The 114,163-nt window shown below is 71.4% G+C and carries 95 protein-coding genes (1 of these 95 cut by a window edge); 48 read left to right on the top strand and 47 right to left on the bottom strand.

What is annotated here, in order from left to right; translation table 11 throughout:
- The first annotated feature begins 210 nt into the window (after positions 1-210).
- The 4 genes from GTY96_RS32685 (at position 211) to GTY96_RS32700 (ending at position 8,966) form a co-directional block, all read left to right on the top strand.
- The gene (locus GTY96_RS32685; RefSeq protein WP_161666751.1) at positions 211-4,122 is read left to right on the top strand and encodes a DEAD/DEAH box helicase; all 3,912 of its coding nucleotides are present in this window, start codon (positions 211-213) and stop codon (positions 4,120-4,122) included.
- Between the two features lie 111 nt (positions 4,123-4,233).
- Positions 4,234-5,634 (top strand): M16 family metallopeptidase, encoded by a 1,401-nt coding sequence (locus GTY96_RS32690; RefSeq protein ID WP_143908090.1) that lies wholly within the window; start codon positions 4,234-4,236, stop codon positions 5,632-5,634.
- A gap of 38 nt (positions 5,635-5,672) precedes the next feature.
- On the top strand, positions 5,673-7,175 hold the full coding sequence (locus GTY96_RS32695; RefSeq protein WP_161666801.1) for a M16 family metallopeptidase: 1,503 nt from the start codon (positions 5,673-5,675) through the stop codon (positions 7,173-7,175).
- A 156-nt stretch (positions 7,176-7,331) separates the two neighbouring features.
- The gene (locus tag GTY96_RS32700; RefSeq protein WP_161666752.1) at positions 7,332-8,966 is read left to right on the top strand and encodes a fibronectin type III domain-containing protein; all 1,635 of its coding nucleotides are present in this window, start codon (positions 7,332-7,334) and stop codon (positions 8,964-8,966) included.
- Between the two features lie 20 nt (positions 8,967-8,986).
- Here the strand turns inward: GTY96_RS32700 and GTY96_RS32705 are convergent, their stop codons facing one another.
- The gene (locus GTY96_RS32705) at positions 8,987-10,198 is read right to left on the bottom strand and encodes a DUF1615 domain-containing protein (RefSeq protein ID WP_143908094.1); all 1,212 of its coding nucleotides are present in this window, start codon (positions 10,196-10,198) and stop codon (positions 8,987-8,989) included.
- 240 nt (positions 10,199-10,438) lie between these two features.
- Between GTY96_RS32705 and GTY96_RS32710 the strand changes: the two genes are divergently transcribed.
- Complete coding sequence (locus GTY96_RS32710; protein WP_161666753.1) at positions 10,439-12,655, top strand: M4 family metallopeptidase; 2,217 nt, start codon at positions 10,439-10,441, stop codon at positions 12,653-12,655.
- A gap of 121 nt (positions 12,656-12,776) precedes the next feature.
- Here GTY96_RS32710 and GTY96_RS32715 read toward each other — a convergent pair whose 3' ends face one another.
- From GTY96_RS32715 to GTY96_RS32725, 3 genes are all read right to left on the bottom strand, one after another.
- A complete protein-coding gene (locus GTY96_RS32715) occupies positions 12,777-13,535 on the bottom strand; it encodes a PepSY domain-containing protein (RefSeq protein WP_235686038.1) in 759 nt (252 codons plus the stop codon).
- 104 nt (positions 13,536-13,639) lie between these two features.
- A complete protein-coding gene (locus GTY96_RS32720) occupies positions 13,640-14,449 on the bottom strand; it encodes a hypothetical protein (protein ID WP_143908098.1) in 810 nt (269 codons plus the stop codon).
- A gap of 44 nt (positions 14,450-14,493) precedes the next feature.
- Entirely contained in the window at positions 14,494-16,305 is a 1,812-nt protein-coding gene (locus GTY96_RS32725; protein WP_161666754.1) for an acyl-CoA dehydrogenase, read from the bottom strand.
- 410 nt (positions 16,306-16,715) lie between these two features.
- On the opposite strand from GTY96_RS32725, the gene GTY96_RS32730 reads away from it, so the two are divergent.
- The gene (locus tag GTY96_RS32730; protein WP_143908101.1) at positions 16,716-16,919 is read left to right on the top strand and encodes a hypothetical protein; all 204 of its coding nucleotides are present in this window, start codon (positions 16,716-16,718) and stop codon (positions 16,917-16,919) included.
- 44 nt (positions 16,920-16,963) lie between these two features.
- A complete protein-coding gene (locus GTY96_RS32735) occupies positions 16,964-17,719 on the top strand; it encodes a hypothetical protein (protein ID WP_328701087.1) in 756 nt (251 codons plus the stop codon).
- Between the two features lie 532 nt (positions 17,720-18,251).
- On the opposite strand, the gene GTY96_RS32740 is transcribed toward GTY96_RS32735, so the two are convergent.
- Positions 18,252-19,043, bottom strand: coding sequence for an FRG domain-containing protein (locus GTY96_RS32740; protein WP_143908105.1), 792 nt, complete (start codon positions 19,041-19,043; stop codon positions 18,252-18,254).
- 179 nt (positions 19,044-19,222) lie between these two features.
- Entirely contained in the window at positions 19,223-19,459 is a 237-nt protein-coding gene (locus GTY96_RS32745; protein WP_143908107.1) for a hypothetical protein, read from the bottom strand.
- A 276-nt stretch (positions 19,460-19,735) separates the two neighbouring features.
- On the opposite strand from GTY96_RS32745, the gene traC reads away from it, so the two are divergent.
- Complete coding sequence (gene traC, locus GTY96_RS32750) at positions 19,736-21,550, top strand: outer membrane exchange accessory lipoprotein TraC (RefSeq protein WP_143908109.1); 1,815 nt, start codon at positions 19,736-19,738, stop codon at positions 21,548-21,550.
- 269 nt (positions 21,551-21,819) lie between these two features.
- Here traC and GTY96_RS32755 read toward each other — a convergent pair whose 3' ends face one another.
- A complete protein-coding gene (locus tag GTY96_RS32755) occupies positions 21,820-23,073 on the bottom strand; it encodes an MDR family MFS transporter (protein WP_143908111.1) in 1,254 nt (417 codons plus the stop codon).
- Positions 23,074-23,295: 222 nt separating this feature from the next.
- On the opposite strand from GTY96_RS32755, the gene GTY96_RS32760 reads away from it, so the two are divergent.
- Complete coding sequence (locus GTY96_RS32760; protein ID WP_161666755.1) at positions 23,296-24,201, top strand: AEC family transporter; 906 nt, start codon at positions 23,296-23,298, stop codon at positions 24,199-24,201.
- 85 nt (positions 24,202-24,286) lie between these two features.
- Here the strand turns inward: GTY96_RS32760 and GTY96_RS32765 are convergent, their stop codons facing one another.
- On the bottom strand, positions 24,287-24,496 hold the full coding sequence (locus GTY96_RS32765; protein ID WP_143908115.1) for a hypothetical protein: 210 nt from the start codon (positions 24,494-24,496) through the stop codon (positions 24,287-24,289).
- 249 nt (positions 24,497-24,745) lie between these two features.
- On the opposite strand from GTY96_RS32765, the gene GTY96_RS32770 reads away from it, so the two are divergent.
- On the top strand, positions 24,746-24,988 hold the full coding sequence (locus tag GTY96_RS32770; protein WP_143908117.1) for a hypothetical protein: 243 nt from the start codon (positions 24,746-24,748) through the stop codon (positions 24,986-24,988).
- A complete protein-coding gene (locus tag GTY96_RS32775; protein WP_143908120.1) occupies positions 24,981-25,262 on the top strand; it encodes a hypothetical protein in 282 nt (93 codons plus the stop codon). The genes GTY96_RS32770 and GTY96_RS32775 overlap by 8 nt, the downstream gene beginning before the upstream one ends.
- Positions 25,263-25,311: 49 nt before the next feature.
- Here the strand turns inward: GTY96_RS32775 and GTY96_RS32780 are convergent, their stop codons facing one another.
- Positions 25,312-26,499, bottom strand: coding sequence for a hypothetical protein (locus tag GTY96_RS32780; RefSeq protein ID WP_143908122.1), 1,188 nt, complete (start codon positions 26,497-26,499; stop codon positions 25,312-25,314).
- Between the two features lie 106 nt (positions 26,500-26,605).
- On the opposite strand from GTY96_RS32780, the gene GTY96_RS32785 reads away from it, so the two are divergent.
- The 4 genes from GTY96_RS32785 to GTY96_RS32800 all read left to right on the top strand — a co-directional run bounded on the left by GTY96_RS32785 (position 26,606) and on the right by GTY96_RS32800 (position 35,788).
- Complete coding sequence (locus tag GTY96_RS32785; protein WP_161666756.1) at positions 26,606-29,713, top strand: MG2 domain-containing protein; 3,108 nt, start codon at positions 26,606-26,608, stop codon at positions 29,711-29,713.
- Entirely contained in the window at positions 29,710-32,079 is a 2,370-nt protein-coding gene (locus GTY96_RS32790; RefSeq protein WP_143908126.1) for an alpha-2-macroglobulin family protein, read from the top strand. The genes GTY96_RS32785 and GTY96_RS32790 overlap by 4 nt, the downstream gene beginning before the upstream one ends.
- Before the next feature lie 211 nt (positions 32,080-32,290).
- Positions 32,291-33,331, top strand: coding sequence for a trypsin-like peptidase domain-containing protein (locus GTY96_RS32795; protein ID WP_143908128.1), 1,041 nt, complete (start codon positions 32,291-32,293; stop codon positions 33,329-33,331).
- Between the two features lie 144 nt (positions 33,332-33,475).
- Positions 33,476-35,788 (top strand): hypothetical protein, encoded by a 2,313-nt coding sequence (locus GTY96_RS32800; protein ID WP_161666757.1) that lies wholly within the window; start codon positions 33,476-33,478, stop codon positions 35,786-35,788.
- Positions 35,789-35,796: 8 nt separating this feature from the next.
- Here the strand turns inward: GTY96_RS32800 and GTY96_RS32805 are convergent, their stop codons facing one another.
- The 3 genes from GTY96_RS32805 to GTY96_RS32815 are packed head-to-tail and all read right to left on the bottom strand — an operon-like array spanning position 35,797 to position 38,176.
- Complete coding sequence (locus GTY96_RS32805) at positions 35,797-36,606, bottom strand: SDR family oxidoreductase (protein ID WP_143908131.1); 810 nt, start codon at positions 36,604-36,606, stop codon at positions 35,797-35,799.
- A 20-nt stretch (positions 36,607-36,626) separates the two neighbouring features.
- Positions 36,627-37,415 carry a ZIP family metal transporter gene (locus GTY96_RS32810; protein WP_161666758.1) on the bottom strand — a complete coding sequence of 263 codons (789 nt, stop codon included), beginning with the start codon at positions 37,413-37,415 and terminating at the stop codon, positions 36,627-36,629.
- The gene (locus GTY96_RS32815) at positions 37,397-38,176 is read right to left on the bottom strand and encodes an alpha/beta fold hydrolase (RefSeq protein WP_143908135.1); all 780 of its coding nucleotides are present in this window, start codon (positions 38,174-38,176) and stop codon (positions 37,397-37,399) included. Before GTY96_RS32815 ends, GTY96_RS32810 begins: the two co-directional genes overlap by 19 nt.
- Positions 38,177-38,264: 88 nt before the next feature.
- Between GTY96_RS32815 and GTY96_RS32820 the strand changes: the two genes are divergently transcribed.
- The 8 genes from GTY96_RS32820 (at position 38,265) to hxsC (ending at position 46,055) form a co-directional block, all read left to right on the top strand.
- On the top strand, positions 38,265-38,792 hold the full coding sequence (locus tag GTY96_RS32820; RefSeq protein WP_161666759.1) for a nuclear transport factor 2 family protein: 528 nt from the start codon (positions 38,265-38,267) through the stop codon (positions 38,790-38,792).
- 16 nt (positions 38,793-38,808) lie between these two features.
- Positions 38,809-40,950, top strand: a complete 2,142-nt coding sequence (locus tag GTY96_RS32825) for a hypothetical protein (protein WP_143908139.1) — start codon at positions 38,809-38,811, stop codon at positions 40,948-40,950.
- Between the two features lie 129 nt (positions 40,951-41,079).
- Positions 41,080-41,502 (top strand): hypothetical protein, encoded by a 423-nt coding sequence (locus tag GTY96_RS32830; RefSeq protein ID WP_161666760.1) that lies wholly within the window; start codon positions 41,080-41,082, stop codon positions 41,500-41,502.
- A 279-nt stretch (positions 41,503-41,781) separates the two neighbouring features.
- Positions 41,782-42,489, top strand: coding sequence for a hypothetical protein (locus GTY96_RS32835; protein ID WP_235686046.1), 708 nt, complete (start codon positions 41,782-41,784; stop codon positions 42,487-42,489).
- Positions 42,486-43,097 (top strand): hypothetical protein, encoded by a 612-nt coding sequence (locus tag GTY96_RS37350; protein WP_201756635.1) that lies wholly within the window; start codon positions 42,486-42,488, stop codon positions 43,095-43,097. The genes GTY96_RS32835 and GTY96_RS37350 overlap by 4 nt, the downstream gene beginning before the upstream one ends.
- A complete protein-coding gene (gene hxsD / locus GTY96_RS32845) occupies positions 43,087-43,437 on the top strand; it encodes a His-Xaa-Ser system protein HxsD (protein ID WP_235686039.1) in 351 nt (116 codons plus the stop codon). The genes GTY96_RS37350 and hxsD overlap by 11 nt, the downstream gene beginning before the upstream one ends.
- A 14-nt stretch (positions 43,438-43,451) precedes the next feature.
- Positions 43,452-44,894 carry a His-Xaa-Ser system radical SAM maturase HxsB gene (gene hxsB / locus GTY96_RS32850; protein ID WP_161666763.1) on the top strand — a complete coding sequence of 481 codons (1,443 nt, stop codon included), beginning with the start codon at positions 43,452-43,454 and terminating at the stop codon, positions 44,892-44,894.
- 3 nt (positions 44,895-44,897) lie between these two features.
- Entirely contained in the window at positions 44,898-46,055 is a 1,158-nt protein-coding gene (gene hxsC, locus GTY96_RS32855) for a His-Xaa-Ser system radical SAM maturase HxsC (RefSeq protein WP_161666764.1), read from the top strand.
- Positions 46,056-46,213: 158 nt separating this feature from the next.
- Here hxsC and GTY96_RS32860 read toward each other — a convergent pair whose 3' ends face one another.
- Positions 46,214-47,317 carry a PE-PPE domain-containing protein gene (locus tag GTY96_RS32860; RefSeq protein WP_143908143.1) on the bottom strand — a complete coding sequence of 368 codons (1,104 nt, stop codon included), beginning with the start codon at positions 47,315-47,317 and terminating at the stop codon, positions 46,214-46,216.
- 75 nt (positions 47,318-47,392) lie between these two features.
- Entirely contained in the window at positions 47,393-49,075 is a 1,683-nt protein-coding gene (locus GTY96_RS32865; RefSeq protein WP_161666765.1) for an amidase, read from the bottom strand.
- A gap of 290 nt (positions 49,076-49,365) precedes the next feature.
- Between GTY96_RS32865 and GTY96_RS32870 the strand changes: the two genes are divergently transcribed.
- The 4 genes from GTY96_RS32870 to GTY96_RS32885 all read left to right on the top strand — a co-directional run bounded on the left by GTY96_RS32870 (position 49,366) and on the right by GTY96_RS32885 (position 54,259).
- The gene (locus GTY96_RS32870) at positions 49,366-50,541 is read left to right on the top strand and encodes a BMP family lipoprotein (RefSeq protein ID WP_161666766.1); all 1,176 of its coding nucleotides are present in this window, start codon (positions 49,366-49,368) and stop codon (positions 50,539-50,541) included.
- 111 nt (positions 50,542-50,652) lie between these two features.
- Positions 50,653-51,138 carry a VOC family protein gene (locus tag GTY96_RS32875; protein ID WP_161666767.1) on the top strand — a complete coding sequence of 162 codons (486 nt, stop codon included), beginning with the start codon at positions 50,653-50,655 and terminating at the stop codon, positions 51,136-51,138.
- A gap of 179 nt (positions 51,139-51,317) precedes the next feature.
- Positions 51,318-51,608: a UBP-type zinc finger domain-containing protein gene (locus GTY96_RS32880; RefSeq protein WP_143908151.1), complete on the top strand. Its 291-nt coding sequence runs from the start codon at positions 51,318-51,320 to the stop codon at positions 51,606-51,608.
- A 110-nt stretch (positions 51,609-51,718) separates the two neighbouring features.
- A complete protein-coding gene (locus GTY96_RS32885; protein WP_161666768.1) occupies positions 51,719-54,259 on the top strand; it encodes a hypothetical protein in 2,541 nt (846 codons plus the stop codon).
- A 30-nt stretch (positions 54,260-54,289) separates the two neighbouring features.
- Here GTY96_RS32885 and GTY96_RS32890 read toward each other — a convergent pair whose 3' ends face one another.
- Together GTY96_RS32890 and GTY96_RS32895 are read right to left on the bottom strand one after the other, a co-directional pair.
- Positions 54,290-55,054 (bottom strand): glucose 1-dehydrogenase, encoded by a 765-nt coding sequence (locus GTY96_RS32890; protein WP_143908156.1) that lies wholly within the window; start codon positions 55,052-55,054, stop codon positions 54,290-54,292.
- A gap of 33 nt (positions 55,055-55,087) precedes the next feature.
- Positions 55,088-56,074 carry a zinc-dependent alcohol dehydrogenase family protein gene (locus GTY96_RS32895; protein ID WP_143908158.1) on the bottom strand — a complete coding sequence of 329 codons (987 nt, stop codon included), beginning with the start codon at positions 56,072-56,074 and terminating at the stop codon, positions 55,088-55,090.
- Positions 56,075-56,356: 282 nt separating this feature from the next.
- Here GTY96_RS32895 and GTY96_RS32900 point away from each other — a divergent pair, with 282 nt between their 5' ends.
- The gene (locus tag GTY96_RS32900) at positions 56,357-57,433 is read left to right on the top strand and encodes a lysylphosphatidylglycerol synthase domain-containing protein (RefSeq protein ID WP_328701088.1); all 1,077 of its coding nucleotides are present in this window, start codon (positions 56,357-56,359) and stop codon (positions 57,431-57,433) included.
- A gap of 21 nt (positions 57,434-57,454) precedes the next feature.
- Here the strand turns inward: GTY96_RS32900 and GTY96_RS32905 are convergent, their stop codons facing one another.
- Both GTY96_RS32905 and GTY96_RS32910 read right to left on the bottom strand, forming a co-directional pair.
- A complete protein-coding gene (locus GTY96_RS32905; RefSeq protein ID WP_161666769.1) occupies positions 57,455-59,638 on the bottom strand; it encodes a molybdopterin oxidoreductase family protein in 2,184 nt (727 codons plus the stop codon).
- 125 nt (positions 59,639-59,763) lie between these two features.
- The gene (locus tag GTY96_RS32910) at positions 59,764-60,582 is read right to left on the bottom strand and encodes a hypothetical protein (RefSeq protein WP_161666770.1); all 819 of its coding nucleotides are present in this window, start codon (positions 60,580-60,582) and stop codon (positions 59,764-59,766) included.
- Positions 60,583-60,981: 399 nt separating this feature from the next.
- On the opposite strand from GTY96_RS32910, the gene GTY96_RS32915 reads away from it, so the two are divergent.
- Complete coding sequence (locus GTY96_RS32915) at positions 60,982-61,962, top strand: hypothetical protein (protein WP_161666771.1); 981 nt, start codon at positions 60,982-60,984, stop codon at positions 61,960-61,962.
- Here GTY96_RS32915 and GTY96_RS32920 read toward each other — a convergent pair.
- Complete coding sequence (locus GTY96_RS32920; protein WP_161666772.1) at positions 61,959-62,336, bottom strand: hypothetical protein; 378 nt, start codon at positions 62,334-62,336, stop codon at positions 61,959-61,961. The two genes, GTY96_RS32915 and GTY96_RS32920, sit on opposite strands and share 4 nt — an antisense overlap.
- A gap of 267 nt (positions 62,337-62,603) precedes the next feature.
- Here GTY96_RS32920 and GTY96_RS32925 point away from each other — a divergent pair, with 267 nt between their 5' ends.
- From GTY96_RS32925 to GTY96_RS32940, 4 genes are all read left to right on the top strand, one after another.
- On the top strand, positions 62,604-63,155 hold the full coding sequence (locus tag GTY96_RS32925) for a chalcone isomerase family protein (protein WP_161666773.1): 552 nt from the start codon (positions 62,604-62,606) through the stop codon (positions 63,153-63,155).
- A 152-nt stretch (positions 63,156-63,307) separates the two neighbouring features.
- Positions 63,308-64,120: an OmpA/MotB family protein gene (locus GTY96_RS32930; RefSeq protein ID WP_161666774.1), complete on the top strand. Its 813-nt coding sequence runs from the start codon at positions 63,308-63,310 to the stop codon at positions 64,118-64,120.
- A gap of 30 nt (positions 64,121-64,150) precedes the next feature.
- On the top strand, positions 64,151-66,769 hold the full coding sequence (locus GTY96_RS32935) for a TonB-dependent receptor domain-containing protein (RefSeq protein ID WP_161666775.1): 2,619 nt from the start codon (positions 64,151-64,153) through the stop codon (positions 66,767-66,769).
- 5 nt (positions 66,770-66,774) lie between these two features.
- Positions 66,775-67,668: a hypothetical protein gene (locus tag GTY96_RS32940; protein ID WP_143908176.1), complete on the top strand. Its 894-nt coding sequence runs from the start codon at positions 66,775-66,777 to the stop codon at positions 67,666-67,668.
- Positions 67,669-67,728: 60 nt separating this feature from the next.
- On the opposite strand, the gene GTY96_RS32945 is transcribed toward GTY96_RS32940, so the two are convergent.
- On the bottom strand, positions 67,729-68,985 hold the full coding sequence (locus GTY96_RS32945) for an Hsp70 family protein (RefSeq protein ID WP_143908178.1): 1,257 nt from the start codon (positions 68,983-68,985) through the stop codon (positions 67,729-67,731).
- Between the two features lie 159 nt (positions 68,986-69,144).
- On the opposite strand from GTY96_RS32945, the gene GTY96_RS32950 reads away from it, so the two are divergent.
- Positions 69,145-69,690, top strand: a complete 546-nt coding sequence (locus tag GTY96_RS32950; protein ID WP_235686040.1) for a hypothetical protein — start codon at positions 69,145-69,147, stop codon at positions 69,688-69,690.
- A gap of 85 nt (positions 69,691-69,775) precedes the next feature.
- Here the strand turns inward: GTY96_RS32950 and GTY96_RS32955 are convergent, their stop codons facing one another.
- The 10 genes from GTY96_RS32955 to GTY96_RS33000 all read right to left on the bottom strand — a co-directional run bounded on the left by GTY96_RS32955 (position 69,776) and on the right by GTY96_RS33000 (position 79,313).
- Positions 69,776-70,663, bottom strand: a complete 888-nt coding sequence (locus tag GTY96_RS32955) for an RNA polymerase factor sigma-32 (protein WP_143908183.1) — start codon at positions 70,661-70,663, stop codon at positions 69,776-69,778.
- Between the two features lie 340 nt (positions 70,664-71,003).
- Complete coding sequence (locus GTY96_RS32960) at positions 71,004-71,894, bottom strand: CHAD domain-containing protein (protein WP_143908185.1); 891 nt, start codon at positions 71,892-71,894, stop codon at positions 71,004-71,006.
- A 6-nt stretch (positions 71,895-71,900) separates the two neighbouring features.
- Positions 71,901-72,440, bottom strand: a complete 540-nt coding sequence (locus GTY96_RS32965; protein ID WP_143908187.1) for an inorganic diphosphatase — start codon at positions 72,438-72,440, stop codon at positions 71,901-71,903.
- A 104-nt stretch (positions 72,441-72,544) separates the two neighbouring features.
- A complete protein-coding gene (locus GTY96_RS32970) occupies positions 72,545-73,498 on the bottom strand; it encodes a hypothetical protein (RefSeq protein ID WP_143908189.1) in 954 nt (317 codons plus the stop codon).
- Between the two features lie 64 nt (positions 73,499-73,562).
- Positions 73,563-74,063 (bottom strand): hypothetical protein, encoded by a 501-nt coding sequence (locus GTY96_RS32975; RefSeq protein ID WP_235686041.1) that lies wholly within the window; start codon positions 74,061-74,063, stop codon positions 73,563-73,565.
- Between the two features lie 92 nt (positions 74,064-74,155).
- A complete protein-coding gene (locus GTY96_RS32980) occupies positions 74,156-75,622 on the bottom strand; it encodes a protein adenylyltransferase SelO (RefSeq protein ID WP_161666777.1) in 1,467 nt (488 codons plus the stop codon).
- 17 nt (positions 75,623-75,639) lie between these two features.
- A complete protein-coding gene (locus tag GTY96_RS32985) occupies positions 75,640-76,257 on the bottom strand; it encodes a glutathione S-transferase N-terminal domain-containing protein (protein WP_143908194.1) in 618 nt (205 codons plus the stop codon).
- Positions 76,254-77,129: an SDR family oxidoreductase gene (locus GTY96_RS32990; RefSeq protein WP_201756630.1), complete on the bottom strand. Its 876-nt coding sequence runs from the start codon at positions 77,127-77,129 to the stop codon at positions 76,254-76,256. Before GTY96_RS32990 ends, GTY96_RS32985 begins: the two co-directional genes overlap by 4 nt.
- A 94-nt stretch (positions 77,130-77,223) precedes the next feature.
- The gene (dps, locus tag GTY96_RS32995; protein ID WP_143908196.1) at positions 77,224-77,781 is read right to left on the bottom strand and encodes a DNA starvation/stationary phase protection protein Dps; all 558 of its coding nucleotides are present in this window, start codon (positions 77,779-77,781) and stop codon (positions 77,224-77,226) included.
- 161 nt (positions 77,782-77,942) lie between these two features.
- Positions 77,943-79,313, bottom strand: coding sequence for a flavin monoamine oxidase family protein (locus tag GTY96_RS33000; protein WP_161666778.1), 1,371 nt, complete (start codon positions 79,311-79,313; stop codon positions 77,943-77,945).
- Between the two features lie 79 nt (positions 79,314-79,392).
- On the opposite strand from GTY96_RS33000, the gene GTY96_RS33005 reads away from it, so the two are divergent.
- Complete coding sequence (locus GTY96_RS33005) at positions 79,393-79,884, top strand: DUF4442 domain-containing protein (RefSeq protein WP_143908201.1); 492 nt, start codon at positions 79,393-79,395, stop codon at positions 79,882-79,884.
- Here the strand turns inward: GTY96_RS33005 and GTY96_RS33010 are convergent, their stop codons facing one another.
- Complete coding sequence (locus GTY96_RS33010; RefSeq protein WP_143908203.1) at positions 79,885-81,027, bottom strand: esterase/lipase family protein; 1,143 nt, start codon at positions 81,025-81,027, stop codon at positions 79,885-79,887.
- A 129-nt stretch (positions 81,028-81,156) separates the two neighbouring features.
- On the opposite strand from GTY96_RS33010, the gene GTY96_RS33015 reads away from it, so the two are divergent.
- On the top strand, positions 81,157-83,235 hold the full coding sequence (locus GTY96_RS33015) for a S46 family peptidase (protein WP_143908205.1): 2,079 nt from the start codon (positions 81,157-81,159) through the stop codon (positions 83,233-83,235).
- Here GTY96_RS33015 and GTY96_RS33020 read toward each other — a convergent pair.
- The 3 genes from GTY96_RS33020 to GTY96_RS33030 are packed head-to-tail and all read right to left on the bottom strand — an operon-like array spanning position 83,166 to position 85,716.
- On the bottom strand, positions 83,166-84,059 hold the full coding sequence (locus tag GTY96_RS33020) for a hypothetical protein (RefSeq protein ID WP_161666779.1): 894 nt from the start codon (positions 84,057-84,059) through the stop codon (positions 83,166-83,168). The two genes, GTY96_RS33015 and GTY96_RS33020, sit on opposite strands and share 70 nt — an antisense overlap.
- Positions 84,056-84,898 carry a hypothetical protein gene (locus GTY96_RS33025; protein ID WP_161666780.1) on the bottom strand — a complete coding sequence of 281 codons (843 nt, stop codon included), beginning with the start codon at positions 84,896-84,898 and terminating at the stop codon, positions 84,056-84,058. Before GTY96_RS33025 ends, GTY96_RS33020 begins: the two co-directional genes overlap by 4 nt.
- Positions 84,895-85,716 (bottom strand): hypothetical protein, encoded by an 822-nt coding sequence (locus GTY96_RS33030; RefSeq protein ID WP_161666781.1) that lies wholly within the window; start codon positions 85,714-85,716, stop codon positions 84,895-84,897. The genes GTY96_RS33025 and GTY96_RS33030 overlap by 4 nt, the downstream gene beginning before the upstream one ends.
- Positions 85,717-86,051: 335 nt before the next feature.
- Here GTY96_RS33030 and GTY96_RS33035 point away from each other — a divergent pair, with 335 nt between their 5' ends.
- Entirely contained in the window at positions 86,052-86,663 is a 612-nt protein-coding gene (locus GTY96_RS33035) for an adenylate/guanylate cyclase domain-containing protein (protein ID WP_143908210.1), read from the top strand.
- 38 nt (positions 86,664-86,701) lie between these two features.
- Complete coding sequence (locus GTY96_RS33040; RefSeq protein ID WP_161666782.1) at positions 86,702-87,352, top strand: glutathione S-transferase family protein; 651 nt, start codon at positions 86,702-86,704, stop codon at positions 87,350-87,352.
- Between the two features lie 4 nt (positions 87,353-87,356).
- On the opposite strand, the gene GTY96_RS33045 is transcribed toward GTY96_RS33040, so the two are convergent.
- From GTY96_RS33045 to GTY96_RS33055, 3 genes are all read right to left on the bottom strand, one after another.
- Positions 87,357-87,965 carry an HAD family hydrolase gene (locus GTY96_RS33045; protein ID WP_143908214.1) on the bottom strand — a complete coding sequence of 203 codons (609 nt, stop codon included), beginning with the start codon at positions 87,963-87,965 and terminating at the stop codon, positions 87,357-87,359.
- Between the two features lie 13 nt (positions 87,966-87,978).
- Positions 87,979-89,871, bottom strand: coding sequence for a methyl-accepting chemotaxis protein (locus tag GTY96_RS33050; protein ID WP_143908216.1), 1,893 nt, complete (start codon positions 89,869-89,871; stop codon positions 87,979-87,981).
- Positions 89,872-89,944: 73 nt separating this feature from the next.
- Positions 89,945-90,382 carry a host attachment protein gene (locus GTY96_RS33055; RefSeq protein WP_143908218.1) on the bottom strand — a complete coding sequence of 146 codons (438 nt, stop codon included), beginning with the start codon at positions 90,380-90,382 and terminating at the stop codon, positions 89,945-89,947.
- Positions 90,383-90,785: 403 nt separating this feature from the next.
- On the opposite strand from GTY96_RS33055, the gene GTY96_RS33060 reads away from it, so the two are divergent.
- Positions 90,786-92,342 (top strand): serine/threonine-protein kinase, encoded by a 1,557-nt coding sequence (locus GTY96_RS33060; RefSeq protein ID WP_143908220.1) that lies wholly within the window; start codon positions 90,786-90,788, stop codon positions 92,340-92,342.
- A gap of 133 nt (positions 92,343-92,475) precedes the next feature.
- Here the strand turns inward: GTY96_RS33060 and GTY96_RS33065 are convergent, their stop codons facing one another.
- The 3 genes from GTY96_RS33065 to GTY96_RS33075 all read right to left on the bottom strand — a co-directional run bounded on the left by GTY96_RS33065 (position 92,476) and on the right by GTY96_RS33075 (position 95,634).
- Positions 92,476-93,012: an FHA domain-containing protein gene (locus tag GTY96_RS33065; protein WP_161666783.1), complete on the bottom strand. Its 537-nt coding sequence runs from the start codon at positions 93,010-93,012 to the stop codon at positions 92,476-92,478.
- A gap of 88 nt (positions 93,013-93,100) precedes the next feature.
- Positions 93,101-93,955, bottom strand: coding sequence for an ATP-grasp domain-containing protein (locus tag GTY96_RS33070; protein WP_161666784.1), 855 nt, complete (start codon positions 93,953-93,955; stop codon positions 93,101-93,103).
- Between the two features lie 74 nt (positions 93,956-94,029).
- Positions 94,030-95,634 (bottom strand): serine/threonine-protein kinase, encoded by a 1,605-nt coding sequence (locus GTY96_RS33075; RefSeq protein ID WP_161666785.1) that lies wholly within the window; start codon positions 95,632-95,634, stop codon positions 94,030-94,032.
- A gap of 239 nt (positions 95,635-95,873) precedes the next feature.
- Here GTY96_RS33075 and GTY96_RS33080 point away from each other — a divergent pair, with 239 nt between their 5' ends.
- Complete coding sequence (locus GTY96_RS33080; protein WP_161666786.1) at positions 95,874-100,505, top strand: thrombospondin type 3 repeat-containing protein; 4,632 nt, start codon at positions 95,874-95,876, stop codon at positions 100,503-100,505.
- A 130-nt stretch (positions 100,506-100,635) separates the two neighbouring features.
- Here GTY96_RS33080 and GTY96_RS33085 read toward each other — a convergent pair whose 3' ends face one another.
- From GTY96_RS33085 to GTY96_RS38445, 3 genes are all read right to left on the bottom strand, one after another.
- The gene (locus tag GTY96_RS33085) at positions 100,636-101,280 is read right to left on the bottom strand and encodes a TetR/AcrR family transcriptional regulator (protein WP_143908230.1); all 645 of its coding nucleotides are present in this window, start codon (positions 101,278-101,280) and stop codon (positions 100,636-100,638) included.
- 19 nt (positions 101,281-101,299) lie between these two features.
- Complete coding sequence (locus tag GTY96_RS33090; RefSeq protein WP_143908232.1) at positions 101,300-102,541, bottom strand: metallophosphoesterase; 1,242 nt, start codon at positions 102,539-102,541, stop codon at positions 101,300-101,302.
- A 90-nt stretch (positions 102,542-102,631) separates the two neighbouring features.
- Entirely contained in the window at positions 102,632-102,760 is a 129-nt protein-coding gene (locus GTY96_RS38445; RefSeq protein ID WP_268903992.1) for a hypothetical protein, read from the bottom strand.
- Between the two features lie 188 nt (positions 102,761-102,948).
- Between GTY96_RS38445 and GTY96_RS33095 the strand changes: the two genes are divergently transcribed.
- On the top strand, positions 102,949-103,404 hold the full coding sequence (locus tag GTY96_RS33095; RefSeq protein ID WP_161666787.1) for a hypothetical protein: 456 nt from the start codon (positions 102,949-102,951) through the stop codon (positions 103,402-103,404).
- Positions 103,401-103,775 (top strand): DUSAM domain-containing protein, encoded by a 375-nt coding sequence (locus GTY96_RS33100; protein WP_161666788.1) that lies wholly within the window; start codon positions 103,401-103,403, stop codon positions 103,773-103,775. The genes GTY96_RS33095 and GTY96_RS33100 overlap by 4 nt, the downstream gene beginning before the upstream one ends.
- Before the next feature lie 86 nt (positions 103,776-103,861).
- Here GTY96_RS33100 and GTY96_RS33105 read toward each other — a convergent pair whose 3' ends face one another.
- The 4 genes from GTY96_RS33105 to GTY96_RS33120 form a co-directional block, all read right to left on the bottom strand.
- Complete coding sequence (locus GTY96_RS33105; protein WP_186002163.1) at positions 103,862-104,464, bottom strand: hypothetical protein; 603 nt, start codon at positions 104,462-104,464, stop codon at positions 103,862-103,864.
- Positions 104,465-104,721: 257 nt separating this feature from the next.
- On the bottom strand, positions 104,722-105,774 hold the full coding sequence (locus GTY96_RS33110) for an alpha/beta hydrolase-fold protein (RefSeq protein ID WP_161666789.1): 1,053 nt from the start codon (positions 105,772-105,774) through the stop codon (positions 104,722-104,724).
- Between the two features lie 97 nt (positions 105,775-105,871).
- The gene (locus tag GTY96_RS33115; RefSeq protein ID WP_143908238.1) at positions 105,872-106,789 is read right to left on the bottom strand and encodes a TIGR01777 family oxidoreductase; all 918 of its coding nucleotides are present in this window, start codon (positions 106,787-106,789) and stop codon (positions 105,872-105,874) included.
- Positions 106,786-107,355, bottom strand: a complete 570-nt coding sequence (locus GTY96_RS33120; RefSeq protein ID WP_255442926.1) for a peroxiredoxin family protein — start codon at positions 107,353-107,355, stop codon at positions 106,786-106,788. The genes GTY96_RS33115 and GTY96_RS33120 overlap by 4 nt, the downstream gene beginning before the upstream one ends.
- Positions 107,356-107,481: 126 nt before the next feature.
- Between GTY96_RS33120 and GTY96_RS33125 the strand changes: the two genes are divergently transcribed.
- The 6 genes in view from GTY96_RS33125 to GTY96_RS33150 are tightly spaced (at most 10 nt apart) and all read left to right on the top strand, a layout consistent with a single transcriptional unit that may run on beyond the window.
- The gene (locus GTY96_RS33125) at positions 107,482-108,570 is read left to right on the top strand and encodes a polyprenyl synthetase family protein (protein WP_143908242.1); all 1,089 of its coding nucleotides are present in this window, start codon (positions 107,482-107,484) and stop codon (positions 108,568-108,570) included.
- A gap of 10 nt (positions 108,571-108,580) precedes the next feature.
- A complete protein-coding gene (locus GTY96_RS33130) occupies positions 108,581-110,125 on the top strand; it encodes a phytoene desaturase family protein (RefSeq protein WP_161666790.1) in 1,545 nt (514 codons plus the stop codon).
- Positions 110,122-111,156, top strand: a complete 1,035-nt coding sequence (locus tag GTY96_RS33135; protein WP_143908246.1) for a phytoene/squalene synthase family protein — start codon at positions 110,122-110,124, stop codon at positions 111,154-111,156. Before GTY96_RS33130 ends, GTY96_RS33135 begins: the two co-directional genes overlap by 4 nt.
- Positions 111,153-112,610, top strand: a complete 1,458-nt coding sequence (locus GTY96_RS33140; protein WP_161666791.1) for a phytoene desaturase family protein — start codon at positions 111,153-111,155, stop codon at positions 112,608-112,610. The genes GTY96_RS33135 and GTY96_RS33140 overlap by 4 nt, the downstream gene beginning before the upstream one ends.
- Positions 112,607-113,575 carry a carotenoid 1,2-hydratase gene (locus GTY96_RS33145; RefSeq protein ID WP_235686042.1) on the top strand — a complete coding sequence of 323 codons (969 nt, stop codon included), beginning with the start codon at positions 112,607-112,609 and terminating at the stop codon, positions 113,573-113,575. The genes GTY96_RS33140 and GTY96_RS33145 overlap by 4 nt, the downstream gene beginning before the upstream one ends.
- Positions 113,572-114,163 carry the 5' portion of a glycosyltransferase gene (locus GTY96_RS33150; protein WP_161666792.1) on the top strand. 527 nt of this gene lie beyond the right edge of the window, so the window shows 592 of its 1,119 coding nt (coding positions 1-592); its start codon is at positions 113,572-113,574; its stop codon lies beyond the right edge, outside the window. The genes GTY96_RS33145 and GTY96_RS33150 overlap by 4 nt, the downstream gene beginning before the upstream one ends.

Consider the following 114,163-nt stretch of genomic DNA (forward strand, 5'->3'; position numbering starts at 1 on the left):
TCAACTACCTGGCCCTGGTGCAGGTGGCGCTCATCTTCTCCTACCTGCGCCACCTGCATCCATCAGACACGGCCTAGCGCCGTCAGCAGGATGGCCACGGAGGGGGGCACGCCGGGTCCCTCCGTGCCCTCGCGAGCGTGCGGGCGGTGGCGGGGCGGCCTGGACGCAACGCTCGTTGGAAGACCACCTGATGGGTAGTCTCCAGAGTTCATGCGTCCTCGCTCCCCACTTCACCCAAGGCTGACGCTGGCGGCGCTCCGGGACCTCGCGGGCGAGCCCTTGTTCGACCGGGCCCAGGCGTGGCTCTCGCAGGATGCGGTGAAACTGCAGCCGCCCTCGGAGGATGCCATCCGGGGCACCGTGTCCGAAGGACGCCGGCGCTCCTTCGACGCGGGCATCCGCGTGGATCCCGATTCCGATGGGTTGCTGCTGGACTGTGGATGCGAAGCGTACTGGGACGAAGGCGTCTGCGCGCATTCGGTCGCGGTCGGGCTCGCATGGCTCCAGTCCGTTGCCCCACAACTTCAGGGCCAGCCGTCACACGCCTCCTCGCGAATGGCGGATGTCCGCGTACGGCCCTCCACGCCGGAAGCCCTTCACGACTGGCTCGTGGAGCACCACGTGGGCCGCGCGAGGAGCGTGCCCGTGGCAGTGCTCGGGCCCCTGTTACCTGACTTCCTCTCGCGCCATCGACTCCACGCCCTGCGCAAGGCCACGGTGGTGGACGCGCTGGAGGGCGGCTCGAAGCTGCGGAGCCTGAAGGTCTCCGAAAAGGAGGCCCTCGCGGAAGCGGCATGGCGGTGGGTGCGCGACGAGGCGGGGCGGGTCTCACGGGGGCTGGCGCTCGAAGCCGCCGCGAAGCCCCTGTCCCCACCCACGGATGCACGCCTCGCCCCCGTGCAGGCGGCGCTCCTGCGCCTGCGCGCGCGCCTCCGGACCCAAGCCCTGCCCCGGCTGCTGGCACCTGCCCCTGTCGCCACCTTGGGGGAAAGCCCCTTGCGGCTTTTCGCGCGGGAGCCGGAGCTCGCGGCGTGGAGCCCTTCTTCTCGTCAGGGGGACCCTTCAGAGGAGCGGGGGCAGGTGGTGCTCGACCCTCGCGCCCTGCTGGAGGGGCGGGCCTGCCTGGCCTGTCCATGCTCGCCCAAGGCCCACGAGGCTTCCTGTGTCCACGCCCTGAGCGCCGTGGACTCGGTGCTGGAGTTGCTGGTGTCACTCCGGCAGACCCCACGCGCCACGAAGCTGTCGGAGTTGCTCTTCGAAGCACCGGGCCGCGAGTTGCTGACGTCGCTGGAGACGTCCCTCCAGGGGCGCGCGCTTCGCGAGGCCGCTGGCACGGAGGACTTCGTCACTTTCAGGCTGGAGCCAGGACCTCCGCGTGGCTGGCGGCTCCAGGCCTACCTGCACCTGCCCGCGAAGAAGGGCGGGTGGACTCCAGGTCGCGCCGTCACCTGGTACGACCGTGACAAGGCGCTCCGGGCCCTCCAGGGATTGGACGAGCGGCAGGCTTTCTCCCTCATCGAGGCGGAGGGCATGGTGGGGCAGGGCTCTCTGCACTTCGGGAGCGATGCCGAGGGGACGAGCGCGTCCTATGCCCTGCTCCTCCAGGCCCTGCGCACGCTCTCCCGAAGCTCCAGCCTTCGTCTCTCCAGCGTCCCGGACGTGCCCGCGCGGGTGCGGGAGTCGCCCCTGGGCTTCGCGCTGGAGCCGGACGGACAGGCCCTGCGCCTGCGGCCGGCGGTGGATGGACGCCCCGTGGCCGCGGAAGACCTGACACCGCCGCCCGCGGGCCCTCGGGCCTCCCAACCCTGGCTGCTCGTGGAGCCCGGTGTTCCCAGCGTCACCCTGGTGTCCGTTCCTCCGGACGCCGTCTCACTGCTCAAGTCGCTGAAGCTCCACGGCACCTACGTGGCCGCTTCCCAGCGCGACGCGCTGCTGGGACACCTCTCCGCGCTGGAGGCGGCCTTCCCGGTAGCGCTGCCACCGGCCCTGGAGGCCCGCCCCGTGGAGGCCTGGCCGGGCCTGCTGGTGCGCCTGCGCGAGGTGGGGGACGCGTCCCTGGAAGGTTCGCTGCTCGTGAGGCCGCTGCCGGAGGCCGGTCCACAGCCCGTGGGCGAGGGGGCCCCCGTGGTGCGTGGCCTGCGAGGCCGGGAGCGGGTCATGGTCCGACGGGACCTGGACGCCGAGCGCGCCCGGGCGGACGCGCTCCTCGAGCGTCTGTCATTGCCTCCAGGGGCCTACCGCTTCACTCGCGACACCGCGGAGGCCGCGCTCCCGCTGCTGGAGGCGCTGGAGCCGCTCGCGGGACCCGAGCTGCGCGTGGAGTGGGCGGAGCAGGCGTGGACGGTGACGCGCCCGGAGACCGCGAACCTCCGGGTCCAGGTGCGGCGGGAGCGCGACTGGTTCGGCGCCAGGGGCGGCGTGGAGCTGGATGGAGCCCGCGTGGGGCTGGCGCTCCTGCTGGACGCCGTGCGCCGCCGCCAGCGCTACATCCCGCTGGGAAAGGGACGCTGGATGCGCCTCACGGAGGCGCTGCGCGAGCAACTGACGCCGCTCGCGGACATGGCGCATGCCGGGCGGCAGGGGCTGGAGGTGAGCGCCGCGGCGGCGCCCGTCCTGGACACGCTCGAGAAGGCCGGCGTGCGCGTCCACGCGCCTCCGGATTGGCGCGGGCTGGCGCGGCGCATCCACGAAGCCCACGCGCGCACGGTGCGCGCGCCCCGGAGCCTGAAGGCGGAGCTGCGCGACTACCAGCGCGAGGGCTTCGTGTGGCTCGCCCGGCTGGCCTCATGGGGCGCGGGCGCGTGCCTGGCGGACGACATGGGGCTGGGCAAGACGCTCCAGGCGCTGGCCCTGCTGCTGGCCCGCGCGGCGGACGGGCCCGCCCTGGTGGTGGCGCCTACGTCCCTGCGCGGCAACTGGGCCCGCGAGGCCGCGCGCTTCGCCCCGTCGCTGCGCGTGCACATCTGGCAGGACGCGGACCGGGGCGCCCTGCCATCCCTGCTGGGCCCTCGGGACGTGTTGATCATCAGCTACGGATTGCTGGTCAGGGACGTCCGCAAGCTGGCCTCCGTGACCTTCGCCACGCTGGTGGTGGACGAGGCTCAGGCGGTGAAGAACCCGGACACCGCCCGGGCTCGCGCGCTGCGCACCGTGAAGAGCGACGCCCGCGTGGCCCTGACCGGTACGCCGGTGGAGAACCGCCTGTCGGAGCTGTGGAGCCTCTACGACCTGCTCTTCCCGGGACTGCTGGGCGGGCGTGAGTCCTTCCACGCGCGGTTCGCCGTTCCCATCGAGCGCGACCGGGACCCGGAGGCCCGCGCGTCCCTGGCTCGGCTGGTGCGCCCCTTCCTCCTGCGCCGCACCAAGGCCCAGGTGGCGCGCGAGCTGCCCCCGCGCATGGAGACGGTGGTGCCCGTCACCCTGTCCGACGCCGAGCGGCGCTTGTACGACGACGTCCGGCTGGCGGCGCTGGCGCGGCTGGACAGGGGGACGCCGGACAAGAATCCGCGCTTCGAACTGCTGGCGGCGCTCGCACGGCTCCGGCTGGCCGCATGCCATCCCCGGCTGGTGGATCCAGACACGGGCCTCTCCTCCTCCAAGCTGGAGCGCGTGCTGGAGCGGGTGGTCGAACTGTTGGCGGAGGGCGGCCGCGCGCTCGTCTTCAGCCAGTTCGTGCGCCACCTGGGGCTGGTGCGCGAGGCGCTGGAGTCCCGGGGCATCGCGTTCCAGTACCTGGATGGACAGACGCCCGCCGTGGAGCGGCAGGCCCGCGTGGAGGCCTTCCAGCGAGGGGAGGGCGCGCTCTTCCTCATCTCACTCAAGGCGGGTGGCACCGGCCTCAACCTCACCGCCGCGGACCACGTGCTGCACCTGGACCCGTGGTGGAACCCCGCCGTGGAGGACCAGGCCTCCGACCGCGCCCACCGCATCGGGCAGACGCGCCCCGTCACCGTTTCGCGTTTCGTCGCGGAGGGCACCATCGAGGAGGCCATCCTCGCCCTCCACGCGGAGAAGCGGGACCTGGCCGACAGCCTGCTGTCGGAGGCGGATGGCGCCGCCGCGCTGTCGCCCGAACAGTTGTTGGGGTTGCTGCGCTTCGGGGACGGGACCCACGGGCCTTGAGGCGACCCGCGCCTGACGCTCCCCGGAGAGGACACCCGCGCGGCGTTTCTGGAATAGGGTGCGCTCCCGCCCGTTCCCGGGCGCCGCTTGGGTCTCTCTCCAGGAGCGAGGATGTTCCGTCCGCCGTTGTCGTGGTTCGCCTGCGTGGCCCTGCTGGGTGCGTCCCAGTCATGGGCCCAGGCCCCCCAGCCGTCCCCGGAGGCCGCGGCCTCCACCCCCGTCGCGAAGCTGGGCGCCAGCATCCAGGCCCGCACGCTGAAGAACGGGCTCACCGTCGTCGTCTGGCCGGACCACGACATCCCCAACGTGGCCCTGGCCAACTGGTTCCGCGTGGGCAGCCGCAACGAGCGGCCCGGCATCACCGGCCTGTCCCACTTCTTCGAACACATGATGTTCAACGGCGCGAAGAAGTACGGCCCCGGTGAGTTCGACCGCGTGATGGAGGCCCACGGCGGCGCCAACAACGCCTTCACCTCCGAGGACGTCACCGTCTACCTGGACTGGTTCCCCGCCTCCGCGCTGCCCCTCATCCTGGACCTGGAGCAGGACCGGCTCCAGTCGCTCGCGTTCGACCCCAAGGTCATCGAGTCCGAGCGCGGCGTCGTCTACTCCGAGCGCCGCTCCTCCGTGGACAATGACAACACCGGCGCGCTGATGGAGCAGGTGCAGGCCACCGCCTTCGTCGCGCACCCGTACCAGATTCCCGTCATCGGCTGGCCGTCCGACATCGAGTCCTGGCGCATGGAGGACCTCCAGCGCTACTTCAAGACCTACTACGCGCCCAACAACGCCACGCTGGTCATCGCCGGAGACGTGGAGCCCGCCCGCCTCTTCGAGCAGGTGGAGGCCACGCTGGGCACCATCCCCGCCCAGCCCCCGCCGGAGCCCGTGCGCACGAAGGAGCCCGAACAGCAGGGCGAGCGGCGCGTCATCGTGAAGAAGCTGGCCCAGTCCCCGCTGCTCCAGGTCGTCTACCACGGCCTGTCCGGCAATGATCCGGACGCGGAGGCGCTGGAGCTCCTCGGCCTCATCCTCACCCAGGGAGACTCGTCCCGCCTGCACCGCAAGCTGGTGGACGAGGCGCGCGTGGCCATCCGCGTCCGGAGCAGCACCTCCGGCGGCTTCGATCCGTCGCTCGCGTGGTTCCTGGTGGACCTGCCGCCCGGCGGCGACCTGGCGAAGACCGAAGCGCTGCTCACCGCGGAGCTGGCCCGCGTGGCGAAAGAGGGCGTCACCGACGCGGAGCTGCGCAAGGCGCGCAACGTCGCCCTGGCCGCCTTCTGGCGCAAGCTGGAGACGAACGACGGCCGCGCCCGCGAGCTGGGCAGCGCCGCCACCTTCCGAGGGGACTGGAAGGCGCTGCTCGACGCGCCCTCGCGCTACGAGAAGGTCACGCTCGAAGGCGTGCACAAGCTGGCCGCCCGCATCTTCAACTCCGACCACCGCACGGTGGGCTGGCTCGTCCCCACCACCGCCTCCTCCACGCCGGCCTCCAAGGAGGGCTCGCGATGAGCGCCTTCTTCCGCCTCCGCTCCCAAGGACTCCACGCGATGCGCGCGCCCACCCGTCTTCGCACCGCGCTCGCCGCGCTGCTGCTCGCCTCCGGCTGCGCGTCCACCCGGTCATCCGCGCCCGCCGAGCCCCCCGCGCCCGCCGCCTCCATCCCCGCGGCTCCAGCTCCGGCCCCCGCCGAGGCCCCTTCCCCGACGAAGGGCGTGACGCTGCCCGAGACGACCACCGTCACGCTGAAGAACGGGGCGCGGCTGCTGCTCGTGGAGAAGCACGACCTGCCGCTCGTGGCCTTCTCCGCGTGGCTCCGCGGAGGTTCGAGCACCGACCCCGCCGGCAAGGAGGGCCTGGCCGCGCTCACCGCCCAGCTGCTCCAGAAGGGCGCGGGCTCCCGCAACGCCCAGCAGTTCGCCGAGGCCGTGGACGGCGTGGGCGGCGAGCTGGAGATCGTGCCGAACCGCGAGGCGCTGCTCCTCAACGGCAGCTTCCTGGCTCGCGACTCCGCGCTGATGGTGGAGCTGCTGTCGGACCTGCTCATGCGTCCGCGCTTCGACGCGCAGGAGCTGGAGAAGGCCCGCGCGCTGCGCGTGTCGGAGATCGCCACCGCCAAGGATGGCGACCCGCGCATGCTCATCGGCGTGTACTTCAACGCCTTCCACTTCCCCGCGCACCCCTACGGCCGGCCGCCGCTGGGCAGTGAAGCGTCGCTGCCCACCATCGGCCGGAGCGACGTGCTCGGGTGGGCGAAGGCGAACCTGGGCGCGGACCGGCTCATCCTCTCCGTGGTGGGTGACTTCGACGCGAAGGCGCTCGGCGCGAAGCTGGAGGCCGCCCTGGGAGGCTGGGCTCCCGCGGGCCAGCCGCTCTCCGCCGTGCCCGCCACCGCGCCCACGAAGGGCCGGCGCGTGCTGCTGGTGGACAAGCCCGACGCCACCCAGACCTACTTCGCCATCGGCAACACCGGCATCCGCCGCACCGACCCGGACCGCGTCGTGGCGGAGCTGTCCAACACCGTGCTGGGGGGGCGCTTCACCTCGCTGCTCAACACCGAGCTGCGCGTGAAGACCGGCCTCACCTACGGCGCCCGCTCCAGCCTGGCCCCCGGCCTCCAGGCGGGCCCGGTCACCCTCACGTCCTATACCCAGACGGCCACCACGGGCCGCGCCATCGACCTGGCGCTGGAGGTGCTCGCGCGCTACCGCCAGGACGGCGTGGATGACGCCATGCTCACCTCCGCCCAGGCCTACGTGCAGGGACAGTTTCCCCCCACGCTGGAGACGGGCGAGCAGCTGGCCATGAAGCTGTCGGAGCTGGCCTTCTACGGCCTGGACGCGCAGGACGTGAACGGCTTCGCGAGCGCCGTGGCCGCCACCACCCGCGACAGCGTCCGCGCCGTGAACCAGCGCGTCCTGCCCGCCAACGAGGACCTGACCCTCGTCCTCCTGGGCAAGGCGGACGCCCTGCGCGACGTGGCCCGTAAGTACGGCCCCGTCACGGAGATGAGAATCTCCGACAAGCAATTCGCGCCGCCGCCCGCCCGGTGAAGCCAGACGGAGGTAGGCATAGCGATTGAAACCCGCCTACATAGACTTCACAGTGAAGTCTATATAGACATGAATTGACCCCCTTCGAGTATAGAAGGGGTGTCAGGTCGGGGCCGGGACCGGACAGTCATTCAGTGTTTGTCCTCTGGGCCCATCATGTCCATGCATCGTTTGTCGTTGTTGCTCGTCCCCGCCTGCGCGGCCTGGTTGGGCTGCGGGGAAGCAGCGCCCTCCTCCGAAGAGAGGAGTCCCCCGGGGCTGCCGGTGCTGACGCCGCGGGAGGGGACCGCGGTCATCTCCCAGGACGACGTCCTGCCCGGCTGTGGTGAACCCGACGCGGGCACTGGTGCGGGGGACGCGGGCACGCCCGACACCTCCGTGCTGGTGACGGCTGACAGCCGCTACCACTCCAGCGCTGGGGTGACGGTGGTCCCGGAGAGCCTGGCTGGCCGCGACCTGGAGATCCTCATCCCCCACGGCATCGACTTCGACCGGCGCACGGGTACTCCGGTGGCAGGGGGCATGCGCTTCGACAACGTGCCGGACGGCGAGTACTTCCTGCGCGCGAACCGGCTCTACTTCCTGACGCGCGCGCGCCACTTCGACCTGGGGCTGAACCGCATCGGCCGTCCGGACGCCGTCTACACGTCCATCATGGAGTCGACCGCGTCCCTGTCCTTCACCCACCTGGAGCCCTGGCAGGACTGGACGTCCACCTACGACCCGGGCAGCTCGCTCCAGGCCACCAGCGCGGACGTGGACCTGTACGCGCCGCTCTCCCCCAATGAGTACCCGACGGCCGGGGCCACGACGCTCGAGGATCCGGTGGCCTGGGTCTACAGCGGCTCCGGCCGCGGGCTGCCCGCGCTGGATGCCACGAAGGGCGACCGCCTCTACGTGAACCAGCTCAATTCGGTGGGGGCCGGCACCCTCCCGAGCGGCGGGCCCCTGGTCTACTCCACCGTGGTGAGCAGCCTGCACCCGCCGGCCTTCTCCTTCACGCCGGACGGCACCACGTCCCTGCCGTTGTCGGGCGCCTTGCAGCCCGTCGCGCAGCAGCCGTTCTCCATGGAGTGGCGCCTGTCGGAGTTCACCCGCTGGCGCACGGACGCGAACCCCACCGGGACGCTCAGCACGCCTTCGCTGTCGCTGTCGCCCGCGCCGTTCGGCTACCAGGACGGCTGGGTGGGCTACCAAGGCGAGCTGCTCACCCTGACGCTGCCGCGCGGTGAGGACGGCGTCATCGCGCGCCGGCTCGCCTACGGCAATCCCTATCCCTCCAGTTCGGGCGTGGTGGGCACGGTCGGCTATTCGTTCCGCTCCGCGACGCCGGTCGTCGTGGGGACCCGGAACCACTACCCCAGCGGCGGCATCTACGTCATCGACCGGTTGGACCACCTCATCGCGGGTCCCCTCCAACCGTCCATCTCGCCGCCCCGCGAGCTGCGCATCGACGGGGTGGATGCCTACGCGTCGCGCGTGGTGGGCACCACGCAGCCGGTGTTCAGCTGGCGGCCTCCGGTCCAGGGGACGCCCAAGGCCTACGTCCTGTCCGTCATCCAGTTGGTCGGCACCTTCGACGCGAACCCGACGCTGCGCTTCTACGTGCCTGGGGACAGGACGCAGGTCCGGCTGCCGCCCAACCTGCTGCTGCCGGGCACCGTCTACTACGCGCGGGTGACGGCGGATGGCTCTCCGAACTACGAGCCCTGGCGGGCCCCGTACATCACCGCGGAGCTGCTGCCCAACGTCAGCGCGGACACGTACAGCGCTGCCTTCACCACGCCGTAGTCCCGGCGGGAGCCCGCCCGCTACCGCGCGCCCTGGCGGTGGCGGGCGAGGCACTGCTGATAGCGCGCGTCCACCGACTTCGCGAACCACGCGGTGGTGCGCTCGCCGCTCAGCTTCACGCTCTTGAGCAGCACCTGCGGGAGCTGGGCGTAGGCGGGCGCCTCGCCCGTCTGCTTCGCGTACGCGCGCTTCACCGCGAGGTACGTGTCGGTCTTCTCGAAGTCCGCCGTCTTCTCCTGCTCCACGTCCCGGCGCACCCGCCGCTCGCTCAGGTCCGGCGCGTAGCGCTGGCGGAAGAGCAGCAGCGCCTTGAGGCTTTGACTGTCCTCGCTTCGTGGCTGCCCATTCCTGTCATACAGTTGCAAGTCCCCATCCGTCGCGAGGGTGACCCCGGTGAGCTGGCTGACCTGGGCTTGCAGGGCGGCGTTGCGCGAGCTGTAGACACCGCCGTTGTAGTCCGCGAACCGGTAGAGCGGTTCGTCGTACGCGGCCTCGAAGCCCAGCAGCCGTGACGTGCCGTACCGGACGCCTCCCGCGCGCGTGTAGAGCGACTCGCGCACCTGCACCGGGTCCGCGTCCGGGCCCGCCTTCTCTTGCGCGTACCGCACGCTGACCTGCATGGAGCCGGCGGTGGTGACGGGGTTCTGTCCCGCGAACGACGATGGACCGAACAGGGAGCTGGCCAGGTCCGCGGCCGCGTACGCCGCAGGGTACTCCTCCTCATAGTACGCCAGCATGTCCCGGAAGAGCCGGTCCAGGTCCCGCTCGGTGCGCAGCGCGTCCAGCCGCGCCCCGAAGGTGCGCTTCGCTCCCTTCGCCTTCGACGACAGCACCTCGTCCAGCAGCCGCCGCCCCAAGGGGCCCAACCGTCCCGCCGTCCCGTCCAGCTTCTGACGCACCAGCTTCGCGAGCCCCGGCACCGCCGGGTCCGCCTGGAAGCCCGACTCCTGTTCGATGATGGCCAGCACCTGACACACCACGGGCCCGGACGCCGGAATCGCCTCCGCGTCCAGCGCCGCCAGCACGTCGCGTGCCCAGCCCTCGCGCTCCGCGCCCTTCACCTTCGGGGGCAGCAGCCGCGCCACCTGCGCCACCGTCAACGTGGGCGGCGCCGGCACCTCCGCCACCGCCACCGGCGCCCGCGACGCACAGGCCGTGACAGCCAGCAACAGCCCCAGGCACCACATCCTCCGGTGGCCGACGTTTCGCCTCAGGTCAGCCTGCGGGTGCATGCGGCGCTCCATCCGGTGAAAACATTTTTTTGAGACATCCCGCGCCCACTCCCGTTTCCTCCGCAGGCACCTGAATAAGCCGAATTGTTGATAATTTCGCCTAGCGAGAATTCCATGGCAGGCGAGCTTGTTCAGGGGGATTGTACAAAGCTGCAAAACGTACTTTCCCCAAAAAGTAGTTGCCCTGATGAATTCAAGTGTGTCACGTATCACCCGTTGTTTCTTGATGGAGGTATCGCGTTGGCTCATCGACTGTTGAAGACGATTGGCGCGGCATGGCTCGGCGTGGCTCTTTCGGCGTGCGGTACGCAGGGGTCCACGGGAGACGAGACGCAGGCGCCTGAGCAGGAGAAGTCGGGCGAGGACATCCAGAGCACGTTGAACGCGCTCGGCGGTGCCCAGGTGTTGGGTGTGCACGCGGACGGCATCCCCGACAGCATCCGTGGCGAGCTGGGCCGGATGGATCTGAAGGTCAACACGCTGGCTGGCGGGCGGAATGCGCTCGCGGGCGTGGCGCCGGCCTTCCGCCTGAACGCGGAGGACATGGTGCTGCGCAAGGCGCACACCGACGAGCAGGGCAACCAGCACCTGCGCTTCACGCAGACGAAGAACGGCCTGCAGGTGATTGGCGGCGAGCTGGTCGTGCACGTGCGGCCGGACGGCACGGTGTTCCGGGCCAACGGCTCCGCGCGCGACGGCCTGACCGTCTCCGCGCTGCCGCGCATCGCGGCCCAGTCCGCGCAGGCGGCGGCGGTGGGCGCGACGGTGGGCACGGGCCTGGGGGCCGAGGGCGCGCCCCGGCTGGTGTACGTGCGCACCGAGGACGGCGCGCTGCGTCTGGCGTACGAGGTGACGGTCACGGGTGAGAGCAACCTGATGCCGGTGCGTGACCTCGTGTACGTGAGCGCGGTGGACGGCTCCATCGTGCTGCGCGCTCCGCAGATCCACTCCGCGCTCAACCGCAAGCTCTACAGCGCGAACAACGGCACCAGCACGCCGGGCACGCTCAAGCGCAGCGAGGGCCAGGCGGCCATCGGTGACTCGCATGTCGACATGAACTACGACATGCTGGGCTACACCTACAACTGCTACAAGACGCTCTTCAACCGCGACTCGCTCAACAACGCGGGCCAGACGCTCATCAGCACGGTTCACTACAGCAAGAACTACGTGAACGCCTACTGGGACGGCACCCAGATGGTGTACGGCGACGGCGACGGCGTGAACTCCATCGAGCTGGGCAAGGACGCGGACGTCACCGTCCACGAGCTGACCCACGCGGTGACGGAGAACGAGTCCAACCTGACGTACTCCGGCCAGTCCGGCGGCCTCAACGAGGCGATGTCCGACACGTTCGGCGCCATCTGCGAGAGCTGGTCCAAGGACTGGAGCATCGCCGCGGACGTCTGGATGGTGGGCGAGGACGTCTGGACGCCGAACATCCCGAACGACGCCCTGCGCTACATGGATGACCCGGCGAAGGACGGCGTGTCGCTGGACTGGGCGCCGAACTACAACGGCCAGGACGTGCACTACACCTCCGGCATCCCGAACCTGGCGTTCGCGCTGCTCTCCAAGGGTGGCAAGCACCCGCGCGGCCGCTCCACCATCGAGGTGCCGGCCATCGGCGTCGAGAAGGCCGGCCGCATCTGGTACAAGGCCAACACCGACCTCTACACGGCGAGCACGACGTACGTGCAGGCCAAGGCCTGGACCATCCAGGCGGCGGCGGACCTGGGCTACGACCAGGCCACGCAGGACGCGGTGAAGGCGGCGTGGGAAGCGGTGGGCGTGGGCGTGACGGTTCCGCCCCCGACCTCCATCCCGCTGACCAACGGCACGGCGGTGACGGGCCTGAGCGACAGCGCGGGCAACAAGAAGTACTACTCGCTGGCCGTTCCCGCGGGCGCCACGGCGCTGACGTTCACCATCTCCGGTGGCACGGGTGACGCCGACCTGTACGTGCGCTTCGGCGCCGCGCCGGACGCGTCCACCTACGACTGCCGTCCGTACGTCAGTGGCAACGGGGAGACGTGCACCATCACCAACATCCAGGCGGGCACCTACTACGTGATGCTCAACGCCTACGCCGCCTACTCCGGCGTGACGCTGAAGGGCAGCTTCACGGCTCCGGGCGGCGGCGGCGGCAACGTGCTCCAGAGCAACGTGCCGGTGACGGGCATCTCCGGCGCTTCGGGCTCCTTCAACACGGAGTGGGTCACGCTGGATGTGCCGGCGAACAAGACGGTCTCCATCTCCATCTCTGGCGGCACGGGTGACGCGGACCTGTACGTGCGCTTCGGCTCCTCGCCGACGACCTCCACGTACGACTGCCGTCCGTACTCGGCTGGCAACTCGGAGACGTGCACGCTCACCAAGACGACCGCGGGCAAGTACTACGTGAAGCTGAATGGCTACTCGGCGTACTCGGGCGTGACGCTCAAGGCCATCTACTAGCCACACCCGCTTCACGCCCCGCTCCCCTCGTGAGAGGGGAGCGCGGGACGAAGACAGGCACCCGGGGAGCCTCCATGGCTTCCCGGGTGTCGTCGTTTCAGGCATCGAAGCCGCCGGGATGCTAGCGCCGCACCTGCACGTCGCGCGCGACGGTGCGACCGCCCATGAGGACGAACTGCGCGCGCACCGGGGTGCCCTCCTGGAGCTCCTGGAGGGACACGCGCTGGCCCTGGTGGAGGCCCCGGCTGCGCGGGTCGAGCTGGAGCTCGTACACGGTGCCATCGCCGTCGCGCACGTGCAGGCTGTCGCGGCCCACGTGGGTCACCCGGCCGCTCACCGCGCTGGACGCGATGATGACCTGCTCCAGTGGCCGGTTCGCGGACGTGTCCGTCACCGCCGCCTGCGCCGCCTTGGCCGCGCCCTCGTACCAGGCCTCGTCGTCGCGGGCCTGCACGGCCTGGGCGCCAATCATCACCCGGCCCTCGGAGGGGGCCTGCGTCCCGGGCTGTCGAGCGTCCGGGGCCCGCGGCGCGTTGCCCGGGGCGGTGAGGTCTTGTCGCGTGGGGGCGTTCGCGGGCGCCTGCGCGGTCGTGCCGCGCGTGGGCTCAGCCGCCCGGGGAGCTGGCGGGCGTGTCGCTCCGGGAGGGGGGGCCGTGTTCGGGGGCACCTGGGCGTTCGCGTCCGGCGGCGCACCGCCCTGGGGCCGGAGGTTGTCCCCCTGCGCGAGCGCGGGCATGACGGGCACCGTCGGTCCTCCGTTCGCGGAGTCCCGGGCCTGCATCATCGCCGGCGACGCCGCGTCCGCGTTGTTGTCCCCCTGGCACGCGGAGGCCAGCGTGCACAGCGCCACCATCCCCATCCACTTCCACCGTCCACCCATCCGACACCCTCCCGCAGGCGAACCTGCGGACGGCCCCTCGCCGGTGCAAGCGTCCGGCGTCTGGAAGGGGTGTTGCCTTCTGGAAAGGCGGGGCTCGTGGCTGACTACGCGGAGAAGGTGGCGGCCACGGCGCGCACGTGGTCGCGCACCAGGGCCCGCGCGGCGATCAGCTCCGCGGCGCCGGCGGGCGTGTAGCCCAGACAGAGCACCACGTCGTCCTCGGGGGCCGCGCGCGTGCCCAGCGCGGCGTAGTCGAGCGAGCGCGGGACGGGTTCGCCTTCCGTGTCGTGGGTGAAGCGGCCGAACACGGTGGCCTGCCCGTCGCGGCCGGGGGCTGTCTCCTTCAGGGCGAAGAGGCGGCGCATGGCGGCGAGCGAGTCAGGGCGCTCTCTCAGGAGCTCCGGGGAGGCGGGGCCGCCCAACTCCCACTCGAGGAGCTTGAGGCAGCCGCGCACGAACTCCACGTCCGTGATGACCAGCCCGTAGAGGTACCAGTCCGCGCACGCGGCCTGGACCAGCCGCGCCTGCGCGTCGGTGAGCCAACCAAAGGACGGGCAGGTGAAGGTCTCGCAGGTGGTGGCGCGGTAGACACCGCAGTCGCGCAGGTCCGCGCCGCCCGTCACCCAGGGATGGCCCAGGCAGCCCACCCGCTGCTTCTCCGCGTCCAGGAAGCCCAGCAGCGGACACACCCTCACGATGGGGAAGAGCGCGGGGGCGGCCCGGCTCGCGGTCAGCTCTCGCGCGGCCTCCGCGTAGGCCTCCAGGGTGCGAGGCGCGTGGGAGAGCCGCTCCGTCTGCGTCTCCAGTCGCCGGGTCAGCGCCTCGCGCGAGTGGTCGCGGAAGTTGTAGAGGCCGCAGCAGGCGCCGCACGAGGCGCCCCCGCCGGGCTGGCACAGGTGGAAGGAGACCGACATGCGCGCATTCTGGCGGAAGGCCGGGCGTGGCGTCCGCCCTCCCGTCAGAACCAGTCCGGGTGCATGCGGGCGTACGAGTCCTCGCCCGTCCGGCACAGGTGGGCCAGGAGCGGCACGCGCGGCACCTCCACGGCGAACCAGTACTGCGCGGCGGCGAGCTTGCCCTCGTAGAAGGCGGTGTCCTCGCTGGAGGGCGCGCGGGCGAGGCCCTCCTTCGCGGCGGCGGCCTGCGCGAGCCAGCGCCACGCCACGGCCACCACGCTGAAGAGCTCCAGGAAGTCCGTGCTGTGGCGGAGCATCACGTCCACCTCTCCCGCCATGCCCCGCGCGCCGAGCTCCAGGGTGAGGGCGCTGACCTGCTGGAGCGCGTCCTCCAGCGCGTCGCTCCAGGTGGGGTCCACGCCCGCGGCCCGGGCGCGGCCGGTGGTGGCGCGCACCTCCTGGTCGAGCGCGTGGAGCGCGGCGCCGCCCTCCGCCACCGCCTTGCGGCCGAGCAGGTCCAGGCCCTGGATGCCGGTGGTGCCCTCGTGGATGGTGTTGAGCTTCTGGTCGCGCAGCCACGCTTCGGGCAGGTACTCGCTGGAGTAGCCGTAGCCGCCATGAATCTGGAGCGCGAGCGCGTTGGATTCAAAACCCTTCTCCGCCGGGAACGTCTTGGCGATGGGCGTGAGCAGGTCCAGCAGCAGCTGCGCGCGCTTGCGCGTGGACTCCCCTGGCGCGTGGTTCGCGAGGTCCGCCTGGGTGGAGGTGGCGAGCAGCAGCGACAGGCCGCCCTCCACGATGGCCTTCTGGCGCAGCAGCATGCGCCGCACGTCCGCGTGTTCGATGATGGGGGACTGGGCGCGCGTGGTGTCGCGGATGCCGGTGGGGCGGCCCTGGGGGCGCTCGCGCGCGTAGGAGAGCGACTCCTGGTAGGCGACGGCGGCGGTGGACACGCCGTTGAGGCCCACCATGATGCGCGCCTCGTTCATCATCTGGAACATGCAGGCCAGGCCCCGCCCGGGCTGGCCCACGAGCCAGCCGTGGCAGTCGTTGGCTTCGCCGAAGTTGAGGACGAGGCTGGGCAGGCCGCGCCAGCCAATCTTGTGGATGACGCCGGCCACCTGGACGTCGTTGGGGACCAGCGCTCCTGCCTGGGGCCTGCGCGCGGGCACGGCGAAGAGGGACACGCCGCGCGTGCCGCCCTCCGCGCCCTCGATGCGCGCGAGGGTCAGGTGGACGATGTTGTCGGTGAAGTCCTGGTCGCCGCCGCTGATGAAGATCTTCGAGCCCTGGAGGCGGTAGCCGCCATCCGGCGCGGGCGTGGCGCGCGTCTTCACGTCCGCGAGGCTGCTGCCGGCCTGGGGTTCGGTGAGGGCCATGGTGCCGGTCCACTCACCGCGGTACAGCCGGGCCATGAAGGTGTCGCGCAGGAAGGGCGTGCCAAAGACTTCCAGCAGGTGCGCGGCGCCCAGGGTGAGGCCCAGGTAGCCGTAGGCGCTCAGGTTGGCGGCCATGAGGTAGGCGCTGGCCACGGCGTGCACGGTGAGGGGGAGCTGCTGGCCGCCGACGTCGGGGGGCCGGGTGGCGGTGAGCAGGCCCAGGTCCACCATGCCGGCGTAGAGCGAGCGCATGGCCGGGTGGACGCGCACGCGGCCGTGTTCGAAGACGGGCGGGGCGGCGTCCATGGGCCGGTAGGTGGGGGCGAGCACCTCGCGGGCGAAGCGGCGGGTGCTGTCCAGGAGGAGCGCGAAGGTGTCGCGGGAGTGCTCCTGGAAGGCAGGCAGCGCGCAGAGGCTCGCGGTGTCCAGCGCTTCATAGAGCTGGAACTCCACGTCACGGTCCGACAGCAGCGGGTTGGGGCGGGGCACGCTCATGCCCCGGTTCCCTACCAGGATGCGATGGCGTCGTCGAAGTCGTCGTGGGGTGGACATTCACCGTCGGACGGAGGCGGTGGTGCGTCCGGGCAGGGGGCGTCGTGGCGGGGCGGCTCGGGGGTGGGCATGGGCAGGGAGGGCTGTCCCTTCCAGGTTCGGGGATTGGGGGCGACAGGGGGCTTGCCACACTCAACAACAAGGCCGGTGTCTTGCATTGACGCACCTCCATTTTCGGGAGTCCCGGCGGTCTTTGGACGAAGGTGTGTCCCGTGTCTGTCCATTGCCAGGAGGGGTCCCCGGAGTCGCGGGTGGGGTGGGGCGGGCAGGGGGGCGAGGCTCCGAGGGCCCCGCCGGGTACGGCCTGCGGGAGGGGCAGGCGAGACGCACCGTTGGGAGTGGAGGTGGTCCCGATGGTCATCATGGGTGCGTTGTTGGTGGGGATTGTCGTGATGGGGGTGGTGCTGGGCGGGGTCGTCATGGGCGGAGCGTTGGCGCACAAGAACGCGCGTAAGGATGACGCGCGGTGGGCGAAAGAAGCGGCGGACCGCGCGGCGCGCCGGGAGCGCGACACGTCCGGTCCCGGCCCGATGGGTGGCGAGCCCGTGCACGCGTGAAGGGAGCCTGAGAGGCCGCGGCGCTTCCGCTAGGATGCGCCGCCGTGCGATTCGCGCTGCCCTTCTGGCTGTGGGTGCCGCTGCTCGCGGGATGCGCGGCTTCGGGCCCGGCTCCGACCACCGTGGCCGCGGCGAAAGTCATCCGAGGTCCCTGGTCGGAGGTTCCCGCGGTCGAGATGCCAGCGGGTGACAGTGCCATTCCCATCGACCTGATGCGGGACGTGGCGGAAGCGCTCCTCAAGCGCCCCGGTGCCCGGGCCTGCGATCCCGCGACACTGCGACCCATCCAGGGGTTGTCCACGGAGTACTGCGCGACGGTCTATGTCACGGGGAGCCGGGATGCCCTGTCCTGGCGGGTCTCCGAGCCGGTCCGAGGAAGCCACGATCGCTGCTCCGCGCCACTTCACGTCGTGGACGACGACCATCCCCCTGCGCAGGTCTGGGTGGTCGGATTCATCCACAATCACCCCTGTGGAAGCCCACCCTCGTCGGTGGACCTCCTGGCGTGGCCGACCGATGCATTCGATCCGCTGTCGGCCATGGCGGTGGTCCGCCTGGTTCCAGGCAATCCCGCACCTGCCTTGTTCAAGGGGCTGGCCATCGAGATGGCATCCGCCCTTGTCGCGGAACGCATGGACGGCACCCGGGTCTATCTGCGCTATTTTCCCACGGGCGAGGTCGAGCAATGGAGTGAACGCCGACGTGGGTGGATCCTCTTGGGGATCTGCGCGCCGACGCAAAGTCATCTGGGGATGGCACCCCGATGCACGAATGGGCCGCTGCGGCTGCTGCGCGAATAAGGGGCATGGACGATGGTCAGGGGTCTGGCAGCGGGATGCGCGGTGATGCTCGTGGGCTGTGCCGCGAGGCCCCCGGCGTGGCGGGCGCCCATCGAGTGGCCAGACGATGAATCCGCCATTCTCGTGGGCCAGCCCATGGAGGCAGGGGCGGCTGTGGCCGCCGCGGGGGCCGTGCGTGAGTTCATCCGCACGAACACCGACCCCACCCTGTTCGAAGGATGCTCCGGTCCGGAGCAGGGTCTTGGCGTCGCTGTCTTCACCGGGCCGACCCAGGGATTGTATTTCGTGGCGGTGCACCAGGACTTCCGGCGCTGTGGTGGGCCCCGCATCCGGGTCCTGGATGCCTGGGATGCCTATGCGGTCACCCCTCAAGGAGAAGTCGTCGCCAAGGCTCCTCCCCCAGCGGGCGATGCTTCCTTCGCGGTCCCTCCGCGGGTGCAGCCCGCGCCCCCGACCTCCCAGCCACTCCCTGCCGCCCCCGTCTCGCCATCCACGCAAGAGCCGCCGACGGTTCCCGTGCCTCCAGTGGTGCCTACCGGGGACGGGGAGCGTAGTAGCGGCGCAGCCAGCGGCTGAGGCCATCCAGGCCGGGGAAGAGGACTCGCTCGGTGATGTTCGCCTGGTCCAGCTTGTCCCGGACCTCCCACTTGAGCGCCGCCGGCACCACGAGCCGCCGCACCCCCAGGTGCTGGTGCCCCAGGAACTCGTTCAGGCTCAGCCCCGACCCGTTCATCACCGAGAACAACGCGAACTGGTTCACGATGCGCGCGTCCAGGGACGGCGGCTCGAAGAACAACACGAAGGGATGCCCCGCCAGCCCGTCGAACGTCGGCAGGTCCACCGCCACCGTCGCCAGCATCTCCCCGGTGAACACGTCCGCGCCCTCCAACCGCAACTGCTCACGCAGCGGCTGGGGCAATTGCTCGTTCGTCCGGTGGTAGTCCACGCACCAGACGGCGCCGTCCTCGGACAACAGGTCCTGGCGCTCCGTCATGAAGTGCAGCGCCACGTATGGACTGAACGTCCAGTCCAACAACCGCGTCGGCATCCCGTGATGCTGCGCGAGCGCCAGCCAGTCCCAGATGGACGTGAGCCGCTCCGTGCCCGGCACGCCCCGCGCGTACTTGCGGAAGGCCCGCAGCAGGTCCCGCTCCTGCCGCACGAACGCCCCCTGGCGGTTGAGCGTCGCCGTCAGGTCCAGCTTCGCGTCGGGAACCCCTCGGTAGACGAAGCTCGTCCGGAACCGGCCCAGGGGCTCGTTCCACGAGCCCGCGAACAACAGCTCCTGCAACTCCAACCAGGATGTGACACGACGCTCCTGCATCCGCTGTCCCCTCGCCCCCCGCCAAGGTGGCCCCTGTCCTCCAGGGACGCACCATCGGGAGCGTGGGAGGGGACACCGGGGGGCCGGGGTCCCTCAAGCCTGCTCACTTCCCCAGCGGGGAGGCATGGGCCTGACCGGACGCCCGGCCACCTCAAACACAAACATTCAACACACGACGACTACGGACGCCCGAAGTCCGCCGGCTGGGTGAAGGCATAGGAGCTGGCGCCCGGCGCCTTGTCCTGTTGGAACAGGGGGCACTTGGCGCACGTGAAGCTCTCCCAGTCCTCGCGGACCGCCTTGTCGATGCATCCGCCGTAGAAACGGCAGTGGACATTGCGGTGCTCCTCGATGGAGAACGTATCGGCCCGCAGCGGGAGATGGAACTCGGTGGGACGCGGCTGTGGACAAGGCATTGGGTTCTCTCTAGCCCCCCTCGTGGGTGCTGACTTCCTCTACTGACCGGTGCGTCGCGTCATTCCCGACATTCCCACGCCGGCGCACTGAACGCTTGCACCCTGTCTCATCGCTGCCAGCAGAAGACCGTGTGGGTGTGTGAGACATTGGGAGGCACCACAGCCTAATGATGCCGGGCGTCCCGGGCCCGCCCCGCCAGGGTGTCTGCCTTCACGCGGAGCAACCCGCCGGGCAGGCCGTCGGAATCTTCACCCCTGGAGGACTTTCCCGCGAAGATGCGGGGCGTGAGCCCCCCTGTTCGATCCCCCCTCGACTCCTCCCGCTGGCTGAGCGCCCTGGCCCTGGTGTCGCTCGTGCTGCTCAGCGGCTGTTCCGCCTTCTCCCGCGCGGTGCGTGAAGGTGACGGCGCCGTGAAGGAGCGCCACTGGGCGGAGGCCGAAGCCGCGTACCTGCGCGCCCTGGCCGCCGACCCGGAGGCCTCCGAGATCAAGGTGAAGCTGCGCACGGTGCGCAAGGAGTGGGGCGCGGAGGTGTACCTGGAGGCCGGCGCCGCCCATGCCTCCGGGGACCTGCCATCCGCCACCAAGCTGCTGGTGCGCGTGCTGGAGTTGGATCCAGACCATGAGAACGCCCACGCGCTGCTCGCCCAGACGCTAGAGGCGCGGGTGGGGGTGGCCCTGGGCCTCTTGAAGGAGGAGAAGCTCCAGGACGCCCGCGCCGAGCTGGACGCGGTGCTCGCCGTGGCGCCGGACCACGTGAATGCCCGCAAGGGCGTGGACGCGGTGCAGGTCGCGTGGGCGAAGCGCTTCTTCTCGAGCGCGGAGACGCTGGAGAAGGCCGGCAAGCTGGGCAATGCCCTGCTCGCCTACGTGCGCGCGGACCAGGAGCGCGTGGGCGCCACCGCTGCCCGGGAGCGCGCGGAGGCCGTGCGGCAGCGGCTGCGTGACGAGGTGGCCTTCCTGGTGGTGGCGACCCCCGTGGAGGACAACGCCCAGGCCCCGGACGTCGCCCAGCGCCTGGGCGCGGGACGGCTGGCCGCGGCCCTGCCCACGCAGCTGCCCTTGAAGGTCGTGACAGAGGCGCCGCCGGGCCGGGTGGGCGTGAAGCTGGACCTGGCCCTGGAGCGCGTGCTGCCGCTCAAGTCGGTGGAGGAGTCCCAGCGCAGCCAGCGCTACCTCGCGGGCAACCGCTCCGTGCCCAACCCGAAGCGCGGCCAGTACGAGTCCAAGCTGCTGGAGGCGGAGCGCACCCTGGAGGGCGTGGAGCGCAAGCAGGCCGCGGTGCTGCGCGAGTACCTGCGCGCCCAGGTGGAGCTGGGCACCCTGCGCGACGCCGCCGAGCGCTGCCGCGAGCGGGAGAAGCGCGAGTGCCGCACCGCCCTTCAGGAGTGTGGTGAGGAGGCCCGCGAGGCGAAGAAGCCGGGCAGCTTCCCGGGGGAGTGCAACCCGGAGCGCTGCTCGGGGCAGTGCACCCAGGACGAGGGCCTGTTGTCGCTGAAGTTCAAGGCGGCGCGCGTGCTGGAGGTCGCCGTGCAGGTGGCGCTGGACAAGGCGGAGTCCCAGCGCGTCGAGGTGCAGCGCAACCGCGACGCCGTCTTCCGCGAGCCCATCACCGTGGAGGAGCCCATGTATTCGGACTTCGTCTACGACGTGCAGCTGCACCGGCTCACGGTGACGGCCACGGTGACGGCGGTGATGCGCGACCTCTTGTCGCCCCAGCAGGTCGCCGCGCCCAACACGCAGGACTACGCGGTGCTGCACGAGGACCTGGCCCACAAGGGCTATGACCGCTACGGCGTGCTCGCGGACCCCGTGCAGCTGCGCAACGAGCTGGAGCTGCGCGTGGACGCGGGTGACAAGGCGGTCGCGGACCTGGCGAAGCGCGTGAAGGAGCGCTTCGACGTGTATCGCGGCAAGCGCGTGGAGGACGCCCGGCGCGGCATGGTGCGCCCCGGCGCCGAGGACGTGGTGGAGACCGCCGTGCGCGCGCTGCTGCTCACCGCCGACGCGCCTCCGCAGGACATCCTCCAGCCCGTCGCCCGCGCGCGCGGCCTCACGAAGCCCGAGGCGCTTCTGGGCGTCGGGCAGTAGCGTCGCCCGAGCACGCGGCCTCGCGATGTCTTTCCAGGGGGCCGTGGTGTCGCTCGCGCGCGGCCCGTCACGAAGCCCTCCTGGGTGTCGGGCCGTGCCGTCGCTCGCGCGCGGCCGGTCGCGATGTCCTCCTGGGCGTCGGGCCGTGACGTCGCCCGCGCGGCCCGACGATGCCGCCTGGGCGTCGGGCCGTGGCACGAAGCGCCCCTGCGTCGCGTTGCTCACCGTGCGCGGATCGGAGTCCGGCCTCCGCCCCGGTCCGCGCCCCCTCAGTCCATGCTGGTGCTCATCTCGGGGCGCTCCGTGCGCAGCACCTCCACCCGGCGCCGTCGCGCTCCCGCGATGGCCAGGTGCCACGCGGCCGCGGTCATCCCCACTCCGAAGCAGACCGCCCACAGCGCGTTGGCCCCCGCATGGCCCAGCATCGCGCCGCCCAGCGCGGGCGCGACGCTGGACGCCAGCCCCCACATCATGTGGTACGCGCCCTGATAGCTGCCGCGCAGCTCTGGCGGCGCCAGGTCCGCCACCACCGAGGGCGCCACCGGCGACTGCGCCATCTCCCCCAGCGTCCACACCGCCACGGCGGTCATCGCCCACGGCACGCCCGCTGGGAGCGCGTGCAGCCCGAAGCCCACCCCCGTCAGCACGCCCGCGAGCGCCAGCGCGGTGGAGCGCCGCATCCGACCCACCACGCGCGTGACGAACGGCTGCAGCGCGACGATGAGCACGCCGTTGACCGCCATCACGAGGCCGTAGTCCGCGGGGGACAGGCCCCGCGCGGACAGCGTCACCGGCAGACTCATGGTGCTCTGGAAGAAGAGCAGGGCCAGCGCGAAGACGGGCAGGCAGAAGGACAGGTACACGCCGTCGCGGAACGGCGTCAGCAGGTCCCCCAGCGTGGAGCGCGCCGCCAGGCTGTCCCTCGCCACCTGGGGCCGCGTCTCCGGCACGAACGCCCAGACGCAGCAGCCGTAGACGAACGTGGTCGCCGCGTCCGCGACGAAGAGCAGCCGGTAGCCCAACCCCGCCAGCAGCCCCGCCAGCGGCAGCGCGATGGCGAAGCCCAGGTTGATGACCCAGTAGAGCATCCCGTAGGCGCGCGCCCGGTCCTTTGGTGGCACCAGGTCCGCGACGGCCGCGGACACCGCCGGGCGGTACAGGTCTCCCAGGATGCCCAGGAAGAAGGCCGCCACCGCGATGCGCCCGGGCGTCTCCGAGAAGCCGATGAACAGCATCGCCCCCGACCCCAGCCACAGCCCTCCCGCGAGCGTCAGGCGGCGGCCCACCCGGTCCGCGAGCATGCCCCCCAGCGGGGCCGCGAGCACCGTGCCCGCGCCGTTGAGCGCCACGATGAAGCCCGTCTGCTCCACGCTGAAGCCGCGCTCGCGCGTCAGGTACAGCGCCAGGAAGGGGGCGACGAAGGACCCCAGCCGGTTCACGAAGGTGCCCACCCACAGCACCCAGTACGTGCGAGGCAGACCGCCCCCGCCCAGCGCTCTCAACACCGTGGCAACGGGATTCATGGAGGAGCGCCGACGGCCGCGTGGAGAAGGAACTGACCGGGGGCGCCCGGCGAGCATGCGCGCCCGTCCCCTGCGTTTCCACGGCCTCTCTGTCCTCGCCGGTCGGTTGGAGCCTCACGCATTCCAGTCACGTGGGAACGGGCCCCTTCACGGCGCTGGACTTCTCCGGCGCGCTCCTCCAGGGTGCCCGCCCCCACGAGAAAGGCGGGACGGAGCGCGGGCATGGGTCAGGTCATCGGACTGTTGGGGGCATGCCTGGTGCTGGGGGTGTTCGCGCGCCGCAGCGGCCGGTTCCCCGAGTCCACGGCGCAGGTGCTCAGCGCCTTCATCCTCAACGTGTCGCTGCCGGCGCTGGTGCTGCGCGCCATGCACCGGCTGGAGTTCGCGCCCGGGCTGCTGGTGGCCGCGGCGGCGCCGTGGCTGCTGTACCTGGGGGCGGGGGTGTATCTGCGGCTGCTCGGGCCCCAGCTCGGGCTGTCGCGCGAATCGGTGGCGGCGCTCATCCTCACCGCGGGGCTGGGCAACACGGCCTTCGTGGGCCTCCCCATGGCGACCGCGCTCCTGGGCCCGGACGGCATGGCGGTGGCGGTGGTGGCGGATCAGCTGGGCTCGTTCCTGGTGCTGGCGACGCTCGCCACCCTGACGGCGGCGAAGGCCCGTGCCGGGACGTCGCTGCCCGCGCGCACGCTCGTCCTCAAGGTGCTGCGCTTCGCGCCGTTCCAGGCGCTGGTGCTGGCGCTGGTGTTGCGGCCCTTCGCCTTCCCGGACTGGCTGGACGCGGTGCTGCGCCGGCTGGGCGACCTGCTCACGCCCCTGGCCCTCTTCGTCGTGGGCTTCCAGCTGCGGCTCCAGGGCGTGCGCCCGCGCGTGCCGGCGCTGGCGCTGGGGCTGTCCTACAAGCTGGTGCTCGCTCCGCTGGCGGTGCTGGGGCTGCTGATGTTCGCGCCCGGGCTGGCGCTGGTGGTGAAGCAGGCCACGGTGCTGCAAGTCGCCATGGCGCCCATGGTGACGGCGGCCATCCTCGCCGCCGAGTACGAGCTGGATCCGGAGCTGGGGGTCCTCATGGTGGGGGTGGGCATCCCGCTGTCGTTCTTCACCGCGCCGCTGCTCCTGGCCCAGGTGCGCTGACGCCCGCACGGGCGCTTCCATCCTCGCCGCCCCGGGCGCGTGCTCCGCCCGTGCGGGTTCTCAGGTGGGGAAGAGGCGCCCGGGTTCAGGCGAGCGCCATCGTTTCGAAGGAGAGCTCGACGCCATTGGGCTTCACGCGCATCTGGGGGCGCGACAGCACGTGGCAGTGGGGGCAGTAGCCATGGGCCCCGGCCGGCGTGGCCCGGATGGAGACCGCGCCGCCGCACATCATGCAGCCCTCGGGAAGATCGAAGTCCGCGAACCGCTCTCCGCTCTGGGTCTCGAATTGGGTCATGCCATTGAAGTAACGCAGGATCCGCGCGGCACAAGCAGACCGGTGTGTTCCCGCGAGGACACGGTATGGCGCCCCGCCCCTCCTTTCTGGGACGGCGGGCGGCCCCAGGTGCCTGCCTGCAAACGTTACCGGGGGCAGGCTGACTGCTCACCCCGCGACACCGCAACCCGTTGGCCGGGCTCACGAAGGCTGGCACGGAGATTTCATGGTGCGACCCCCAGGACAGCAACGGGACAGGGGAGGCGTGGGATGGGTGCAGGGACCACAGTGAAGCTCGTGTGCGACCGGAGGGGCTGGCGGGTGGACGTGGCCTGGGAGGGCGGGTCGCGGCGCTACCGCTACGCCAGCGAGGGGCAGGCGCGCTACTTCGCGGCGGTGTTCGCGCTGGGTCCTGGCGTGCTGCCCCCCAAGGACCATGCGCGAAGGCGGCAGGGGCCCCGCTTGCCCCTACCCATGCGGCCTGCTTTCGGAGAGGCTGTGCTGCATGAGTGATGCTCCCAAGCCCAAGCCCTTCATCCTCCCCAACCGGCAGCACGTCACCAAGGAGCCGGACCCCGGCGGCCGCTGGTCCGCGCAGTTCCCGGAAATGATTGGCTACACCAGCCAGGGCGGCGGCAAGGTGCCGGCCGACTTCGGCTGGAACACCAATCCCAAGCAGTGGCAGGAGGAGCTCACGCCGGAGACGCTGGCGGAGCGCTTCGAGGAGCTGCGCGTGCTGCCTCCGAAGAAGGAAGACCCCGCGCTGCCCGCGCCCGCGAAGCCCTGAGCGTCCGTGCCGCGGGGGCCCTGGACTTCCGGGGCTCCTTCAGGCCGCGCTAGCTGAAGGGCAGGCTGGCCAGCCGCTCGCGGAAGCGGGCGAGCAGGTCGCGCGCATTGGCCTCGTTGAGGCCCTCCGCGGCCTCCTGCCGGCCCTTGCGCAGGAAGGCGTCGAAGGGGGCCGAGCGGCCCGTGAGCGCGCCCGCCGCCGCCATCGCCTCCTCCAGGACGCGCGCCGCGCCCGGAGAGCCCAGCTCCAGGTGCATGTCCACCTGCTCCAGCCGGACGCCGCTCGCCGCCCACACCGCGCGGTCGTGCACGGTGAGCCAGTGGCGCGTCAGCTCCTCCATCGCCTCGTCCAGGAGCGCGAGGAAGGGCTCCACCAGGCCGGGCAGCGCGTCCGGGCCCAGCGTGGGCTGCGCGCCCGCCTCCCTCAGCCGGCCCCGCGTCGCGACGATTTCGCGCTTGGTGGGGGTCTTCAGCGCGAGCGACGAGGACAGGGACACGAAGGCCGCGAGGCTCTCCTCCGCCTGCCGCGCCAGCGCGGGCCGCTGCGCGTCCGTCGCCTTCGCGGCGCGCTCCATCCGCCCCAGCAGTGAGCGGCGCAGGTCCGCCGCCGCGCCTCGGAGCGCCACGCGCGCGCCCACCTGGTTCGCGTAGCCGGGCACCACGTCCTCGCGCCGCACGTCCGCGAACGCCGCGGCGGTGAGGTACACGAGGTCGCCGATGCGGTTGCGGAAGTCCGCGCGCGACGCGGCCAGCTCCGACATCAACGTCCAGCGGTCGCTCACCACCTCCGGCCGGCGCATCTGCACGCCCAGCTCCTGCACGCGCTTCGACAGGCGCTCGGCGCTGGCGTGCAGCACGGCCTCCGCTTCCTGGGACAGGCGCTCGTCGGAGCTCGCGGGCGGCGGGGCCCAGCCGCCGTCGCTCGACAGCGCGGGGCGGGCGGGCGGAGGGAACGCGTCGCGGATGGCCAGCACCAGCCGGTTGACGTCCACCAGCGTGTCGCCGATGGCGGGCGCCATGGTCTCCCAGAGCGACAGGTCCGCGGCGTCGTCGGCTTCGGCGGTGGTCGGCTCGTACTTCACGATGTTCAGGTGGCCCAGCCTGTCGATGGCGATGGCGGCCGCCTGGTAGACCTTGCGCAGCCGCGCCGCGAAGTCCCGGTCCATCAGGGACTCGAGCAGCGCATCCAGGCGGGGCGGCAAGGCATCCTGCGGGGGACGGTTCTTCGGCGCGACCATGGCGCGGCACCCTAGCCCACCCACCGCGGGGATACGTCAACGGGGGGAGGCGGGGACCGTCTCCTGGCTTTCCGGCGTACAGTGAAAAGACGGGAGAGGGGAACGCATGACAGGTGGCATCCAGCGCCGACGATGGGTGGCGGGCGGGATCGGGCTGTTGCTTCTGGGCGGAGCACTGGCCGAGGCGGCCTCCGGGCGGTGCCTGTCCGCCTGGGTCTTCCAGGGCGTCGAGGTGCCCCTGTGTCCGGATGGCGCGTTCCGCCAGACGGTGGGGGTGTCCGCTCAAGCCCTGGCGCGAGGCGCCTCCGGCCGGGTGGTGGTCTGGGCGGTCGCGCACGGGGTGGACGCGGAGGGCGACGTGCTCCAGGCCGGCGTGAGCCGGGGCACCGCGGAGCTGTTCCTGGTGGACGCGGCGGGCAAGGCGCTGCCCCTGCCGGTGGACGCCAACGCCCGCTGGCAGCGCGACGGCGACAGCCCGATGTCCGCTCCCGTGACGCTGCCCGCGGTGCCGGACGGGGACTACCGGCTGCGCGCGCGCGTCACCACGCCGCTGGGCAGCGACACGGTGGAGGCGGCGCTGCCCCTGTACGCGCCCGCGCGCGTGCGGGTGCTGACGGACCGGCCCCTCTACGAGCCCGGGCACCGGGTGCGCTTCCGCGCGGTGGCGCTGCGCGCGAAGGACCTGTCGCCGCTGGATGGGCGGCCGGGCACGTGGAAGGTGATGGACCCCTCCGGGGAGGTGGTGCTGGAGGAGCGCGCCCCCGCGGGGCCCTGGGGCGTGGTGGCCGGGGACTTCCCGCTGGACCGGGGCGCGCCCACGGGCACGTGGGCGGTGACGTGGACCAGCGGCGGCGCGTCCGGTGACGCGCTCTTCACGGTGGAGCCCTTCACGCTGCCGCGCATGCGCCTGGAGGCCCAGAGCCCCCGGCCCTTCTGGCGCGCCAACGAGACGCCGGAGGTGACGGGGCAGGTGGAGTACGCGTCCGGGGCGCCGGTGGCGGACACGGAGGTGACGCTGGAGTGGAGCCACGACGGCGCATGGCCGCCGCCCACGGAGTGGCTGCGCGGAGAGCTGCCGAAGCAGGCGCGCACGGACGCCTCGGGTCGCTTCCGGTTGACGCTGCCGCGCGTGCCCCAGGACCTGAGGGGGCAGGCCACGCTGAGCGCGAGCGTGGAGGCGAAGGACGCCACGGGCGAGCCGGTGCGCGGCGCCGTGTCGCTCCTCTTGTCCGAGGACGCGCTGGCCGTGTCCCCGGTGACGGAGCTGGAGGATGGGCTGGTGGCGGGCTTCAGCAACCGCGTCTACCTGCGCGCCACCACCGCCGCGGGCCGCGTGCTGCCGGGCGCGGAGGTGACGGTGACGCGCGCGTGGGACCCCGCCGACAAGGGTGTGAGCGCCGTGGCGGACGAGGACGGCGTGGCCGCCTTCCAGCTGGACCCCGGCCCCGCGGTGAGCGTGGTGGTGCCGCCCATGCCCGTGCGCCCACAGCCGAGACCGCCGCCCGTGTCGCTCCTGACGTCGCGGGACCTGCTGGGCGCGCAGGCGGGCCAGACGTCGCTCGCGGATCAGCTCGCGCTGGAGCGCCTGCTGCCCGCCCTTCATCCCTGCGCGCGCTTCGTCGCGCCCGGCACCGGCGCGGCCACCGCGGAGTTCGCCATGCGGATCAGCGCGTCCGGGCAGGTGCTGGACGTGGCCGGCGTGGACGAGGGGCTGGAGGGCTGCATGGTGTCCGCGCTGCGCGCGCGTGGATTGCCGGCGGGCACGGAGCGGATGCTCCAACTGCGGTTCCAGGCCATGGATCCGGGCCTGCCCGTGTTGGATTGGAACTTCGAGGCCGCCCACGGGGATTCGCGCGGGGTGAACGAGGGCCTGATGCTCGCGGCGCTGGATGCTCGCGCGTGTCTTCCCTTGATGCTGGACCGCGTCGCGGCCGTGCCCGCCGTGCTGACGTGGCGGCGGTGGTCGGACAAGCCGGAGCTGGCGCTGGCGTGGCTTCCAGTGCCCGCGAAGGAGGACGCGCTGCCCGCGTCGGCGCTGGCGTGCGTGAAGGAGCGCATCGCCCACCTCCGCCAGCCGGCCCGGACGCCCACGGAGGTCCTGTCGGGCCGGACGGTGCCGGAAGCCATGGGCCTGGTGCGCTTCACGGCGCGGCCCGTGTTCAGCGGAGGCCAGACGCGCGCGCCGCAGGCGACCACGTTCCTGGGCTATGAGCTGAAGGTCCGCGCGAAGTCGGATGGCCAGGACGTGGGCGAGACGAAGGTGGTGCTGCGCCCCGCGCGCCTGCCGGCGCTGCGCCTGCGGGCGACGCCGGTGCTGGCGAAGGCGGGCGACACCGTGAAGGTGGAGCTGCTGCGCGGCCCGGACTTCGCGGGGGAGCTGCCCCGGACGTTGGTGCTGGTGGCGGGGCAGGCGCGGCTGAAGGAGGTGCTGGATCCCGCCACGCGCTCGGCGCGCTTCACCCTGCCCAAGGACTTCGAGGGCTGGGCCCAGGTGGAGGGCGTGGCGGCGACGGCGCGCGTGTACGTCGCGCCGCGCGCGAGCCTGTCGGTGGAGGTGTCGCCGGACAAGCCCGCGTACGCACCCGGGGAGCTGGCGCGCCTCCAGGTGCGCACGCGCGTGGACGGCCAGGACGGTGAGGCGGCGGTGGGCCTCTTCGGCGTGGACGAGACGCTCTCGCAGCTCGCGCCGCTGCCGGGCGCGGACGCGCTGGATGGCCTGCGGCCCGCGCCAACGGTGGCCACGCCGGCCTTCGGGGTGCTGGATGGTCAGGCGCTGGCGATGGGGCGCATCCGGGGCGCGAACGCGGCGGCGGCGGCGCTCCTGCGCGTGACGGCGGTCCCCGAGCTGGAGGACGTGGAGACGCCGATGTCCGCGACCGCGACGAGCCCCTTCTCGCCGGACGCGGAGCTGACGGAGCCCTTCTACGCGGTGCTGACGGAGCTGCACGCGCGCACGCGCAAGTGGGAGGAGACCGCTCCCGCGGGAGAGACGTTGGAGCCCGCGGGGCTCGCGCGGCTGTGGGCGGAGTCGCTCGCCGCCTGCGAGAAGCGCGGGGAGAAGGTGACGGATGCATACGGACGCAAGCTGCGGCTGTCGCGCCTGCCCCAGGACCTGCTGGCCCTGACGGATCCCCGCGCGGTGGTGGTGAATGGAACGCGGTTGCCAGAGGACGTCGTGAACTGGGGCGCGTGGGTCGCCCGGGAGGCGCCATGAAGCTGCGCTCACTGTTGACCGGGGCCGGGGGCCTCGGGGTGGGGTTCGTGCTGGGGGCGGTGACCCTCGCGCTGGTGGCCGGGGACCTGGTTCGCCATTCCTTTGGGTCCTCCGCCGCCGCGCTCGCCGGAGCGCCGATGCGGGAGGTCACCGAAGGGAAGACGGCGGTGGACCTCCTGCAGCGCAAGAAGATGCGGAACTTCGGTTCGTCTCACACCTACGACGACGAGGGCGGCGGCGGGCCGGGTGGCGGGGCCGTGGCCGCCGCGCCCAGCGTCCCGGCGGCGGACCTGGCCGGTGCCCCCATGGCGGTGGCCGAGATGGAGGAGGAGCGCTCCTCCGACGGGAACACCTCCGGGGCCTCGCCCGCCCGTGCGTGGTTCCCGGAGACGTTCCTCTTCGAGCCCCTGGTGGTGACGGACGCGACCGGCGCGGCGACGGTGCCGGTGCGCGTGCCGGACCGGCTGACGCAGTGGCGGGTGCTGGCGCTCGCGCACTCGCGCTCCGGCGCGCAGGCGGGGGCGGTGACGTCCTTCGCGGGCACGCTGCCCACCTACGTGGATCCGGTGCTGCCGCCCTTCCTGCGCGCGGGCGACACGGTGCGCCTGCCGGTGCAGGTGGTGAACACCACCGGCGCGCCAGTGGAGGCCGCGCTCAAGGTGGAGGTGAAGGGCGCCCAGGTGGAGGCCGGCGCGCGCACGGTGCGGGTGCCCGCGCGCGGCAGCGTGGTGGAGTGGATGACGGTGCGGGCCGGGGGCGCGGGGCCCGTGACGGTGCGCGCTTCGCTGGGAGACACCGACGCGGTGGTGCGCGACTTCGACGTGTGGGCGACGGGCCAGCCCGTCACCCAGACGCGGGGAGGCTCGCTGGCGGCGCCGCGCACGCTGTCGCTGGACGGACCCGCGGACGCGCAGTCCGGCAGTGAGCGCGTGCGGCTCCAGGTGTACCCAGGCGCGCTGGGCGTGGTGCGCGCGGAGCTGGCGGCGGTGGAGCGCCGGCCGGCGGACGTGGCGGGGGATGCGTACGCGCTGCTGCTCGCGGGGCAGGCGCCGGAGCTGCTCCGGGCCCTGGGCGAGACGCCGGACCCCGAGGCGCTGAAGGCGCTGGCGCTGGTCGCGGGGCAGCGGGTGCTCCGGGCCGCGCGGGCGCCCTCCGTGGAGGTGGCGACGCGGCTGGCGGAGGGCGCGCTGGCCCACCCGGACAACCCGGTGCTCGCGCGGCTGGGCGAGCGGCTCGTGGGCGTGGTGGCCCAGGCGCAGCGGCCGGACGGCACCTGCCAGGGCGGTGAAGGCTGGACGCTCCAGCGGCTGCTGGTGGCCACGGCGGACTGCGCGCGCACGGTGCGCGCGGCGGTGGGCACCCCCGAGGGCAAGCGGCGCGCGTCGGCCTTCACCGTGCGCGCGTCGGGCGTCTTCGAGCGCTACCTGCCGCAGGTGAAGGATGGCTACACGGCGGCGGTGCTGCTGGCGGAAGGCTCGGCGACGGGCGACGTGGCGGAGGCGCTGCGCACCCGTGTGCGGGAGGCGCTGAAGGCCGGGAAGGACGGCGCCGCGTCGCTGCCGGTGGAGCCGGGCACGGAGCGCGCGGACGGCCAGGCCCCCTCCGAAGAGGAGGCCACGGCGATGGCGGTGCTCGCCCTCCAGGGCGATGCGAAGGCGCCGCTCGCGGACCTGGGCGCCTACCTGCTCGCGCACTACACGCCCGGCCTGGGCTGGGGGGATGGGCAGGCGAACCGCGTGGGCCTGCGCGCGGCGCTGGTGCTCTTCAAGGACCCGCTGCCCGCGCAGGTGCGCGTGACGCTCGCGCGCGACGGGCAGACCGTCACCGAGGGCACCTACGACGCGAAGGCGCTGCGCCAGGTGCTGGCGCTGGAGGCCGCCGCGCCGGGCTCGGCGGGGACGCACGCGTGGACGGTGCGCGCGGAGCCCGCGGTGCCCGGGCTGGGCTTCTCCCTCACGCTGGCCGCGGCGGTGCCGTGGAAGGGCGAGGCGAAGGGCGGCCTGCAGCTGGCCGTGACGGGCCCGAAGGAGGCGCGCGTGGGGAAGCTGGCGGACGTGCGGGTCCAGGTGGGGGCGCCCTCGTCCCTGCCGCTCCTGTTCCAGCAGGACCTGCCCGCCGGCGTGCAGGTGGACCCCGCCAGCCTGGACGCGCTGGTGGCCGCGGGGCAGGTGCTGTCGTGGGACGTGCAGGACGGGGCGCTGTCGCTGCGGCTCGCCCCACGTGAGCAGGGGGCGCTGGCGCGGGTGGACTTCCGCGTGCTCCCCACGCTCGCCGGGACGTTGCAGGCGGGCGCGGCGCGACTGGGCGTGCCCGGCCGCCCGGACATCACCGCCTCGCTGCCGCCCACCACCTGGGCGGTGCGCTGAACCTGCCCTCGGGTCCGTGGGGTCATTCTCCACTCACGGCCCGAGTCCAAGGCCCTTCCGTCTGGCGGGGAACGGCGGTCGAATGCCCGCCGGATGCGCGGCAGGGGCCCGGCCCGGCGAGCGCTCCACGCTCAGTGCAATCGCTGCACGCATGCGTACACTGCAAGTCACATGGCGGGTGTGAACATCGCGCGGCCGCGAGAGGAAACGGATGGAGCTTGAAGGCTCCGAACAGGAGGAGTTGACCCACGCCCTCCTGGGCGCGTTCACGTCGGTGGAGGAGCTCTACCGGATGGTCGCCGCGAAATGTGGCCGGACCCTCCTCGTGCCCTCCGTCGAACGGGAGGGGGCGGCGCGGGCTCGGGCGCTCGTGCACACCGCGGAGGCGGAGGGGTGGACGGACGTGCTGGTGCGGGGCGCGCAGGCGGCGGCGCCCGGGCATCCCCGGATCCGCCGCTTCCTCCAGGGCTACCTGTCCTCCGTGCAGCGCAGCGTGTCCGGCAGCGCGCTGGCGCGCATCGTCCAGGCTTCGAGGCAGGCGCTGACGCCGGAGGTCTGGCGTGATCGGCTGACCACGCTGTCCCGGCGCGTGTGCCGCGTGGAGCTGGACGGCGGGCGCGCGCTGGGGACGGGGTTCCTGGTGGCGCCGGACGTGGTGCTCACCAACTCGCACGTCATCGAGAACCGGCTGGTGGAGGCGCTGCGCGTGCGCTTCGACCTGAAGGTGTTGCCTGACCGCATCGCGGTGCACCCCGGCCGGGTGTACGCGGTGACGGCGTGCCTGGCGCAGAGCCCCCACAGCCCGGCGGACCTGATGCACCCGCGCCCGCGCGAGGCCACGCGCGACGAACTGGACTACGCCTTCCTCCAGATTCAGGACGCCCCCGGCGAGGACCGGCTGGGGGACCGCTCGCGCGGCTTCGTCCCGCTGGCCCCGCCGTCGCCCACGGCCTTCGCGCCCGGCTCGCTGGCGCTCGTCGTGCAGCACCCCAAGGGCCGGCCCATGCAGGTGGCGCTGGACACCTTCCAGGCCATCAACCGCTCCCAGACGCGCGTCACGTACTGCACCAACACGCACCCGGGCTCGTCCGGTTCGCCGTGCTTCACGCCGGACCTGGAGCTGGTCGCGCTGCACCACAGCGGAGATCCGCGCCCCGGTCACGAGGCCGCCGAGGACGACGAGGGCATCCCCCTGGACACCATCCGCGACAGCCTGCCATCGCACGTGCTGCGCCGCCTGGGCTGGGACTAGCCGCCCGCGCGCGGGACGAACATGCGGGGCGCGGGGAGGGGACTGCTATCGTCCCCGCGCATGGGCCTTCCAGCTCGAAACCGCGGCACCTTCCTGGCTCCGCTCCGCCCCGTCGCGGGGCTGACCTGTGCCGTGCTCTGCCTGATGCCGGCGCTCGTGTTCGCGGCGCCGCGCTTCGGCATCGCGGGCGTGTCCTCTCACGGCGAGGTCCGGCTGCGCACGTCCACCGGCCACGTGGAGACGGCGTTGCGGGTGGACCTGCTGCCGGGGCTCGACGCGGGGGCGAGCGGAGCGCCTCCAGGAGCGGACGACACGCGGGTGACGGTCTGGGTGGATCCGCTGCTGGCGGTGGACGGCACGCAGGTGCCAGTGACGGTGCGCGTGGGGACGGCGGGGGACGGCGCGCGGGAGGTGCCCATCTCCGTGCGGCAGCCGGTGACGGTGACGCTGTCCGCGGACCTGCCCTCGCCCGGCGAATACCAGGGCCGCGTGGTGCTGGTGGGGGACGGCGTGCGGGAAGTCACGCCGCTCGTCATCCAGCGCGTGCTGATGGCGCCGACGGTGCAGTTCTATCCGGTGGCGCCCGCGCGAGGCTGGACGCTGGGGCCGTTCTCCGGGAAGGCCACGGTGCGGCTGGCCTTCCGCGAGACGGCGGGCGTGGGCGGCCCGGTGGGGCCCGCGGCGGTGGTGCAACTGGACCGCAAGGAGGGCGGGGCGGGCAATGGCGCGGCGCCCGTGCAGGCGCAGGATGCGCGCTGGTCCTTCCGCGGGCCGGAGGGCCAGCCCCAGGCTCCCCAGGCTTCGGAGACCCAGGGCGTCATCGAGGTGCCCGCGCACGGCACCGGCCTGCTGAGCCTGGACGTGGACGGCCTGCCGGAGTCCGGCGAATACACCGGGACGGTGCGCCTGCTGGTGCCGCAGGGCGCGGCGGTGGACCAGACCTTCACCGTCTGGGTGAAGACGCCCGCGATGTTCGGCGCGTTCCTCATCTTCCTGGGCGTGGTGGCGTCCGCGTCCGTGCGCTTCTACGTGCAGCGCGTGCGCCCGCGCGTGGCGCTGCGCGGCCGGGCGGAGGCCGCGCGCCAGAAGCTGCAATCGCTGGTGCCCGCCCGTCCGCTGGAGCGCGAGGCCGCGGTGGCCGCGTCGCTGCGCCGCCAGGTGGACGCGCTCCTCGAGGACATCCAGCGGCCGCTGAGCGGGCTCGTCGTGCAGGACTCCGTGCTGGCGTTGTTCGAGGCACGCCTCCAGCTGTTCTCGCTCTGGTCGGGCCTCCTGCGGCAGTTGGAGGGGCTCAAGGGCGTGGCCCTGCTGGACGCGGAGCGCAAGCTCAAGGCCGTGGAGACGCTGCTCCAGAACGACCAGGCCACCTCCGCGGACTTCACGGAACAGGCGCAGTTCCTGCGCACGCTGGACCTGGAGGCGGTGGCGCGCGCGGTGCTGGAGTCGCGGCTGACGGAGCTGGAGCAGCAATCCCAGACCCTGGCCTCCCAGCGCGGGGATGAGCCGGTGAGCCGCAGGCTCCAGGGCGAGCTGCCCCTGTACCTGCTGCGCGCGCGGCAGCAGCTGCCGGGCCCCGACCTGGAGGCGTCGCGCCGCCTGGTGGAGACCGCGCGCGAGGCGTTCCTGGAGATCCTCCTGTCGGACCTGGAGGACGCCCTCGACGCGAACGAGCTGCCGGGGGGCTTCACGCAGGAGGAGTGGGCGGCGCTGCGCCTGCGCGTGGGCGAACAGCTGGCCCGGGCGCGCGCCCACATGTTCTCCAGCGTGGACGAGGCGTTCCTCTACTACCAGTCCGCGCACGCGCTGTACCTGCGCGAGCTGGTGGACAACCTGGGCGAGGCCCTGGCCCAGGTCCCGGTCCAGGCCCAGGCCGTGGGGGACGGGCACGCCCGGGCGGACTGGCAGCCGGAGGTGGACGCGCGGCTGACGGCGGCGCGCGCGCACCTGGACCGGGGCGAGGCGAACCTGGCCGCGCCGGAGTACCGCGCCGCCCGCGACGACTTCGCCCGCCACGTCGCGCAGCGTCCGCCGCCGCCCGCCGCCATGGGGATGGGGGAGGAGCGGTGGGCGATGGAGTCCGTCACCTCCGCGGTGACGCTGGACCCCTTCGCGATGAAGCCCGAGTCCGCTCCGTCGCCGCTCCCCGGCGGCCCCGTCAGCGGGAACCTCTCTCCCCTGCCGCCCCCGGCGACGAAGGCGAGCACCGACGCGCTGGTGAACCTGGACTGGATCCCCCTGCCACGCTCGCGCGACCTGTGGAAGGTGGAGCTCGCGGTGCTGGGGATGATGTCCATCGTCGCGGTGCTGCTGGGGCTCCAGGTGCTGGATGTGTTCTCCCCCACGTGGGGCGGCTCCGGCGCGTGGATGACCGCCTTCCTCTGGGGCTTCGGCCTGCACCAGGTGGGCAACGCCACCTTCGACGGCCTGTGGGGCATGGTGTCGAAGCTGGAGAAGTAGCCCCGGCGCTATGCCTTCTTGCCGCGGATGGTGCGCGCGGCGATCCGGTCCAGCAGCCCCGGCGCCACCAGCTTGAGCACCATGCCCACGCGGCCGGTGAGCGTCATCACCAGCTCGCGGTCGCGGCGCTCCATGGCGCGCAGGATGAGGGCCACGCAGGTGTCCACGTCCATGGTGGGCTCCTTCTCATCGCGTTGGCTCTGGCCCAGGGGCTGGCCCTCCGGGCCCAGCGCCCGCGCGCGGATGTCCGTGGCGACGAAGCCCGGGGACACCACCAGCACGTCGGTGCCGGTGCCCAGCAGCTCGATGCGCAGCGAATCGAAGAAGCCCTGCATGGCGTGCTTGCTGGCGGCGTAGCCGGTGCGCGTGGGCACGCCCGTCTTGCCCGTCAGGGACGACACGGCGACGAGCAGCCCCTTGCGCTCCCGGAGGTGCGGCAGCGCGTGGAAGGTGCAGTAGACGGCGCCCAGGTAGTTGATGCGCATGATGCGCTCGAAGAGGTCCAGGTCCTTCACGTCCTCGAAGCGCGAGTGCATGGTGATGCCCGCGTTGTTGACGAGCACGTCCACGCCGCCGAACGCCGCCACGGTGCGCTCCACGAGCTGACGGCAGGCCTCCGCGTCGCCCACGTCGGTGGGCACCGCCAGCGCCTTGCCTCCCGCGGCCTCGCAGCGCGCCTTCACGCGCTCCAGCGCCTGGGCATCCCGCGCCGCCAGCGCCACGTTCGCGCCCCGGCCCGCCAGGGCCACCGCCAGCGCCTCGCCGATGCCCGCCGAGGCACCGGTGACAATCACGGACTTTGCTTGCATGGGCCGCATCCTCGCAGGGGCGGGCGGCTTCAGCCATGGCCTCCCGCGAAGGACTCCGCGACGTGCAGCCCGCCAATGAGCAGCAGCCCGCAGAGGAAGCCCACCACGCGCTGGCGCGAGTCCGGGCCCCGGCGCAGCTCGGGCAGCAGGTCCACCGCGCCGATGTAGAGGAACGAACCGCCGGCGATGGCCAGCACGGTGCCCCGGAGCGAGGGCAGCTGCTCGGTGCCCAGCAGCACGCCCACCGCGCCCACGGCGGCGGTGAGCTGCACCCCGGCCAGCGCCAGGAGCGACCGGCCCCGGGACCAGCCCGCGGCGCGCAGCAGCGCGTAGTCGCCCACCTCCTGGGGGAGCTCGTGGACGATGACGGCGAAGGCGGTGGCGAAGCCCGTGTTCGGAGACACGAGGAAGGCGGCCGCGACCGCCGCGCCATCCCCCATGTTGTGCAGCGCATCCGACGCGAGCAGCGTGCTGGGCAGCGTGGGAGCGCCATGGGCGTGGCCATGCGCATGGCCCGCGGCGCCCTCCGCGTGGTGGTGGTGATGGCCCAGGGCCCACTCCAGCAGGGCCAGCGCGACGAAGCTGGCGAAGGCCCAGGTGAAGGCCACGTCACCGCGGGTGGCCACGGCTTCCGGGAGCACCTCCAGGAAGACCGCGCTCAACAAGGTGCCGGCGGCGAAGGCCACCAGCGCGGGCAGCCGCTTCTGCAACCAGCGCTCGGACAGCACTCCGCCCGCGAGCCCCGCCAGCCCGTCCAGCCCCACGGCGATGAAGACGAGCAGGACGGTGGTGGAGTCCATCACGGGGCCATCAGCCACGCGAGCACGGCCTGGGGGCTGTCCACGTGGACGAAGTGGCCCGCGTCCGGGAGGAGGGCCACGGGGCAGCCCGCGGCCTCCAGGCGCCGGGCGCTCTCCTCCGGCACATACCGGCTGCGGCCCCCCCGGATGCAGCGCAGGGGCGGATGGACGGGGCGCTCCACGGCGGGCCAGAGGTCCTCGCCGTTGACGCGCCGGTGCAGGCCGAAGAGGGCGTCGCGGTCGAAGCGCCAGCGCACGCCGTCGCCGTCGGGCACCAGGTTCATGAGGAGCCAGTCCGAGAGGCCCTCGGACAGGCCGTTGCCGGTGAGGTTCGCCTTCAGCTCGCGGCGGCTGTCGGCGCGGGGCGGGGCCTTGAGGAGGATGTCCAGCACGTAGCCGCTCTCCGACAGGTCCAGCGGCACGGGCCCCGGCGCGATGTCGAGCAGCGATACGCTGCCCACCCGGTCGGAGGCCTCCAGGCTGGCGGCGAGCGCCACGCGCCCGCCCAGCGAGTGGCCCACCCAGTCGATGGCGCCGGTGATGCCCTGCGCGTCCAGCGTGTCCACGACGTGGAGCGCGAGCGTGGTCAGGGTGGCGTCCGGGGGCAGGGCGGGGGAGGCGCCGTGGCCCGTGAGGTCGGGCAGGAGGATGCGGCGGCGCGGGTCGGCCTGCGTCCACGCGACGGCGAGCGAGCGCAGGTTGCGGCCCGTGCCCAGGAAGCCGTGCAGCATCACCGTGGGCAGGTCACCCGTGCCTACCTGGAAATTCTCGAGCACCACGCCACCACCACCTTTCGTGGCGTGGCTTGACCGGCGGCACGCCCTGCCGCTTCATACCGCGAACCCCCCTTCCGTCGAGGTGAACCCGATGGCATCCGTCTCCTGGTTGTTGCTGGCGCTTGGCGCCAACCCCGTCGCGCCCGTGGCCCCGGCCCCGGCCGACCCGAAGGTGGCGGTGGCCACGGTGCTGGACGACTGGCACCGCGCGGCGGCGGTGGCGAACGAGGCGCGCTACTTCGCGCTCTTCACGCCGGACGCGGTCTTCATGGGCACGGATGGCGAGGAGCGCTGGACGGTGGACCAGTTCCACGCCTGGGCGAAGCCCTACTTCGCCAAGGGCAAGGCCTGGAGCTTCAAGGCGGTGTCCCGCAACGTGTTCCTGTCGAAGGACGGCCAGGTGGCGTGGTTCGACGAGGCCCTGGACACGCCCAACCTGGGCCCGGCGCGGGGCAGCGGCGTGCTGGTGAAGGAGGCGGCCGGGTGGCGAATCGCCCAGTACAACCTCTCCATCCCCATCCCCAACGACCTGGTGGATGAAGTGACGAACCGCATCGCCACGGACGCGAAGACGAAGCCCGCGCCCGCCACTCCGGCGAAGGCGCCGCCCAAGCCCTGAGGGACGAGCCTCCCGCATGTACACCTGTCCCGCGTGCAAGGAGTTCTCGAGCCCACTCCCCGGCAGGTGCATCGAGTGCGATGCGGTCCTCCAGGTCAGCTCGTCATCGCCGGTCGAGCCGGTGCCCTGGAAGCCCAAGCCGACCATCGATGACAAGAAGAAGGACGGGGACCAGGACCACTTCAGCATCCTCTGGGTGGCCAACGAGTGCATCGTCAACCGGTCCCTGGCGGTGGGCACGGAGGCCTTCGAGCTGGCGCGGAAGAAGTTCGCCCTGAAGTCCCGGGCGATGCCGGTGTCCGACGTGGATGCGCTGGACCTGAAGGTGGATGAGCCCCGGGACATCCTGAAGCAGCTCGAGGTGGAGCTCGGGATGGGCTACCGGCAGTTCATGGTGAACCTGGCCCTGTTCGGATACCGGACGGCGGGAGGCGGCCGGGCCCGGAAGAACGCGAACTGGCTGCGCACCCGCGCGTCGGGAGGCTCCGAGGACGAAGCGGTCGACCTGGATGGCTACGTGCGGCCCTTCGAGGACACGCCGCCGCACATGATCCGCCAGATGTTGAAGTACGTGACAGGCACGCCGCTGGCCTTCGGCATGCCGGACACCCTCACCTTCCGCGCGGGCACCGTCTCCGGGAGGTACGTGCCTCCCAGCCGCTTCACCGCGACCTTCCCGCATCCGCTGACGAACAGCCACCTGTCGCCCGCGCGGCGGACGCTCGTCTTTCCGCAGTTTCCAGACGGGCCCCTCCTGGAGGAGGACCCGCGGATCAAATTCTCCTTCATGGGCTCGTTTGGCTTCTCCGAACCCTCCTACACCTCGTGGCACGAGGAGAAAGGCGGCGCCGAATACTCCGGGACCCGTCTGTCATTGGGGGCCTATTCGCTGAACGAGACCTATCTCAACCACCTGTTGCGCTTGATGCGGCAGGCGTTGGCGAAGACCTCGGAGGAGCCCCGGAAGGGATACAAGGGATATGGCGGCGCCCGGCTCGGCCATGTCGAGGCGCTGCTGGAGGTGGCGAAGAGGAGCGGTCACAAGCTGGCGGTGGAGTGGATCCGCCAGCTGGTGGAGATCGCCAACGTGCTGGTCCACACCGCGCGCAAGAAGGTGATGGAGGACTCTCAAGAGGGGCTGACGGACTTCTTCGGCTTCGTGCAGGAGCGGATCCACCGGCACGCCCGGAAGCTGGCGGTGCTCCAGCAGAAGCCGGAGGACCTCACCTTCTTCGAATATCTCTGGGTGCTGGAGTCCGCGCTCTGGGAGCTGGCCTTCCTTGGCGCGACGTGCCTGTCGGCCACGGAGCTCAAGGACGCGCTCCAGAAGATTCCAGGGCTGGCGGGGGCCTGGGCACCGTCGGTGGGGTGCTCCGAGACCGCCATCCAGGAGACGCTTCAGAGCGTCCCGACAGGGCAGTTCCCGTGCACCTTCCACCGCATCTACGCGCCCACGGGCATGGCGGCGGGGAAGCGGCTGTGTGACGTCCTCGCGGAGATGGACTTCGAGGTGCATGTCCCGGTCCCCAGCAAGGACAACCTGGATCCGTTCGTGCCCTACTTCGAGTTCTACCTGGGAGGCTTCCTCAGCGAGGAGGTCGGGCTCGACAGCGCCCAGGGCACGCAGGTCTGGGTGAACCTCTCCGACAGCCTGCATTCGAAGCTGGTGAAGCGTGGCACGCAGGGCCTGAAGGCAGGAGAGGAGATCGCCACGCTGTTGCTGGAGTACCTGAGCCGACAACAGCTCAAGGGCTCACAGGACGTGCTCCTGGTCATCGACTTCACGAAGTTCGCCGGGGAGATGCCGAACGCCTTCCTCTATCCCATCCTCGCGCAGCTGGCCCGGGTGGTGATGTCCTCCCAATCGAGCGTCCAGGGCGTCGTGTTCCTTCGCTCGAACCTCAAATACAACACCGGCTCCCTGGACCGGTATCAGTCAGGGGAGCTGCTGGTCTTCAACCAGGGACCGCAGGATCTGATCACCCGGCTGGTCGCCGCGATGCGGGACGTGTTCCGCTCCGGGATGGACCCCATCGGCGTGCGTGACGCGAAGGAGTGGGGGCTTCGCGGTGAATACCTTTCTCTCATGAAGAAGGTGTACCTGCTGTCGGACGCCATCGGCTCATGGCGCTGGGCGGCATATGTGGCGGAATGGTAGACGCGCCGCGCCAAACCGCCGCGCTTCATGACAGAACCATGACAGAGGCATGAAGTTTCGGAGGCCCTTCATGCGGAGCGCACGCTGTAGGTTGGCTCCGTTCGCCGACCTGCACCGGAGGCTTCTTCCATGCGTGTCATCACCCCCGACCTTCTCGTGGCGGCAGTGACTGAACTTTCACGGGGCGCGAAGTTGATCCGGCTGAAGGATGTGCTCGCCTGGTGTGACTGGAACGGCGTGGACTTCCAGGGAGAGGGCCTCAAGAACCAGGCCCTCTGGGACGCGGATCGCGGGGAAGCGGGAGGAAAGCACCGGCTGCTGAAGTTCAAGAGCGGCGAGTGCAAGCAGTCCCGGCTGGGCTGGGCGCTCATCACCCACGGTGCGAGGGCGCGCGAGGCCGCGTCGCAGCTGGGATGGCGCGAGCAGCTCTGGAACGGCGAGACGTGGGACTGGCTGGGCGGCGTCGCTCCCGTCCCGGCGCGACGCCCCAGCCCGGTGAGGGCCGCGGCCGTTGACGCGCCGTGTGAGGAAGTCCGCCTGCTGGCGGGGTGAGTCGCTGCCTCATTCAGGAGCGGCTCGGGCCCTGGGTGAGTCCGTCCCCTGGGCTTAGGCCGATGCAGAACGCAGACACCTGCTCCGAGCCAGCGCGCTGCTGGGGGAGAGACACCTCCACGGGGAGCAGGATCTACCTCCCTGGAGGGATGTCCACCGGGGGTGCGTTCCTGCATCATTCGTCCTGTGGGCAATCCAGGCGCGAAGGTGACCATGGACAGACGGAGCGGACCCGGGGCGAGGTGCTCCCCTCGGGAATGGACAGCCTTCGTGGGCGCCATGCTTCTCTTCACGGGGCCTCTCGCGTGGGGCGCAGGACCGGACTCCTGGGCAGCACCGCAGCCCACGGCATGCGCCGCCGGAAACTGTCGTTGGAAGGCGGCTCGCGAGGAGCAGGCGTCCGCTGACAACCAGCGCGCCCAGGCCCGCGAGGCCCTGATGAAGGCGCTCACGCCGCCCTCGCGTGCTGGAGAGTCCACTCGCGACTGGCTTCATCGTGTGGACGAAGTCCTCGCACGGGCCGCGGAGGCCGGAAAGTTCCCAGAGGACCGGGAGCTGGCGGCGCGAGCAATCGATGCGACGACCTGGGCCCGCGAGGAGCGCCGGAAGATCCCCCTGGTCGGTGCCGAGCGGGCGGTGGTCCTCCAGTTGATGCACCTCCCGGCAGGCTCTGATGCGCGGATCCTCACCTGGGATGCGGACTCGGTGGTGCTGCACTGCGCGATGGAGGCGGATCGCTGCGTGGGAGTCTACCTAGTGGGCCGGACCCAGACGGGCCGCGTGCTCAACACCCCAGCGCAGGCGGAGGAGACCACGGCCCTGCTGGCCCAGGCCCTGGGACAACCCGGCCCGCTTCCACGTCCACCCGCGAGGGAAGGAGGCAAGGGGCCCACGACGTCGACCTGGAGGGTGGGTGCCATCCCCATCGTCGCCCGGTGGCGGAACACGGACTTGATGGAGCTGCGCGTGGGAGACCTGAAGCCATGACATCGAAACCGCCGGGCTTGCTCTCCGTCAGCTCCGCGCTGCTCTCATTGATCAGCGGCGCCGCGCCCTCCGGCCTCCTCGCGCCCGGTGTGGAGGCTTCGGGCTCCCCGCTCCGGAGCCGGGAGGAAGAGGACTCTCACCATGAGCTCCTCCTGGTGGAGCCCTCCGGGGGGGCTCCGGTCCTGCTCGCGGCGCACCGTTCGCACCGCTCGCATTCCTCGCACCGCAGCCACTACTCCAGCAGCGGTGGGGGCTACCGCGGCAGCTACGTCCCCTCCTACGAGCCGCCCGCTCCCTCTCGGGCCACGACCCCCAGCCCTCCGTCCACTCGGAGGGCCGAGCCGTCCCCTTCGCCCGAGACCGAGACGACGCGGAACACCGCACCTCCTCCACCGCGAGCCCCCCAGCCCGCCCGCGTCACGTTCGTGGCATTCCCGGGTGGCCGCATCTTCGTGGACGACAAGGCCGTGGGACAGGACGCGACCGGCCCCATGGAGTTGTCCGCGGGGACGCATGTCGTGCGCGTGGAGAACCGCTTCCTCGGTCAGGTCACGGTCGAGGTCGAACTGCTCGAGGGCCAGACGGGAGAGGTCAAGCTTGAGTGGTAATCCTCCTATCGGAGATGCCTCGTTCGTCTTCCACGAGGGACGCATCCGCCTGACGCTCGACCTTCGCGTCTATCGCCTCTCCGCCGTACAGAAGGCCAGCTATCGCTTCGCGGAGCACTTCACGGCGGCCCTGGGGACGCCGGAGGGGCACCTGCTCTCCGTCACCTGTCTCTTCCGGCCGGAGACGCGTGAGGCGGAGGCGCTGGAGTCGGTCCGCTGCTACTTCCAGGAGCTGCTGGACCAGGAGTTGCGCGAGCAGATTGGCGACGAGACCCGGTCTGTCCGGGCGTTGATTCTCGCGCAGGCCTTCTCTCGGACGGACCTCATCCGGCGGGACTGACCTTGGGAGCTTCCATGTTCCAGGAGCGCGCGGCCTTCCAGCCCGACCCGGACTACAGGCTCGCACCCTTCCGTTTCAGCCTGCTGGACGGCAACCGCTATGTGCTGACCAACGACGTGGGTGAGCACGTGGTCCTCTCGCGTGAGGACCTCGTCGCGTTCGCCCGCCGTGCGCTGCCGCCAGACTCCGCGAGCTACAAGGCGCTCAAGTCCCGGCACTTCATGTTCGACCGGCAGTCTCGGGTGGCGTTGGATCTGCTGGCCCTCAAGTACCGGACCCGGGCCGAGCAGCTCGCGGACTTCACGGGCCTGCACATCTTCGTGGTTACCCTGCGCTGCGACCACTCCTGTCCGTACTGCCAGGTGTCGCGACAGGTGGAGGACCGGACCCGGTTCGACATGACTCCGGAGCACGCGGACCGGGCCCTGGCGCTGACGTTCCAGAGTCCATCGCCGTCGCTCAAGATCGAGTTCCAGGGTGGCGAACCGCTGCTCAACTTTGGCCTCATCCGCTACGTCGTCGAACGCGCGCTGGCGCTGAACCAGACGCAGGGCAGGAACCTCCAGTTCGTCATCGCCACCAACCTGTCCCGCTTGTCGGAGGAGGTCCTCGACTTCTGTCGCGAGCACGGCATCTTCCTCTCCACGTCGCTGGATGGGCCCGAGGACCTTCACAACGCACAGCGTCCGGTCCGGGGCGGTGACAGCCACCAGCGGACGGTGGCTGCCATCCGCCGCGCACGGGAGGCCCTGGGGGAGCAGGCCGTCTCCGCCCTCATGACCACCACCCGCACCAGCCTGGAGCGGGTGGAGGAGATCATCGACGAGTACGTGCGCTTGGGGTTCCACGGCATCTTCCTGCGCAACCTGAGTCCGTATGGCTTCGCGGTCCGGGGAAAGCTGTCCCAGGCCTATGACGTCGACAGGTGGATTGCCTTCTACAAGCGGGGGCTCGCTCACATCCTGAAGCTCAACGCGCGGGGGTACGCGCTGCGCGAGGAGTTCACGGCCATCCTCCTGCAGAAGCTCTTCTCCCCCCAGGGGGCGAACTACGTCGACCTCCAGTCGCCCGCGGGCCTGGGCATCGGCGCACTCGTCTATAACTACGATGGCTTCGTCTATGCCTCCGACGAAGGCAGGATGCTGGCGGAGATGGGGGACTTCTCGTTCCGCCTGGGCCACGTCGCGAGCGATGACGCCGCGGCCCTCCTGACGTCCGAATCCCTGCTGGCCCATTTGAGCGACACGATGCCGGAGGGTGTCCCCATGTGCAGCGACTGCGCCTTCCTGCCCCTCTGCGGCGCGGATCCGGTCTTCCACCGGGCGACGCAAGGGGACGCCGTCGGGCACAAGGCATTCAGCGCCTTCTGCAAGAAGCAGATGGCGGTCCTGCGGCATGTCATCACGCTGCTCGAGGATGAGCCGTCCGCCCGCGAGACGCTGCTTGGGTGGCTGTGAGCCATGAACGCCAGCCTCTCCGCGCCGGGCCTTCGCCCCGTGTCTCCCTCGTCCGCCCACCCCTTCATCGGGCGGATCCTCGAACACCCCACCTCCACCGCGCGCGGTGGGGTGCCAGGGATCCTCCTGGTCCAGGGCAAGCCCGGCGCACTCCCGCCGGGCTTTCGCGCGTATCTGCTGGAGGAGGCGTCCTCGGATGTCGGTGTGTCCGATGCCTATGTCCTGCCACCTGGCTTTCACCCGCTCGCGGAGGGAGATGTGGTGCGGGTGGAGCCGTCGAACCGAAGGCTCAGCGTGCTCTACCGGCGGGCGTCCCCCTCCAACAGCCTGTTGGTCACCGAGCGCTGTGACAACTACTGCCTGATGTGCTCGCAGCCGCCGCGCAAGCAGGACGACTCCTGGCTGCTGGATGAGCTGCTGGAGCTCATCCCACTCATCTCACCCGAGACGCGCGAGCTGGGCATCACGGGCGGCGAGCCCGGCCTGCTGGGGGAGGGACTCCTCCGCCTCGTGGACAGGCTCAAGACGCATCTGCCGGAGACGGCGGTCCATCTGCTCTCCAATGGCCGGCGATTCTCGCGGGAGGACTTCGCGCAGGGACTCGGGAGGCTCCGTCATCCGGACCTGATGGTGGGCGTCCCGCTGTACTCCGACCTGCCAGAGGAGCACGACCACGTCGTGCAGGCCCGGGGCGCGTACGACGAAACCCTTCGCGGCATCCTGAACTTGAAGCGCGCGGGCGTCCGGGTGGAGCTCCGGGTCGTCATCCACGCCCTCACCTCCGAACGCCTGCCGGAGCTGGCCCGCTTCATCGCCCGGAACCTGCTCTTCGTGGACCACGTCGCGCTGATGGGGTTGGAGCTGATGGGCTTCGCGAAGACGAACCTGCCGAAGCTTTGGGTGGATCCGCTCGACTACCAGGAGCCCCTCCGCGCTTCGGTTCGCATCCTGGACCGCGCGGGCGTCAGCACCTCCCTCTACAACCATCCCCTCTGCGTGCTCCCCGCCGACCTCCATGCCTTCGCGCGCAAGAGCATCTCCGACTGGAAGAACGTCTACTTCCGCGAGTGTGAGGGGTGCTCCCTGCGAGAGGCCTGTGGCGGCTTCTTCGCGTCTTCGGCCCTGAAGCGCAGCCGGGGAATCGCGGCCGTGCCGCCGTGAGGCCGTGGCCGCGGGGCGGCCCGCTGCGCACGCTTCATGGCTTCCGGGCCCCGCGCATTCAGCTGCTGCGCGTCGGGGCCGAAGACCGCCCGAACAGGAGCGCTTCCGGGCTCTTGCCTCTCTCGTTCTTCGACAGCCTGGTACCCGCGTGACTCACGTCACGAGGCGTCCCGGATGTTGTTCAGGTACGTGTTGATGCCGTGCTTGCCGTCCACGTTGAAGACGTCTTCGTTCGTCCCGGCGGAGTCGAAGGTGTGGACGGTCGCTCCCTTGGGAGCCTGGGTCGACGGGCCGCCGTTGATGATGCCGATGCTCGGGAAGAGGCCCGACACGATGCCCGTGACGATGTCCGTCACCGGGTTGAACTCGTGCGTGCCCAGCCACGTGGGCACGGGGTCCTGCTTGTTGACGTAGAACGTGTACTTGGGCCCGTCCGGGAAGGTCTTGCCCGCGCCCGCGAAGGTCGAGACGTTGATGTTCCCGAGCAGCGCCTCGCGCTTCTGCCGGTTGCCTTCGCCGAGGATGGGGAGGTTGCCCCAGAAGCCGCCCATGTCCCCCTTGACGCGGTTGTCCACCGCGCGCAACGCGCTCGACACGACGGCGCCGCCCTGGCTGTAGCCCGTGACGTTGACCTTCTTGCCGGCCTGGAGGTCGTTGTAGACGGCGTCGGCGAGCGTCTGGGCCGCCTTGTTGTTCCCCAGGCCCAGCCGGTCCAGGCCCGTCTGCGCGACGTCCGCGGGCAGGCCCTCCGTGGCGTTGTAGATGGGAACCACGTTCGTGCCCGTCTCGTTCGCCAGCTTCTGGGCCTCGCCCATGTCGTCCTGCGGCTTCGTGAGGATGCCGTTGACGTGGTACGTCGTCGGCGTCGGGGAGGCGATGGGCTTCTCCGGCTTGAACGGCGGGACTTCGGAGATGGAGAACGCGTCCGGCGGATACGCGTAGCCATCCGAACCCAGGTACATGCCGTCGTACGTCTTGGGGTCGGCGCTCGCGTCGACCTTCAGCGCGCCGCGAGCCACCTTCGTCGCCTCGTCCAGCGTCACCGTACCGGCCTGGACCGTTCCCGTGTTGGACTGGACCGGGGGGAGGTTCGCGTTGCCCGCGACAGCGCCGGCGGCCGAGGCGCTCTTCGCCTCGAAGACGTCCGCCTTCACCTGGGCACGGGCGACCGTGTTCCTCGCCGCGACGGGCGTGGACGCTTCGTCAGTGGACCGCGGCGTCGCCGGCCGGATTGCTCCTCGTCCAACACCCTCGATGGCCATGGCTGGGTCCTCCGCGCTCCCGGTTCAGGGAGTTATCGGAGGATGAGAGCAGGAGTTGCCCCCGCCCTCCCGCGCTCAACCCGGCCGCAAGGCGTTCACGTGGAGGGCCGGCGTGCGGTGCTCCGCCGCGTGCTCCACCACCCGTCCCAGTCGCAGCAGCAGGTGCTCCTCGTACGGCCGCCCCATCAGGTGAAAGCCCACGGGCAGGCCCGCGCGGTCGAAGCCCGCGGGCACGGAGAGGGCGGGGCAGCCCGTGAGGTTCGCCAGACGGATGAAGCGCATCAACGCATCCACCACGGGCAGGTTCGACTCGCCGTCGGGGAGCGTCGCTTCGGGGATCGCCGGGGCGGTGCTGGCGGTGGTCGGGGTGACGATGACGTCCACGTCCGCCATGAGGGACAGCAGCTCCCGCGTCAGCCGGTGCCGGTGCCGCAGCGCGTGGACGAAGTCCGTGGCCCGGAAGTGCCGCCCGAGCGCCAGGTTGGTTCGCGAGTCGAGCCCGAACACCGACGCGCTCTCCTTCAGCTGCGGCAGCATCGCCTCCGTCATCTCACTCAAGATGATGCAGCTGTGCGTCCAGAGGATCGTGTTCAGGTCCGGCGGCGGAATCTCCACCACCGTGGCCCCCGCGTCGGTGAGGGCGCGCACGGCCTCCTTGCACCGGGCCACCACGTCCGGGTCGGCGTCCTCGAAGTAGGGCGTGCAGAGCCCCAGGCGGACGCCCTTCAGCGCCCCATCCTCGTAGCCTGACAGGTGATGCGGGGGCTGCTGCCGCGCGACGACGTCATGCCCGTCCGGACCGGCGAGAATCGCATACATCGCCGCGACGTCGTCGACCGTGAGGCCCATGGGGCCGACGTGCGCCACGTTCCAGCACAGCGGCGGAACGCCGGTCTCCGGGATGCGGCCCCACGTGGCCTTCAGTCCGACGATGCCGCAGAGCGCGGCGGGAATGCGGATGGAGCCGCCTCCGTCCGCGCCGATGCTCAGCGGACACAGGCCCGCGGCCACCACGGCCCCGGAGGCGCTGGAGCTGCCGCCGGTGATGTGGCCCCGGTTCCACGGGTTGCGCGCGGCGCCGTGGTGCGGGTTCAACCCGATGGGGTTGATGCCAATCTCATTCATGTTGGCCTTGCCCAGGATGAGCGCGCCCGCGGCCTTCAAGCGCGCGGCGACCGTCGAGTCGGTGGAGACGACCTGGGGGCGGAACGTGGTGCCCAGCGTCGTGGGAAAGCCCGCCAGGTCCACCTCGTCCTTCAGGACCACGGGCACGCCCTCCAGCACGCTCAAGGGCCTGCCCGCGCGCAGGCGCTCCGCTGACGCCTCCGCGGCCCGCAGCACCTCGTCCGGCTTGCGCGCGATGAAGAGGCCCAGGCGGTCCGCGCCGCCGTCCAGCCGCTCGATGGACGCATGGACCTTCCGCACCACGGCCACCGGATCCATCCCGCCTTCGCGGTAGGCGTGAGCGAAGGCCGCGACCGTCTCCCGCGTCGGCTCGCCCGGCGAAGCGGCGACGGCGCGCGCGGCCTGCTCCAGCGGTGTCTGGGTTTCGGTGGCGGGCGCCCCGGGGGGCAGGGGGTACTGGACGGGCGGCGCGTCTCCGGCGGACAGCTCGCGCCACGACACGATGCCGCTGTCCCTCATCAACTTCTCCACCAGCACCGGCCCGACGCCGCCCCGCTCCAGCGTGTGGACCATGGCCTTGAGGGCCACGCCTGAGAGACGCGGCGCCTTCACCGGGGAGCGTTGATAGGGCATGGAGTGCAGCCTACCGCGCCCCCGCGGCCGTTCCATCGCGCGCGGCCAGGGGGAGGCCGGGTCCCGCCGTCCACGGGGCTGCTGCGTCACCCGCGCACGCACGCCGCGTCCCGCTGAAACGCGCTTTGGGCGGGGAGCCCGCGTGTCTGGGAGGGAGCCGTCCCAGCCAGACGACGGCACATGGCGTGCACAGCCCGGAGCCATGCACCCGCGACGCAGGCACACACTCCAAACCCGGGCAGCGCCCGCGTCCGGAAGCGGCCGTGGCGGCGTGATACACCGGTGGAGCCATGGGCCCACACCGTCGCAGTGTCTCTCTCGTCCTGTGCCTCCTGGCGGCCTTCACGGGCTGCAAGAAGGAGGCACCCCCCGCGGGGCCTGAGTCGTCTGACACGCGACCTTCTGGCTCTAAACCCAGCATCGGCCTCGTGCTGGGATTGGGGGGGCGGGGAGATCACGCGTTCAACGACTCGGCCCTGCGGGGGCTGGAGCTGTGGGCGGCTGGCGTGAAGTACGAGAAGGCCGGCTACCAGCAGGCCTCCGCGGCCGAGCGTCAGGACTCGCTGGGGCCAGACCTGGCCGCGCGGGAGCTGGGGCCTCTGGGCATCACGCCCGTGGTCCTCCAGAGCCGGGTGGCGGAGGACTACGAGCCCAACCTGCAACTGCTCGCGGAGCAGCAGGTGTCGCTGGCGATGGGCGTGGGCTTCATGCTGGAGAACGCGGTGGAGCAGGTGGCCCGGCGCAACCCGTCGCTGCCCTTCCTCCTGGTCGACAGCCCGCTCCTGGACGCGCAGGGTCGGGTCTTCACGCTGCCCAACGTGCGCACGGTCACCTTCCGCGAGGAGGAGGGCTGCTTCCTGGCGGGCGCGCTCGCGGGCCTCGTGACGAAGACGGGCCGGGTGGGGATGGTCGGCGGAATGAAGGTCCCCCTGGTCCAGCGCTACGAGGCGGGCTTCCGCGCCGGCGTCGCCGCGACGAACCCGAAGGCCACGGTGCTCGTCAACTACACCGGCAGCTTCACCGACTTCGCCCTGGGCAAGCAGGTGGGGCAGGACCTGCTGCTGAAGAAGACGGACGTCCTCTTCGCGGCGGCCGGCGTGGACGGGCTGGGCGCCATCCAGGCGGTGAAGGAGGCGCGCGACGCAGGCGGCGCCGTGTATGTCATTGGCGTGGACTCGGATCCGTCCCACCTGGCGCCACAGGCGGTGCTGTCCGCGGTCCTCAAGCACGTGGACCTGGTGGTGTACGAGGCGGTTCGGGACCAGCTCCAGGGCCGCTTGAAGGGCGGGAGCCTGTCGCTGGGGTTGAAGGAGGGAGGCATGGGGTTGGCCCCCGTGCGGCTGGAATTCCCAGGCAAGGCGGAGGCGCTGCGCACGGTGGACGCGCTGCGGGCCCGCATCATCTCCGGGGAGCTGAAGGTCCCCACGCACGTCGCTCCCTCCGAAGCCGCGGGTCCCCTCCCCTGAGAGGGGACGTCCGAGCGTGGGGTCGCGCGGCAGGATGCTAAGTGGAGGACCCGCGTCGGGCCGCTGTCCCCGCCGCGCGCGAAGCCCACTGTAAGCCGAGGAGGAGCCCCCATGTCCGTCGCGCAGAAGATCGCCACCTGTCTGTGGTTCAACGCCAACGCCGAGGAGGCCGTCAACTTCTACACCTCTGTCTTCAAGGACTCGAAGATCTTGTCGGTCGCCCGGTATGGAGACGAAGCGCCAAGCAAGAAGGGGTCCGTCTTGCTCATCGAGTTCCAGCTCGCGGGACAGCAGCTCCTCGCGCTCAACGGCGGGCAGGACATTCCCTTCACGGATGCCGTCTCGCTGAGCGTGAGCTGTGAGTCGCAGGCGGAGGTGGATGACCTGTGGAGCAAGCTCACGGCGAACGGGGGCCGGCCGGTGCAGTGTGGCTGGCTCAAGGACCGCTTCGGGCTGTCCTGGCAGATCGTGCCCACGCGGATGCAGGAGCTGCTGAAGGACCCGGACGAGGCGAAGCGCAGCCGCGTCATGCTCGCGATGATGAAGATGGTGAAGCTGGACATCGCCACGCTGGAGCGGGCCGCCGAAGGTCGGTAGCGCGAGCAGCGGTCATCGTCGCCCCGAGGCCCTCGTCTCTCGTCGAGACGGGGGCCTTCGTCTCTCCGGGATGGCCAGGCGGGCGGAGGAGCATGTGAGCAGGCCTGGAGGGCGATTTCCTCGCGGGGAGGGCATGCGCAGCCTGCGGGCAAAGCACTTTGCCTTCAAGGAGCGCAGCGATGGCCTCGAATTGCAGCCATGTGGATCAGGTGGATGACCCGTCGCCCAGGACCGAGGGATGTGAGGAGTGCATGAAGATGGGGGACGACTGGGTGCACCTGCGCCGCTGTCTGTCCTGTGGGCACGTGGGGTGCTGTGACTCGTCGAAGAACAAGCACGCCACCAAGCACTTCCGTCAGACACAGCATCCCATCATCCAGGCCTTCCAGTCCGATGATGACTGGCTGTGGTGCTACGTCGATCAGCTCTTCATGGAGCCGCGGTCTTCTCGCGGCGAGGCGCACCCGTAGCAGGCTGGAGCCTCGCGGCCCCCGGTGACGGGGCATGGACAGAGGCCGGACCTCCGATGCTTTGCCGGCCCGGGGTGCATGACGCCCCCGAGCCGGAGTAGACACGGGGCATGTCCGCTCTGCTCGACAGCGGCGTGCGCCGGGGCGCCGAGGTGCGCTGCCCCGGGTGCACCCGCTTCATCCTCTCCGATACCGCGTGTCCGCATTGCCTCTGTGGCGCCATCGCGCCGGAGCGCTACGGCTCCGCGCGAGAGCTCTTGAAGTCTGGCGTGGACCGCTTCTCGCTGGCGGCTCGGACCGCCGCGCTGGAGCCCGCCCAGGTGGAGGTGCTGGAAGCACGCTACGCGCGGCAGTGGGGCGTGGTGCGGAGCCTCCTCGCGGACGCGCGGCGCATGGAGGCGCGGCTCATCCAACGCGGCTTCGTGCGCGACATGGAGGACCGCTGGGCGCGGATGCTGCCCATGGACGAAGCGTCCCTGGAGGAGCAGTTCGGTGTCGGCCCCCTGCCGGACTCCCTGGAGTGGCTGTCGAGCAAGGCCCCGGACCCGGACCTGCGTGAGATGGCCGCGCTCGCGTGGGTGCACGAAGGCACCTGGGAGCAGGGCGCCCGCTTCACCGTGCGCCGCCTGCTGATGAACGGGGAGGGCCGCATGTCGGTGGAGGCCATGCTCGCCCTGACGCACTGGCGCAATGGCGTTCCCCCGCGAAGCCGCCCCGAGGAGTCCGAGCAGATCCGCATCCTCGCCCAGGGCGTGCTCGACGTCCCCGAGCTGTCCTCGCGCGCCGCGGTCGCCTGGGTCCGGGTGTCGGACGAGGACGAGTCGCCGCCGGAGGCCGTCACCGCGGCGCTGCGCCGGGGCCTGTACGGCACGGACCCCGAGGTCCGCTTCGAATGCGCCCTCTGCCTCCGGGAAGAGGTGGAGGTCGCCCAGGCGTTGGACTCCTCCGATGCCGACCTCGCCGGCTTCGCCCGGCGCATCCTGAGCCAGTGGGGCTCGCGCCGGCTCCTCACGCGGTTGGAGCGGGACGGCGACGCGGCCTTCGCGAAGGAGGTCCTTCAGGAGCTCGCCTCGCCTCCGCCCGAGGGCGCGCTGGAGGCGCTGCTCACCGTGTCCCTGCGCACGGTCGGGTCGCTCGCGGACGAGCTGCGGTCCTTCGCGAAGCGCCGCCCCTTCCGGGCCTGGGGCGTCGAGGACCAGCGGCGCTGGGCCCGGTGGGCGCGCTCGGTGCTGCGCGACCTGCCCGCGGAGACCGCGCTGGACTTCTTCGAGTGGGCCGCCACGCCTCCCTTCAACGACCCCGAGGGCCCCGACGAGGAAGAGACCGAGGCGATGTGGGCCTTCCTCGAGGAGACGGTGCACGCCATCGACCGGGGCACGGCGAAGGACCGCGATGCCTGCTTCAAGGACTCCGCGTTCGTGCTCTTCCTCCACCACTCCGGCGTGGACGAACAGCGGCGGCTGAACGACTGGGCCCGCGACCCGGACAGCGGCGGGGCCTTGCTGGAGGCGCTGTTGATGTTCCCCTCGCGGGAACAGCACGCGCGGCTTTCTCCCGAGCGGAAGGATGCCGAACCCGGTCATGCGGGCCGCCTGTTGATGGCCATCTGGGACGGTCCGGGCCAGCACCTGCTGGTGGCGCCGTTGGGCAAGCTGGTGCGCTCATGGAGCGCCCTCTCCGGCCGGGAGTCCCTCGTCGAAGCCGTCTGGCGGCGCTTCCAATCACATCCCTCCGAGCGCGGCGCGTTGCTCGCCGCCTTCGCGGGGTGGCGCGACGTGCTCTGGGAGAGGCAGCGCGAAGCGGAGCCGGACGTCCTCGCGCGCTTCCAGACGTGGTGGCGCGTGGATCCCGAAGGGCTCTATCCCCAGGCGGTGCGGCTCCTGGAGGGCGCGCCAGAGGAGGCCCTGCCCCGGAGGCTGCGCGCCCTGTGGGACGCGGCGGAGGAGGTGGTGGGCACGCGTCCGCGCACCGCGTCCCTCTCCGTGTCGAAGGGCGCCATGGCGCTGCGCAACGCGCTGGAGTCCCAGGACCCCGCCATCCTCGGCGTGATGGACGCGGAGTGGGAGCACTTCGAGGCGCGCTTCCCGGCCTTCGAGCAGCGCGTGCTCGCCACGCCGTCTCCGCCGGAGGAGTCGAACATCCACCGCGACTTCCTGGACGACACGCACGACGCGGTGCGGATGATGCGGGAGCGCCGCGAGCGCCGCCGGGCGAATGAAGCCCGCGAGCGGGAGCGGGAGATTGAACGGCAGGTGGCCGAGTCCCGCCGCCGCGACCGGGAGCGCCAGGCCGAGGTCGCCCGCCGCGACGCCGAGGCGCTCGCGGCCAGACAGGCCGCCGCTCGCGAGCAGCAGGAGCTCCACGCGCTCGTGAATGCCCAGCTCGCGCTGTCCACGCTCCAGCCGCGGTTGGACCCGCGTCCCCTGGACAGCGAGGTGTTGTTCCCGGGGGCGGCGCTCCCGACGCTCGTGGACTACGCGCGGATGATCAAGGCGCTCCAGCGGGGCGGGGACGTGCTGAAGCTCTTCGAGACCGCGGGGCTGACGCCCGCCACCTGGGCCGCGCAGGCGACCGCGTGGGGGCAGGCGATGGTGGGCCGGATGGAGCTGGGATTGCGCTTCGCGGAGCTGCTCGGGGCGCCCTGGGAGTGACCTCCCGGGGCGCGGTCGTGGGGCCCCGCGCTACTGCGCGGTGGCGCCGCCGTCGAGGATCATCTCCGCGCCGGTCATCAGCTTGGACTCATCCGACGCGAGGTAGACCACCGCGTTCGCCACGTCGTCCGGCTCACCGAACCGGCCCATGGGGATGCCCTTGAGCATGCGCGCGCGGGTCTTCTCCGCCTGGCCGCTGGCCTGGGACAGCGCCTCCACCATGGCGGTCTCCACGTAGCCGGGGTGGATGGAGTTGCAGCGGATGCCATAGCCCTTGGCCGCGCAGTGCAGCGCCACGGACTTGGACAGCAGGCGCACGCCGCCCTTGCTGGAGCTGTACGCGGGGAACTGGCCCACGCCCACGATGCCCGCGATGGAGGAGATGTTGATGATGGAGCCCTGGGCCCCGCACTGCTTCATCGCGCGGATGCCGTGCTTGCAGCCCAGGAAGACGCCGTCCAGGTTGACCGAGTGCACGAGCTTCCACTCGTCCAGCGTCATCTCCTCCACGTCCTTCACGATGCCCATGCCGGCGTTGTTCACGAGCACGTCCAGGCGCCCGAACTTCTCCACCGTGCGCGCCAGCGCGTGGACCCACTGGTCCTCCTGGGTGACGTCCAGCTGGACGAACAGGCCGGCCTCGCCCAGCGACTCCGCCACCGCGCGCGCTTCGGCTTCGCGCCGGTCGGTGACCACCACCCTGGCGCCCTCGCGCGCGAGCATCCGCGCGGACGCGGCACCCAGCCCCCCCGCGCCGCCAGTCACCAGGGCCACCTTGCCTTCGACTCGCTTCATGGTCGTCGTTCCTTCAAGTGAGCGGCGGAGGCTTCACGCCGCGGGGTTGGGGGTGAGGAGGATCTTCCCGTTGCGGCCCGGCTCCTGCGCGCGCTTCACCGCGTCCTGGATGCGCTCCAGGGGATAGGTGCCGTCCACGGGCGCTTGCAGCACGCCCCCGGCCATCAGCTCCGCCAACCGGGCGAGCGTGGCGTTCTGCTCCTCGCGAGGGGCGTCGCGCAGCCAGCGCGTCAGCCAGAAGCCGCGCAGGGTGACGTCCTTGAAGATGGAGGCCGCGGCGGACAGCTGGGGGCCCTGGCCGCCCATCGCGCCGTAGTTCACCAGCGTGCCGCCGGTGGAAAGACAGTCACCCACCCGGCGGGATGACTCGCCCCCCACCGCGTCGATGCCCAGCCGCACCTTCGCGCCGCCCGTCGCCGCGCGCACCTGCTGGGGCAGCGCATCCGTGTCCAGGAGCACCACGTCCGCGCCCTGGGCCTTGAGGTCGTCCGCCAACTCCTGGCGGCGCACCACGTTGACGGTCTTCAGGCCCATCACCTGCGCCAGCGTGATGAGGTAGCGGCCCACGGCGGAGTTGGCGGCGTTCTGCACCACCCACTCGCCGGGCTGGAGCGTCACGAACTGGCGCAGCATCAGGTACGCGGTGGGCGGGTTGATGAGCAGCATGCTGGCCTGGAGCAGGTCCAGGCCGGGTGGCACGGGCAGCAGCTGCGCGGCGGGGGCGGTGAGGTGGGTGCGCCAGGTGCCCGCGCCCAGGGGGAGGAAGACGAGGTCGCCCACGGAGACGGCATCGGAGCCGGACACCTCCACCACGCGGCCCACGCCCTCGTTGCCGGGCGTCGCGGGCAGCTTGGGCAGCACGCCGTATTCGCCGGAGAGGGTGAGCAGGTCGGAGGGGTTGATGGGCGTGGCGAGCACCGCCAGCCGCGCCTCGCCGGGCTTGAGCGGCGGGGGAGCTTCCTCCACCACCTGGGCGACGTCGGAGGGCGGCCCGAAGGCCGAGAAGCGCACTGCTTTCATGGCGTTGCTCCCGCGCGAAAGAGGTGGCGCCACCCTAACCGCCTTCGGTCCTGCTGCCGAGCGTGCACTCTGGACCCACCCGGGGTGCGCGGCTCCCAGGTGGAGCGATCCCTCATCCCTTCCCCCTGCCCCTGGAGGCAGGTCGCTCTGTCCATCCGTGGACGCGGGGCAGGGGAGGCTGCCAGACGTCGACAGTCGGCCCTCGCCACGGCGCGGAGGGCTGCACAGGTTCTGAAGTGGACCCCTCGGTGGGGCGCGTGGGGATGGGCGAGGAGGGCGAGTGTGAGCAACGTGCACCACGAAGGGGCCCGGTCCGGGTCGGGAAGCGCCGAGGGGGAGGGGCTGTCGGCCGCACCATGCGTCTGGAAGCGCAGGCTGGTGACGGTGCTCAAGCCCGTCTTCGCGATGGGTGGCGTGAGCATGCTGGCCACGATGGTGCACAAGGCGGGCGCCAGCGAGCTGAAGACCACGCTCGTGGGTGCGATGCCATTGCTTCCCTGGGTGGTGCTCATCGAACTGGGCCGGCAGACCTGCGACGCCACGGCGACGCGGCTGTCCTATGGCGCTCGCGCTCGGCAGGTGCCGCTCTCGGTGTTGGTGCGTGCACAGTTGATTGGCACCGCGGTGTCGAGCATGGCTCCCGCGGGCCGAGCGGCGGCGGAGGCGACCAAGGCGACCCTGCTCACGCCCTACACGGGGGGCGCGTCCGCGACGGCGGCGGCGGCCACGTCGCAGTCGGCGTCGCTGGGGGCGGGAGGGCTCATCTCCTTTCCGTGCGCGGTGGCGTCCTTCATGCTGACGGGCTGGAGCGCCTTCACGGTGGCGATGCTGGTGCATGGCTTCGTGTTGTTGATGGCATCGCTGGGCGTCCGCGCGGGGCTGCGCGCGAAGCGGCTGGGGGCGTGGATGCGCCGGCGGTGCGGCAGGTGGGGTGAGCACGCGGAGGCCTTCCAGGCATCGGTGTGCGCAGGAGGGCTGTGTCCATGGCGGCCGATGCTGGCGTTCCTGGGCAGCCGTGCGTTGCAGGTGATGCAGTACGCGGTGCTGGCGCACGCGGTGGGCATCCACGCGACGGCGGTGCAGGCGCTGTTCACGCAAGGGCTCTACCTGGTGGCGTTGGCCATGGGCTCGCTGGTGCCCGGGCAGGTCGGCGTGACGGACGGGATGTTCTCTCTGGCCGCGGGTGCGATGGGGACGACGGCGGCGAAGGCGATGTCCATCGCGTTGCTCGCGCACTCGGTGCAGGCGGTGTTCGTGCTGGCGGGGACGCTCACGCCGCTGGTGTGGCGCCCCCGGAAGACGAAGGCGACGGGGGTGCCCGTGGGGCCGCCGGGCTTGCCGTCGCCGGTGTATCACTGAGGCCGTGAGGGCTTCGGCGGCTCAGGTCGTCGCCAGCCGGACGTGGACGGGAGTGCCGCTGAAGGCCGCGTTGCCGCTGACGGCGTCCAGCGCCTGATCATCGGTGAGGTCGTTGATGCTGGCGCCCGCGTGCGCGCCCGCCACCTTCAAGCGGATTCCCGCGCGCTGGTGGCCATAGCCATGCGGCAGGCTGACGACGCCCGGCATGACATCCTCGGTGACGGCGACGGGCACGGTGACTTCACCCACGCGCGAGCGGACGGTGGCCTCCACGCCTTCGGCGAGGCCCAGCCGGGATGCGTCGTCGGGGTGGATCATCAGCGTGCAGCGGGGGCGGCCCTTCACGAGCCCGGGCACGTTGTGCATCCACGAGTTGTTGTCGCGCAGGTGCCGGCGGCCAATGAGCAGCAGCTCCCCGTCGCGAGGCGCCGCGTCATCAGGGAATGCGGCGCGCAGCCGCGCCACGTCCGCGACGAGCAGCTCTGGAGCCAGCTGGATGCGCTTGGAGCGGTGGCGGAGGCGGCCGGGGAGGCTGGGCTTCAACGGGCCCAGGTCGATGCCATGGGGCGCGGCGCGCAGCTTCGCGAGCGACAGGCCGTCCTTCTTGAACGGATGGAAGCGGGAGCCATAGGGGCCCATGCGGAGGCCCAGGTCGAGGATGCGCTCGGGCCCCAGGCGCTTGAGGGCCTGGTACTTGAGGAGCGCGCGGGGGCCGCGTCCGTGGCGTAGCGTCTCCAGCCGGTGCTGGAGCTCCAGGAGGATCTCCCAGTCCTGGCGCGCATCCGGCGCGGCCTGGAAGACAGGGGGCGAATACTTCGCGGTGTTGCGCACGGCGAGCACGTGGAAGGCGAGGTCGTAGTGCCCGCGCTCCAGCACGGACACGGGCGGCAGGATGTAGTGAGCGTGCCGGGTGGTCTCGTTGAGGTATGGGTCGATGCTCACCATGAAGTCGAGCTGCCCCAGCGCGGTATCCAGCTGTGTGCCATTGGGCGTGGACAGCACGGGGTTGCCGGCCAGGGTGATGAGGGCGCGGATGCGGCCCTCGCCGGGGGTGAGGATCTCCTCCGCGAGCACGGCGACGGGGAGCTCGCCCGCGGTCTCCGGCAGGCCGCGCACGCGGCTCCTCCAGCGTCCGTGGCCGCCGCGGCTGACGCCGAGTGCCCGGGGGCCACCGATGAGGTCGAAGGCAGGGAGGGTGAAGAGGGCGCCGCCTTCGCGGTCCAGGTTGCCGGTGACGATGTTGAGGACGTTGATGAGCCATTGGCAGAGGGAGCCAAAGGGCTGCGTGGACAGGCCGATGCGGCCGTAGCAGACGGCGCCGTCGGCGGCGAGCAGGTCCCGGGCGATGTCGCGAAGCACGTCTGGCGCGATGCCGGTGTGAGGGGCCGTGCGCTCAGGAGGGAAGTCACGGGCGAGCGGCGCGACGGCGTCCAGGCCCTCGACGAAGGCGGCGAGCCGGCCCATGCGGTGGGGGTTCGCCTCCAGGACGAGGTGGAGCAGGGAGAAGAGGGCGAGCGCGTCGGTTCCGGGGCGGACGAAGACGTGCTGGTCCGCGATGGCGGCGGTCTCGGTGCGGCGCGGGTCGATGACGACGACCTTGCCGCCGCGCTCCTGGATGGCGCGCAGGCGGGCGCGCACGTCGGGGGTGGTCATCAGGCTGCCATTGGACGCGAGCGGATTGGCGCCCAGGATGAGCATGTATCGCGTGCGGTCGATGTCTGGGATGGGGACGAGCAGCTGGTGGCCGAACATGAGGTGGGCCACGAGCTGGTGGGGGAGCTGGTCGACGGAGGTGGCGGAGAACAGGTTGCGCGAGCGCAGGGCGCGCAGCAGCCCGGAGCCGAACATCATCGAGCCCAGGTTGTGGACGTTGGGATTGCCCAGATAGGCGCCCACGCAGTTCGGGCCGTGCTCCTGCTGGAGCGCGTGGAGGCGTTGGCCGATGTCCTGGAGGGCGTCTTCCCAGGACACGCGCTCCCAGCCGGAGGCGGTGCGTTTCATGGGATGGCGGAGGCGGTCCGGGTCTTCGTGCAGGTCGCGAAGCGCCACGGCCTTGGGACAGATGTGGCCCCGGCTGAACGGATCCGCGTCGTCGCCCTTGATGGAAGTGATGCGCCCGTCGGCGACTTCGATGCGGACACCGCACATCGCTTCACAGAGGTTGCAGGTGCGGAAGTGGACCTGGGGCGGGGCGGAAGCGCTCATGGGCGTGGAGCCTACCCCCTGGGGTTTGCCGGTGGAGCTTCAGGCCAACATCGGACCCCTCACATGACAACGCCTTGGGCATCGGTGCCCAAGGCGTCGAGGTGGACCGGAATGTTCCAGCGCGCTCAGCGAGGGAGGAGCACCACGGCCTCACGCACGTTGCGGTAGATGGCCATGTTGCTGTTCTGCTTGTAGTTGAAGACGCCGCCGTCGCGCGCGATGCCCATGTCGCTCCCATACGGCGACTTGCCGTACTGCCAGCCGTGCTTGGTCTGGAACACCACGGCCCCCTCGGGAATCTGGCCGTTTCGGGCGGCTTGCTCAAACGCCTCGCCCGAGAGCACGTGTGCCTGCACACGTCCGGCGGGGCTGTCGATGGTCTGCACGGAGGAACCGGGGATCGCCGCGGACTGCCAATGGTTGCTGCGGAGCATCTGCACCATCGTCCCCCGCGAGTGGTTGCCGTCACCGCCGCTATTGACCGGCAGGCCCTGCATGCCCGCGCGCTGGAGGTTCGCGCGCGTGGTCTTGACGCAAGACTTGTCGGCCCCGGCGCGCAGCGGCGTCGCGTTGATGGCGTCCAGCCTGGGGTTGCCCGACGAGTAGGTGTCGCGGGTCCTGCGTGACGCCGCCGCCGTTTCCGAGGTGGCCGGTGCACGAGGGGTGCGAGCCGACCCCGGGGCCCGGACGGTGCCCGCTTCGAAGGTATCGCGCGTGTGACGCGGCAGGCGCTGGGGAGCAGCACGGGTCTGCGTGGTCGCCGGACGCTGGCGGGGGGCGACCTGCGGGGAGGCTGCCGGTCGGGTCTGGGTCGCCGCCGGACGCTGGCGGGAGGCCCCCTGGGGGAGGGCCGCGGTGCGGGCCTGGGGAAGCGGCTGCTCCCGGAAGGTTGAAGGAGTCGACCGAAGGCGGGTGCCGCTGTTGATGGAAACGCGCGTCGTCATGATGAGTGCCTTGATGGGATGCTGATCACCCGATTGTCGGGGTTCCCGGGAGAAGGTTGCGGAAACGCCGCGACATCCAGGCTGGCTGGAACGACCTCCGCCCAGTGTTCGACTCGTTGCGTCATGGGGTCGGGGTTGTTGACAGCGCTCCGGTGGAACTCGGCCGCACGTCGAGCGCGTTGTCGTCGTCAAGGTTGTCCACGCATGTCGCGGTGGTGTCACGCTTCGGGCACGTCCCGGACAGGCCGAGGAGGGCTGTCACCCTGGGAGGGGGCGGCTCCACTGAGACATGCATGCCTGGGGGACGTGCACATCGTGCTCGCCGGAATGCTAGCCTTTGCAGCTCCAGGAAGGGGGGCGCCGTTGGCGAAACCGAGCGGAGCGAATTCCGGAAGCATCGTGGCGGTGGTGCCTCCTGCCCCCGCGCCCGCGCCAGCGGGCCCCGTGGCGCTCGTCTCGTTGCGGAACGCGGCCCTCTTCCTCGTCCAGCGGATCTCCGAAGGACTGACGCTCTGCGTGTTGTTGCTGAGCGCGGTCCTGGCCATCTCATCCATCGCGGAGATCTCCTCGCGCCAGCAGGCCCGCACGGAGGTCGACCGTGTCGAGCGGGAGGAGACCGCCCTCATCATGGGTCAGGTGTCCTCCGTCCCCGTGGCGCAGGCGCGAGCGGAGGACGCCACGGGCCAGCAGCTCCTGCGTCAGCACCTCCGGGGTGTGTCCCGGATCCACGCCTACTCCATGGAGGCTCGAAACCAGATCGACTCCCTGTCGGTGCGCGGAGCAGGGGAGTCACGGCAGGGCGTCACCCGCATCCTCTCTGACTACCGAGTGAAGGTCTCCGAGGTACGCAACGAACTCGTGGACTCCTTCTGGAACGAACCGCTGAAGGGCGACGGCCGAACCGCGGTGGGCAAGGTGACCCCCGAAGCCCCGCTCGAAACGCCCTGGGTGGAGCGTCTGTCCCTCCAACTGCGGAGCCTCTGGGCGCAGCTCCCACTGAAGCAGTCACGCACCGACTATCTCCTGGCGCTCGTGGTGTCGTGCTGCGCCCTGGTGGGCGCCATCATCGCGATGATGCGGGAAGGCGGCGCCCGGTTCGCCACGAAGCAGATCGCCCTGGGGCTGGCCTCCGGCTTCGTCGCGTTCCTCTCGCTGCGTGGAGGCCGCAGCGTGTTCATGCTGGAGCTGACCGGCGAAGTGCCACACTTCAATCCCTACAGCATGGCCTTCGCGGGGCTGCTCGTCGGCCTCTTCACGAGCAAGGCGTATGAGCTGCTGGGCGTCCTGGTCCAGGAACTCGATGGACGCGTGCGCGCGATGGTGCAGGGCCCGTCCGCCGCGAAAGCCGTCCCTCCGAATGAGCCGAAGCAGAATCCCTAGCCCGGCCGGGCATGCCAGTCATGGCCGCACCAGAGGCACTGCCGGGACCTGGGCGTCTCGACGATGCGCTCACACCGGGGACAGCGGTGGATGAACACCACGTCCGCGTGTTCCTTCAACACCCGGTCCCGCATGCGCCGCAGGAGGGCCTCCCTGCCCTCCTCCAGCGCCGCGAGCACCGCAGGGTCGTCCAAGCCGTACCACTTCCGGACCAGGGGATGCGCGAGGGGCCCCTCCGCCGGGACGACATCCCAGTGAGGGATGCTGCTGGCCCGGTACGCCTTGCGCTCCACGTCGGTGGCGAGGTGCTGGTAGTAGCGCAGCACGTACCGGGTGAGCTCCGCGTCTTCTTCGTAGGGGCGTCGAGGTGGCATGGGCGGCTCCAGACGGGGGCCGCTCGTTCCCATGACGCCCCCGCGCTACATACGGGCTAAGCCCGTCTCTCGGGTCCCATGCCGTCCCGCGCCATCCGACCTCGTTCGCTGGCCAACCGGGGAGTCACTTGTACCCCCAACGGCCTTGCCTTGGGCTTCACGTTGCCGTCCAATGGTGCACAAACCAATGATCGCGGCGGGTGGCGATTCTCCAGGGCATGCGCACTGTTGCGATCACCGGCTCGGAAGAGGGGGAAGGGGAAGGCGATGACGGGGACGGCGTGGAAGAAGGGGGCGCGAGGGTTCGCGTTGGGGATGCTCCTGCTGGCGGGCGGTGTCGCCCACGCGGGACAGGCGGGCGGGGTCAACATGCCGGATTCCCTCCAGGTGGAGGGCCGCACGCTGGCGCTCACCCACATGGAGCTGAAGAAGAAGCTCTTCTTCAACATCTACGTGTGGAGCCTCTACATGGAGCAGGAACCCACCTGCTTCAAGGAGGCCGTGGCCTCCAACAGCCTGAAACGCCTGCACTTTCGCTTCCTGCGCACCATCACCAAGGACCAGCTGGTGGGCAGCTTCCGCGACGGCCTGCGCCAGAACCCGGCCATGCGCGAGGACGCCCTCAGCCAGTCCCTGGAGAAGCTCCTCTCGTCCCTCCACGACGTCCGCAAGGGGGATGACCTGGTCCTCACCTACCTGCCGGGCTCCGGCCTCCACGTCTCCGGGGGCGCCTCTGGCGGCGTCCACATCCCGGGCAAGCCCTTCGCGGATGCCCTCTTCAGCTCCTGGCTGAACACCCACCCCATCTTCCCCAAGTAGCGGCCGTGGCCCCTGGCGGCGCGGGCTCCCTGTCCGTCCCCCCCTGAGCCTGTATTTTTGTGCTCAAACTTGATTCGCGTTTCTCCTAGGCAGTGGGCCTGAGAGCGGTAGGCTCGGACCCACCAACATTCTTGTCAGGAGGAATCGCACCTATGCGGACACGTCTGGTTCTGGCTGCGCTCATCGCCCTCTCCACGGGCTGCGTCTCGCAGGGGAAGTTCAACGAGAAGGCCCTGGAGGCGGAGGGGCTGACGAAGAACCTCACGGATGAGAAGGCGGCCCGCGCGGCGGCCGAGGCGAAGATCCAGGAGCTGGAGGCGCAGCAGGCGGCGCTGACGCAGGAGAAGACGGCGCTGGAGACGCGCCTCAACGCGTCCGAGAACCGCCTCACCAGCGCGGCGGCCGAGCGCCGCGCCCTGGAAGAGAAGAACGCGCAGCTGGCCGCGCTCAACGACGAGCTGGCGCGCAACTCCAAGAAGCTCGCGCAGGCGAAGGAGGAGCTGGAGAAGAAGAGCTCCGAATACGAGAGCCTGGCCCAGTCCCTCAAGCAGGAGATCTCCGACGGCAAGATTGAACTGTCGGAGATGAAGGGCCGGATGACCGTGCAGCTCAAGGACAAGATCCTCTTCGCGTCCGGCTCCGCGCGCGTGGGCAAGGAAGGGCAGGAGGCGCTGGTGAAGATCGCCGACGCGCTCAAGACGGTGCGCGGCCGCATCGTGCGCGTGGAAGGGCACACGGATGACGTGCCCACCGGCGGCGGGCAGTTCCCCACCAACTGGGAGCTGAGCCTGGCGCGCGCGATGGCGGTGGTGCGCTCGCTGCAGGATTCCGGCGTGGATCCGACGATGCTGTCCGCGGCGGGATACGGGCAGTACCAGCCGCTCGTGCCCAATGACACGCCGGAGCACAAGAGCCAGAACCGGCGCATTGAAATCGTGCTCGCCCCCGGCCTCGGAGGGCGCTAGGACGGTGCGCGGGAGACCCGCGCACCCTTCATGAGAACGCTCTTCTGCGTCGTCTGTCTATTGCTTGCGACCGGGGCCGTGGCCCAGACCCCGGACGCAGGGACCCTCGCTGGCGATGCTGGCGTTCCCACCGGAGTGCTGACGAAGCCGCCCGCCCTGCTCCGTCAGGTCGAGGCGGCCTTCCCGCCAGAAGCCGCCGCCCAGCAGTTGGAGGGCACGGTGGTGATGCTCATCGACATCTCGGAGACGGGCGCCGTCACGAATGTCGAGATCACCCAGCCCGCGGGCCACGGCTTCGACGAGGCCGCGGTGGAGGCGGTGAAGCAATTCCAGTTCGAGCCCGCGGAGGTGGACAACGTCCCCGCGCCGGTGCGCATCCAGTACGCCTACCAGTTCATCTTCCGCGCGCCGGAGCCGCCGCCGGAGACCGCCGCGGACGGCGGCGTCGCGGAGCCGCAGGGCCCGGTGAACTTCAGCGGCAGGGCGCTGGAGCGCGGCACGCGCAAGCCGCTGGTGGGCGCGGAGGTGGTGCTCACGGAGCTGGACCGCTCCACCGTCACGGACGGGGAGGGGCGCTTCTCCTTCCGCGGCGTCCCGGTGGGCACGCACCCCGTGATTGTCGTCCTGGGCAACTACGACCGCTTCAAGACGCAGGAGACCATCGAGGAAGGCAAGCAGACGCAGGCGACGTACTACGTGCAGAAGCGCATCTTCAGCTCCTTCGAGACGGTCGTGCGCAGCAACCGCGAGCGCAAGGAGGTGACGCGCACCACCATCGAGGTGGCGGAGGTGCAGCGCATCCCGGGCACGCAGGGCGACACGCTGAAGGTGGTGCAGAACCTGCCGGGCGTGGCGCGGCCCGCGTTCAACGGCGGCGCGCTGGTCATCCGAGGCACCAGCCCGCAGGAGTCCGGCGTCTTCCTGGACGGCCTGCGCATCCCCCTGCTGTATCACTTCGGCGGGCTCACCTCCGTGTACAACTCGGAGCTGCTGGAGGCGGTGGACTACCTGCCCGGCAACTTCTCCTCGTACTACGGAGACATCACCGGCGGCGTCATCAACGTGCGCAGCCGCGAACCGCGCACGGACCGCATCCACGCCACGGTGGGCGTGAGCGTGATTGAGTCCAACGCGGTGGTGGAGGGCCCCATCACGGACACGCTCAGCTTCGCGGTGGGCGGCCGGCGTTCGTACATCGACCTGCTGTTGAAGCTGGTGCCCTTCGACGACAACAGCCTCCAGGTGGCGCCGCGCTACTACGACGCGCAGGCGAAGCTGGTGTGGAAGCCGAACAAGAAGAACACCTTCACGCTCCAGGGGCTCACGTCGCGCGACCGGCTGGCGCTGCTGTTGGACCAGCCCGCGGACGGCGACCCGTCCGTCAACGGCGGCCTGGATGTGACGACGGGCTTCAACCAGCTGCGCCTGCGGCACCAGTTCCGCGAGGGGAAGCTGACGCTCGACACGCACGCGCTCGTGGGCAACACGCTGCTGGACTTCCAGATTGGCGAGCGCGGCCTGCGCATCGCGTCCACGGACCTGTTCCTGCGGCCCACGGTCGAGTACGCCTTCGACGACGCGGTGACGGTGGCGGGCGGCCTGGACGTGGTGGCGAACCTGGCGAAGGTGCGGGCCAGCATCCAGCAGCCGCCGCGCGAGGGTGAGCCGCCCACGCCGCTGGTGACGGAGGACCTGGTCAACATCGACGGGAAGTTCACCCAGTACTACCCGTCCGCCTGGGCGGAGGTGCGGTGGCGGCCGGTGAAGGACCTGCTGGTGGTGCCGGGCGTGCGCACGGAGAGCTACATCTTCACGGAGCAGCAGCACGTGAAGCGCACGGTGAACCCGCGGCTCGCGGTGCGCTATGCGCTCACGGAGACGCTGACCCTGAAGGGCGGCGCGGGCGTCTATCACAGCCCTCCGGTGCAGGATGAGCCGTCGCCGGGGTTCGGCAACCCGGACCTGGGCGCGAAGCGCTCGCTCCAGTACAGCGTGGGCGCGGAGTGGCAGGCGCGGCCGGAGTGGTTCGTGGGCAGCGAGGTCTTCTACAACGACCTGGACGACCTCATCGTGCGCTCGGACGCGCGCATCGAGCGCAACGGCGAGTCGGTGCCGGAGCTGCTGAAGAACGGCGGCGTGGGGCGCATCTATGGCTTCGAGCTGCTGGTGCGCCGGGCGCTGACGGACCGGCTGTTCGGCTGGATCTCCTACACGCTCAGCCGCAGCGAGCGCCGCGACGCGCCGGGGGCGCGCTGGCGCCTGTTCGACAACGACCAGACGCACGTGCTGACGGCCATCGCCAGCTACAAGCTGCCCAAGGGCTGGGAGCTGGGGGCGCGCTTCCGCTTCGCGTCGGGCAACCCGACGACGCCGGTGCTGGGGTCGAAGCGCGACGACACGACGGATGTGTTCATCCCGTACTACGGGTTGATCAACTCGCAGCGGCTGCCGTCGTTCAACCAGCTGGACATCCGCGTGGACAAGACCCTGGTCTTCAACACGTGGAGCCTGGACCTCTATCTGGACCTGACGAACGCCTACAACAACCAGTCTGTCGAAGGCGTGGCCTACAACTACAATTACTCTCGGCGGGAGTTCTTCAAGGGACTGCCCATCCTGCCCGTGCTTGGCGCCAAGGGGAGCTTCTGAACACCATGCGCACGCCCTTCCTGCTGTGTGCCACCGCGTTGCTGGGGTTGAGCGCCTGCTCCGGCACTGACTTCGAGGCGCAGAGTGAAATCCGGAGCGTCCGCGTGCTGGCCATCAAGGCGGAGCCCGCGGAGCTGGCGCTGGCCCCCAACGCCACCACGCTGCCGCCGCCGGTGACGTTCAGCGCGCTGGCGGTGACGCCGGACGCCCGGCCGGTGACGGTGACGTACGCGCTGTGCCGGCCGGACGTGAACCCCTACGGAGATACGGCGTGCCCGGGGGACAGCGGCGTGGCGCTGTCCAACGGCGTGCTGTCGTTGAGCGACCCCGCGGTCCAGGCGCTGCTCATCGAGTCGTTCCAGAAGGCCACGGGCAGCACGGGCGGCGGCGGCGGGGGCACGTTCGACTTCAACGACCCGACGGTGCGCGCGGTGCTCCAGGCGGGGCTGCCGCTGTTCGTGGGCTACGAGGCGACGGACGGCAGCGGGACGCCGGAGGGCGTGGAGCGCGGGGTGCGCCGCATCACGCTGCGCTCGACGGACGCGCCCAACCACAACCCGGTGATGCAGGACGTGCTGTGGAACGACGCGCCGCTGGCGGGGCCGCTGCCGCTGGACACGGAGGTGACGTTCACGCCGGTGCTGGGCCCGGGCAGCGAAGAGGTCTACACGACGGCGGACGGGAGCCGGACGGAGCAGGTCTTCTACAGCTGGTTCGCGACGGGGGAGGGCGAGGTGAAGTCGTTCCGTTCGCTGGAGCCGGTGGACGGCAAGCCCGGCGACCCGACGACGACCTACCAGACGCCCGTGGCGCCCGAGCGCATCACCTTCTGGGTGGTGGCCCGCGACGGCCGGGGTGGCACCGACTGGGCCATCCGCACGGTGGACGTGGGGCCCTGAGGCCCGCCGGGGCCTCCAGGGCCATGCGCGGGGGGATGGACGCACCCCGCGCGGAAGGCCCTACCGCCCGAGCCACGCGGACGCGCGGCCCAGGCCCTCCGCCACGGAGGTGAAGGCGTCCGCGGTGCGCACGCGGTCCTCTCCGAAGCGCTTCACGTACAGCTCCCGCACCGCCGGAATCTGCGACGAGCCGCCCGTGAGGAACACCGCGTCGATGTCCTTCGCCTCCGGGTGCTTCGCCAGCAGCCCCTCCGTGCACTGTGATAGCTCGTCCAGCAGCGTGCGGCTCGCCGCCTCGAACTCCGCGCGCGTCATGGGCTCGTGCAGGTGGATGCGCGCCTCGTCGAAGTCGATGGTCGCCACGTCCTCGCTGGACAGGCGCACCTTCGCCGCTTCGATGGCCCGGAACAGCCGGTAGCCCAGGTTGTCCATCACCAGGTCGTAGAGCGCTTCGATCTCCGCCGGATGGTCGCTCGTGTCGAGCATGACCTCCAGCAGCTCCTGCGTGGACTTCTCCCGGATGAAGGACATCTCGTGCCAGTTGAGCAGCTTCGCCAGCACGTGCTGCGGGATGGGCAGCCGCTTGTGGCTGAAGCCCTTCACCTTGTACGTGGAGCCCGCGCCGAAGCGCGGCAGCAGCTTGTGCCGCATGATCTCCGCGTCGAAGCGGTCACCACCGATGCGCACGCCCGTGGAGCCCACCACGTCCGGCCGCCGGTCCAGGTTCCCCCGCCGCGACGGCCCCAGCCGCATCAGCGTCAGGTCGGTCGTGCCGGCGCCGAAGTCCGCCACCAGCACCAGCTCGTCCTTCGTCAGCCGCGCCTCGTACGCGAGCGCCGCCGCGATGGGCTCGATGAGGAACTGCACGTGCGTGAAGCCCGCCAGCTCCGCCGCCTTGCGCAGCCGCTTCTCCGCCAGGGCGTCCGCCTCCGCGTCCGGCGTGAAGACCGCCGGCCGGCCCAGCACCACCGCGTCCGGCGCCTCGCCCAGGTGGGCCCCCGCCGCCTCGCGCACGCGGCGCAGCAGGATGGCCACCAGGTCCTCGATGGTGTACGTGCGCCCCTTCACCTGCGTCGCCCGGAAGGACGAGCTGTGCAGGAAGGACTTCACCGACTGGATGAACCGGCCGTTGTTGTCCTCCAGGTAGCGCTGGATGGCGTCCGCGCCCGCGAAGATGTCCCGCTCCTCCTCCGCGAAGAAGAGCACGGAGCGGAACAGCCGGGGCTCCGGGCTGTGGGGCTGCAGCGGCAGCACGGTGCCATCCGGCAGGGCCAGGGCGGTGTTGCTGGTTCCGAAGTCGAGTCCGCAGGCGCGCATGGGGGGGCGCCCCTTATCGCCAATCTTGGGGACGCGGTAGCCCGAAAGTGACGCCCCACCGCCCGCCGGGCCAACGGGCGGGGGCTCGCGGCCCGTTGGCTTGGCGCCGCACGGATGCTCGTCATCTTTGCCCTGTCATCCGCTCGACAGGAGAACCCCATGAAATCGCACGCAGCATGGCTGGGCGCTGGCGTCGCCACGGTGGTGTTGGGCACCACCGCCTGCCAGGCCCGCGACCCCACCCAGCAGGACGCAGCGAGGACCCCACCCGAACAGCAGGTGGAAAGCGCCCAGGCCCAGGCCAGCGCCTTGGAGGTCCAGCGCCCCCTCGCTCGGGGCTCCAGCCCAGCCCTGACCCTGGCCTCCACCGCGGCGCCGCGGGAGGTGGGCACGGCGAGCGCGCCCGTGCAGCGGATCTCCGGCGAGGTGCTGAGCGCGAACGCCCGGGAGGTGCTGCTCAGCGAGCGCGGCGAGCCACGGCTGCGCCTCCAGGTGGGGCCCAACACCCAGGTGCGCGTGGATGGCCGGGTCGCGAGCGCGGCGGACATCCGCGAGGGCTCGGAGGTGCGGGCTTCGTACCGCACGGACGAGCGCAGCGGCGAGCCACAAGCGCTCAGCATCGACGCCACGACCCCGACGCGGCCCGCGACCCCCGCCCCCGTGGAGAGCGGCGAGTCCTCGCCGGGCGTGCCCCTGCCGCCCTAATCCAGACATGCCACGGCCCCGTGCCTTCGCGCTTCCCAACGCGAGGACCGGGGCCGTGACTGTCGCAGGCAGCGGAAGAGAGGCGTTACGCGGCCAGCTCGGCCTGGTCCAGGCCCGCCTCGGCCATCAGGTTCGCCAGCTCCGCCTTCAGCTTGTCCTTGGCGCGGATCTCCAGCTGACGGGCGCGCTCGCGGGAGAAGCCGAAGTGCTCGCCCAGCTCGCTCAGGGTCATCTCCGAGTCGCTCATCACGCGCTGCTCGATGATGAAGCGCTCGCGCGGATCCAGGCGCATCAGCGCGCGCTGCACCAGCGTGCGGGTGAGGCCCGCCTGCTGCCGGTCGGCGACCTCGTCCGCGTGCGAAGCGGCCTCGGACTCCACGAAGTCCAGGTGCGTGGCGTCCCCGTCCTCACCCACCGGCGCGTCCAGCGACAGGTCGCGGCCGCCCATGCGCTGCTCCATCTCGCGCACCTCGGTGGGCTTCACGTTCAGCTTGCGGGCGATCTCCTCCGCGTTGACGATGTGGCCCTCGCCCGCGCCCAGCTTCTCCAGCTCGCGCCGCGTGCGCGCCAGGCTGAAGAACAGCCGGCGCTGCGCCTGCGTCGTGCCCAGCTTCACCAGGCTCCAGTTGCGCAGCACGTAGTTCTGGATGTACGCGCGGATCCACCACACCGCGTAGGAGATGAGGCGGATGCCCTTCTCCGGGTCGAACTTCTGCACCGCCTTCATCAGGCCGATGTTCGCCTCCTGGATGAGGTCGGACATCTTCAGGCCGTAGGAGCGGTACTCGTACGCAACCTTCACCACGAAGCGCAGGTTGCTCGTCACCAGCCGGTGGCCCGCGGACAGGTCACCGGCGCGGAACGCGCGGGAGAGCGACTGCTCGTCCTGCGGGTTGAGCAGCGGGTACTGGTTGATCTCCGAGAGGTACGTGGAGAGCGAGTCAGCGGAAGAGAAGGAGTTGGAAGCCTGCATGGGGGTCTCTCTCGGGGAAGAGGGCGGTTGTGCATGTCCGCCGTTTGCTGCGACGGAGAGACCATTAGCAACGCACGGGCCAATGCCAGGCGACCGGCGCCTTCAATGATTCCAGGGCGTTGCGCGAAGCCACAGCAATGCTTAGAGCGGAAGCCAGCAGTTTTTACAGCGCGTGGTTTCGACACTTCTTCCGATTGCCCCGGGGGGAGGGTTGCCTGCCCTCCGACCCGGGCCTAGGGCGGATCACATCCAGCAGGGATGTGGGCACTCCCCGCCCCCCACACCAGGGGCCCTGGGGGGCGAGTGTCCGCTGGCGGCGCGGGGAGGCGGGAGGGGGTCATCAGGTCAACGCCTTGCGCAGCCGCTTGGGGATGGCCTCCGCGTGCCAGCGCTGCACCTCGCGGGCGATTTCGGCGGACCGCTCCGCGCGCTCCTCGCGGGCCTGGGGCAGCAGCTTGCGGGCGGCCTTGCGCTGGCCTGTCGGGGCCTCGGCGGCGGCGCGCTCGAACAGCTCCAGGCGCACGTCCGCGTCGTGCAGCTCGCCCAGCCCGTCCTGCAGGGGCACGAGCACCCCCAGCAGCGCGCCCACGGTGCGGCGGAAGGCGGGCTGGAAGATCTCCAGCTCGTAGCGCAGCTTCTTCAAGTCCCGGCGCAGGGCGTGCGCGGACGCGGCGTCGGGGGCCTCCGCGTAGCGCTCCAGGCGCTTCTCCACGCGGCGCAGGCGCAGGCGCAGGTGGCCCCGCGCGCGCTTGCTGGCGAAGCGGTGCGAGTCCTCCAGGGTGTCCAGCTTCTTGAGCAGCCGCGGCACGGTGCGCTCCGTCCAGCGCCCCAGCTCCGCGCGCAGCGTCTTCTCCCTCTCCTTCAGCCCGGAGCGCTGGGTCCTGCGCAAATCCAGGAGCGCCTTGCCCGCGTCCTTCTGGCCCTTCGCCGCGGCGCCCAACCAGGCATCCTGGACGTGCAGGTCCCGCACGTCGCCCAGCGCGTCCTGGAGGCGCTTCACGTCCACCTCCAGCCGGGTGAGCTTGCCGGTGGCACGGAACACCTGGAGCGCGGCGCGCAGGCGGCGGGTGGCCACGCGCATGTCGTGCACGGCGTCCACGTCCAGCGTCGTCGCGTCCAACTGGGCTTCGGGGTGGCGCGCGTCCGCGAGCCGGCCGGCGAGGATGCGGCGGGCGGCGTCGCCCAGCGCGGAGTCGGGGCCCAGGCCCCGGATGGGAGTGGGAGGGGGCATGGCGGGTCAGTCCTCCTTGACGGCGTATTGGCGGACCATGCGCTCGGCGGCGTCGGGGCCGTCCCAGCCGAGGATGCGCGCGTCCTTGTCCGCGAAGTGCACCACCGCGAGGAAGAAGTGCTCCAACTCCTCGCGCTCTCGCTGGGACAGGTTCTCGTAGGACTGGAGGTCCTCCGAGCGGTTGGCGTTCACGGGGACGAGCAGCAGGCGGTCATTGCGCTCGCGCTCGCCGTTCTTCGCGTCCCGCTTCTTCTGGTCCACCTGGAGTACGCCCAGGGGCCGGCAGGGCAGCACGACGCCGGGCCAGGTGTGTACGTCCCAGTACACCAGCGCATCCAGCGGGTCTCCATCCGGGCCCCGCGTGCTGGGGACGAAGCCCCAGTCGAACGGGTAACGGAACCCGCGCGTCAGGGGCCGGGACAGCGTGAAGGCCTGGAGCTTCGCGTCGTATTTGAGCTTCACCGTCGAACCGCGGGGCGACTCGACGACGACGTGCAGCGCATCCTGGAAGCCGCGCAGGGGCAGGCGGGTGAAGTCGGTGGCCATGAAGCTTCAGGCTGGTGACTGCCTCGCGCTCCCGGCAAGTGCCCGGCCCCGGCGCGTTTCACTCGCCAACCTTGGCGCGGGGCCAGGGGGCGTCTCGCCGGGCATCAGACGTGGAGGTTGCGGAGCGCGACCGTCAGCAACACGCCGATCCCCGTGAGCACGAGTCCGGCGATGGCCTTCCTCCGGTTGAGCTGGGGCGAGTCCGGATGCCGGTTGCGCACCAGGTTCACGGTGTTGAGCACCACCGACACGACCTGGGCGGGGATGCACATGGGAATCACCGAGATGAGTCCCACCCACAAGCCGATGCCCGCCGCCGAGAGGTCGGGGCCCTCGTTCCCCACGGGCTTCGGGACGGTGCGGCCCCTCAGCTCCCAGCAGCCCGGGCACAGCGGAGGTGCGTGACGGCGGACGCGGTTCTCGCACCGGGGACAGATGAAGGCACCGCAGCGGGTGCACACCCAGTTCGCGACGATGTCCGGGTGCCGGGAGCAGACGGCGCGAGCCGGGGCGCCGGTCTCATCCACTTCGACCTCTGGCAGGTCCCCCGTGTAGCGGTCGGACAGGGCGCGGTGCGTGATGCCGAACGCGGCCTCCGCGTTGGGGATGGAGAGCACGATGGCCTCCTTGTCGATGCGCACCACCCGCGGCGCCCGGTCGCGCAGGAAATACATCCACGCCGCCACGGGGAGCGCCACGCTCAGCGCCAGCGAGACGAACCCCAGCGGCGTCGGGTCCTCGCCCAGCAGCAGGGCGAAGCCGCCGAAGAACAGCGCCAGCGCGAGCACGCAGGCGGCGACCATGATGAGCTGCCCCCGCTTCCACCGGCTCCACGCTGCTTCCGTGAAGGGCAGGGTCCCCTTCACGCGCTTCGTCATCACCGAAGCGACGATGAGCGCGATGAGCACGTTGAGGAGCACCAGGAATCCAATCCAGCGCGGATACCAGGCGAACTTCACGGGCTTGAAGACGACGCCCTCCCGTTCACCGGTGATGATGCAGACCGGTGGCAGGTCGAATTCGTTCAGCTCTCCGGCGGGGATGGTGACGTCGGGCATCGCGGCGACTTGTAGTCCACCGCGCGGGGCCTGTTCCAGTCACCCGCCCTCGCCGGGGTGCGCGCTAACCGATGGGCCGCACCAGGGACAGCGCCGGGTCGCGGTGGGCGAGCAGCTTCCGGGTGGCCCGCGCCGCGGCCAGTCCCCCCAGCGTGTACCAGACCACGGTGAGCAGGGACGTGGAGGGCCGGGCCCTGGACGGGGCCTTGCCCAGCCCCAGCCGCGGCGGCAGCACCACCGAGCCCACTCCGGCGAGCAGCCCCAGCACCACCCCGCGCAGATAGGGCCGCTTCGGGCGCCCCAGGGCCACCAGCGAGAAAAAGAGCCCGTTGGACACCAGGTCCCCCGCCAGCGTCTGACGGTGCAGCCTGCGGCCCTTCGCGGGCTCGCCGCCGAAGAAGCGGATGCCCTTCTTCAGGGAGCGCGTGCCGAGCACATCCAGGCGCGGCGGGTGCTTCAACACGCGCCGCGCGCCCTCGTGCACCAGCGTGAGCGCGGTGGCGCCGACGAGGCCGGGACCCAGGGCACGGAACACGATGCGGGGCGGAGTGGGCGGTTCGATCATGCCCTCCAAGCTAGGCACCCGCTCCCGGGATTCCCGCCCGAGCGCGCCCGCCTGCCCGCCCGGCATCCCCCGGGCCCGGCAGTGCACGCGCCTCAGGAACTGCAACTGACCACGAGGTGCCGGCCCCATGTCGGCGGCGAGGCGGCGTAGGCCTCCATGCCGGGGTGTTCATCGAACGGGGCGGACACCAGCGCGAGCACGCGGTCCACCTCCGCGAAGTCACCCTCCTGGGCTCGGGCGATGGCCTGCTGCGCCACCCAGTTGCGCAGGACGTACTTCGGGTTGACGCGGTCCATGCGCGCGTGGCGGTCCGCGTCCACGCTGCCTTCGGACAAGAGGCGGTCCTGGTAGCGCGCGGCCCAGGCATCGAAGCCCTCCGGAGGCAGGAAGTGGTCGCGGAGCGCGTCGTTGGGGGCGCCGGGCCCCGAGTCGAACCGGTTCAGCGCGCGGAAGAACCGCGGGTAGTCCACGTGGGAGCCGGCCAGCAGCGCGAACAGGTCCTCCACGAGCGGACGGTCCTCCTGGCGCGCCTCCGTCAGGCCCAGCTTCTCGCGCATGCGCGCGAGGAAGTGCGCGGCGAACGTGGGCTGGAAGAGGCCCAGCAGGGCGCGGGCCTCGTCCTCGGTGATGAGCGTGAGCAGCGCCTCGCCCAGGCAGGCCAGGTTCCACAGCGCGACGCGCGGCTGCTGGTCGAACGCGTAGCGGCCGTGGGGGTCGGAGTGGTTGCAGATGAAGCCGGGGTCGAAGTCGTCCATGAACCCGTAGGGCCCGTAGTCCAGCGTGAGCCCCAGGATGGACAGGTTGTCGGTGTTCATCACGCCATGCGCGAAGCCCACCGCCTGCCAGCGCGCCACGAGCCGCGCGGTGCGCTCCACCACCTCCGCGAAGAAGCGCGCGTAGCGGCCCTCCTGTCCCACCAGGTGCGGGAAGTGCCCGGCGATGACGTGCTCCGCGAGCGCGGCCACGTGTTCGGGCTGGTCGGTGTGGTGGAAGAACTCGAAGGTGCCGAAGCGCACGTGCGACGGCGCCAGCCGCACCAGCATCGCGCCGGTCTCCACGTCCTCGCGGTACACCGGCGCGCGGCCGCCCAGCACGCACAGCGCCCGGGTGGTGGGGACGCCCAGCGCGTGCAGGGCCTCCGACGCCAGGTACTCGCGCACGGTGGAGCGCAGCACCGCCCGCCCGTCACCGCCGCGCGAGAAGGGCGTGGGCCCGCCGCCCTTCAGGTGCAGGTCCCACTTCGCGCCATCCGGGGTGCGCACCTCGCCCAGGAGCAGCGCGCGGCCGTCCCCCAGGCGTGGCACGTACACGCCGAACTGGTGCCCCGCGTAGACCATGGCCAACGGCTCCATGCCGGGCAGGGGCGTGGCCCCGCCGAACACGCGCACGAACTCCGGGCGCGCGGCCTCCCCCGCGTCCAACCCCAGCAGGCGCAGCGCCGCCGGGTTCGCGCTCACCAGGTGCGCGTCCGGGAAGGGCGCGGGCGCCACCCGGGCGGCGAACCCAGGGGGCAGGCGGGCGTAGGTGTTGTCGAAGACGAGTTGTTCGAGCAGGGCCATGGTCCGCACAACCAGCGTCAGGGGACCTGCATGCCCCGCTGCACGGCGGGACGGCTGCCCACGCGGTGCAGGTACTGGAGCAGGTTGTGCGTCCCGTCCAGCAGGTCGGGGAGCATGTCGCGCGCGACCTTCAGCCAGGGATAGGTGGCGATGTCCGCGATGGAGTAGGTGGTGGCCAGGTAGTCGCGCGACGCGAGCTGCCGGTCCAGCACGCCCAGGATGCGCTTGCTCTCGTTGCGGTAGCGGTCGATGGCGTAGGGAATCTTCGTGTTGGCGTAGACGGCGAAGTGGTTGAGCTGGCCCATCATGGGGCCCACGCCGGCCATCTGGAACATCAGCCACTGCGTCACTTCCGCCCGGCCGCGCGGATCCGAGGGCATCAGCGCGCCCGTCTTCTCCGCCAGGTACAGCAGGATGGCGCCGGACTCGAAGAGCGCCAGCGGCCGGCCCCCCGGCGCGTCGTGGTCCACGATGGCCGGAATCTTGTTGTTGGGGTTGATGGCCAGGAAGTCCGGCTTGAACTGCTCGCCCTTGCTGATGTCCACCGTGTGCGTCTTGTACGGGATGCCCAGCTCCTCCAGGGCGATGGAGATCTTGCGGCCGTTGGGGGTCTTGAACGTGTACAGGTCGATCATGCCTTCACTCCGGTGAGCTGTTCGCTCACCTGCCAGAGCCGCTCGGCGAGCGCCTCGTCCCGGGCGGCGGACGACGGCTTCACCTTGCGGCATTTGATGAAGTACTCCCCGCTGACGCCCGCCACCTCCGGCGAGGACGCCAGATAGACGGAGGTCCGCGCGCCCTGCTCCGAGGACAGCATGAACGGCGCGGCCAGCTTCACGAGGTGCCGGAAGAGGCCCTCGCTGTTGTGCCCGAAGCCGGTGCGGACCACCCCCGGGTGCAGCGCGTTCGCGGTCACCCGCGTGCCCTGGAGCCGCTTCGCGAGCCCCTTCGTGAACAGGATGTTGGAGAGCTTGGCGTTGCCGTAGACGCGGATGCCGTCGTACCGGTGGTGCTCCGTCTGCGGGTCGTCCAGGAAGTCCGCGCGCGCGAGCCGGTGGCCCTGCGACGACACGTTGAGGATCCGCGCGGGGCCGCTGGCCACCAGCAGGTCGCGGAGCAGGTGCGTGAGCAGGAAGTGCGACAGGTGGTTCGTGGCGAACGTGGCCTCGTAGCCGTCCACCGTCACCCGCCGCCGGTCGATGATGAGGCCCGCGTTGTTGATGAGCACGTCCAGCCGCGAGTGGCGGGCGCGGAACGCCTGGGCCAGCTCGCGCACCGACGCCAGCGAGGACAGGTCCGCGAGCAGCGACTCCACCCGTGCGTCAGGGGCGGCCTCGCGCACGGCGGCGACGGTGGCCGCCGTGCGGGCCTCATCCCTGCCGGAGAGGACCAGCGTGGCGCCCCCGCGCGCCAGCGCCTTCGCCGTCTCCTGGCCAATGCCACCGGTGGCCCCGGTGATGAGGCACACCTTGCCATCCAGACGGTCTTCCCGAAGCTTCGTCGACATGCGCCGCGCCCTCCTGGAATCCGGGGACGCGTTCTATACGCTTCGGCCCCTCCCCGTGCAGGAGAACCTGCCCGGGGAGGTGGAGCGGCCCGCTTCAGGTCGCGGCGTGTCCGATGTCCTCGGCGCGGCCCCGGCGGCCTCCGCCCTTGGTGGGGGTGGCGCCCGTGCGCGCGTCGCCGTTGAGGTGGCTCTCCAGGAACCAGAGGTCCTCCTCGGTCTCGCCCAGGGTCTGGGTGAGGATGTCCGCGGTGACGGGGTCATTGAGCTTGTCGGACCGGGTGATGCCGTCGCGGAGGCTGGCGGCGTAGCGGCCGACGCGCTCGACGAGCGCGCGGATGTGCGATTCGCCGTCCACGGCCTGCAGGTCGTACTCGGGCAGCTGGCTGTTGTGGCTGGCCAGGCGGATGGTGCCCTGGGCATAGCCGCCCAGCGCGCCGGCGCGCTCGGCGTAGGAGTCCGCCTGCTTGCGCGCGTGCTTGGCCACTTCGTCGAAGAGCAGGTGGCGGCTGTAGAAGTGCGTGCCCCGGATGTTCCAGTGCGCCTGCTTCACCTGCCAGTGCAGGTCGATGGCGTTCGCGAGCAAGGTGTTGAGCATGTCGATGAGCTCTTCGCGCGCGGCCTGGGGAAGGTTCACGTGGCTGGTGGAGTACATGGTCCGAGTCCTCATCAGTGGTGGCGCACGGCAGGCCGTCGGCATGACGTCGCGGCGCCCCCCACAGGGTGGGGATGGCCGGCGTCCCTGGCCATGGCGCGGCGTGCTCCGCCTGGCCGCACGGCTGGCTCGAAGGGCAGGCGGCCGAGCGTCCCGCCCGCCTACGTGGCGACAGGAGCGGACAGCCGGGCGGCGATCTCCGTGGCGGCGCGCTCGCCGGACTCCACGGCGCCGTCCAGGTAGCCACGGCCCTCGATGGCCGTCTCGGTGCCGGCCCAGTGCACGCGGCCGAACGGCGCCCGCAGCGCGTCGCCGATGGCGGTGACGGTGCCGGGGCGGGGCAGGCCCACGTAGCAGCCGCTGCTGAACGGCTCCTGCTTCCAGTCCAGCGCCGCGATGGCGACGGGCGCCAGGGCCTGGGGACCGAAGAAGCGCGCGAAGTCCGCCAGCGCGGCGCGGTGGAGGTCGACCGTGGGGCGGCCGGTCCACGCCCGCGCGGTGTCACCCAGGAAGAAGCCCACGAGCGCGGGGTGGTGTCCCCCGGGGCCGCAGTCGTCGAAGCACAGCCGCACGGGGCCCACGTCGCTGACGGCCTCGCCGGACAGGCCCGCCTCGCGCCAGAACGGCGTGGCGTAGGTGGCCACGACCTTGATGACGCTGCCCATGGGCATGTTCGCGTGCGCGAGGCGGCGGCCCGGGGGCAGGTCCCCGCCGAAGTCGATGCGCTCCGCGAGCGCGGGCGGAGTGGCCACCACGGCGTGGCGCGCGCGCAAGGTCCGGCCGTCCTCCGTGATGGCGGTGACCCCCTCCGCGTCCTGGAGCACGGCCTTCACGGGCGCACGGAGGAAGACGCGGTCCGGGGGCAGGGCCTCCGCCAGCCGGCGTGAGAGGGATTGCGCGCCGTCCACGAAGCGCTCCGCCTGGGCGCCGCCCTCGACCTCGGTCAGGGGCATGAGGCCGCCGCTGGAGTGCACGTAGGAGAGGAAGTCCAGGAACGACAGTTCAGAGGGCTCCGCCGCGAACACCGCGCGGGTGGCGATGTCCAGCGCGGCGCGGGCGCCCCACGTGTGCACGTGGCGCTGCTTCCAGTCCTCCAGGGTGAGGGCGTCCCACGCGGCGGCCTTCGGCGCGGCGGCGGGCTGTTCGCGGGGGACGCGCCTGGCCAGTCCGTCCAGCTTCCAGATGACGCGCTGCAGGTCGAGCAGCGACAGCAGGGGCAGGGCGGGCACCTTGCCCCGGTACGTGCGGCGCTCGCCGCGCAGCTCCAGCACCTTGGTGCCCTGGTGGTGCTGGGGGAAGCGCTGGAGTCCCAGGGTGTCCGCGAGCTTGAGCACGTGGCGCTGCCGGGGCCCCACCCACTGGCCGCCCAGGTCCACGGGGCCGCCCCCCACGTCGCGGGTGAGGGTGCGTCCGCCCACGCGGTCGCGCGCCTCCAGCACGGCCACGGTGGCGCCGGTGCGGACGATGTGCCGGGCGGCGGTGAGTCCCGCGACGCCCGCGCCGATGACGACCACGTCCACGCGCAGGTCCATAGGGCCTCCGACTCTATGCCGGACGCGGCGCGTGGCTAGGATGCGGGCGGGACGTCAGACGGGAAGGGTGGAGGACCGGATGTTCGCGTTGGAGCTGGTGGAGAAGGTGCGGCGGGTGTCACCGGGCGCGGCGAACGCGCTGACGACGCTCGCGGTGAAGAACATCGTCCCGCTGGCGGCGGCCATGGGCTACCGCGTGGAGGAGGTGACGGACGCGCGCGTGAAGGCGACGGTGCCGCTGGACCGCAAGACGAAGAACCACGTGGGCAGCGTGTACCTGGGCGCCCAGGTGACGGTGATGGAGCTGACGATGGGCGTGATGCTCTTCCGCCGGTTTCCCCCCAGTCAGTACAAGATGCTGGTCAACCGCATGGAGGTGGCCTTCCACGCGAAGGCGAAGTCGGCGGTGAGCGCGGTGTGCGAACCGCCGGAGGAGCTGCTCGCGGGGCTCGCGTCCGGGCTCGCCTCGAAGGGCGACAAGGCGGAGGCCTGGATCCCGGTGCGCCTGTCGGGCACCGACGGCCAGTGCGTCGCGGAGGCGCGCTTCCTGGCGGTGTTCAAGCGCGGGTAGCTAGCGCGGCGCCTCCTCTTCCAGGAGGAAGTCGCCGATGGTCTTCCACATCGCCTCGAACTGGGGGCGGCGGAAGCCGGAGCCGGAGATGAGCCAGTCCACGTGCGGAGGCTGGTGCGCCGGCTGGTCGAAGTGGCCAATGGCATCCAGGTGGTCCGCGCGCACGGCCGTCAGCACGCGGCCGTACACCTGCGAGCGCGTGGGCACGATGCCGTCGCACGCGGTGGGGCCGGGCATCGCGCCGTAGGCCTGCACCAGCGCCGCCGTCTGCGCGGGCGTGTGCAGGGGCAGCTGCGTGAGCGGCATCCGCTGGGTCTGCGCGTACACGAACGCGTAGATGGTGTGGGTGAGCTGCGCGTACGGGTCCATGCCCGCCGCCAGCCGCGTGCGGAAGGAGGGCGGCCGGGCCTGCGTCACCACGGAGCCGTACCTCACGCCGGGCCGGTCGTGGGTGCCGCCGTTGAACAGGTCGATGCCCTCCGGCGTGAGCTGGGGGATGAGGGACGTGTCGTGGCCCACGTCCCCCAGGAACTTCGCCACCGCGTCGCGCCGCTCGCTGGAGAAGTCGCCCAGGAGCTGGTCGAAGAGCTGATCCAACAGCGTCGCCTTCCACCCCAGTTGATCATCCGCCCGCGCCATCAGGTGCCCGAAGCGGAACACCACGCTCAAGGGCAGCCGGCCGAAGCGCAGCACGTACATGGTGAACAGCGACAGGAGCTTCAGCAGCTGCTGGCCGAACAGGCCCAGGAAGAACGTGGCCAGCGGCGTGCCCGCGTGCGGCGCGGACACCGTCACCACGCTGCGCACCCGGCGCGCGAAGGGCTCCAGCTCCAGCGCGTCCGACACCTGCGCGCCGGGGCTGACGAACAGCCGGGCGTCCAGCCCGCCGGTGGAGTGGCCCACCAGGTGGATGGGGCCGTCGTCCCCGGAGGCCGTGTCGTGCACGGCCTTGAGCAGGTCCGCGGTGCGCTGACGGATGGAGGCGGTGGGGTGCGAGACGACCGTCACCACCTCCGCGTCCACCCCCCGGCGGGCGAGGTCCTTCTTCAGGAACTCATACGCGTGGCCGAAGTAGAGGAGCTCGCCCAGGTTGGTGAAGCCGAAGAAACCGGGAACGAGGTACACATGGTGCTTCGCGGACATGGGTCGACCAGCATACCCCACGCCTCGCGGACCGGCTTGGAATACCCGGCGCCCCGCGCGGTTGACGCGCGCCCGGGCGTATTGACAAAACCGGTTGCCCGTTCCCCCTACCCAGAAGGAAGACCCTCCGTGTACCGCCGACTGCTCGCGCTTGGCCTGCTGTGGTCCCTCCCCGCCGCCGCGGAAGAGGGCATGTGGACCTATGACGGCTTCCCCGCCGCCCAGGTGAAGAAGGCCTACGGCTTCGAGCCGACCCAAGCCTGGCTGGACAAGGTGCGCCTGGGCTCCGTCCGGCTGGCCAACGGGTGCTCCGCGAGCTTCGTGTCGCCGGACGGCCTGGTGATGACCAACCACCACTGCGTGCGCAGCTGCATCGAGGAGCTGACGACCGCGAAGGACGACCTGCTCGCGAAGGGCTTCCAGGCGAAGAGCGCGAAGGAGGAGCGGCGCTGTCCCAAGATTGAAGCCAACCAGCTGGTGGAGATGACGGACGTCACCGAGCGGATGAACGCGGCGACGAAGGGCCTCACGGGCGCGGCCTTCAACACCGCGCTCAAGAAGGAGACGGCCACGGTGGAGGCCGCGTGCGCCACCGGCAGTGACGTGCGCTGCGACGTGGTGACGCTCTACAACGGCGGCAAGTACCAGCTGTACAAGTACCGCCGCTTCCAGGACGTGCGGCTCGTCTTCGCGCCGGAGTTCTCCATGGCCGCCTTCGGCGGCGACGCGGACAACTTCAACTTCCCGCGCTACGGCTACGACGTGTCCTTCGTGCGCGTGTGGCAGGACGACGCGCCCGCGAAGAGCCCGGACTACCTGCCGTGGGCGAAGGAGGGCGCGAAGGAGGGCGACCTGGTGTTCGTCTCCGGCCACCCCGGCGGCACGGAGCGCAAGAGCACGGTGGCGGAGCTGGAGTTCCAGCGCGACGTGGCGCTGCCCCAGACGCTGCTCCAACTGGCGGAGATGCGCGGGATGCTGCGTGAGTTCGCCAGCTCCTCGCCGGAGCGCTTCCGGGTGGCGCGCTCCGGCCTGCGCGGCGTGGAGAACGGCCTGAAGGCCCTCAAGGGCCGGCAGGAGATGCTGGCGGACCCCGCGGTGCTCGCGCTCAAGCGGCAGGAGGAGGCGGACCTGCGCAAGCGCATCGAGGCGAACCCCCAGGCGAAGGCCCTCACGCAGGGCATGTGGGAGGAGACGTCGCAGGCGCTGGACGCGTGGCGCCGGATGATGAACGACCACCGCATGAAGGGCGCGGGGGACGCGTTCCGCTCCGACCTCTTCGCCCACGCGCAGGCGCTGGTGCGCGCGGCGGAGGAGCTGCCCAAGCCCAACGCGGAGCGCCTGCGCGAGTACACCGACGGCCAGCTCCCGGGCCTGAAGCAGCGGCTGCTGCGCGAGGTGCCCATCCCCGCGGAGCTGGAGGCGCTGGAGATGACGTTCGGCTTCAACAAGCTGCGCGAGACGCTGGGCGCGGATGATCCCTTCGTGCGGTTGGTGCTGGGCAAGGAGGCGCCCGCGGACCTGGCGCGCGCGCTGGTGCGCGGCACGAAGCTGGGCGACGTGAAGGTGCGCAAGGCGCTGCTGGAGGGCGGCAAGGCCGCGGTGGACGCGTCGCAGGATCCGATGATCGTCCTGGCGCGCAAGGTGGACGCGGAGACGCGCGCGTCGCGCAAGCGCTACGAGGACACGGTGGAGGCGGTGCTCAAGCGCAACGGTGAGCGGCTGGCGAAGGCGTACCTCGCGGTGAACGGGACGGCGGGCGCACCGGACGCGACCTTCACGCTCCGGCTCAACTACGGGCAGGTGAAGGGCTGGGATGACAACGGCAAGGCCGTGCCGGCGCTGACCACGTTCGGCGGCGCGTACGGGCGCGACACCGGCAAGGAGCCCTTCAAGCTGCCGGCGCCGTGGGTGAAGGCGAAGGGGAAGGTGGCGGAGGGGACGCCGCTGGACATGGCGACGACCAACGACATCATCGGCGGCAACTCCGGCTCGCCGGTGGTGAACCGCGACGGCCAGGTGGTGGGGCTCATCTTCGACGGCAACCTGCCGTCGCTGGGGGGCCGCTATGCCTACGTGCCGGAGACGAACCGCGCGGTGGCGGTGCACGGCGACGGCATCCTCGCCGCGCTGGAGCACGTCTACGGGGCCACGCGCGTGGTCAACGAGCTGAAGGGCGCCCAGGTCGCGCCGGCTGCTCCGGCCCGCTGAGGCGGGGGCCATGGGGGGCGGAGGGGCGTCAGCACGCCCTCCGCCTCCAGCGTGGCCCGCAGGGCGGGGAGCCGGCCCCGGTGCTCCTTGAGGCGCTGGAGGAACAGGCGCACCCAGGACGCGGGCGACTCCAACCGTCCCCAGGAGAGAAAGGACGCGCCCCGGGCCTCGAGCTTGATCGAGTCCAGGAACGGGTAGAGGTCATGCGGTCCGTACAGCGGGCGGGGCGGCGGAGGAGGCATGCCGCGGATCCAGGCCAATCGCGACGGCCGTGACGCCCACAGGGCGGTGCAGTCGCGCAGGAAGAGGTTGAGGGTGTCGAGCCCTTCGGGCTGGAGGAGCAGCTCCCGCAGCGCATCGGCCATCTCCCGCCGCTCCCGCTTGAGGACCCTGAGTCGCTGGTAGCGCCAGTGCTCCCTGCTTGCTTCGATTTCATTGGGATCCGTGAAGGCGTTCTCCTGCCGCAGGTGGGACCAGGCGTGCCTCCCAATCACTCCCGGGGGGAGGATTCCGCGCACGTAGCCCTCGCGGGCTTGATGGGGCATGTCGCGCGTGCGGGCCGTGGCCCAGCGGATGAATGGCGCTACCTTGTCCGCGGCGCGCCGGCCGTACACCATCAACTCAATCTCTCCCTTCCTCCAGGGCGCGTTCGGGGGGGCGTCCGCTTCCATGTCGCCGTAGCGCAACCACGTCTCCAGCTCGCGCCGGGCTTCGCGCCGTGCCGCGCGGTTCGCGACGGCCCGCTCCTTGCGCGCCGCCTCCCGGTTCTTGGACGGCAGCAGCGAGCGCGCCATCTGCAGGACCTTCTCGTCGGAGTGGATCATCGTCCGGGGGCCCTCACGCCTTCAGGGGGCAGTGGCTTCAGCAGCCCTTCCGCCTCCAGCGCGGCGCGCACGGAGGGGATGTGGCCCCGGTGTTCCTTGAAGCGCTGGAGGAACAGGCGCATCCAGTGCGCCGGCGGATCCAACATCCCCCAGACTCGGACGGAGCCACCCCACCGGTCGGGCTTCACGGTGTCCAGGAAGGGAAGGACGTCGTGCACTCCGAGCAGCGGCCGGTGGGGCGGAAGGCCCTCGCGCCGCGGCCAGGCCGCCCGGTTGCACTGCGACGACGCCCAGGTGTAACGCTCGCGCAGGAAGCGATTGAATGTGCGCTGCCCGTCGGGTTTCAGCAGGAGCGCGCGCAGCAACTGGGCCTGCTCACCCCGGTCCTGTCGCGTCCCCCTGTCGCGCAAGGCCTGGAGCTGCTGGTGCCGCTCACGCTCCTTGGCCATCATGGGCGTCTCGAACGCGGGCGTCTGCTCCAGGTGCCCCAGCGCGTGCTCGCCGATGACCCCTTGGGGCAGGAGTCCCCGCACGAAGCTCCGGCGGACTTCACGAGGCAGGTCGCGAGTGCGCGCGGTGGCCCAGCGGATGAACGGGTTCACCTTGTCGCCGGCCCGCCGGTGGTCCATCACCTGGCGGATCTTCGCGTCCTCCCATGGTGCGCAGGGCGGTGCGTCCACCTCCACGTTCCGGTATTTCAACCAGGCCGTCAGCTCCTCGTGGACCTCTCTGCGCGCCGCGCGGTGCACCCGCGCACGAGCCCAGCGCGCATTCGCCGGGCTCTTGGACGGCAGCAGCGAGCGCGCCATCTGCCGGACCTTCTCGTCGGAGTGGATCATCGTCCGGGGGCCCTCACGCCTTCAGGGGGCAGCGGCTTCAGCAGCCCTTCGGCCTCCAGCGTGGCGCGCACGGAGGGGATGTGGCCTCGGTGTTCCTTGAAGCGCTGGAGGAACAGGCGCATCCAGTGCACGGGCGGCGTCAACGTGCCCCAGGCGGAGGAGTAGCGGCCGTGCGCGTTGGGCTCCAGCGAGTCCAGGAAGGGGAGCACGTCGTGCGCGCCGAGCAGCGGGCGGTACGGCGGCATCGCTCGGGGGCGGTGGTGGCACGGGGCGGCGGCGGGGGCGGTCAGCGTCCGGGGCCACGGGTGACGCTCGCGCAGGAAGCGATTCAGGGTCCGCTGACCGTCGGCCTCTTCCAGCAGCGCGCGCAGCAGCTGGGCCTGCTCTCCTCGGTCCATCAGGCCCGCCCGGCGGCGCCGCCCATGGCGCAGCCAAGAGCGGTTGCGCCACGCGGCTTCGACCGGGTCCCGGAACGCGGCCGTGTCCTCCAGGTGGCCCAGCGCGTGCTCGCCGATGACGCCCTTGGACACCAGGCTGCGCACGTGGCTCAGGCGATCCTCCCGGCGCAGCCCGCGCGTGCGCACGGTGGCCCAGCGGATGAACGGGTTCACCTTGTCGCCGCCACGTCGCCAGTTCACCGCGTCGCGGATCTCCCGGGCCTCCCACGGCGCGAAGGCCGGCGGGTCCGCCTCCAGGTCCCCGGACTTGGACCACTCCGCCAGCTCTTGATGGATCTCCCGGCGGGCCGCGCGGTGGAGGCGCGCTCGCGCCGAGCGCGCGGCCTCCCGGTTCTTGGATGGCAGCAGCGAGCGCGCCATCTGCCGGACCTTTTCGTCTGAGTGGATCATGGCCCCTGGGCCCCCCGTGCCCGCGCTGGACGTGGAGCGCCCCCATCACCTGACGGGCACCTGACGCCTCCCACCCCGACGCGTCGGGTGCTGGACAACCACGACCCAGAACCTCCCGGGTGGTTGGTGCATTGCGTCAGGGGCGCGCTACGTTGGGAGCGCGGACCTGGGTCCGCCTCTGTCTTCGCGCGGTTGCGTCCCCCGGGACGCGTCCGCCCGGGCGCCTTCCCGGGGTGGTTGGGAGCCGGTGCCCGTCGTGCGGTAGCATCTCGGTCGTTTCACGCCGGGGGGAGGGAGGATGCACGATGGTGGTGGAGGCCCCGGAGCCCCGGAAGATGTCGGCCATCATGTTCACGGACATGGAGGCCCCCGCAGGTCAACGCTGGCGCGATGAGTCCCTCCAACGCGCGTTGCATGAGGAGCACGGGCTGCTCGTGCGCGGCCTGCTGTCGCGCCACGGAGGCCGCGAGGTGAAGCGGATGGAGGAGGGCGGCTTCCTCCTGGAGTTCGAGTCAAGCCTGCCCGCGGTGTCGTTCGCGCTGGAGTGGCGCTCGGCCGTGGACGCGCGCAACCGCGGCGTGCCCACCGAGCGCCGGATCTCCGTTCGCGCCGGCGCGCACCTGGGCATGGTGGTGCACCGCGACGGCGACGTGTTCGGCGAGGGCGTCAACCTGGCGGCCCGCATCGAGTCCCTGGCCCGGCCGGGCACCGTCTACGTCAGCGAGACGGTGGCGGCGCAGGTGGAGGGCCGGCTGAAGGCGCCGCCCGTTCGCCTGGGGCGCAACGAATTGAAGAACATCCGGCTGCCGGTGGCGGTGTTCCGCATCGACGCGCCGGCGGAGGAGCGCGGCGAGGGGGCGCTCCTGTCGCGCGTGCGTTCACTGCTGGGCCGTAAGCGCGTGCCCGTGGACGGTTGAGGCTGACGGACGGGCGCGCGGCGCTATGGTGCCGCGCCATGTCCGAACTCACCCTGGTCGTTGGTTCCAAGAACTTCTCCTCCTGGTCTCTGCGCCCCTACCTGGCCCTGGCCCACACGGGTCAGCCGTTCCACGAGGTGCTGGTGCCGCTGGACACGCCGGAGACGGCGGCGCTCATCGCGCTGCACTCGCCCAGCGGGCGCGTGCCGGTGCTCAAGCACGGCGACACGGTGGTCTGGGATTCGCTGGCCATCTGTGAGTACCTGGCGGAAGCCTTCCCCGCCGCGAAGCTGTGGCCGGAGGACCGCGCGGCGCGCGCGGTGGCGCGCTCCATCACGGCGGAGATGCACGCGGGCTTCCAGGCGCTGCGCACGAACCTCCCCATGGACATCACCGCGCGCAAGTCGGTGCCGGGGCTGGACGCGCCGGGCGTGCACGGGGACATCGCGCGCATCCAGGCGCTGTGGATGGGCTGCCGCGAACGCCATGGCAAGGGCGGGCCCTTCCTCTTCGGCACCTTCTCCATCGCGGATGCGTTCTACGCGCCCGTCATCACGCGCTTCGTCACCTACGGCGTGCCGTTCCGCCCGGAGATCGCCGCGTACCGCGACGCGGTGCTCGGCCTGCCCGCGATGCTCAAGTGGACGGAGGCCGCCCAGGGCGAGCCGCCCCTGGCCCGCTACCTGTAGCCGCTCACAGCCCCAGCGACTTCAGCTGCGCGTCGAACGCGGGCGCGTCCGTGAAGACGAACCCGCGCAGCCCCAGCGCCCGGGCCGCGTCCACGAACTCCGGCAGGTCGTCGAAGAAAGCGGCCTCCTCCGGAGCGCAGCCCGCCTTCTCCAGCGCGAGCCGGTAGATGGCGGGCTCCGGCTTCACGTGCCCCACCTCGCAGCTGAGCACGAGCGCGTCGAAGCGCTGGAGCAGCGGGAGGAGCGGCTTCACGTACGCCACGTGCAGCGCGTTGGTGTTGGACACCAGCACCCGCTTCACCCGGCCCTGGAGCCCCTCCACGCGCGGCAGCACGGCGTCGTGCACCGTGAAGTGGCTGCTCCACAAGGGCGCGAACTCCTCCATCGGCAGGTCCACGCCCAGCGCGCCGCACACGTCCCGGCGGATGCCCTCCGCGTCCAGCAGGCCCCGGTTCGCCGCGGTCCACCCGGCGCCGGTGAGCCGCCGCGCCGCCTCCGGGGGCTCCAGCCCGGCCCGCGCCGCGAGCCGCGCGAAGAGCAGGGCGTTGTCGTGGAACACCAGCACGTTGCCCAGGTCCAGCAGCACGGCCTTCACGGCGGGGACGGCGGCCACGGTGCGCTCCAGGTCAGATGCGGTAGGACCGCGCGACGCCTTCCATCTGGCCCGCGACTTCCTGCAGCCGCTTCGCCGCGCCGGTGGTGGACCTCAGGCTCGCCTGCGTCTCCGCCATCATCGAGGACAGGTCCGTCACCGCGCTGAAGATCTGCGCGATGCCCGCGTTCTGCTGGTTCACCGCGCCGGCGATCTGCCGCGCCGCCGCGGCGTTGTCCTGGACGATGGTGGCCAGCTCCTTCAGGTGATCGCCGCTGGTGCGCACCTGCTCCAGGCCCTCCGCGACGCTGGAGTGGCTCTGCTCGGTCATCTTCGCCGTGGAGATGATGGCGTGGCCCAGGTCTCCCAGGATGTCGCGCACCTTCTCCGTGGCCTGGATGGACTGGTCCGCCAGGTTGCGGATCTCCCGCGCCACCACGCTGAAGCCCTTGCCGTGCTCGCCGGAGCGCACCGCTTCGATGGCCGCGTTGAGCGCGAGCATGTTGGACTGGTCCGCCAGGTCCTTCACCGTCTGGGTGATGCCGCCAATCTGCTGCGTGCGCTCGTTGAGCTGCACGATGCGCATGGCCATCTCTCCGGACTGTTCATGCAGGCCCTGGAAGCCCCCCAGGCTGTCGCGGATGGCGACCTCGCCCGCGCGGCCCACCTCCTCCGCGCGCGCCGCCACGCCCAGCACCGTCTCCGCCTTCTCCGCGGCCAGGAGCGACGTCTGCTTGATCTCCTGCGCCGTCACCTGCGTCTCCTGGAGCGCGGCGGCCTGCCGGGCCACGTTGCGCTCCTGGACCTCGGAGGCCAGGTTGAGCTCCGCCACGGTCTCGCTGAGCACGCGCGTGCCCTGCTGGAGGCTGGTGGCCGTCTCGTGCAGGTTCTTCATCATCTGCCCGAAGGCCTGCGTCAGCTCCCCCACCTCGTCCCGCCCCGCCTTCACCTCCATCACCTGCGTGAGGTCGCCTTCCTTCACGACGCGGCGGACCACCTCGCTCAGCGCGCGCAGGGGCCGGGTGATGCCGCGCGCCATCACCCACGAGCCCAGGCCCACCGCCGCCACGAAGAGGGCCGCGAGTCCCAGCACCAGCCGGCGCGTCTGGTTGAGGGGCGCGTAGGCCTCCTCCGGGTCCACCTGGGCGATGAACTTCCAGCCGTCCCCCACGTCGCGCACGTCCAGGCCATCCACCGCCACCACGGACACGCGGCCCGCGTCGTCGCGCGCGCCCTTGCCGGAGTTGAACAGCGTCCGGCCGTCCGCGCCCCGCACCTCCAGGGAGAAGCTGCGGTGTCCGCGCTGCTGGGCCCGGGCGAGCGCGGGCTTCACCAGCTCCTTCACCTGGCCCCAGTCGAACGCGGCGAGCAGCACGCCCAGGCGCTGGCCCTGCTCGTCCATCACCGGCACCGCCAGGGGCAGCACGTGCACGCTGAAGATGGGGTCCTCCGCCTCCACGCCTTCCGCCGTGGTGCGGCCGGTCTGGGCCTCGCGGAACCACGCGGCCTGGCGCACCGCCTCCGCGCCCTTCGCGTACGCGTCGCGCAGCGCGGGCGCGCTCGCGGAGACCACCCCGCCCGAGTCGTTGAAGAGCACGATGCCGTTGAGGGTGAGGTAGCGCCGCTGGAGCAGCGCCAGCATCGCGTCGCTCGCGGCCGCGTCCTTCGTGCGCAGCGCGCCCCGGAGCACCGGGTCCTCCGCCCAGCTGTGCGCGCTCGACTCGCGCTCCGCCAGGGTGGACTCCAGCAGGTCCTTGAAGCCCTCCGCCTCCATGCGCAGCGAGGACTCGATCTGCGCCTCCGTCTGCTGGCGCATCAACGCGTCCTGCAACCCGGTGAGCGTCAGGAGCGGCACGCACGACACCAGGGTCATGTACAGCAGCAGCCGCCCACGCAGTGTCAGGGAGCTCAAGGAGGATGGAGACATGGCACGCCAGCGCGAAGAAGGTACCCAGGTCTATACCAGACCCGGGCCCCGAACCCCTCGCCCGGCCGCCTGCCTAGAGCAGCGGGACGCGGTCGGGCAGGTCCCTCGCTGGCAGGTTCGAGTAGTCCGCGTCCAGGTCCAGCCGCACCCGCTGCCTCACGCGCGTGCTGAGCCGCCCCCGCAGCATGCCCAGGAACGCCGGTGGCGCCGCGATGACCAGCTGGTCGAACGCGTGCGAGTCCACGCCCCGGTCCAGGTGCCCGGACAGCTCCCGGGCGAAGCGCTCGTGCTCCAGCTCCCTCCGGCCGTTGGGGTCGTTCTCCGGCACCGGGCCGTGCAGCGTGCCCGCGTTGGGGTTGTCCGCCTGATTGAAGAGATCGACGGGCTTGGTCCGGCTCTCGTCATGCTGGAACTGCTCGATGAGGTCCCACTTCTCCGCCTTCGCATCCGTGGCGAAGAGCCGGGCGCGACTCGCGTTGGCCACCAGGATCCAGAGCCTCTTGTCCGCCATCTTCACGCCTCCTTGTTCTTCAGGGATGCGGAGCCCCCCGGTCCTCGGCAAGCTTCCCCCACCGAGTCATCTCCCCGCCGCGCGGAGGCCAGGCAGCCCGGCCGCCGCTCGATGTGCGCCGGGAACACTCCGCTCGTCCCCGAGGGCGTGACGACCTCCGCCCACGTTGACCAACCGCATCCGAGCAGCGACCATCCTGGGCCGGGGAGAGGACGGGAGTGCGCTGTATGGAGACGTATTTCAATGTCCGTGGAGCCGGGGTGCGCGGTTGTCGCATACGCCACCTGTCCACGCGGCGCGGGGCGGGTGAATCGTCACGTGCCGAAAGTTCTACCCACTCGCGCACGATAGATGCCCTCCCTTGGGTTGCAGGGTCGCCTCGCCATGGAGACCTGATTTCTCCATGGTCACCGACGATCTCCTCGCGCACACAGTCCTGTCCGAATCCGGAGGCGCCGTGACCGACGGGGGCGGGACCCCGGCCGTGATGACGCCGCCCGGGCTGGAGGTCCAGGAGGGCGCGGTGCTGGGGAACTACCAGCTCGAGCGGCTGCTGGGCGAAGGCTCCATGGGGCGGGTGTTCCAGGCGCGGCACGTGCGGCTGGGCCGGCAGGTGGCGCTCAAGGTGCTGCGGCCGGAGCACGCGCGGGACAGCTCGTTCGTGCAGCGCTTCTTCCAGGAGGCGCGCACCGTCAATCAGATCAACCACGAGCACATCGTGGAGATCTTCGACTTCGTGGACGCGTCCCCTGACGGATACGTCTATTGCGTGATGGAGCTCCTGCGCGGGCAGAGCCTGGCCGCGCTCTTGAAGGAGGAGGGGCTGACGCTCGCGCGGGTGCAGCGCATGGGCGTGCAGGTGTGCGCGGCGCTGGGCGCGGCCCATCAGGTGGGCGTGGTGCACCGGGACATCAAGCCGGACAACCTCTTCATCAGCCAGCGCTCCGGACAGCAGGACTTCGTGAAGGTGCTGGACTTCGGCGTCGCCAAGCTCATCACCACGCAGACGGGCGTGAACCTCACCGGCACGCTGGATGGCACCATCGTTGGCACGCCCGCGTACATGGCGCCGGAGCAGGCCGCGGGGCTGCCGGTGGACGCCCGCGCGGACATCTACGCGGTGGGCAACATCCTCTACGAGATGCTCTCCGGCCACCCGCCCTTCCAGGCCGCGGCGTTCGGGCAGCTGGTGGTGCAGATCATCACCCAGCCTCCGCCGCCCCTGCCCTCGCACCTGCCGTCGGGCGAGCCGCTCCCGGAGGAGCTGGCGGCGCTGGTGATGCGCTGCCTGGCGAAGGAGCCGGAGGCTCGGCCGCAGCAACTGGCGGAGGTCACCACATCGCTCCTGCTGATGCCCACCCAGCCCCGGGAGGCGCCGCGCACGGAGGTCCTGGAGGAGGCGGAGCGGCCCACCCTGCGCATGCGGGTGCCCGGCGTCTTGCGCGACCGGCGGCTCCAGGTGGTGGTGGGGCTGACGGCGCTCGCGCTGGTGTCCGGCATCACCACGTGGACGGGCCTGCATTCGATGCGCGCGCCCGAGCCCGCCCCCGAGCCCAAGGCGCTGCCGGCGTCCGTCGCGGTGGCTCCGGCCCCGGCCGTCGCGCCACGGATGGGCGCGGTCGACGCGCCGCGGATGGGCGCGGCCGACGCGGTGACGCTGACGGTGCACTCGTCCCCACCGGGCGCGAAGGTGGTCCGCGTGGACACGGGCGAGGAGCTGGGCGTCACGCCGCTGATGAAGGCGCTGAGCCGGCAGGAGGTGCCTCCGCGATTGCGCGTGGAGCTGGCCGGCTACGCGCCGTTGGAGCGTCCGGTGGAGCTGAAGCAGGATGCCTTCGTTGCGGAGCTGACCGTGCCGCTCGTGAAGGCGAGCCCGGGACCGCGCCGCGCGCCGACCCGTGGCACGGGCCGCAAGGGCGGAAGTCGGGGTGCGGTCAATGATCCGTTCGCGTCGCAGTGAGCGCGAGGGGCGCCGTGTGAATGGCCACGGCCCCGGGGACACGATGCTCGACACCGGGGTGCGGTAGGGGCGCGCCCGCTGGGCCGCCGCCAGCGTGAGGCGTCAGGCGGCGACGCGTGGCGGTGAGCGACCGTCAGCGCTGTGGCGGCGGCGTTCCAGCCTGGGCCAGCACCTGCGCGGCGATGCGGGCGATGCGGGCGTTGAACGACGCGGCATCGTGGAAGGTGAGGCGCACGTCGCCCACCTTCAGCTCGTCGCCTGTCCTCAGGATGCGGGGCTGTTCGGCCTCCAGCGCCTCCCCGTTCACCGTCACCGGCCGGGACTGCGCCAGCCGCTCCACCTTCCAGCCACCATCCGAGGTGGGGTGCAGGGCGAACTGCTCGCGAGAGACCGTCGCGTCGTTGACGACGAAGGTGTTCTGCGACGCGCGCCCCAGCTTGAGGGGGCCGCGATCCGCCACCCCCATCAGCTCGAAGCACAGCGCGTCGCCCGCGGGCAGGCAGTCGCGCAGGTCCATCATGGGCAGCCGGGTGGCCGCCACGTTCTGCTCCTCGGGGACGTTCCACGCGCCCGCTTCCCACACCAACCACGGGTGCGGATACTTGGCGTTGAACTTCTCCTGGAGTGCCATGTGCTGCCGGATGAGCAGCGAGAGCAACAGAGCTCGCATGGCCTTGTCATAACCCCATCCGCCGTCCCCGTGTCGCCCTGAAGGCCACCCGGGTGTCCACGAGTGGTCGAAAGGCGAGGCGACGGGCCTACAAGCGGGCGATGACTGCCCTCGCCATCCGCTCCGGCGCGCCCGCGTCGAGCGTCAGGAAGAGGCAGGGCTCCGTCACCTCCACCTCCTGCAACCGGGGCTTCCCCGCGTTGTCCGTGGCCATGTCCACGCGCGCGTACAACAGCCGCCTTCCCCCCGACGCCTCCATCACGGTGTGCGCGATCTCCCGCTCCTCCGCGTTGTCCGGAGTGAAGCCCGTCGGCTCCGCGAACCCCCGCGGCGCGGATGCGAGCGTGGGCGGGCGGCGCACCGCGTGGCTGAAGTCGCCGTTGAAGAAGATGTAGGAGCGCTCGCCCTCGGTCTCGAAAGCGGTGAGGTAGGGCTGCACCATCACATCCCCCTCCTTCGCCAGCTCCTCCACCTTCGCGCTGGCGTCGTGCCACTGCTCGCGCCGGAAGATGAAGACCTTGAGCCCGCCGGCGGCCACCGCGGGCTTGAGCACCACCGCGTCCCAGCCGCGCTCCCGCGCCACCGCCGCCACGTCCAGCGTGCCCCCGGGCGCCACCCAGACGGTGGGCGTCAGGGGCAGCCCCCGCGCCTCCAGCGTCTTCAGGTAGCCCTTGTGCGTGTTCCAGGTCAGCACCTCCGCCGGGTTGAAGAGCCGCGTGACGGCGCCCACGCGGTCCGCCCACGCGATGAACTCCTCCCGGCGCAGGTGGCTGTCCCAGGCGTTGCGCACCACCGCCGCGCCAAAGCGGCTCCAGTCCACCGCCGGGTCGTCCCAGATGACCGGCTGCGCGTTCATGCCCAGCGCCCGCAGCGCGGGCACCAGCGGCGCGTCCAGTGGATACAGCTGCGGCATACCTGCGTAGGTGACGACGGCGATGTCCAAGCGGAGGCTCCAGGCGGAGGAGGAACGCCTCGCGTTCTAGCGCGCCCTCTGGCTCCGCGCAGCGTCCACGCTCGTCAGGCCGAGCGCACCGCTGGCACGTCGCGGACGACCGTCTCGTCGGTCTCCTGAAGGAGCTGCCGCGCCAGCTCCTTCGCCTCGCGCGCCACCCGCCCCAGCTCCGCCTGTCCATGAGGGAAGGGGGCCGCGGGGCCCTCCAGCGCCAGCAGCTGCTGGCGCAGCGCCGCGCCGTTGGGCGTGCGCCGCTGCGGGTCCTTTTGAAGGAGCGACATGACGATCATGTCCAGGGCCAGCGGCACCGCGGGGTTGAGCCGCGAGGGCGGCACGACCTCCTGATCCACCGCCGCGCGCAGCAGCATCTCCTCCGAATCGCCGCTCAGCGCGCGCCGCCCCGTGAGGGCCTCGTGCAGCGTGAGCCCCAACGCGAAGAGGTCCGCGCGACCGTCGATGTCCTGGCCCATGGCCTGCTCGGGCGCCATGTAGCCCAGCTTCCCACGCACGCTGCCGGCCACGGTGAGGTGGGCGCGGGCCGCGTCGCGCGCGATGCCGAAGTCCGACAGCTTCACCTCGCCAATGCGCGACACCAGGATGTTGGGCGGGTTGAGGTCCCGGTGGACCAGCCGCAGCGGCTCTCCGTCCGCGCTCGTGCGGCGGTGAAGGTAGTCCAGCGCGGACGCCAGCTCCGCGGCCAGGAACGTCGCGGCGGACAGGGGCAGCGGCTTGCGTCCCTGGGGCTTGAGCACGCCGCTGAGCGGCAGGCCATCCACGTACTCCATCGCCAGGAAGTAGGTGCCACCGTGACGGCCCAGGTCGAACACCTGGACGATGTTGGGGTGGTACAGCGACGAGCACAGCTCCGCCTCGCGGCGGAACAAGGTCACGAAGGCCGCGTCGTCCGCGAACGACGGCAGGATGCGCTTCAAGGCGACCTGCTTCTCGAAGCCACCCTCCGGCGAGTACGTGGCCCGGTACACCTCCGCCATGCCGCCCGCGCCCAGCCGCTCGTGCAGCACGTACTTGCCCATCACCTCCTGCTCGCGCAGCGCCGCGAGCGCGCTCCGCGTGCGCTCCAGGAAGTGCCGCGCCAGCGTCGCCGTCAGCGCCCCGGTGGCCACGAAGAAGAACGCGCGCACGCAGATGAACAGCGGCGCCAGCGTGATGAGCGGCTGCTCCGGCAGCAGCGGCCGCACGAAGCCGAAGTAGAGCGCCAGGTACTCCGCCGCCACCAGCGCGCCCGCCGCCAGCCCCAGCCGCGGGTTGCTGCGCAGGCCCGCCAGCGTCACCAGCGTGCCCCAGATGACCAGCGTGGGCGCCGTGAGGGCGTAGACGGGGCCCTGGTAGCGCAGGTCGAACGTGAGCACCACCGCGGGGATGCTCACCTCGATGAAGACGTTGAGCCACGGGATGGCCGGGTGGAACGCGCCCGAGCGCAGCACCCACCACATGCACGCGTAGTAGCCCGCCAGCACCGCCGCGAGGCCCATCAGCGCCAACGTCAGATCCCAGCCCATCGACGGGCCCAGCGCCGCCGCCACCACCACGCAGAGGCCGGACAGCAGGCTCATGAAGCGCGCCACCGACAGCTCTCGCGCCTGGGCGTCGCGGCGCAGGTGCGTGTCCAGGAAGCGCGACACGGCGCTGGATGGATTCCGGGTAATCATGTTCCCCCCTACTCTAGAACGTGGGCGGCCGCGTCATCCGCTGGCTCCCCCACACGTTGGGTGTGCTCCTACCACACCTTCCGGCACACGGGAGGCCTTTGGGGCTCCACGGAGTGGACTTCACGGGTCAGGTATCGCTGAAATGTTGCACCCCTGTGCCATCCCGCATGCGAGGCACGGTGGGCTTTCACGTCGCTCCGACTCTTCCTTCACGGCTCTGCCTTCGGGCAGGAGGCTTCATGCGCAGCTCACCCCGTTTATTGCTGGCCGCCCTAGGCGCGGTCCTTCTCTTGGCCAATGCCTGTGGTTCCAGCGAACCCGAAGTTCCCAACAAGGTGGTCTGCGGGGACGGGAAGAAGGAGGGCAGCGAGCAATGTGACGATGGCAACACCATCAACGGCGACGGCTGCGAGTCGAACTGCACCATCACGCCCACGACGCCGGGTGGGAAGTGCGGCGACGGCGTCAAGGACGCCAACGAGGCCTGTGACGACGGCAACACGGTGAGCGGCGACGGGTGCGAGGCGGACTGTACCGTCACGCCCACGCAGAATACCCAGTGTTGGTCCACGCCTCCCGCGCCGCTCGCGGACGGCGCCACCTGCGCCGTCACCAAGGTGGGCACGGCGGGCAAGCTCTTCACCGGCGTGGTGCTCAAGGACGGTGAGACGCTGACGGGCGGCCAGGTGCTGGTGAACGCCCAGGGCGTCATCACCTGCGCCGCGTGCGACTGTTCGCAGGCGGCCGGCGCCGCGGAGGCGACCGCGGTGCTGTGCCCCACGGGCGTCATCTCCCCGGGCCTCATCAACCCGCACGACCACATCACCTACCCGGGCTCTCCGCTGGCGAGCACCAGCACGGAGCGCTACGAGCACCGCCACGAGTGGCGCACGGGCGCCAACAGCCACACGCGCCTGAGCAACGGCTCCAATACCAAGGCGGATGCGATCCGCTGGTCGGAGCTGCGCCAGGTGATGTCGGGCACCACGTCCATCGCGGGCGCGGGCGGTCAGCTGGGCTTCCTGCGCAACCTGGACGTGTCCACCGTCGCGCAGCAGGAGGGGCTGGCTGGGGGGTACGCGGACTCGGACACCTTCCCGCTGGGTGACAGCAGCGGCACCCTGTTGACGGAGGGGTGCTCCTACAGCGGCTTCCCGTCGTCGGTGACGCTCACGTCGCGCGTGTCCGCGTACCTGCCGCACATCGCGGAGGGCATCGCGACCACGGCGCTCAACGAGTTCCGCTGCCTGTCCACGGGCTCCGGCAACGTGCTGTTCCCGCGCTCGGCCATCATCCACGGCGTGGGCCTCACCGCCCGGGAGATCTCGGAGATGGCGGCCCACGGCACCGGGCTCATCTGGTCGCCGCGCTCCAACATCTCGCTGTACGGCGACACGGCCATGGTGACGGCGTTCAAGCGGGTGGGCGTGAACATCGCCCTGGGCACGGACTGGATCCGCTCCGGCTCCATGAACCTCCTGCGCGAGCTGCGCTGCGCGGACCACCTCAACGCCACGCGGTACGCCAACACCTTCACCGACGAGGACCTGTGGCGCATGGTGACGTCCAACGCGGCGGACGCGGTGGACTTCTACGCGCGCGTGGGCCGCATCGCGCCGAACAAGGTGGCGGACCTGGCCATCTACCGGCTGGGGACCCACGCCGCCTCGCCGTTCCGCGCGGTCATCGCCGCGGAGCCGCAGGACGTGGTGCTGACGATGCGCGGCGGCAAGCCGCTCTACGGTGACCAGGCGCTGGTGGACGGCCTCAAGGGCACGGACGTCTGTGACGCGCTGGCGGTGTGCGGCACCCAGAAGGCCGCGTGCGTGAAGTCGGAGATCGGCAAGACGCTGGCGGAGTTCCAGGGCTCCACGGACACCCAGGGCCTCTACCCGCTGTTCGCGTGCGGTACGCCCACGAACGAGCCCACGTGCGAGCCCGCGCGCAACGCGGTGAACACGAGCTTCCCGGCCGCCGCCGTCAACGGCTCCACCGTCTATTCGGGCGTGGCGAGCGCGCAGGACGCGGACGCGGACGGCATCCCGGACTCCGTCGACAACTGCCCCACCATCTTCAACCCCGTGCGTCCCATGGACAACGGGCGGCAGCTGGACACGGACGGCGACGGCGTGGGCGACGCGTGCGACCCGTGCCCCCTGGAGGCGGGGACCACCTCGTGCGTGGCCTTCCGCGGCGATGACGACGACCACGACGGCGTGCCCACGTGGCGCGACAACTGCCCGTTCGTGGCCAACGCGGACCAGAAGGACACCGACGGCGACGGCAAGGGCGACGTGTGCGACGGCTGCCCGACGGACGCGAACGCGTGCTCGGTCGCGGACCCGACCGACTTCGACTACGACGGCGTGCTCACCCCCCTGGACAACTGCCCGCTGGTGGCCAACCCGGACCAGAAGGACACGGACGGCGACGGCGTGGGTGACGCGTGCGACGCGTGCCCCGCGGCCAGCCCCGCCGGTGGCGTGTGCAACACCACCGTCTACGACGTGAAGGCGACGCCGTCCTTCGGCAACACGTCGCTCATCGGCACCAAGGTGGCCGTGGACGACGTGGTGGTGACCGCCGTGGACGCGAAGGCGGACCGTGGCTACTGGGTGCAGGTGGCCAACTACCCGGCGGGCAAGGGGGCGGAGAACTCCGGCCTCTTCATCTACTCGCTCAAGTCCGCCGTGGCGGTGGGTGACAACATCCGCGTCGAAGGCACGCTGAAGGACTACTTCGGCCTGCTGGAGGTGACGGACGGCACGGTGACGAAGCACAGCGGTGGCAACGCGCCGCCCGCCCCAGTGGTAGTGCGCACGGAGGCCATCCGCACCGGCGGCCCCAAGGCGAAGGCCCTGGAGGGCGCGCTGGTGGAGGTGCGCGACGTCTTCAACACGCGGCTGGAGAACAGCAACCGCGAGTTCATCGTCGACGAGAACAAGTCCGGCAACCCGGCGTCCTCGGGCCTGATGGTGGATGACCAGGCCTACAGCTACCCCACGCAGGTGCTGGGCACCGAGTACACCGCGCTGCGCGGCGTGCTGACGTTCAACTTCAGCGCCCACAAGCTGGTGCCCCGGAGCGCGGCGGACATGGTCGTTCCGCTGCCGCCCGTGCCGGCGCTGACGGCGTTCACGTCCGGCGGCTTCGTGCGCGTGGGCGGCACCCAGGCCCTCCCGCAGCCCGCCACGGTGACGATGGCTTCCGCCTACCCGGTGGATGTCACCGTGAACATCACGTCCAGCGCCCCGACGGCGCTGGTCGCGGCGAACGGGCAGGTGGTGATTCCCGCTGGCCAGACGAGCGCGGCCGTGACGCTGAGCGCGCTGGCGCAGGCGTCCGCGGTGGAGCTCACCGCGACGCTGGGCACGTCCTCCCAGAGGACCACGCTGCGCGTGCTGGGCACGAACGAGGCGGCGTCCCCCACGGGCCTCACGCCCCAGACGGTGGCCGTGGCCCCGGGCGGCACGGCGCGCTTCACCGTGACGTTCGACCGGCCCGTGCCGGCGGGCACGACGCTGGCCCCGGTGGCGACGCCGTCGGGCTTTGGCGCCTTCACGCTCCAGCCGGTGGTCACGGACGCGCTCACGGCCACCTTCGACCTCACCGTGGATGAGGCCAGCACCGGCTCTGGCACGGTGACGGTGGCCGGCCTGAGCGCCACCGTGAACGTCGCCACGGACGTGCCCCGGCTGGTGGGGCTCACCCCGTCCACCGCGACGGTGAACGCGGGCGCGCAGCAGGCGTACACCGTGACGCTGGACGCCGCTCCGTCGGCCCCGGTGCAGGTGCTGCTGGCGCTGGCCCCGGACGCGGCGAGCACGCCCTTCGGCGCGCTGTCGGCCACGACGGTGACGGTGGCCGCGGGTGCCACGACCGCGACGGTGACGTTCACCGCCGCGGCGGATGGAGAGGGGACGGGCACGGTGTCCGCCTCGCTCAACGGCATCACCCGCACGGCGTCGCTGACCGTGCTGCCGCCGCCCGCGAAGCTCGCCAGCGTCACGCCGGGCACGGTGACGGTGACGACGGGCAAGGAGCAGGTGTTCACCGTGACGCTGGACCGCAAGGCCTCGGTGGGCGGCGCGGCCGTGTCGGTGGCGTTCGCTCCCGCGGCGCAGGGTTCGCTGTCGGCCTCGACGGTGACGGTGCCGGAGGGTCAGACGACCGCCACGGTGACCTTCACCGCCTCGCAGGCGACGGGCAGCGGGCAGCTCACCGCGACCTACGCGGGCGTGACGAAGCAGGCGACCGTCACGGTCGCCTTGCCGCAGGGTCACGTGGTCATCAGTGAGATCGCCGGCCAGGGTCTGACGGTGAACGCGGACGACTTCATCGAGCTGTACAACCCGACCGAGGGCGACGTCGACATCACGGGCTGGAAGCTGCTCTACCGCACCGCGAGCACCACCAGCTCCACGGTGAACTTCTCGGTGCTGGCCACGCTGCCGAACGCGACCATCAAGGCGCACGGCTACTACCTGGTCGCGGGCAGCAGCTACTCCACGACGACGGTGCCCGCGGACTACACCTGGGGCGGCACGGACATCTCCGGCTCCACGGGCAACGTCCGCCTGGGCACGGCGGACGTGACGCTGGACCCCGTGGTCATGACCGGCGTGGTCGACACGGTGGGGTACGGCACGGGCCGCACCGTGGTGGAAGGGGCCGCGGCTCCGGCGCCCCCTGGCAAGGGCGGCAGCGTGGAGCGCAAGGCGCGGGCCTCCTCCACCGTCGCGAGCATGCTCCCGGGCGGCGCGGATGAGTTCGCGGGCAACGGCCAGGACTCGGACAACAACGCGGCGGACTTCCTGCCGCGCACCGAGCGCCAGCCGCAGAACTCGCAGAGCCCCCTGGAGATGCCGTAGCGCGAAGCGCGGCGCACCCCGCTTCCCCTCCCGGGGGAGCGGGGGTGTTCCACCGCTGAAATGAAAAACGCCCGGTCCCACCGCTTCAGGGGGGCCGGGCGTCTTCTTTGGGCGGGTGCCGCGCCGGTCGCTAGCCCAGCGGTCCTCGCACGTGCAAGCCGCCGGAGAGGATTTGATCCAACGACGCCATCAGCGGGTCGTAGTTCACGATGGCGCGGAACAGGTTGTGGTGCAGCAGGATGCCCAGGTAGCCGCCCATCATCGTGTGGGCCATGTGCAGCGGATCCACCTCCGCGCGGAACTCCTGCCGCTTCTGGCCGTAGCGGATCATCCCCGCCAGCACCTGCACGTAGACGGCGATCTTCTCTCGCAGCGTCTCCGCCACCCGGTCGTTGGAGTCCGCGGACTCCGCGGACAGCATCCCGAAGAAGATGCCGTACTCGCGGTGGTAGCGCAGGAACTGCGACGTGCGCGAGACGACGAACACCAGCTGCTCCCGGCCGGACAGGTGGCGGCGCTCGGCGAGCAGCGGCGCGAACTCCGCCAGGTAGCGCTGGTGCAGCTCGTCGATGGCCGCCAGCAGCAGGTCCTCCTTGGTGGGAAAGTGCCAGTACAGCGCGCCAGGCGTCATCCGGATGGCCTTCGCCAGGTCCGACATCGTCGTCGACAGGTAGCCCCGCCGGGCGAACAGCGTGATGGCCGCCTCCAGGATCTCGACTCGGGTCCGAGCGGCCCGCTCCTGCTTGATTTCGCGCTTCGCTGGTTCCTTGCCCATTTCCGGGTAAATCTACACCTCACGCCAGAAGCGTCACCTTAACGATTTCGGACGGTGCGGCGACGCGCAGAGGCGGGCCCCAGAAGCCCGTGCCGCGGCTGACGTAGAGGTGGCGGTCGCCCTCCTGGAAGAGGCCGGCGGCGTGCTTCCAGATGGCGGAGACGGCGAGCGTGAAGGGGAAGAACTGCCCGCCGTGGGTGTGTCCGGACAGCTGCAACCCCATGCCCGCCTTGGCCGCGACATCCCAGTTGGAGGGCTGGTGCGCGAGCAGCACCGCGGCGCGGTCCGGCGCGCGTCCGGCGAGCGCGGCGTCCAGGTTGTAGCCCTGGGGGCCGTGGCGCATGGACCAGTCGTCCACGCCCACCAGGTCGAACGCGCCGCCCGCGTCACCAATGGACACGCGGCGGTTGCGCAGCACGCTGATGCCCAGGCCGGTGAGCGCGTCCGACCAGGCGCTCGCGTTCCAGTAGTACTCGTGATTGCCGGTGATGAAGTGCGTGCCCGCGCGCGCCTGGAGGTTCTGGAGCGCCGCGACGGAGTGGCGCAGGTCGCTCACCGTGCCGTCCACCAGGTCGCCGGTGATGGCGACGAGGTCTGGCTTGAGCGCGTTGCAGCGCGACACCAGCTCGTCCATGAAGCGGCGCTGGATGATGGGGCCCACGTGGATGTCGCTCAGGTGGACGAGGGTGAAGCCATCCAGCGCCTTGGGCAGGCCGGGCAGCCGCACCGCGATCTCGTTGACCACCGGCGGATGGAAGGCGCTCCACATGCCGTAGCCCGTCAGCCCGCCAGCCGCGAGCACCGCGCCGCCCGCGGTGGCCCGCGCGAGGAACCGCCGTCGCTCCTCATCCACGGGAGGCGCGGCGGGGGGCGGCACGGTGACGGACAGGTCGGCCAGGGACGGCGTCGCCGAAGGGGCGGTCGCGAGGGAGGCGGGGACGCCGCGCTGGCCCCGGGTGCGCGCGACGAGCCAGCGCGCGCCGCCCACCGCCGCCAGCGCGAGCAGCAGGTACACGGCCACGCCCATCCACGTCCACGCGAACACCGCGACGATGAACGCGGAGGGCGCCACGCGCGTCACCACCCAGGACAGCAGCAGCGGCAGGCACAGCGCCGCCAGCAGCACCCGGCCCCCCCGCCGCCACGCGGGGTGCGTGGACGTGTCACGGAAGAGCCGCCGGTAGAGGTAGATGTGGACGGCGACCGCCGCGACGCTGACCAGGAGGATGAACAGGATGATGCGCAACGGGCTTTCCACCATGGGGCCCATCCTGGCGCGCACGCGTCCCGGCGCAACCCGCGCGCGCGTGAAGAAGCGTGAAGCTGTGGCGGGCGGGCGAGGGGAACCCGGTTATTTCCGGGCGTCACCCAGCGCGGCGCCAATCTGCTGCCACTCCTGGGCGTAGGTGCCACGGGAGAAGGCGCGCAGGTCGTCGCCCGTCACCGTGCCGCGCGTGAGCGCCGTGTCGAGCGCTCGCACGATGGCGGCCTTGTGCGGCTGCTCACGATGCGGTTCTGCTTCAGCGCGGACCCATTGACGTGTGAGGGCTCCACCTCCAGCGCCTCCGACACGCGCAGGCCGTGGCGCCGCATCATGGTGTCAGAGACCGGGGACACGCTGTCCAAACTCGCGGACCGGCTGGCGCCACACGGTAGGGTTCGCACAACATGACTAATCAGGAAAACTCTCCCTGGTGGCGCCACCTCGCCCCCATCCTCGCCGCCGCCGGGCTCGCCGGGTGCTCCAGCGGCGCCCACTCCGCCGCGAGCACTCCGGGCACGCGCGACCTGTACGCCCAGGCCACCTGCGTGGACTCCGAGACGTGCTGCCTCCAGCGCAACCCGGGCAACCCCGCCGCGTGCGGACTCACCGCCGCCGAGGCCGCCGCCATCATGGCCGCCGCCACTGGCGCCGCGGGCACGCACAGCACCAGCACGTCGGAGTCCGACGACTCACACAACGCGAGCCTCCCCGACTGGAAGCGGCGCTGCATCCGCCTGTACGGGGACTGCCAAGAGGAGGCATGGGCGGGGAAGAAAAGCTGCTTTGCTTGCTTCGAGTCCTGCACCGGCCAGCACGAATGGCCATTCGACCAGTGCGGCCCCAAAGGCGGGCGACGATGACGACGAACGATGGTCCCGACTGGGACCCGATACGTGCCCTGGCGCGGCAAGTCCTCCGTGATGGCGCTCCACTCGAACTCACGGACGACGTGCGCGACCTGCTGCGACGCACGGCACACGAGGTCGCGCTTGGCGGCGCCGACGTGAACACGCAGGCCGGTGCACTGGCGACGCTGCGTGAGTGCTCGCGGCGCATCACCGAAGGGTCCAACCGATTGGGAGACGCCCTGCACCGGATGTACGACCACCGCAGGAAAGGCGACTACGACAGCGCGCGCCAAGAAATGCGCGATGTGCTCGCTGTTGAAGTCGTCCCCCTCTACCTCGATATCGCCCAGGGACAGCTTGAAGCCATGGCCGACGAACCGTGACGGCCAGGGCGCTGCGCCGCGCCTCGCCGTCCTACTGACCCGGCGCCGCTCCTCATCCATGGGAGGCGCGGGCGTGGGGGACCCGGTTATTTCCGGGCGTCACCCAGCGCGGCGCCAATCTGCTGCCACTCCTGGGCGTAGGTGCCACGGGAGAAGGCGCGCAGGTCGTCGCCCGTCACCGTGCCGCGCGTGAGCGCCGTGTCGAGCGCTCGCACGATGGCGGCCTTGTGCGGCTGCTCCACGTAGGGGTTGTCCTCGCGGAACACCTCGCCGAAGAGCGTCTCCAGGCGGCCGTCCTGCTTCAGCCGCTCCACGATGCGGTTCTGCGACGCGGGCGCGTCCGAGTGCGCGTGCAGCATGGCGGACGCGATGCCGCTCTGCGCGTCCGCGTCCGGGAACTCCTCCAGCAGGCCCAGCTCCATGTCGGCCTGGGCGATGGACTCCGCGTCCGCCGCGGAGGGCTGCGCCTTCACCGCCGGCGTCTGTGTCGGCGTGGGGCGCGAGGAGGCGGGCCGCGCGGGCTCGAAGTCGCTGCGACCCTGGAACGAGCGCACCGTGGCGTTGGCGGGCTGGCGGCCCTGGGAGGCAGCCGGCTTGCCGTCGCGCGTGGCGTCGCTCCGCTCGGAGCGCTCGAACTCCGAGCGCTTCGCGGGAACGGACGGGCGGTTGCCACCATCGACGCGGGACATGACGGGACTCCAGGGCGGGGGAAGGCCCGGCGCGGTGCTCGCGCCAGGTGTGCGCACCTACATCCGTTATCGCGCCGGCCTTCCCTCGGGTTGCGTGGCCTGCCCGTCCACAACCCCCGCCCGGCTGCCCGCTTGCCGCCTCGGAGGCCCCTCCCAATCCCGGATCATTTCGCTTTGGTCGCTTTCCTCAACGGCCAACCCCTTGTTTTCATGGGACTTCCGTCGCGGACGGAAGCGACGGGTTTCGCCGCGCCGCGTCACCCGGCGGGTGGGAAGATTTCTTCCAGGCCGCGGGAGAGGTGGGACTGCCAGGCCGGGTAATTATGGCCCCCGCTGTAGGCCTCGTACGTGACGCGGTGGCCGGTGGCCTGGAGGAGGGGCGGCAGGCGCTGGTTGCCGTCCACCAGGGCCTCGAAGCGGCCGCAGTCCATCCAGACATGGAGGGGCGGCTGACCGGTGCGCCGGGCCAGGTCGAAGACGACCATGTCATTGCCGTCGATGGAGAAGGCGCCGGACTGGGACAGCACGTGGCCGAAGACGTGGGGCAGGCGCTGAGCGGTGTAGAGGGCCATCAGCCCGCCCAGGGAGGCGCCCAGCACCGCGTGCACGCCGGGGGTGCGCCGGGTGTCCAGCAGGGACAGCCGCTCGCGCGCCAGCGACAGCACGTGCTGCTCCAGGAAGCCCACGGTGGCCTCGCTGCACGTGTACTCGACGGCGCGTGCCGGGCCGCCGTTGGACACGAAGGCCATGGCCACCGGGCGCATGCGCCCCTGGGCGATCAGGTTGTCCACCAGCGTGGGCAGCTGGACGCGCCGCAGGTAGTCGTCGCCGTCCAGCACCACCAGCAGGGGCACGGGCCCGGGCACGGGCGGCGCGTAGAGGGCCACCGCGCGCTTGCGGCCCACGGCCCACTGATGCGTCTCCACCTGGTGCCGCGTCACTCGGCCCCGGGGCACGCCGCGCACGCGCTGGCCCAGCGCGGTGGCCTCTCCCTTCGGCATCCAGAAGCAGGCGTTGACGTCGCCGAAGCCGTTGTCGGAGTGGCGCGCGTTGAAGGGGTCGCGCAGGCGGCGGCCCTTCGCATCCAGGAGCGCGTACTCGACATAGGCGTCCTCGGGCAGCGCCAGGGAGCGCACCCACAGGCCCCGGCCCACGCGCTCCAGCGGCAGGGGCGTGCCGCGCCAGTCCTGGAAGTCCCCTTGGAGGAAGACGGGCCGGGAGCCCTTCCACACGAAGGTGGCGGTGTCTCCGTCGATGAGCGGTGTGCCCTCGCGGCGCGCGCGGGCTTCCAGCGTCCGGATGTCATCCATGCGTGGCGGTCACTCTATGCACCGCGCTCGGTGCCGGGCACCCGGACGGTGCTCGTCGTGGAGGCGCGTCCAGCCGACGACATCGCGGGCGGGGCGCTCAGGGGGAGGCGTGGCGCAGCAGGTCGCGCAGCGCTTCGGTCAGCTCGGGGTGGCGGAACTGGAAGCCCGCCTCCAGCGCGCGACGCGGCATCACCCGCTGGCCCTCCAGCGCCACGCGCGCCATCTCTCCGAAGCGCGCCTTGAGGACGAGCCCCGGCACCTGCAGCACCGCGGGCCGCTCGAGCACCGCGCCCAGCGTGTGCGCGAAGGTCGCGTTCGTCACCGGCTCCGGCGACGTGGCGTTCACCGCGCCCGACAGCGTGGCGTGCTCCAGCGTGAAGCGCATCAGCTGGAACAGGTCGTCGCGGTGCACCCAGCTGACGTACTGGTGGCCGTTGCCCACCTTCGCGCCCGCGCCCATGCGGAACACCGGCAGCATCCGGTGCAGCACGCCCCCCGCCGGGTGCAGCACCACGCCGATGCGCAGGCGCACCGTGCGCATGCCCGCCGCCTCCGCGCGCTGGGCTTCGGCCTCCCAGCCCTGGCACACCTGGGCGAGGAAGTCGTCGCCGGGCGTGTCCTCCTCCGTCAGCGTCAGCGCCGCCCGGGCGCCGCCGTAGTAGCCCACCGCCGACGCGCAGACGAAGTGCCGCACGCTCCCCGCCTGCCGCATCGCCTCCACCAACACCCGCGTGCCCTCCACCCGGCTCTGGTGGATGCGCTGCTTGGCCTCGTGCGTCCAGCGCTGGTCCACCGGCTCGCCGGCCAGGTGCATGACCCCCTGCGCCCCCGCGAGCGCGTCCGGCGACAGCGGGGTGCTCCCATCGAAGTAGGAGCCCGTCACCCCGGCGGGCAGCCGCCCCAGGGCGTGTTCAACGTTTCGGCTGAGCACGTGCACGGTGTGGCCGGCGTCCAACAAACCCTGGACAAATCCCGGACCGAGGAAGCCCGTGGCACCCGTGCAGGTCACCCTCACCGTCGAACCTCCTCCTCCTCACGCTCCGCGGACAGGTCCTGCCCCACCAGCTCCCCCAGGACGACGAAGAAGCGCTCCTGGTCCTCCGGCTTCATGCGGCCAGAGGAGCGGAAGACAGGCGTCCCTTCGGAGTCCAGCAGCATCACCGTGGACGTCTTGGTGGGCAGCTTCCACGGCGCCTGCCCCAGGGTGCCACGCAGGTCCACCAGGATGGGCACCCCTGCCTTCTTCTCCTCGTCGCGCACGTATGACAGGGCAATCTCCCTCGCGGGGAAGAAGTCGTACTTCTCCAGGTTGGCGACCGCGACCACGAACGCGCTCTGGAGCAGACCCCGCTCGCGTCCCCGTGTGAAGAGCTCCGCCTTCAGAGGCGCGTTGAGTGTCGTGGAGTCCTTGTCCTCGTAGAAGAGGATGACCGGTTTCCCACGCCAGCGTGACAGCTGGACGCGCTCTCCCTTGGAGGTGCTTAACGTCGCGTCCAACGCCTCTGGACCGGGGGAGGACGCGCCGACCGCGCTCCCCGCCGCCAGGGTCACCGTCAGCGCGCCTGTGAGCCATGCCTTCACCGGGAGCCTCCTATGTTGTCCAAGGTTCTGACAAACATTAGACATAGCCTTGACAATCTCTGGACGCAAACGCTACCTCTACGAGGAAAGGCTGCTGCCGTGCTCCCGACTCCGGAGATCCGCTGAATGGCGACCCTGCTTTCCAACGTGCAGCAGCCTCTCGCGGACGTGGCGCCCCCGGAGCAGGCCTGGCTGCACCTCGTGCAGGCGCGGGTGGAGCGCTCGCTCGCCCAGTTGTTGGAGTTGGAGGACGAGCGGGCGTTGGACGCGCGCTGGACGCGGGCGGCGGAGCATGCGCGCGCCTATGCGCTGAGGCCGGCCAAGCGGCTGCGGCCGGCGCTGGTGCTGGCGGGGCATGGGCTGGCGCGTGGGAGCACCGCGGTGCCGCCGGGGCTGTGGCGCTTCGCCGCGGGGCTGGAGCTGTTGCACACGTTCCTGCTCATCCATGACGACGTGGCGGACCAGGCGGAGCTTCGCCGGGGCGGGCCGGTGCTGCACCGGATGCTGGCCCCGGGCCGGACGGGCGAGGACCTGGCCGTCGTCATGGGGGACCACCTCTTCGCGCGCTCGCTGGAGGCGATGCTGGAGTCGGGGCTGCCGGGCGCGTCGCGCGTGGCGCGGTACTACCTGGGGGTGTGCCGTCACACGGCGGCGGGGCAGTACCTGGACCTGGAGCTGGCGCGCGCGCCGCTCGCGGAGGTGACGCTCTTCCAGACGCTGCGCGTGGCCCACCTCAAGACGGCGCGCTATGGCTTCTGCGCTCCGCTGGTGTGCGGCGCGATGCTGGGCGGCGCGGACGCGCGGCTCCAGCAGGGCCTGGAGCGGGTGGGGCGCGCGCTGGGGCTGGCCTACCAGCTCCGCGACGACCTCATCGGTCTGTTCGGCGACGCGTCGCTTTCGGGCAAGGCCTCCGACGGCGACTTCATGCAGGCCAAGCGCACCTTCCCGGTGGTGGCCGCGTACGTGCGCGCGACGCCCGCGGGCCGCGAGGAGCTGGAGCGGCTGTGGGCGCTGCCCGAGGCGTGCAGGGACGGCGCGGCCCTCGCGCGGGCCCGGGAGCTGGTGGAGGACTTCGGAGGCCGCGCCGCGTGTGAGCGCGCGGTGGAGCGGGCGTCGCGTTCGGCGCGGCGGAGCCTGCAGGCGTTGCCCAACCCCCACGGCATGCGGGACCTGCTGGACGCCCTCATCGCCCGGCTCGCGCGTCGTGCTTCCTGAGGACACCGTGATGAGCACACAGCGCAAGCGGGTGGTGGTGGTGGGCGCGGGGGTGGGCGGGCTTGCCGCGGCGGCGCGGCTCGCGCGTCAGGGCTTCGACGTCCAGGTATTCGAGAAGACGCACGGCCCCGGTGGGCGGTGCAACCGGCTCCAGGTGGACGGGTTCACGTGGGACGTGGGGCCCACCATCGTGTTGATGCCGGAGGTGTTCGAGGAGACCTTCCGCGCGCTGGGCCGCCGCATCGAGGACTCCCTCACGCTGGTGCGCTGCGACCCGAACTACCGGGTGCACTTCCGGGACGGCTCCGACGTGACCTTCACGTCCGAGCTGTGCGCGATGGGCCGCGAGCTGGAGCGCGTGGAGCCGGGCAGCTTCCAGCGCTACCTGTCCTTCATGGCGCGGGGCCGCACCCAGTACCGCGTGAGCCTGGACCACTTCGTGGGACGCAACTTCGAGGGCATCCGCGACTACTTCTCCCCCAGCGTGCTGGCGAGGATCTTCCAGGCCCGCGCGCACCGCCGCATGTACGCGGACGTCAGCCGCTACTTCCGGGACGACCGGCTGCGCGCGGCGATGACGTTCCAGACCATGTACCTGGGCGTGTCTCCCTTCGAGTCGCCCGCGGTGTATGGCCTGCTGCCCTTCACCGAGCTGGGCGTGGGCATCTGGTTCCCGAAGGGCGGCCTGTATGCCATTCCCCTCGCGCTGGAGCGGCTGGCGCGCGAGGAGGGCGTGACGCTGCACTATGGCCGTCCGGTGGAGCGCATCCTCACGAAAGGGGGCCGCGCCACGGGCGTGCGGCTCGCGGGCGGCGAGGAGGTGCAAGCGGATGCCGTGCTGTGCAACGCGGACCTGCCGTACGCGTACGAGCAGCTGCTCGACCCGAAGGACGCGCCCTTCAAGCGCGGGGAGAAGCTGCGCTTCACCTCCAGCGGCTACATGCTCTACCTGGGCATGAAGAAGCAGGTGCCGGGGCTCTTCCACCACAACGTGATGTTCGGCCGCGACTACGCGGGCTCCTTCGATGACATCTTCCAGCGCTTCCGCGTGCCGGAGGACCCCAGCTTCTACGTCAACGTCCCCACGCGCACGGACCCGTCGCTGGCGCCGGAGGGCAAGGACGCGCTCTACGTGCTCGTGCCCGTGCCGCACCAGCACGCGAGCCTGGACTGGAAGGTGGAGGGCCCGAAGGTGCGCGCGAAGGTGTTCCAGCGCATGGCGGAGCTGGGCTACCCGGACCTGGAGGCGGACATCGAGGTGGAGCGCGTGTTCACCCCGGATGACTGGGCGGGCACCTACAACCTGGCGCGCGGCAGCGCGTTCGGGCTGGCGCAGAACTTCTTCCAGATTGGCCCCTTCCGTCCGGCCAACGTGGACCCTCGCGTGAAGAACCTCTTCTTCGTGGGCGCCTCCACGCAGCCGGGCACGGGCCTGCCCACGGTGCTCATCTCCGCGCGGCTCGTCACCGAGCGGCTGGTGGCGTGGGCCCGCAAGGAGGGCGTGGCGCTGTCGCCGCGAGCGGGGACGCCCGCGGCGGTGGAGGTGGCGGCATGAGCGTCACGGAATCCCCCGGCCTCGTCGCGCGGGGCTACCGGCGGGCGCGCACCGTCACGCGCCACCATGCGAAGAGCTTCTTCTTCGCGTCGTACCTGCTCTTCGGTCAGCGGCGGAAGGCGGCCTTCGCGCTGTATGCCTTCTGCCGGCGGCTGGACGACCTGGTGGACGCGGGCGAGAGCGCGCTGCCCCAGGCGGCCTCGCTCGACCTGCCGACGCGCCTGGCCCGCGCGCGCGAGCGCGTAGCGGAGGTGTACCTGCCGCTGCCGGAGCTGGCCTCGCGAGAGCTGGGCCCTTTGTCCGCGCGCCAGCCCTCGGCGGAGGCTCCGTCGCCGTGGGACCCGAGCGAGTTCGCGGCGCTGCGCCACACCATCCACCACTACCGGATTCCGGAGCAGCCCTTCCAGGACCTCATCTCCGGCATGGAGATGGACCTGACGCGCGTCCGGTACGACACGTGGGAGGAGCTGGCGCTGTACTGCCACCGGGTCGCGGGCGTGGTCGGGTGGATGCTCACGCCGGTGCTGGGCTGCGAGGACGTCCGGGCGGTGGAGCCCGCGGCGGACCTGGGCCGCGCGATGCAGCTCACCAACATCCTGCGCGACGTGCGCGAGGACCTGGAGCGCGGCCGGGTGTACCTGCCCGCGGAGGAGCTGCGCGCCTTCGGAATCACGGAGGACGACCTGCGCCAGGGCCGGGTGGACGCGAAGTGGCGCGACTTCATGCGCTTCCAGATTCAACGCGCGCGGGCGTACTACGCGCGGGCGGCGGGAGGGGTGCGCTACCTCACCGGCTTCGGCAGCCAGCGCATGGTGCGGCTGATGGGCTCCATCTACGGCGACATCCTGCGCGACATCGAGGCGCGGGACTTCGACGTGTTCAGCGGCCGGGCCCACACGACGCCGGGCCGCAAGCTGGAGCTGGCGGCGACCGTGTTCCTGCGCCCCCGGGCCGCGCTGCCGGACACCCCCGTGCCGCTGCCCTCCACCCCGGTCGCGCTGCCATCCACGGGCACGGGAGGTCCGCGATGAAGGGCTCGCGCGTGGCGGTGATTGGAGGCGGCATCGGGGGGCTGACCGCCGCGGGCCTGCTGGCCAAGGACGGCCACGCGGTGACGCTGTTCGAAGCGGGGCCGTCGCTGGGAGGCAAGGCGCAGGCCGTCACCGTGGAGGGACTGACGCTGGACACCGGGCCCACGCTGCTCACGTTGCCGGCGCTGGTGCGGAGCACCTTCGAGCAACTGGACGCGCGGGACCTGCTGCCGCCGTTCACGGCGTTGGATCCGCAGTGCACCTACCGCTTCGCGGACGGGTGCGGCTTCACGGCGTACCAGGACCTGGAGCGCATGGCGGACAGCGCCGCGGAGCTGCGGCCCGCCGAGCGCAAGGGCGTGCACTCCTTCTACGCGGAGGCCGCGGCCATCTGGCGCGCCGCGGGCGAGCCCTACCTGGAGGCCCCCTTCGAGGGCATGGCCGGCTTCATGGCGCGCGTGGCCCGCCGGGGCATTGGCGCGATGCTGGCGGGGATGAAGCTGGACACGCTGCACGCGCTGGCGGCGAAGCACTTCCAGACGCATCACCTGCAACAGTACGTGGGCCGCTTCGCCACCTACGCGGGCGGGTCGCCCTATGCGTCCAGCGCGGCCTTCGCGCTCATCCCGCACATCGAACATGCGTACGGCGTGCACCACGTCCGGGGAGGCATTGGCGCGCTGGTGGAGGCGCTGGGGCAGGCGGTGCGACGGCTGGGCGTGACGGTGCATCTGGACACGCGCGCCCGCTTCGAGCGCGTCTCCGGGGGCTACCGCGTGGGGCCGGGCGCGGAGGGAGCGCACTTCGACAGCGTGGTGGTGAACGCGGATCCGCTGGCGTCGCTGCGCCGGGAGTCGGAGCCGCTGTCCCTGTCCGGCTTCGTGTTGTTGCTGGAGGTGGAGGGACGGCCGGCCCTGCCGCACCACACGGTGCTCTTCGGTGGCGACTCCCGGCGCGAATTCGACGAGCTGTTCGCGGGCCAGCTGGCGACGGACCCCACGGTGTACTTCTGCAACCCGTCCGCCACGGACCCGAGCATGGCGCCCCTGGGGCGCACGGGGCTGTTCGTGATGGTGAACGCGCCGGCCATGCCCATGGGCGAAGGCCCGGCGGAGCAGGCCCGGCGCGACTGGGAGGCGCTGGCGGAGCACGTGCGGGTGCAGATGTTCGACAAGCTCTTCCGGCACTACCCGGCGCTGAAGGGCCACGTGCGCGTGGTGGGACAGCGCACGCCGGTGGACCTGGCGGCGCGTGGGGCTCCAGGGGGTTCCATCTACGGCTTCCTGCCGCACGGGCGCTTCGGTCCGTTCCGCAGGCCGCGCATCCGGGGCGGCACGCCGGGGCTGTTCTACGCGGGCGGCGGCACGCACCCGGGCGGCGGGGTGCCGCTGGTGATGTTGTCGGGCCAGTTCGCGGCGCGGATGGCCTCCGCGCACCTGCGGGAGGGCACATGAAGTCCATGCTCGCGCGGAGCATCTCGCGGGAGGTGGCCCTGGCGCCGAGGGTGTCCGGGCTGCCCGCGCTGCCGGACGTGGCGGGGTCCTACCGTTGGTTCTACGCGGACGTGACCGCGGGGCCGTACAGCGCGGTGTGCATCTTCATGCTGGGGTCGCTCTTCTCGCCGCGCTACTCGGTGGCGGCGCGGCGCGGCGGGCATCCGCTCGCGTACAGCGCGGTGAACTTCGCGCTCTATCACCAGGGCGTGCGCCGGCTGTGGGTGCTCAGTGAGTATCCGTGCGTGGAGTCGCAGGGACCGGGGCGGCTGCGCATCGGGCGCTCCACGTTGACGCACGCGCTGGACGGCACGGTGCGCATGGACGTGGAGGACGCGACGGCGCCGTGGGGCCGTCCGGTGCGCGCCAGCCTGACGCTGCGGCCACTGACCGGGCGGGGCGCGGAGGTGCGGCTCGTGCCGGACCTGCCTCACTACTGGCAGGCGTTGGCGCCCCGCGCGGAGGCGCGGCTGGAGGTGTCCTCGCTGGAGGTGATGGCGGAGGGGCTGGGCTATCACGACACCAACCACGGCGAGGAGCCGCTGGGCGCGAGGCTGTCCGGTTGGCATTGGGCGCGCACGCACCACGCGGCCCACACGGAGGTGGACTACCACCTGCCGGACGGCGTGGCGCCGCTGAGGATGAGGGCGGACGTGGATGGCGTGGTGTGCGAGCGGGGCGAGAAGCCGGAGGCTCGGCCCACCCGCATCACCGGTTGGGGCCTGCGGGTGCCCGCGAAGCTGCACACGGGCATGGAGGCGGTGGGCCCGCCGCGTCTGCTGGAGTCGTCGCCCTTCTATGCGCGGCTGGAGTCGCGTCGCGACGCGCTGGACACGATGGGCGAGGTGGCGGACTTCCGCCGCTTCCACTCCCCATTCATTCGCTGGATGGCGCACTTCCGGACGCGCATGGGGCGGATGGCATGAACGCGCTCGGGCTCCTGACCTTCGGGTGGGCGACGCTGGCCGGAGGCTTCAGCGCGGTGGCGCTGGCGCGGCTGTCGCGCCGCACGCCCGCCGCCGCAACGCCCGTGCTTCCTTCCGTGCTGCTGCTGCGCCCCGTGGACGCGCCCACGCCACAGGAGCTGGAGAACCTTGCGCGGCCCATCGATTACGCGGGCCCGCTGGAGCAGGTGGTGCTGTCGCCCTACCGCCCCCGTCTGGCAGCGGGCGTGCGCTGGCTGCCGAGCGATCCGGTGTGCCCCAATCGCAAGGTGGGCCACCTGCTCTACGCCCTGGACACGCTGCGGGTGCACGGACGCGTGGTGCTCGCGGTGGACGCGGACGTGGCGGTGACGGGAGCGCTGGTGGAGGGACTGGCCGCGCCGCTGGTGGCGGGCGCCGCGCTGAGCACCGCCGCCCCCACGCCCGTCGGCGCGGTGGATGCGGCGGGCCGCGCGATGGCGGGCCTGCTGCGCTACACCCATCACAGCTTCCGTGCGCTCCACGTGATGAGCGCGGGGGCGCAGGCGGTGTGCGGCAAGGCGTTGGGCATGTCCGCGCGGGCCGTGGAGG

The organism is Corallococcus silvisoli, assembly GCF_009909145.1.
GTDB lineage: Bacteria > Myxococcota > Myxococcia > Myxococcales > Myxococcaceae > Corallococcus > Corallococcus silvisoli.

Coding starts and splice junctions, on each gene's coding strand:
- GTY96_RS32685 (WP_161666751.1), top strand. CDS start 211: ATGCGTCCTCGCTCCCCACTTCACCCAAGGCTGACGCTGGCGGCGCTC.
- GTY96_RS32690 (WP_143908090.1), top strand. CDS start 4,234: ATGTTCCGTCCGCCGTTGTCGTGGTTCGCCTGCGTGGCCCTGCTGGGT.
- GTY96_RS32695 (WP_161666801.1), top strand. CDS start 5,673: ATGCGCGCGCCCACCCGTCTTCGCACCGCGCTCGCCGCGCTGCTGCTC.
- GTY96_RS32700 (WP_161666752.1), top strand. CDS start 7,332: ATGTCCATGCATCGTTTGTCGTTGTTGCTCGTCCCCGCCTGCGCGGCC.
- GTY96_RS32705 (WP_143908094.1), bottom strand. CDS start 10,198: ATGCACCCGCAGGCTGACCTGAGGCGAAACGTCGGCCACCGGAGGATG.
- GTY96_RS32715 (WP_235686038.1), bottom strand. CDS start 13,535: ATGGGTGGACGGTGGAAGTGGATGGGGATGGTGGCGCTGTGCACGCTG.
- GTY96_RS32720 (WP_143908098.1), bottom strand. CDS start 14,449: ATGTCGGTCTCCTTCCACCTGTGCCAGCCCGGCGGGGGCGCCTCGTGC.
- GTY96_RS32725 (WP_161666754.1), bottom strand. CDS start 16,305: ATGAGCGTGCCCCGCCCCAACCCGCTGCTGTCGGACCGTGACGTGGAG.
- GTY96_RS32730 (WP_143908101.1), top strand. CDS start 16,716: ATGGTCATCATGGGTGCGTTGTTGGTGGGGATTGTCGTGATGGGGGTG.
- GTY96_RS32740 (WP_143908105.1), bottom strand. CDS start 19,043: ATGCAGGAGCGTCGTGTCACATCCTGGTTGGAGTTGCAGGAGCTGTTG.
- GTY96_RS32745 (WP_143908107.1), bottom strand. CDS start 19,459: ATGCCTTGTCCACAGCCGCGTCCCACCGAGTTCCATCTCCCGCTGCGG.
- traC (WP_143908109.1), top strand. CDS start 19,736: ATGCGGGGCGTGAGCCCCCCTGTTCGATCCCCCCTCGACTCCTCCCGC.
- GTY96_RS32755 (WP_143908111.1), bottom strand. CDS start 23,073: ATGAATCCCGTTGCCACGGTGTTGAGAGCGCTGGGCGGGGGCGGTCTG.
- GTY96_RS32760 (WP_161666755.1), top strand. CDS start 23,296: ATGGGTCAGGTCATCGGACTGTTGGGGGCATGCCTGGTGCTGGGGGTG.
- GTY96_RS32765 (WP_143908115.1), bottom strand. CDS start 24,496: ATGACCCAATTCGAGACCCAGAGCGGAGAGCGGTTCGCGGACTTCGAT.
- GTY96_RS32770 (WP_143908117.1), top strand. CDS start 24,746: ATGGGTGCAGGGACCACAGTGAAGCTCGTGTGCGACCGGAGGGGCTGG.
- GTY96_RS32775 (WP_143908120.1), top strand. CDS start 24,981: ATGAGTGATGCTCCCAAGCCCAAGCCCTTCATCCTCCCCAACCGGCAG.
- GTY96_RS32780 (WP_143908122.1), bottom strand. CDS start 26,499: ATGGTCGCGCCGAAGAACCGTCCCCCGCAGGATGCCTTGCCGCCCCGC.
- GTY96_RS32785 (WP_161666756.1), top strand. CDS start 26,606: ATGACAGGTGGCATCCAGCGCCGACGATGGGTGGCGGGCGGGATCGGG.
- GTY96_RS32790 (WP_143908126.1), top strand. CDS start 29,710: ATGAAGCTGCGCTCACTGTTGACCGGGGCCGGGGGCCTCGGGGTGGGG.
- GTY96_RS32795 (WP_143908128.1), top strand. CDS start 32,291: ATGGAGCTTGAAGGCTCCGAACAGGAGGAGTTGACCCACGCCCTCCTG.
- GTY96_RS32800 (WP_161666757.1), top strand. CDS start 33,476: ATGCCGGCGCTCGTGTTCGCGGCGCCGCGCTTCGGCATCGCGGGCGTG.
- GTY96_RS32805 (WP_143908131.1), bottom strand. CDS start 36,606: ATGCGGCCCATGCAAGCAAAGTCCGTGATTGTCACCGGTGCCTCGGCG.
- GTY96_RS32820 (WP_161666759.1), top strand. CDS start 38,265: ATGGCATCCGTCTCCTGGTTGTTGCTGGCGCTTGGCGCCAACCCCGTC.
- GTY96_RS32825 (WP_143908139.1), top strand. CDS start 38,809: ATGTACACCTGTCCCGCGTGCAAGGAGTTCTCGAGCCCACTCCCCGGC.
- GTY96_RS32830 (WP_161666760.1), top strand. CDS start 41,080: ATGCGTGTCATCACCCCCGACCTTCTCGTGGCGGCAGTGACTGAACTT.
- GTY96_RS32835 (WP_235686046.1), top strand. CDS start 41,782: ATGCTTCTCTTCACGGGGCCTCTCGCGTGGGGCGCAGGACCGGACTCC.
- GTY96_RS37350 (WP_201756635.1), top strand. CDS start 42,486: ATGACATCGAAACCGCCGGGCTTGCTCTCCGTCAGCTCCGCGCTGCTC.
- hxsB (WP_161666763.1), top strand. CDS start 43,452: ATGTTCCAGGAGCGCGCGGCCTTCCAGCCCGACCCGGACTACAGGCTC.
- hxsC (WP_161666764.1), top strand. CDS start 44,898: ATGAACGCCAGCCTCTCCGCGCCGGGCCTTCGCCCCGTGTCTCCCTCG.
- GTY96_RS32860 (WP_143908143.1), bottom strand. CDS start 47,317: ATGGCCATCGAGGGTGTTGGACGAGGAGCAATCCGGCCGGCGACGCCG.
- GTY96_RS32865 (WP_161666765.1), bottom strand. CDS start 49,075: ATGCCCTATCAACGCTCCCCGGTGAAGGCGCCGCGTCTCTCAGGCGTG.
- GTY96_RS32870 (WP_161666766.1), top strand. CDS start 49,366: ATGGGCCCACACCGTCGCAGTGTCTCTCTCGTCCTGTGCCTCCTGGCG.
- GTY96_RS32875 (WP_161666767.1), top strand. CDS start 50,653: ATGTCCGTCGCGCAGAAGATCGCCACCTGTCTGTGGTTCAACGCCAAC.
- GTY96_RS32880 (WP_143908151.1), top strand. CDS start 51,318: ATGGCCTCGAATTGCAGCCATGTGGATCAGGTGGATGACCCGTCGCCC.
- GTY96_RS32885 (WP_161666768.1), top strand. CDS start 51,719: ATGTCCGCTCTGCTCGACAGCGGCGTGCGCCGGGGCGCCGAGGTGCGC.
- GTY96_RS32890 (WP_143908156.1), bottom strand. CDS start 55,054: ATGAAGCGAGTCGAAGGCAAGGTGGCCCTGGTGACTGGCGGCGCGGGG.
- GTY96_RS32895 (WP_143908158.1), bottom strand. CDS start 56,074: ATGAAAGCAGTGCGCTTCTCGGCCTTCGGGCCGCCCTCCGACGTCGCC.
- GTY96_RS32905 (WP_161666769.1), bottom strand. CDS start 59,638: ATGAGCGCTTCCGCCCCGCCCCAGGTCCACTTCCGCACCTGCAACCTC.
- GTY96_RS32910 (WP_161666770.1), bottom strand. CDS start 60,582: ATGACGACGCGCGTTTCCATCAACAGCGGCACCCGCCTTCGGTCGACT.
- GTY96_RS32920 (WP_161666772.1), bottom strand. CDS start 62,336: ATGCCACCTCGACGCCCCTACGAAGAAGACGCGGAGCTCACCCGGTAC.
- GTY96_RS32925 (WP_161666773.1), top strand. CDS start 62,604: ATGACGGGGACGGCGTGGAAGAAGGGGGCGCGAGGGTTCGCGTTGGGG.
- GTY96_RS32930 (WP_161666774.1), top strand. CDS start 63,308: ATGCGGACACGTCTGGTTCTGGCTGCGCTCATCGCCCTCTCCACGGGC.
- GTY96_RS32935 (WP_161666775.1), top strand. CDS start 64,151: ATGAGAACGCTCTTCTGCGTCGTCTGTCTATTGCTTGCGACCGGGGCC.
- GTY96_RS32940 (WP_143908176.1), top strand. CDS start 66,775: ATGCGCACGCCCTTCCTGCTGTGTGCCACCGCGTTGCTGGGGTTGAGC.
- GTY96_RS32945 (WP_143908178.1), bottom strand. CDS start 68,985: ATGCGCGCCTGCGGACTCGACTTCGGAACCAGCAACACCGCCCTGGCC.
- GTY96_RS32950 (WP_235686040.1), top strand. CDS start 69,145: ATGAAATCGCACGCAGCATGGCTGGGCGCTGGCGTCGCCACGGTGGTG.
- GTY96_RS32955 (WP_143908183.1), bottom strand. CDS start 70,663: ATGCAGGCTTCCAACTCCTTCTCTTCCGCTGACTCGCTCTCCACGTAC.
- GTY96_RS32960 (WP_143908185.1), bottom strand. CDS start 71,894: ATGCCCCCTCCCACTCCCATCCGGGGCCTGGGCCCCGACTCCGCGCTG.
- GTY96_RS32965 (WP_143908187.1), bottom strand. CDS start 72,440: ATGGCCACCGACTTCACCCGCCTGCCCCTGCGCGGCTTCCAGGATGCG.
- GTY96_RS32970 (WP_143908189.1), bottom strand. CDS start 73,498: ATGCCCGACGTCACCATCCCCGCCGGAGAGCTGAACGAATTCGACCTG.
- GTY96_RS32975 (WP_235686041.1), bottom strand. CDS start 74,063: ATGATCGAACCGCCCACTCCGCCCCGCATCGTGTTCCGTGCCCTGGGT.
- GTY96_RS32980 (WP_161666777.1), bottom strand. CDS start 75,622: ATGGCCCTGCTCGAACAACTCGTCTTCGACAACACCTACGCCCGCCTG.
- GTY96_RS32985 (WP_143908194.1), bottom strand. CDS start 76,257: ATGATCGACCTGTACACGTTCAAGACCCCCAACGGCCGCAAGATCTCC.
- GTY96_RS32990 (WP_201756630.1), bottom strand. CDS start 77,129: ATGTCGACGAAGCTTCGGGAAGACCGTCTGGATGGCAAGGTGTGCCTC.
- dps (WP_143908196.1), bottom strand. CDS start 77,781: ATGTACTCCACCAGCCACGTGAACCTTCCCCAGGCCGCGCGCGAAGAG.
- GTY96_RS33000 (WP_161666778.1), bottom strand. CDS start 79,313: ATGGACCTGCGCGTGGACGTGGTCGTCATCGGCGCGGGCGTCGCGGGA.
- GTY96_RS33005 (WP_143908201.1), top strand. CDS start 79,393: ATGTTCGCGTTGGAGCTGGTGGAGAAGGTGCGGCGGGTGTCACCGGGC.
- GTY96_RS33010 (WP_143908203.1), bottom strand. CDS start 81,027: ATGTCCGCGAAGCACCATGTGTACCTCGTTCCCGGTTTCTTCGGCTTC.
- GTY96_RS33020 (WP_161666779.1), bottom strand. CDS start 84,059: ATGATCCACTCCGACGAGAAGGTCCTGCAGATGGCGCGCTCGCTGCTG.
- GTY96_RS33025 (WP_161666780.1), bottom strand. CDS start 84,898: ATGATCCACTCCGACGAGAAGGTCCGGCAGATGGCGCGCTCGCTGCTG.
- GTY96_RS33030 (WP_161666781.1), bottom strand. CDS start 85,716: ATGGCGCGCTCGCTGCTGCCATCCAAGAACCGGGAGGCCGCGCGCTCG.
- GTY96_RS33035 (WP_143908210.1), top strand. CDS start 86,052: ATGGTGGTGGAGGCCCCGGAGCCCCGGAAGATGTCGGCCATCATGTTC.
- GTY96_RS33040 (WP_161666782.1), top strand. CDS start 86,702: ATGTCCGAACTCACCCTGGTCGTTGGTTCCAAGAACTTCTCCTCCTGG.
- GTY96_RS33050 (WP_143908216.1), bottom strand. CDS start 89,871: ATGTCTCCATCCTCCTTGAGCTCCCTGACACTGCGTGGGCGGCTGCTG.
- GTY96_RS33055 (WP_143908218.1), bottom strand. CDS start 90,382: ATGGCGGACAAGAGGCTCTGGATCCTGGTGGCCAACGCGAGTCGCGCC.
- GTY96_RS33060 (WP_143908220.1), top strand. CDS start 90,786: ATGGTCACCGACGATCTCCTCGCGCACACAGTCCTGTCCGAATCCGGA.
- GTY96_RS33065 (WP_161666783.1), bottom strand. CDS start 93,012: ATGCGAGCTCTGTTGCTCTCGCTGCTCATCCGGCAGCACATGGCACTC.
- GTY96_RS33075 (WP_161666785.1), bottom strand. CDS start 95,634: ATGATTACCCGGAATCCATCCAGCGCCGTGTCGCGCTTCCTGGACACG.
- GTY96_RS33080 (WP_161666786.1), top strand. CDS start 95,874: ATGCGCAGCTCACCCCGTTTATTGCTGGCCGCCCTAGGCGCGGTCCTT.
- GTY96_RS33085 (WP_143908230.1), bottom strand. CDS start 101,280: ATGGGCAAGGAACCAGCGAAGCGCGAAATCAAGCAGGAGCGGGCCGCT.
- GTY96_RS33090 (WP_143908232.1), bottom strand. CDS start 102,541: ATGGTGGAAAGCCCGTTGCGCATCATCCTGTTCATCCTCCTGGTCAGC.
- GTY96_RS33095 (WP_161666787.1), top strand. CDS start 102,949: ATGACTAATCAGGAAAACTCTCCCTGGTGGCGCCACCTCGCCCCCATC.
- GTY96_RS33100 (WP_161666788.1), top strand. CDS start 103,401: ATGACGACGAACGATGGTCCCGACTGGGACCCGATACGTGCCCTGGCG.
- GTY96_RS33105 (WP_186002163.1), bottom strand. CDS start 104,464: ATGTCCCGCGTCGATGGTGGCAACCGCCCGTCCGTTCCCGCGAAGCGC.
- GTY96_RS33110 (WP_161666789.1), bottom strand. CDS start 105,774: ATGGATGACATCCGGACGCTGGAAGCCCGCGCGCGCCGCGAGGGCACA.
- GTY96_RS33125 (WP_143908242.1), top strand. CDS start 107,482: ATGGCGACCCTGCTTTCCAACGTGCAGCAGCCTCTCGCGGACGTGGCG.
- GTY96_RS33130 (WP_161666790.1), top strand. CDS start 108,581: ATGAGCACACAGCGCAAGCGGGTGGTGGTGGTGGGCGCGGGGGTGGGC.
- GTY96_RS33135 (WP_143908246.1), top strand. CDS start 110,122: ATGAGCGTCACGGAATCCCCCGGCCTCGTCGCGCGGGGCTACCGGCGG.
- GTY96_RS33140 (WP_161666791.1), top strand. CDS start 111,153: ATGAAGGGCTCGCGCGTGGCGGTGATTGGAGGCGGCATCGGGGGGCTG.
- GTY96_RS33145 (WP_235686042.1), top strand. CDS start 112,607: ATGAAGTCCATGCTCGCGCGGAGCATCTCGCGGGAGGTGGCCCTGGCG.